Below are 115,343 nucleotides of genomic sequence, written 5' to 3'. Positions count from 1 at the left end.
GTCCACATCGCTGATGCCCATCAGGCCCAGCATGGTTTTCAGGTGCGGGGTCTGGCTATCGAACTCGGTGCCGGCGTATTGGCCCCCCCGGGCCGCCAGGATGATGGCGCGCTTACCTTCCAGCAGCCCCTGTGGGCCAGTTTCAGTATAGCGGAACGTTTCACCAGCGCGCAGCACGCGGTCGAACCACGCTTTCAACTGCGAAGGAATCCCCAGGTTGTACATCGGCACCGCCAGCACCAGCACGTCGTGGGAACGCAGCTCGGCCAGCAGCTCATCGGAGCGGGCCGCCAGTGCTTTTTGGGCGTCGCTGCGCTCGTCGGCGGGGGTTTGCCATGCGCCCAGCTCTTCGATGTCCAGGTGGGGCAGCGCATTGGCCACCACGTCGCGGTGGCTGACCTCCACGCCGCCACGGGCAGTGGCCTGCTGCTGAAAATGGTTCGCCAGCGCATTGGACTGGCCGTTTTCACCCAGAACGGAAGACGTGACTAACAGAGTACGAGTTGCCATCGTAAGATTCCTTGCCAAAGATTAAAGAGATGGCGCTATTCTAAGGCGCTTTCCAATAAGCAAAAGCGCAACGTTTTCCGCCGTTCATTCGACAAAATCGAATCGTGCTCCATAAAAAAGGTTCTACGCAGACTCGCGTGAATCAATTGGCCTCCCACAGGGTGATTCAGGCAAGGTGCTTGCTCAGGTTGTGGGAGGGAGCTTCAGCCCGCGATGATTCCAGCACTCAGCTTGATAGGGGTGCCTGCTCAGACAGTCGCCCAATGAAATTGGCCTCCCACAGGCTGGCCTGGGGGCACTCACTGCTGTGGGAGGGGGCTTCAGCTCGCGATGATTCCGGCACTCAGCTTGATAGGGGTGCCTGCTCAGACAGTCGCCCAATGAAATTAGCCTCCCACAGGCTGGCCTGGAGGCACTCAGGCTGTGGGAGGGGGCTTCAGCCCGCGACGATTCCAGCACTCAGCTTGATAGGGGGTGCCTGCTCAGACAGTCGCCCAATGAAATTGGCCTCCCACAGGCTGGCCTGGAGGCACTCAGGCTGTGGGAGGGGGCTTCAGCCCGCGATGATTCCAGCACCCAGCTTGATAGGGGTGCCTGCTCAGACAGTCGCCCAATGAAATTGGCCTCCCACAGGCTGGCCTGGAGGCACTCAGGTTGTGGGAGGGAGCTTCAGCTCGCGATGATTCCAGCACCCAGCTTGATAGGGGTGCCTGCTCAGACAGTCGCCCAATGAAATTGGCCTCCCACAATCCGCCATCAACAAGGTTCATCGCACTTTTCCGGGAATGGCTTCACTGTCTCGCTAGAATGCAATGACCTTAAAAAAGCCCCGCTCCGTGGCCATGGCGGCAACACGGGCGGGGCGTTTTCATGACGCGTTCAGGGCTTTTTGGGCCAGGCCTTGGGGTCCACCTTGTTGGCCAGTTTGGGGAACTGGCTCGGGTCGAACACCGGCTCCTTGCCCGCCTTCAGCTGCGCGTCGTAATCCTTGAACAGCGCAAAGGCAATGGGCGACAGCATCAGAATGGCCACCAGGTTGATGATCGCCATCATGCCCATGGAAAGGTCGGCAAAATTCCAGATGGCTCCCAGGCTGGCCACCGAGCCCACCATGATCATGCCCAGCACGGCCAGACGATATAGCATCACCGCCAGGGGTGCCCGGCGGCCAGCCAGGTATTCGATGTTGGACTCACCGTAAGAGTAGTTGGCAATCACGGACGTGAACGCAAACAGCAGAATCGCCACCGCAATGAACATGCCGCCCCACTCGCCCACATGGCTGGAGAGCGCCATCTGCGTCAGCTGGATGCCGTTGCTCTCCTCGCTGGCCAACAGTTCCGGGCCCGCCATGATGATGATGGCCGCCGTGGCGGTACAGATCACCAGCGTATCCAGGAAGACCCCCAGCATCTGAATGAACCCTTGGGCCGCCGGATGATCCGGCCGGGTGCTGGCCGTGGCCGCCGCGTTGGGAGCAGAGCCCATGCCCGCCTCGTTGGAGAACAGGCCACGCTGAATACCGTTGATGATGGCCTGGGAAATGGCATAGCCCATGGCCCCGCCTGCGGCCTGCTCGATGCCGAAGGCGCTCTGCACGATGGTCAGCAGCGCGGCGGGCAGGTCGGCGATATTCAGGGCCACCACCACCAGTGCCAACACCAGATACAGCAAGGCCATCAGCGGCACGACCAGCTCGGCCACCTTGGCAATCGACTTCAATCCGCCAAAGATGATCGGCGCCACGACGGCCATCAGCACCAGGCCCATGGCCCAGGTGGGAATGGCAAACGCCTGCTCCATGGCCTGGGCAATGGAGTTGGCCTGCACGCTATTGAAGGCCAGGCCGAAGGCAATGATCAGGCAGATAGAAAACAGCACGGCCAGCCAGCGCAGCCCAAGGCCACGCTCGATATAGCGAGCCGGGCCGCCACGGAAGGTATTGTCACCGTGGTCGGTCTTGTAGGCCTGCGCCAGCGTGGACTCCACGAAACTGGTCGCCATGCCGACCATGGCGGTCATCCACATCCAGAAAATGGCCCCTGGGCCACCGAAGTAAATGGCGACCGCCACCCCGGCCAGGTTACCCGTTCCCACCCGAGCCGCCAGGCTGGTCGAGAGCGCTTGAAAGGAGGAGATCCCGCCATTGGACTGCCGCGAGGTACGCAGCAGTTTGAACATGTGGCCAAAATAGCGAATCTGAATTCCCCGTGTCATCACGGTAAAATAGAGACCTGCTCCAATGAGCAGATAAATCAGTACGCTGCCCCATAACAGCCCGTTGCTGCGATCCACGACCGCCGTCAACAGGGATGAAAGTGTCGCATCCATGGTTAATCGACCTTGATTGAATAAAGTGAAGGCGCATCATTCTTCACGGCTGCACCAAAATGGCAAGAAAAATGGCAAATTAGTCCATACACGGAAAGAAACGCTGCGCCATGCTCAGCAGCCCGTGATGGTCGCCAGGATTCTTCTGGGCCCGCCCTGTTCGCGATGCTCGCCCAGCCAGATGCCTTGCCAAGTGCCCAGCGCCAAACGCCCATCGCGCACGGCCAGGCACAGCTGGCTACCCAGCAGGCTGGACACCACGTGGGCAGGCATATCGTCCGGCCCTTCCAGGGTATGTCGAAAGTAATCCAGCCCTTCGGGCACCAGGCGACGCAGAAAGGCGTTCAGGTCGTGACGTACATCCGGGTCGCTGTTTTCATTCAGGGTCAAGGAGGCCGAGGTATGCAGAAGCTGTAAGTGCACCAGCCCCTGATGGCACTCTTCGAGGCAGGGCAGTGCCCGAGCAATCTCATCAGTGATCAGATGGAAGCCTCTGGGCATGTCGGGCAGGTGAATCTCTTGTTGGTGCCACATAAACACTCCTTTGTCATGGTGGGCCTGCAAACAAGCATGGGTGTCGTCAAACCCAAACGTTTCGTTCAACCATAGCCTATTTCGCCGCGCACCCATAAAACTCACCACAGGTCATCGCCGCCATGGCGGTGGCGTCGCCTCGCTGTTAAATTGAATGGCGATATTCCCATCGCTTGCAAGGAACCGTTCACATGGAGGTCGTCATGCGCTATTCCCTACTGTCGCCAAGGAAACTGGCAACGGCATCGGCGCTTTGTGTCTCAAGCGTGCTGCTGGCCGGATGCACGGGCATCCCCGATGGCACCGAGGCCGTCACCGGGTTCGAGCTCGATCAGTACCTCGGGGAGTGGTATGAAATCGCTCGCCTGGACCACTCCTTCGAGCGCGGGCTGGACTGCGTGACCGCCAACTACAGCCTGCGCGACGATGGCGGTGTGCGGGTCATCAACCGGGGCTACAACCTGGAAGAAGGCAGCTGGGACGAAGCCGAAGGCCGGGCCTATTTCATCGATGACGACAGCGTTGGCCGCCTGAAGGTAAGCTTCTTTGGCCCGTTCTACGGTGGCTACAACGTGCTGGCACTGGATGACGACTATCAGTGGGCACTGGTTTCCGGCCCTAACCGAGACTACCTGTGGATTCTGGCACGTACACCGACGCTGGATAGCGAGCTGGAAGCGCGCCTGCGCCAGCAAGCCGCCGAGCTGGACTTCCCCACCGACGAGCTGATCGATGTGGTGCAAGACGAGCGCTGTCCCGGCCGCTAGGCTCTGCCAGGCTCGCCTACTCAGCGTCAGGCAGCGCAGGCACCCGGCCCGAGATCTCCTGCTGGAGAAAATCGATCAGCGCACGGATGCGGGCCGGGGTATGGCGGCGCTGCTCGAACACCGCATAGAAGTCTGCCCGTACGCCCTGCCACTCGGGCAGCAGCAGTTGCAGCTCCCCACTGGCCAGGTGTTCGTTGACATCCCACCAGGAGCGCAGCATGACGCCATGACCATCCAGCGCCAGTCGCGTCACCACTTCGCCATCGTTGCTGGCCAGGTGGCCACTGACCTTGACCGATTGCTGGCGCCGCGCCGCTGCACGCTGCTCGAAGCGCCACAGCGCAAAGTCACTATCGTTCTCGCGGATCAACAGGCAGCGGTGCTGTGCCAGATCCTGCGGCGTACGCAGGGCGGGCATGCTGGCAAGGTAGCTCGGCGACGCGCAGAGCATGCGCCGATTGGGCAGGATACGCCGAGCCACCAGCCGTGAATCCGGCGGTTCGCCAATGCGAATCCCCACATCGAACCCATGGTCACTGAGATTGAGAGGAAAGTTGGTCAGCTCCAGCCAGCTCTCGATGCCCGGATGCCGAACGCAGAAGCGTGACAGCAGCGGCGCAATGTGACGTCGCCCAAAGCCAAAGGTGGCATTGACCCGCAATCGCCCCTGCAATCCCTGGCTGGCCGCGTCGCGCAGGTCACTCTCCAGGGCGTCCAGCTCATCGAGAATCAGGCTGCCCTGGGCAAGATAGCGCTCGCCTTCGGCGGTCAGCGTCAGGCGGCGGGTGGTGCGCGCCGCCAGCGACACTCCCAGCCGCGCCTCCAGCTGCTTCAGCCGTTTACTCACCGCCGAGAGGGAAATACCCAACTCCCGGGCCGTTGCCGTCAAGCTGCCCGCTCGAGCCAACTGCTGAAAAAACGCCAGATCGTCCAGTGGAGCCATGGGATTCTACACCTGAAAGCAACAATGGCTTGAATAGTAGCCTGATTATCTCATCGCCAACAGCCGCTACACTGCATGAACGGTACGCCTTTCACACGACCATAAAAAAGGAGGCCCCATGGCCCATCAGATTGCAGTCATCGCTGGCGACGGCATCGGCACCGAAGTCATGCCGGAAGGTATTCGCGCACTGGAAGCGGTGGCTGAGCGCTTCGACCTCGCGCTGGAGTTCACCACCTTTGAGTTCGGTAACTGCGACTACTACCTCGAGCACGGCAAGATGCTGCCGGATGACTGGTACGAGCAGCTCAAGGGCTTCGATGCGCTGTTTTATGGCGCCGTGGGCTGGCCGGACAAAGTGCCTGACCATATTTCCCTGTGGGGCTCGCTGCTGCAGTTCCGCCGCCAGTTCGATCAATACATCAACCTGCGCCCCTGCAAACTGATGCCGGGCATCAAGAGCCCGCTGGCCGGTCGCGCCCCGGGAGATATCGACTTCTACGTGGTGCGTGAAAACACCGAAGGCGAATACTCCAGCATCGGCGGCAAGATGTTCGAAGGCACCGAACGGGAGATCGTCATTCAGGAAACCGTGATGAGCCGCACTGGGGTCGACCGGGTCTTGAAATACGCCTTCGACCTGGCCCAGACGCGACCACGCAAGAAGCTCACCTCGGCCACCAAGTCCAACGGTATCTCGATCACCATGCCCTACTGGGACGAGCGGGTCGCCGAGATGGCCAAACAGTACCCGGATATCAACGTCGACAAGTTCCATATCGACATCCTAACGGCCAACTTCGTGCTGCACCCCGACTGGTTCGACGTGGTCGTGGGCAGCAACCTGTTCGGCGACATCCTCTCCGACCTGGGCCCGGCCTGCACCGGCACCATCGGCATCGCGCCTTCCGCCAATATCAACCCGGAAGGCAAGTTCCCCAGCCTGTTCGAGCCGGTTCATGGCAGCGCACCCGACATTGCGGGCAAGGGCATTGCCAACCCCATCGGCCAAATCTGGTCAGGCGCCATGATGCTGGAACATCTGGGACACAAGGAAGCCGCCGACGCCATGGTCGAGGCCATCGAAGCCGTGCTCAGTGAAGGAAACCCGCAGGTGCTCACCCGCGACGTGGGCGGCCAGGGCACCACGGAAAGCCTGGGCAAGGCCATTGCCGAGCGCCTGCGCGGCTAGCGTCAGGCCCCACTGGCCATGTGGTTGATGGATGTGGTTGGTAAAGGTGGTTGAAACGGCAGTTGTAAAAGCGCAAACGCCTGCCCTCAAGGGCAGGCGTTCACACTGTGTGCGCTTAGCTTTAGCTGGCCAGTTTGGCAGCGACTTCAGCCACGTATTTACCCTGGAAACGGGCAATTTTCAGCTCGCGATCATCCGGCTGACGCGAACCGTCGCCGCCTGCCAGCGTCGCCGCGCCATAGGGCGTACCGCCGCTGACCTTCGAGATATCGAACTGCTCTTCGATGCCGTAACCAATCGGCACGATGACCATGCCGTGGTGGGCCAAGGTGGTCCAGGTCGACGTGATGGTCATCTCGTCGCCGCCGCCGGTGCCGGTCGAGGTAAACACGCTGGCGACCTTGCCGCGCAGTGCGCCCTTCGCCCATAGCCCGCCAGTCTGGTCGAGGAAGGTACGCATCTGCCCCGCCATGTTGCCAAAGCGCGTCGGCGTGCCGAAGATGATGGCATCGTAGTCGGCCAACTCTCCTGGCGTGGCTTCCGGGGTAGTGAAGTCCTGCTTGCCACCGGCATTCTTGAACGCATCTTCCGGCATGGTTTCCGGTACGCGCTTGACGGTGACCTCGACCCCCTCCACGCCTTCGGCGCCTTCGGCCACGGCGGCCGCCAGGGTGTCGATGTGCCCATACATCGAGTAATACAGTACCAATACCTTCGTCATGGCTCACTCCTTTCAGGTGACGACACGCTGCCCCAGACGGGCAGCAAGGACTGGTTACACCATAGTCCAGCCCCAGCCACTTATCAGCGAAAGTTTTCGACGCTCTGAATCGATTTCATCGATGTGGGCACCTTGCACTTTTGCCACTTCAGCACTAATTTTTTTGTATTCAACTTGTTTGCCGTTTCATTCGGGTACAACGCCAAGGAGCCAGGCATGACCATTTTCGAAGCACTGCGTAAAGACCACGATATTCAGCGTGACCTGTTGGCCCAACTGGTAGAGACCCACGGTGACAGCGACGCCCGCGACTCTCTTTACCAACGGGTACGGGCAGAGCTCAAGTACCATGCCAACGCCGAAGAGCGGGCTCTGTACATTCCGATGATGGACCTCGACCTCACCCAGGAAAAGGCGCGCCACAGCGTTGCCGAACACCACGAGATCGATGAGCTGATCGAGCTGCTGGACGACACCGACTACAGTGCCAGCCACTGGCTCACCCACGCCAAGCAGCTGCAGCATCTGGTGACCCACCATCTGGACGAAGAAGAACAGGAGGTGTTTCAACTGGCCGGTCGGGGCTTGCAGGAAGCCCAGAAAACCACGCTGGCCAAGGAGTATCAGGACGAAATGCAGCGCCAACGGTCGGGCTGACCTCCCGGCCTTACCCGCCCGGTATTGCAAAGCGCTTGTGGCTCACGCCATGGGCGCTTTTTTACGGGTTACTTTCATCCTCGCACCGACCATTTTCACGCGCACGACGCCACCCCTTGCGACACGAGCTGAGCGTGGTAAAGGTAGGGCAACACAAGTAGATGCCCATGACCAAGGACACTTTCATGCTAGGCCAATGGCTCGACTGGACCCTTGACGGTGAACGCCCGTCGCCACGCATAGGCCGCTTTGCCAGCGGCAGCTACCATCTGCACCGACCGGGCATACTGGAGCTAACGCCCAACATTTTGCGCCCCGATGCCCGGGCCTGTGTCTTTTCTGCCGCCATTCATGGCAACGAGACCGCTCCGGTAGAACTGCTGGGCGAATGGCTGGCCGCTCTGGAAGCCAGCACCCTGCAACTGGGCGCTCCCGTGCTGGTGATTCTGGGCAACATTCCCGCCCTCAAGGCCCAGCAGCGCTACATCACCACCAACTTGAATCGCTTGTTCAAGCGCGAACTGGCCGACCAGGGCGACGAGCCCGAACGGGCGCGCCAGCTGATGGAGGCCGTGGATACGTTCTATGCCCGCCATCACGCCCTGCCTAGGTTGCATTACGACCTGCATACCGCCATCCGCGACAGCCTGCATACCCGCTTCGTGGTCGAGCCGTTCGCCGAGTCGGCGACCGACCCGGAACAGTGGGAGTGGCTGGCCGCCGCCGACATGCAGGCGGTGCTTCACCAGCATCAGCATAGCTGGACGTTTTCTCACTACAGCAAGCACTACCATGGTGCCCAGGCCTTTACCTTCGAGCTGGGGCGAGTCGCCCCGTTCGGCCACAACGACATGGACGCCCTGGCTCCCATGCTCACGTTGATCAGTGCTCTCGGTAGCGGCTATGCGCCACCCACCCAGCCAGCCAGTGCCATGGCGTTCTACCGGGTGCAGCATGAACTGATGCGTCATTCCGAGGAGTTCACGCTGTGTTTCGATGAAGACGCTCCCAACTTCAGCCGCTTCGACACCGGCACCTGCCTGGCCAAAGACGCCGCCGCCGGTGACTTCGTGGTGGAAGATACGCCGCTGCACGTGGTGTTTCCCAACGCACAGGTCGAGATAGGTGCTCGTGCCGCCTTGCTGGTGGCACCGGAACGGACGGCAAACTAGCCACAGAAAGTCCCGTTGAAGAAAAGATAGTTTGATAACAATAACGTAGAGGGGCCATCAGGAGTGCTCTTCAGGCAACACGACCAATGTCGCCCTGATAAAGTACGCGTCTCCGGCGCACTCCTGATAGAATCGCCCCTTTTTTCGCGCCAGCCGCACAGAAACACGAACACTCATTCGTTGTTGCTGCGGCAACCCTGTACTGGAGCCTAAGTTATGGCCGCTACGCCGACTCCCCTTGAAGTGCGTAACATCAAAAAGCGCTTCGGCGATACAGAAGTCCTCAAAGGCCTCTCTCTTGAAGCCCAGAAAGGTGATGTGATCACCCTGATCGGTGCTTCAGGGTCTGGAAAAAGCACCTTTTTACGCTGCATGAATTTGCTGGAACAGCCCGATGATGGCGACCTGATCGTCCACGGCGAACAGATCCGCTTCAAGACCACCCGCCATGGCCGCGAACCCGCCGACTGGAAACAGGTCGTGCAGATGCGCGCCAAGCTCTCCATGGTTTTCCAGAGCTTCAACCTGTGGGCCCACATGACGCTGCTGGAAAACATCATCGAAGCGCCGATTCATGTGTTGGGTAAACCCAAGAAAGAAGCCATCGAACACGCCCACGCGCTGCTCGACCGAGTCGGCCTCAGCGCGCGTGCCAACGCCTACCCGGCGCAAATGTCCGGTGGTCAGCAGCAGCGTGGCGCCATCGCCCGGGCGCTGGCCATGAACCCGGAAGTCATGCTGTTCGACGAACCCACCTCGGCGCTGGACCCTGAGCTGGTGGGCGACGTGCTCAAGGTCATGCGCGATTTGGCCAACGAAGGGCGCACCATGGTAGTGGTGACCCATGAGATGAGCTTTGCCCGGGACGTCTCCAGCAAGGTGATCTACCTGCACCAGGGCCTCGTGGAAGAAGCCGGCACGCCCGATGACGTGCTGGGCAACCCGCAATCGCCGCGCCTGAAGCAGTTTCTGGCGCCCAAATACTGATCCGCGAGGCATGCACGATGCTTGATTTGCAAGGCTACGGCCCCCGCCTGCTGGAAGGCGCAGGCGTGACCGTTCAGTTGGCCCTCCTCTCGCTGATCCTGGCGATTGTGCTGGGGCTCTTGACCGCCAGCGCCAAAATGTCCCGCAACTGGCTATTGCGCCGTAGCGCAACGGTCTACACCACGGTGATTCGTGGTGTGCCCGACCTGGTGCTGATGATGCTGCTGTTCTTCGGCGGGCAGATCGGGGTCAATGCGATCAGCGATATGCTCTATGACCGCTACGACATCGATATCTACATCAACTTCAACGCCTTCGCGGCCGGTGTCCTCACCATCGGCTTCATCTTCGGCGCCTATATGGGCGAAACCTTTCGCGGGGCGTTCATGGCCGTCGACAATGGCCAGATCGAGGCAGGCAAGGCCTACGGCATGAGCAACGCACTGGTATTTCGGCGTATTCGCTTTCCCCAGATGATGCGTCACGCGCTGCCCGGCCTCTCCAACAACTGGATGGTGCTGCTCAAGACCACCGCCCTGGTGTCGGTGATCGGCCTGACGGACATGGTGCGGGTGGCGGCAGAAGCCTCTCGGGCCACCCACGAGCCGTTTGTCTTCCTCATTCCGGTGGCGGCAGCCTATCTGCTGATTGCCAGCGTCTCCGAGTGGGTCTTCGCACGGTTGCAAAAACGTTACGACATCGGCTTCGGGGGGCAGTGACATGCTGGACATCTCTGCATGGTTCAACGATTTACTGGCGGGTAACCTGATCTTCACCCCCACCACCCTGGGCTACTACTGGGAAGGCCTGGTGACCACCACCCAGCTGGTGTTCCTCTCGCTGGTGGCCGGCCTGATCCTGGCCGTCCCGCTGGCCATCATGCGCAGCTCAAAACACAAATGGATCAGCCTGCCGGTCTATGTGTATACCTATGTGTTTCGTGGCACCCCGCTGCTCATTCAGCTCTACATCATCTACTACGGGGTGGTGTTCATCGATGGCATTCAGGAAACCTTCCTGTGGCCGCTGCTGCGCGAAGCCTTCTACCCGGCACTGATCGCCTTCACCTTGAACACGGCGGCCTACACCACGGAGATTTTCCGGGGTGCCATCAAGGCCACCTCACGGGGTGAAATCGAAGCCGCCAAGGCCTATGGCATGTCCAACAGCCTGATGATGCGCCGTATCATCCTGCCCAGCGCCTTTCGCCGTGCCCTGCCCGCCTACGGGAACGAAGTCATCTTCATGCTGCATGCCAGCGCCATTGCCAGCGTCGTCACCCTGATGGACCTGACCGGGGCCGCACGCTTCGTCTATGCGCGCTTCTATGCCCCCTTCGATGCCTTCCTGTTCGTGGCGGCCATTTATCTGTGCCTCACCTTTGCCATCCTGTATTTTTTCCGTTATCTGGAAAAACGGCTGCTGGCACATTTGCGGCCACAAACCTGAGCATGACGAAAAATCCAACGTACGCCAACGTAAAACAAGCGTTGGTTTAATTCAGGTCACCCCCCTTTTCGCCAACCGCAAGCTGGGGTAGCTTAAAGGGGATCACCTCCGGTGAACCTGCTTCCTTTGGAGTCTACAATGAAAAAACTGCTGACCGTTTCTCTGCTGGGCCTGGCCGTGGCTGCTGCGTCTTCTGCTCAAGCCCGTGATTACGACCACGTGCGTATCGGCGTGGACGTACCTTACGAGCCCATGGAATACCGCACCCCCGAGGGCGAGCTGACCGGCTTCGATATCGACCTGGGCAACGCTCTGTGCGAGCGCATCGGCGTGACCTGCGAGTGGATCGAGCAGGAGTGGGACGGCATCATTCCGGGCCTGATGTCACGTAACTACGATGCCATCATGTCGTCGATGACCATCAACGACGAGCGTCGTCAGCAGGTGCTGTTCTCCGACCCCTACATCACCATGCCGTCGGCCTGGTTCGCCCCCGCCAGCCTGGAACTCAGTGACGCCAACGAAGAGACCCTGGCCGGCAAGACCATCGGCGTACAGCGCGGCACCCTGCAAGACAACTACGTGACCGACCAGTACGGCCGTATCGCCAGCGTCAGCCGCTACTCCACCGCTGACGACATGGTGCTGGACATGCAGGCACAGCGCCTGGATATCGTCTTCCTCGACTATCCGATCGGCCAGTCCACCCTGCTGAACAACGAAGACACCGAGTACGTGGTCGTAGGCGAGCGCATCAGCGAGCCCAAGGAGTACTTCGGTGACGGCTTCGGCATCGCCTTCCGCCAGCGCGACCAGGCCCTGGCCGAGCGCTTCAACGAAGCACTGGCCGAGCTGCAGGAAGACGGCACCTACGATGAAATCTACGCTCGCTACTTTGGCGAAGAGTAAGCATTGACCGTCTCGCCATGCCTTCCTCAGGGAAGGCATGGCAGCACGCCAATACCATGACTCCATACCGCCTACTCCCCTCTACGCCCCATGCGCAACGCCCAGGTACCCGTGGCACCATTGCCCGCTTCTACCTGAGCGAGTGGTTCGACGAATAGCCCCCTCTTTGGCACGCCCGTGCCGAATCACGCCTCTGTGCGTGCATGTTGCCATGCGTGATCGACGCAGGGCACTCCCACGCCTGGCGCACCCCGTGCTGTAGCCGCCCCTTTCGGCGCTTGGCATAAAGCAACACCCACATACCTACTAAAAATCGTTTCAGGAGACTGACCATGCGTTATGCAACGCTGTCCGTGGCTGCCGTGCTGGCGGCTGGTGCTTCACTTTCCATGGTATCCACTGCCGCACTGGCCCGAGACTACGACGAGATCCGTCTGGGTGTGGATATTCCCTACGAGCCCTTCATGTACCGGGAAGCCGACGGCACTCTCACCGGCTTTGAAATCGAGCTGGGCAATGCCGTATGCGACTACCTGGAAGTGAGCTGCACCTGGGTAGAACAAGACTGGGACGGCATCATTCCCGGCCTGCTGGCCCGTAACTACGACGCCATCATGTCGTCCATGGCAATTACCGACGAGCGCGCCCAGCGTGTGCTGTTCTCCGAGGCTTACTACACCACTCCCAGCGCCTGGATCACGACCCACGCCCACGATATCGACATCGAAGACCGGGCCAGCCTGGAAGGGCTCACGGTCGGCGTACAGCGAGCAACCCTGCAGGATAACTATGTCACCGAACTCTACGGCGACGTGCTGGAAATTCGCCGCTATACCGGTGTGGACGATGTGGTCACCGACCTGCTGGCAGGCCGCCTGGACCTGACGTTCATGGACTACCCGATTGCCGAAGCCGCCATCGACATCGACACGCCCGAAAGCGATTTCCAGCGCATCAGCGACTTCATCAAAGAGCCCGAGGAAATCCTGGGCCAAGGCGTTGGCATGGCATTTCGCCCCCGTGACGAGGCCCTCGCCGAACGCTTCAACGACGCCCTGCGTGCGGTGAAAGAGAACGGCACTTATGATGAAATCATGAACCGTTACTTCAACTACGATGTACGCTTGTAAGATCGGCGGTCGCCGCGCTTGAACCGCGCCACCCCGCCTACACGCGCCGGCCTTTGGTCGGCGCGTAACGTTTGCTCATCACTTTTCCGGAAAGCCCATGCTGACACTTGTCAAAAACGCCCAGCTTTTTGCCCCAGAACCCCGCGGGCTGTGCCACCTGCTGATCGCCGACCAGCGCATCGCGGCCGTGCTGGATGCCAACGAAGCGTACCAACTGGGCACGCTGATCAAGACCATCGACCTGGAGGGACGTCGGGTGATTCCGGGGCTGGTCGACCCGCTGGTGCACTACATTGGCGGGGGCGGTGAAGGCGGGTTTGGCAACCGCACTGCAGAACTCAGCCTGGCAGACGCCTGCGCTTCAGGCGTGACCACCCTGATTGGCGCTCTGGGCACCGATGCCCTTACCCGCACCCCCGCCAACCTGATCGGCAAGGCGCGGGAACTCGCTGCCGGTGGGCTGAGCACCTACGCCTACACCGGCTCTTATCAGCTGCCTCCGGTCACGCTGACCGGCACGGTGGCCAGCGACATTCTCTACGTGCCGGAATTCATCGGGGTGGGCGAAGTCGCCATCAGCGACCATCGTGGCTCCCAGCCCACCAACCAGGAGCTGACGCGACTGGCTTCCGACGCCCGCACGGCCGGGCTGCTGGCAGGCAAATCCGGCATCGTGTTCATTCATACCGGCGACGCCGACTCCTACCTGGAACCACTGCGTCAGGTGGCCAGCACCAGCGCCATTCCCATCACGCAGTTCTACCCGACCCACATCAACCGTACCAGCGCCCTGTTCGCAGACGGCCTGCGCTTTGCCCGTGAAGGCGGGCGCATCGACTTCACCACCAGCACCACCCCCGAGCTGCTGGCCGGTGGCGAAGTGCCCGCCTCCGAGGCGGTAGCGCGGGCACTGAAAGCGCGGATCGACCCGAGCCAGCTCAGCCTCTCCTCGGACGCCAACGCCTCGCTGCCAGAGTTCGATGACCAGCGCCGTTTCGTGGGCCTGAAACCCGGCAGACTCAGCAGCCTGTTCGACGTGTTGGGCGAGTGTGTCAACGACCACCAGATCCGCATGGAACACGCCCTGCAATGTGCTACCACCACCGCCGCCGATGCCTTGAAGCTTCCCCAAAAAGGCCGCCTGATACCCGGCTCGGATGCCGATTTCATCGTGTTGAGCGAAGGCCGCTGGGCCATTGACCACGTGTGGGCACTGGGCAAATCGATTTTCAGCGCCCCCTGAGCGCCCGAGGCCGCCCAGCGAACTTGCTCAGCCAATGCGGGTCTTTAATGGCATAATGCGCTTTTACAAGGAGGTAACATGGCAGAACACTCAGCGGCACACGCAACGCCCTCCACGGGCCTACCCGAGACGATGCGCCCCTCGTCCCATTGGACCGCCTGGGGTCAGTGGCTTGCGCTGTTCACCATGACCGTGGACCACCTGACCCGCTACGTACTGCCCGATGCCTGGGATCTGGGTTGGGCGGGCTCTTCGATTGGGCGCATTGCCTTTCCGCTGTTTGCTGCCATGGTGGCCTGGCACGGCCTGTTCAACACCCGCAACCCGCTGCGCTACGCGCGCCGTATCCTGATCATCGGTATCGCGGCACAAGTGCCCTACATGATGATGCCCAGGGCCTCGGATGCGTTTATCCTGAATGTCTGCTTTACGCTGGCCAGCGGCCTGGCACTCGGTGCCTTGGTACGCCAGGGGTGGCAGCACTACCAGGCACAGACGCTGGGCCTGGGCTGGCTGATGCTGGGGGCCGCCGTGTGTGTCACCGTCTGGTATCTGCTGGGCTTCTGGGTGGAGTATGGCCACAACGGCCTGCTGCTGATTCCGCTGTTCATGTTTGCCATGCAGGCTCTCAGCGAGACCCGCGATGCGCTCAAATCGCGGCTTTGGGCGGGTCTGGCAGCGTTTCCGGTGCTGTGGATCGCCGGGCAGATGAACGCGTCGGACATGGCCAAATCCTTTACCGTCGGCACCTGCGTTCTGGTGTTGATGCTGGCCGCGGGCGCCGCCCAGCGCGTACCGCCCGTGGCGCTGGCCATGCCCCGCCGCCTGTGGCTGGCCTGGTACCCGGGGCACTTCGCCCTGATTGCCCTGTGGCTATTGATCAGCGGCCAACTGGCAGGTTGAACGTCTTTTCTGCCACCTGCCGATTGACCTCGTCCTGCATCCAGGGCTGGTAGCGGCGCAGCCGATCACGCCCTTCCAGCTTGGCCTGATACATGGCGGTATCGGCCTGCTTGAGCACTTCGGCATGGTCACAGGTAGACGCTTCAAAGCAGGTGTACCCCATACTCGGGGTCACCTCTACCCAGCGGCTCTCCAGCCGATACTCCCCCGACAGCGCCTGCTTCACTCGCTGCATGTACTGCTCGGCCAGGGCGCTCAGCTTGTCCAGATCAGGCTCTGAAAACTGCGCCAGCAGCACGAATTCATCGCCACTCAACCGAGCCGCCATGTCACCGTCACGCAGGCATGACTCCAAGCGCCGCGCCACCTGCACCAACAGGTCATCGCCCGCGGCATGTCCCAGCGTGTCGTTGATCAGTTTGAAGCGGTCCATGTCCATGAACATCACCAGGCCACCCCGCTGCGGCCTCTCCTCCTCCTGGCACAGCGTTGCCATACGCTCGATGAACAGGCGCCGATTGGGCAAGTCCGTCAGCGCATCGTAGTACGCCTGGCGATAAATGATCTCCTCACTGCGCTTGCGCTCGGTGAAGTCTTCGATGATCGCCACGCCGCCGATCATCCGGTTGCCCATGCCATGTACGCCGTTGAAGAATGCTCGCAGCGGCGTCCCCTCACTGGCCTTGGGTAGCCGATAGGTCCCCTCGTAGTAGCCGGTGCCTTTTTCCAGCGCCGCGGAAACGGCCCGGGCAACGCTTCGGTCGGCTGAACGGTCCAGCATGCGATAGCCCAGTAGCCGAGAACGCTCGACATCCAGGATCTCCAGCAGCTTGTTGTTGCAGTCGGTGATCTGCCCCTGGTCGTCAAAGTGCAAAACACCCAGAGGGGAGTGCTGGAAAATCGAGCGATAGCGGTTTTCGCTTTCCCGAAGCTGCGCCTCACGGGCCGCCATGGTAACGCGCAGGGCGATATTGTCATGGATGGTTCGGCTCAAGCGGCGGCTGGTGATCAGGATCAGCAGCAGAAACAGCACCAGCATCAGCCCGATCAACACGGAAAGCGAGGTTCCCATCAGCATGAACTGGAACTTCAAAGGCAACAGGATGGGCAATACGAAGCCAGTGGCTACCCACCACACCGACGACAGCGTCGTGACGCCCCCCGCCGCAATACCGGCCAGCACGATCGACAGCGCCGCAATTTGCCCCGGATATTCAGGGCTGAACAGCAGCACTCCCGTACTGCCCCACACCACCCCGGAAACGATGGCCCCCATGGCAAACCAGCGCAGCCACCGGTGCCGTTGCTGCTGCTGAATCGGCAAGCGCTTGAAACGGTGAGCCAACGCCAAACGCAATCCCGACACCACCACCAAGGCGGTGTACCAACCCAGCAGTACCCAGCCTTCCACCACGGGCCACATCGCCGCCACCAGCAAGCCGCCCGCCAAAACGCTGCTGAGCACCGGTTGCCAAAGGTTGTCATACAACATCCGCACTTTTTCTCCGCGCAGCTGTTGCAAGGTGAGATGGTGATCGCGCTGGTAGCCGCTGCGTAACCCTGACGCAGTTGCCGTCGACGCCACTGGCTTGCTGGGCGACATAGAACCCCCGTTTTCGTCGGCTTATGGGCCAATCTTATTGATTAATACAAACGTTTTATCATGCTCTATCTTTTAGCATGTTTACGCAGTAAAAGTAGCCTTCGAACATGAAAAAGCCGCCTCTAAGGGCGGCTTTGAAGAGGCCATGACAGCCATCGAACGCACGTCTCAGAGCGAGTCGGCAAAGCTCCACTCGACCGCCGGAGCACCCGGCAGCAGTGCCTGGCAGGCGCGTACTTTTTCCAGCAGCTCGGCATGGCTGGCCGCCACGACGTTCACGTGGGCCAGCTTGCGCCCCGCCCGCTCGGCCTTGTCGTAGCGATGCAGGTGGGTATGGGGAATCGCCAGCAGCGCGGGGTTGTCGCCCTCCTGCCCAATCACGTTGACCATGCAGGTGGGGCCAATCGCCTGAGTCGAACCCAGCGGCAAGCCCTGTACGGCCCGCAGATGGTTTTCGAACTGGCTGGTCACCGCGCCGTCCATGGTCCAGTGGCCGGAGTTATGCACCCGCGGGGCCATCTCATTGGCCAGCAGGCTACCGTCGCGGGTCTGGAACAGCTCCAGCGCCAGCACGCCCACGTAATCCAGCTCATCCAGCAGCGCACGAATGTAGCCATCGGCGGTTTGCTGAACGCTGTCGTCCAGGTCGGGCAGCGGCGCCACCGAATAGCGCAGAATGCCGTCTACGTGCTGGTTCTCTGCCATGGGGTAAAACACCACTTCCCCATCGCGGCCACGCACGGCAATCAGCGACACTTCGCGCACGAAATCGACGAAGGCTTCCACGATCAACCGGGAATGGCCAATCGACTCCCAGGCGGCCTGGGCCTGCTCTGGCGCTCTCAGCACCGCCTGGCCCTTGCCGTCGTACCCTTCGGTGACGGATTTGGCCACCACGGGGCAGCCCAGCTCAGTGGCAGCGGCCTGCAGCTGCTCGGCGCTCTCCACCACCCGGTAGGCAGGCGTCGGGATGCCCAGCCGGTCGAACAGCGCCTTCTCTTCCACGCGGTTCTGGCACACGGCAATGGCACGGCTGCTGGGGTAGACCGGCTTGTGCTGTTCGATCTGCTGCACCAGCGCCACGGGCAGGTGCTCGAATTCGTAGGTCACCACATCGACCTTGTCGAGGAACGCTGCCAGATGCTGGTTATCCGGGTCGACCACCACCTCACCGATACCGGCGCTGGGGTTGCCGGTGGTGTCCAGAAAGGTAAACGTGTTGCCCAGCGGGTAGCCCGCCAACGCCAGCATACGGCCCAGTTGCCCGGCACCCAGTACGCCAATGTGTTTTACGCGATTGCTATGCACGCTCATGATGGGCTTCCTATTGTGCCGATTCGCTGGCCGCAGGCGCATCCGGGCGGGGGTCCGGGTTATCCAGCACCAGCTGCGTTTGCTCTGCTCGGAAGGCCTCGACGGCCTGACGCACGGCGCTGTCCTGCAAGCCGACGATTTGCGCCGCCAGCAGCCCTGCATTGGTGGCCCCGGCTTTGCCGATGGCCAGCGTGCCCACGGCAATGCCACCCGGCATTTGTGCAATGGAGAGCAGCGAATCCAGCCCCTTCAAGGCCTTGGACTCTACTGGCACACCCAGCACCGGCAGCGCCGTTTGCGAGGCCACCATGCCCGGCAGGTGCGCCGCGCCGCCAGCGCCCGCCACGATGACCTGAAGGCCACGTTCCGCTGCGCTTTTCGCATAGTCGAACAGCAGGTCCGGGGTACGGTGTGCCGAGACCACGCGGGTTTCGTAGGCAACACCCAGCCGTTCCAACATCGCCACCGCGTGCTCCATGACCGGCCAATCCGACTTCGACCCCATGATCACGCCCACCTTGGGTGCGCTGTTCGACATGCAATAACTCCTCGGCCCATGGCCTGTTCTAGCGAAAAACAGTGGAACGAGCCGCGTACAGGCTGCGGCTCATTGAAAAAATGGGAAGGGGCATAGTTTACCAGAGCCAGCGCGTTTGCGGGCTGTCTCATGGTCGTGAAATTTTCATCTAAATAGGCATTGAAAAGCGCGTGAGTTGGCGGCATTGTGTGTTTGTCATTTCAGACCCATGGAGTCACATGAGTACGGCATACTCGACTGCTCACGCAGAAGTGCAGGATCCTCCGCGAAGCAGCCCTGACCTCGATGTCAGGGAACTGGAAAAACGCACGCGCCTCATGCGCATCATCACACGTCTGATCGCCGTATCAGACCTGGGAAGCCGAGAAATTGCCCGCCGGGCAGGCTTGCCAGTACAGAAGATCAGCGACCTGCTCGCCGGAAGGCTGGAGCATCTGGACATCGATGAACTCAATGTCCTGCGTCGCACCCTAGAGCTGGAGGCGCCATAGCCGCAGCCTCGACGTCACTTCCCCATCACACCTCGGCACCACACCTGCACTGCACCATAGGCGTGCGCTGTACATGGGTAATGCCTGATCGCCCCACGCTCGTGGGGCGAATCGTTCATGTCAGGTGCCGCGCTTCACGCCGCAATCACTACCCCACCCAAGGCCACCACGATCACCACCAGCCAGGCTGGCAGCTTCCACACGGTCAGTAGCAAAAAGCCCGTGAGCGCCAGGGCAAACTCATACGGGCCCACCACCGCGCTGGTCCAGACGGGGTCGTAGAGCGCAGCCCCCAGAATCCCCACCACGGCCGCGTTGGCACCGCGCATGAGCGCCTGGGCACTGCCCCATTGGCGAAAACGGTTCCAGAACGGCAGCACGCCCACCAGCAGCAGGAAGCCGGGAATGAAAATCGCCAGCAGCGCCAGCACTGCACCAACCACGCTGGGCAGCCCAGGCAGCAGTGCACCCAGGTAAGCCGCAAAGGTGAACAGCGGCCCCGGCACGGCCTGTGCGGCGCCATAGCCCGTCAAGAACTCATCCGCCGTGATCCAGCCCGACTGCACCACTTCGGCTTCCAGCAGCGGCAGCACCACGTGGCCGCCCCCAAACACCAGCGCTCCCGAGCGGTAGAAGGCATCCACCACCGCCAGCCACATGGCGCCGCCCGCCAGCAGCGGCAACAGCACCAGCAGCGCCACGAACAGCCCCAGAGAGATCAAGCCCACCTTGCGCGACACCGCAAAGTGCAGCGAATCCGCCAGCTCGCCCTGAGCGCTTTCGCGGCAGAGCAACAGCCCTGCCATACCCCCCAGCACAATCGCACTCACCTGCCCTAGCGGGCCGCTGACCATGGCCACGGCAAACACCGCCGCCAGAGCAATGCCTGCCCGGGTTTTATCCGGGCAAAGGTTGCGCGCCATGCCCCATACGGCATGGGCCACGATGGCCACCGCGACGATTTTCAAGCCGTGGATGATGCCGCTGGCCATCGGCCCATCCAGCACCGCCGCCCCCATGGCGAACAGCGCCAGCACCAGCGCGGAAGGCAGCGTAAAGGCCAGCCAGGCCATGGCCGCCCCCCAGGGGCCAGCCCGCAGCAGGCCCAGGGCAAACCCCACCTGGCTGCTGGCCGGGCCGGGCAAGAACTGGCACAACGCCACCAAATCCGCATAGGCTTTCTCGCTGAGCCACTGGCGGCGGGCCACGAACTCCGTACGAAAATAGCCCAAGTGCGCTACCGGCCCGCCAAACGAGGTAAGCCCCAGCGCCAAAAAGACCCAGAACACCTCTCGAATGCGAGCAGGCGATACGGCAGTATCAGAGGAAGGACGGGGTTCCGACATAAGCTCAGCTCCTTGCAACGTTGAACAACAGGCAGCCAATAACCATACACGATTTTATTGACATGCCCATGACGGTTGAGCAACGTTGAGACTCCTTCCAACGCCACCTACCAGGAGCACCCCATGGCCCATCATTCAGAAGAGTTTCTACGCCTTGCAGAAGCCGCCAAACAGCGTACCACCCAGGTATCGCCTAGCGATGCCAAACAGCGCATCGCCCAGGGCCACGTGGTGCTGGACGTGCGAGACAAGGAAGAGTACGAGCAGGGGCATATCGAAAACGCCCTCAACATCAGCCGGGGCACGCTGGAAATGCGCATTCAGGAAGCGATTCCCGATAAAGACACGCCCATTGTGTGCCACTGCGCAGGCGGCAATCGCGGCGCCCTGGCCGCCGACACCCTGCAGCAACTGGGCTATACACAAGTGGTGAATATCGAAGGCGGATTGAAGGCGTTCAAGGAAGAAGAAGCGCCGTAAGCCGCTCCTTTTGGTAATGATGCTGGCCCTCCCATCGGCGGCACTAGAAGACTCCGGTGACTTTCGATTTGAACCGATGACGCACGAAAGGCCGCCGTCATGGGAGCGATTGGTTGTTTAGTGGGAGGGGTGTTTTTGTGGTTCCACATGTACCGTCAGCTCGAAGCCGCAGGCATCTGCATAGCGCTGCAACGTTTTCCAACCGGGGTTACTACTTCCTCGCTCCAGGCGGCTAATGTTACTTTTCTGCGTCTCCAGACGTTTGGCAAGCTCTTCCTGAGTCAGCCCGGCACGCTGGCGCATTGAAATAAGTGTGGAGGCCAATGCAAACTCCGGTGCCAGACGTTCATATTCCGCCTTCACCTCAGGGTTCTGAAGCGCCTGCTCTTTTAGTGCCTTTAAGTTCATCATGACTGCACCTCGCGCTGTCTTGACCGCGCTAATGTTAACGCCTGACGCGGCGTTTTCTGGCTTTTCTTGACGAATGCGTGCAGCACGACGATGTGTTTCCCCTGCACGTAACAGAACAAGGAACGGCCAATCCCCTCTTGTGCCTTTGCTCGAATCTCAAACAGGCCGTCACCCATGGACTCCGTGTGAGGAGGCCCTAAGTGAGCACCATGCTGCTCTACCATCTCCAGCAACCGAAGCATTCTGGCCTGTATTTTGGGTGGCATGCTTAAAATTTCTTGCTCTACGCCTGGGTAAAACTCAACCTGCCACTCCATAGCACAGCTCCGATCAAGTTATCTTTTATGATAACTCAGGATGTATAAAAGTTCCTACTCCAGAGACACACGACAACCTCCATCTTATGGCACCATAGCGTGACCGCATCCCCGTGACGCTGATTGCCGTGAAGGAACGCCGCCGTATGCCTGCCAATGCCCTGCTCTCCCCCACTTCGCTCACCCCCGGGTTCATGGTGGTACACGCCAATCGGCTGGAGGACTTGCGGGGGCTGGCGGTGGAGTGGATGCGGCGGCACCCGCTGGGGCCGCTGGAGAACGAAACCATTCTGGTCCAGAGCAACGGCATTGGGCAGTGGCTGAAGCTTGCGCTGGCGGAAGACCCCGGCAACGGCGGCGCGGGCATTGCAGCGGCGCTGGACGTGATGCTGCCCGCGCGGTTTTTATGGCAGGCCTACCGCCGGGTGCTCACCCATGTTTCCCACGATGCCGACGCCGTGCCGGAAACCTCGCCGTTCGATAAATCGTGCCTGGTGTGGCGGCTGCTGCGCCTGCTGCCCACCCTGGCCGGGCAGCCGGTGTTCGAACCACTGGCGCAGTTCCTGGAAACCGACCGCGACCAGCGCAAGCATTACCAGCTGGCCGAGCGGCTGGCGGATCTCTTCGACCAGTACCAGGTGTACCGCGCCGACTGGCTGGACGCCTGGGCCAACGGCCACGATGTGCTGATTACCGCCCGAGGCGAACACCGCCCGCTGGAAGAGCACCAGTGCTGGCAGCCTGCGCTGTGGCGCATCCTGCGTGACGATGTGGCCGCCACCCAAGGCGATGCCGGGCTGAACAGTAGCCGCGCCCAGGTACACCAGCGCTTTTTGAAAGCCACCGAACAGCTGGAAGGCCAGGCCTGCCCGCCAGGACTGCCCCGTCGGCTGATCATTTTCGGTATTTCGTCGCTGCCGCAGCAAACCCTGGAAGCGCTGGCGGCGCTCTCCCGCTGCTGCCAGATCGTGCTGTGCGTGCACAACCCCTGCCAGTTCTACTGGGCGGACATCATCGAACACAAAGACCTGCTGCGCGCCCAGCGCTATCGCCAGCGGCGCAAGACCGGCATGCCCGACACGCTGGACGTACTGGGCACCGGCGATGCCGATGACGCCCTGCACCTGCACGCCCAGCCGCTGCTGGCCGCCTGGGGCAAGCAGGGCCGCGACTATCTGCGCTTACTCGATGAGCACGACGACGCGGGCAACTACCAAACGCTTTTCGAGCAGCAGGCGCTGCGCATCGATATGTTCGAGCCGTTCAGCGGCGAGGAGCGCCACTGCCTGCTCAGCCAGCTGCAAGACGATATCCGCGAGCTGCGCCCGGTGGCAGAAACCCAAGGCCAGTGGCCAGCGCTGCCCGCCACCGATGACTCCATCGTGTTTCATATTGCCCACGGCCCCCAGCGGGAAGTGGAGATTCTCCACGACCAGCTGCTGGCCGCCTTCAGCGCCGACCCCGCCCTGCGCCCGCGCGATATCATCGTCATGGTGCCGGATATCGACCGCTACGCCCCGCACATCGAAGCGGTATTTGGCCAACTGCCCACGGACGACCCCCGGCATATTCCCTACACGCTCTCCGACCAGGCCAGCCGCCACCGCCTGCCGCTGATGATCGCGCTGGAAAAACTGCTGCGCCTGCCAGAGCTGCGCCTGACAGTCAGCGATGTGCTCGACCTGCTGGAAGTGCCCGCCCTGCGCCAGCGCTTTGGCCTGGAAGAGCGCGACCTGCCGGTGCTCGAGCGCTGGATGGAAGGCGCGGGCATCCGCTGGGGGCTGAACGCCCAGCAGCGCCAGCGGCTGGAGCTGCCCGGCGGGCTGAGCCAGAACACCTGGGCCTTCGGCCTGCGCCGCCTGCTGCTGGGCTACACCGTGGGCGACGGCCACGCCTGGCAAGGCATCGAGCCCTTCGATGATATTGGCGGCTTGGAAGCGGGCCTGGCAGGGCCGCTGGCCACGCTGCTGGAAAAACTCGACGCCACTTGGGAAACCTTCTGCCAACCCACCGATGCTGCCACTTGGGTGGCGCGGCTGCGGGCACTGCTGGAAACCTTCTTCCTCACCGACGATGCCCAGGAAAGCATCATGCTCACCAAGCTGGAAAACGGCTTGCAGCAGATGCTGGAAAGCAGCCAGGAAGCAGAACTCGACGACCCGCTGCCGCTCTCCATGGTGCGCGAACACTGGCTGGCACAAATCGATGAACACAGCCTTTCCCAGCGCTTTTTGGCCGGAGCGGTCAACTTCGCTACCCTGATGCCCATGCGCGCCATCCCCTTCAAACGGGTGTGCCTGCTGGGCATGAACGACGGCGACTATCCCCGCTCCCAGCCACCGCTGGATTTCGACCTGATGGGCAGCGACTACCGTCCCGGCGACCGTTCCCGCCGGGAAGACGACCGCTACCTGTTTCTCGAAGCGCTGCTCTCCGCCCGGGACCAGCTCTACATCAGCTGGATGGGCCGCAGCCAGATCGACAACTCCCCGCTGCCCCCCTCGGTACTGGTGGGCCAACTGCGCGATCATTTGGAGGCTGGCTGGCAAACGCATACAGGCGCGCCGCTGCTGGAAAGTCTCACCACCGAACACCCGCTGCAGCCGTTCAGCCGCGCTTACTTCAACCACCCGGCAAGCCGCCTGTTCACCTACGCCCACGAATGGCGGGTAGTGCACGCTCCCCGCACGCCGCCTGCGGTGGAGCGCATGCTACCCGCGCCGGAAAACGCCCCCACCAGCCTCTCGCTGGCCCAGTTGGGCGGCTTTCTGCGCGAGCCGGTGCGCAGCTTCTTCAATACCCGGCTGGGGGTCTATTTCGAGCAGGAGACAATCGCCGAGCTGGACGCCGAGCCCTTCGCGCTGGATGGCCTGCAAAACTGGCAGCTCCAGGACCAGCTGATTGCCGCCCAGCGCCACGCGGTGGATCACGGCCAACCGCGTATCGAGGCGCTGCACGACGCGTTGGAGCGCTTTCAAGGCCAAGGGGTACTGGCCATGGGTGCCTTCGGCGAGCGCATGCGCGATGCCCTCGCCGACCCCATGGAAGAGTTGTTCAACGCCTACGAAGAAGCGCTCACGGCGTGGCCGCACGCGCTGCCAGACGCACAGGTGCAGTTCGAGGCCCACGGCCTCACGTTGGAAGACCCCCTGGGCGAGCTGCGCCAGGATGAGGCAGGCCAGCGCTGCCGCCTGCTGCTGCTCAGCAGCAGCCTGATCAGCCAGGGCAGCGGGCGCGGCCAGTACCGCTGGAGCCACCTGCTGCGCCCCTGGGTCGCCCACCTGGCAGGCAACCTCAGCGGCCCGATGACCTCCCTGCTACTTTCCAAAGCCGGGCATGTCACACTGGAACCCGTAGCCGCCGACACCGCCCGCCAGCACCTGGAAACTCAGCTCGCCGCCTGGCAAGCGGGCCTGCAAATCCCGCTGCCGCTGGCCCCACAGGCCGGTTTTGCCTGGCTGGCCAAGCAAGGCACGCCGGAGATAGCGCAGGAGAAAGGCCGAGACAGCGACGCCTTTGCTGCCGCCGAAGCCGCCTATGAAGGGGGTTACAAGGTCACCGGCGAAGCCGCGCAAAGCGCGTACTTGAGCCACCAGTGGCCCCGATTCGAGCGGCTGTTTTTCGAGCAGGCCAACGGGCACACTTTTGCCACACTGACCGAATCACTTTACGCGCCGCTCTTTTTCGCTGTTAAGGGCAAAAAGGAGTAAAGCCACATGGCTATGAACGGCCCATGCTGAGGACTTTCTTCGCCAACGCAATCATCTCCGGGTCGCCGGTGTTCTTGGTGGGCACATCGGACAGTTTCACCACCGGCAGCCAGCCCTGCCCTTCGGGGCGGGCCTCGACCATCTTGATCACCATGTTCATGGGCGCCACGCCGATATCGTTGGTGAAGTTGGTGCCGATCCCGAAGGCCATGCCAATGCGCCCCTGGCAGAAGGCGCGAATGCGCTCCACTTTTTCAGGGGTAAGCGCATCGGAGAAGATGATGGTCTTGCTCAGCGGGTCGATGCCCAGGCGCCGGTAATGGGCAATGGTGGCATCGGCGAACTCGATCGGGTCGCCGCTATCGTGGCGCACCCCGTCAAACAGCTTGGCGAACTTCTTGTCGAAGCTCTCGAAAAATGCCCGCGTGGTAAACGTATCGGTGAGCGCGATGCCCAAATCCCCCCGGTACACATCCACCCAGTGCTCCAGCGCCAGGCTGTTGGCCATTTTGAAACCGAAACGCGCCCCGTGGAACATGAACCACTCGTGGGCGTGGGTGCCGATGGGCTTCACCCCGTGGCGCATGGCCAGCAGCACATTGCTGGTGCCGCTAAAGGCCTCGCCACCGTAGTGGCGCAGCGCTTCCACCACCCGGTCATGCACCGCAAACGAGAAGCGCCGACGAGTGCCGAACTCGGCAATCTTCAGCCCGTGCTGGCGGTAGAGTTCGATCTTCTCCCGGGTGCGCTGCTCGATGAGCGCCTCATCCTCTTCCGACACCGCCACGCCGCGCAGCCGATACCAAAGCTCACTGATCAGCGCCATCAGCGGCACTTCCCATAAAATGGTGCGGTACCAAGGGCCTTCGATCACCACCGACAGCTCGCTGCCCTGCTGCTCGATGGTCACCTCGCGGGGGTCGTAACGAAAGCCCGCCAGAAAATCGAGATAGGTGGGGTCCAGGTAAGGGCAGGTGGTTTCCAGATAGCGCTTCTCCTCCTCGGTCAAGCACAGCGCCACCATGCGGTCTACCTCCCCGCGTAGCGCCTCACCAAAGCCCTCGGGAAAGGCATGCTCCCCGCGATTGATGAATGCGTAACGGGCGTGAGCATAGGGAAAGCGTTTGATCACGGCATTCTGCATCGTGATCTTGTAGAAATCGTTATCCAGAAGCGAGGTCAGCATGAGATCCCTTCACCAGCGTCAACAGATCGCCAAGAGCGGCTAGCCCACTAGATTAGCAGTTGGCAGCGATACCTCACACCCTGCCCTCTTTTGCCCTAACTTGCGGGCAGTTGAGCGACTATCCGCCATCGGCAATAGAGTGCTAACCTTTAAAACATTAGCGTTCAGCGAGGAGCAGACCCCATGCGTCTTTCTCAATCACAGCGTGAGCTTATTCTGGCAGCCGTCCGTGAGTTTGCTGGGCCTTCGGTGGCCGTGCATGTATTCGGCTCGCGACTAGACGATGGTAAGCGAGGCGGCGATGTCGATTTACTGCTTATCTCACCCACCGCTATTTCGCTACTTGCCTGCGCTGAACTCAAAATGGCGCTTGAACAGCGCCTCCAGCTACCGTTCGATCTCGTAACCTACGTAAAAAAGGCGGAACCCACCCCGTTTCAAGCCATGGCGCTCGCACAGTCACGCTCAATAACGCTTGAGGAAGCGGCATGAGCCAAGATGTCCTTAGCGAACAGCAGCGTTATCTGGCGCAGCTGCTTGAAGCCATCCAGCGTTGCGCCTGGTTTCTTCACCAGTCACGCAAAAAAGTCACATGGCCTTTGGACGGTGACTGGTTAGCCGACCATAAAAAAGACGTCGACCTTTTTGAAACACTGGCCGCTATCAATGAGCGCTTTGCCAAACTCCAGGACTCCATTGCGTCTGCCATGAGGCACAGCGCTCTGTTGGCAGGTGAATCGACCGACAGCTTTCTCAAAGTCCTTTCGCTGTTTGAAAAACAAGGCGTCGTGGACGCCACCAGCGACTGGCAGCGTTGTCGTGCCATTCGCAATATTGCCGCTCATGATTACTCGACGCACTACGCGCAAATAGCAGAGCACTTTAACCTGTTGAACGAACTTTCTGACGTTCTTCTCATCACGTCAAAAAGACTCGTGACATGGAGCGCTGAACAATTAGGGATTTTTCCAGCCACCCAAGACTTCTCCAGCGAGTTCGATAGCGTCTTTCAAACCAGCCTCTAACGCTGCTTTGCTCTTTTGCCCAGCACCCGGCGACGCGATATAGTGCCGGTGCCTTGGGTCACCCACCCAAGGCGCTTTGCTTTCCGCCTGCCGTGATGTTCGGAGAAGAAGAATGAGCCAGCCCGCCCCGCTGAACCCGCTGACGCTGCCGCTTCACGGCAGCCGTTTGATCGAAGCCAGCGCGGGCACGGGGAAAACCTTCACCATCGCGCTACTTTACGTGCGCCTGGTGCTGGGCGGGCAGCACGGCGAGGACGACACCGCCTTCGTGCGCCCGCTCACCCCGCCGGAAATTCTGGTGGTCACGTTCACCAACGCCGCCACCCAGGAGCTGCGCGAACGCATTCGCCATCGGCTGGTGGAGGCGGCTGCCGTATTCCGTGATCAGGGTGAAGACTCTCTTCTTCTAGCGCTGCGCAGCCAGTACCCCGATGCCACCTGGCCCGCCTGTGCTCGCCGCCTGGAGCTGGCCGCCGAGTGGATGGACGAAGCCGCGGTTTCCACCATCCACAGCTGGTGCTACCGCATGCTGCGGGAACACGCCTTCGATAGCGGCAGCCTGTTCTCGCTCAACCTGGAAAACGACCAGCACGAACTGGAGCAAGAAGTGGTGCGCGATTACTGGCGCACCTTCTACTACCCGCTGGACGCCGAGGCGCTGGGCAGCATCACCGGCTACTGGAAATCCCCCGACCACCTGCATCAGGACGTGCGCAAGCTGCTGCACGAAAGCGACGCGCTGGGCGCGTTACGCCCCGAGCCAACCCACACGCTGAGCACCGCCGCCGCCGAGCGCAGCGCCCTGCTCAGCACGCTAAAAGCCCCCTGGCCCGAATGGCTGGACGACCTGGTGCCCGCACTGGAAGACGCCGCCACGCGCAAAGCCTTCAAAGGCCAAAGCTTCAACGCCAAAAGCCGCGCCAACTGGCTAGGCGCACTGCGGGAGTGGAGCGACAGCGACCTAGAGCGCCCCGCGCTCACCCCCGCCGCCTGGAAACGCCTGACCCCGGACGGCATGGCGGAAATATGGAAAGATGGCGCGCCACCCTGCCCGAAGGCCTGGCAAGCGCTGGCCGAGCTGCCCGCCGCGCTCAACACGCTGCCCGAGCCACGCAACGACCTGCTGATTCATGCCGTGCAGTGGTGCAAGGCGCGCCTGGAGCGGGAGCAGGAGCGCCGCGCCGAAATGGGCCCCAACGACCTGCTCACCCACCTGGACCGCGCCCTGCAAGGCCCCAACAAGGAGGCGCTGGCCGCGCAGATACTGCGCCAGTTCCCCGTGGCGCTGATCGACGAATTCCAGGACACCGACCCCATCCAGTACCGCATCTTCAACGCGGTGTATGAGGTCGCCAGGCCCCGCCGCGACGCCGCCATGCTGCTGATCGGCGACCCCAAGCAGGCCATTTACGCCTTTCGCGGCGCGGATATCTTCACCTACCTGAAAGCCCGCGAAGACACCGCAGGCCGCCACGTGACGCTGGGCACCAACTTCCGCTCCAGCCGCGCCATGGTAGCGGCAGTGAACCACTGCTTCCGCTACGCCGATGAACACCCGGCAGGGGCCTTCCTGTTCCGAGAAGAAGGCGGCGACAACCCGCTGCCGTTTCTGCCGGTAGACGCCAAAGGCCGCCACGAACGACTCGTTCACCAGGGCCAACCGCTGCCCGCCATGACGCTCTGGCCGCTCGCCGCCGACGAGCCGCTCTCCAAAACCGCCTACCAAACCGAAATGGCCGAACGCTGCGCATCGTACATGGCGGAACTGCTCAGCGCAGGCCAGCAAGGCAAGAGCGGCTTTCAAACCGACGACGCGCTCACCCCGCTCAAACCTTCCGATATGGCGGTGCTGGTGAACGGCCTGCAGGAAGCCCGCGCCATTCGTCAGGCGCTGGCCAGCCGAGGGGTGAAGAGCGTGTACCTTTCGGACCACGACAAGGTGTTCAGCTCGCCCATGGCCGCCCAGGTAGAGCGCTGGCTGCGCGCCTGCGCCGAGCCGCTGGCCAGCTCCCGCCAGGCCGAAGCGCACCTGCGCGCCGCGCTGGCCACCCCAGTGCTGGGGCTCAGCCTTGCCGAGCTGGACTACCTGCAGCAGAACGAGCTGGCCTGGGAAGCGCGGGTCGAGCAGTTCAGCCACTACCACCGCCTGTGGCAGCGCCAGGGCGTGCTGCCGCTGGTGCGCCGTATCATGGTGGATTTCGAGATTCCCGCCCGGCTGCTGGCAGAGTTCGAGGAAGGTGAGCGCTTGCTCACCGACCTGCTGCACCTGGGCGAACTGCTGCAACAGGCCAGCGCCGAGCTGGACGGCGAACACGCGCTGATTCGCTTTCTGTTTGATGCCATTGCCGACCCGGAAAGCCACGGCGACAGCCACAAGCTGCGCCTGGAGAGCGACGCGGATCTGGTCAAGGTGGTCACCATCCACAAATCCAAAGGGCTGGAGTACCCGCTGGTGTTCCTGCCCTTCATCGCCAACCACCGCCCGGTGAAAGCCGAAGACGTACCGCTGCGCTGGCACGACAGCGAGGGCAACCTGCAGCTCAGCCTGGACGCCGATGACATGATACTCGCCACCGCCGACCGCGAACGGCTGGGGGAAGACCTGCGCAAACTCTACGTGGCGCTCACACGCGCCCGCCACGCCACCTGGCTGGGGCTGGCCCCGCTAAAAGGCCTGGAAAACAGCGCGCTGGGCTACCTGTTAACCGGTGGCAGCACCCTTTCCCCCGATGCGCTCCCCAAGGCGCTCGATGCCCTGGTGGAAGGCAGCGACATCCACCTCGGCACGCCGCCCGAGCCCACCGCTGATCGCGTGACGCCCGTGGCGGAAAGCAGCGCCTTGGGCCACGCCCGCACGCCCACGCGCCCGGCCAAAGAGCACTGGTGGATTGCCAGCTACTCCGCGCTGCGGCTTTCCGGCACGCTCACCGCCCCGGTGCTGCCACCGCTGGAGCCCACCACCGCCCAGGAAGCCACCGCCTTCGAAGTGCTGGATGAACCTCAAGAACTATCTCAAGAACTATCTCAAGAACTATCTCAAGAACTATCTCAAGAACGATCCCAACCGGAAGCGTATCACCTGCACAAATTCCCCCGTGGCCCCGGCCCCGGCACCTTTCTACACGGGCTACTGGAGTGGGCGGGCAAGCAAGGTTTCGATGCTGCCGCAAATGATAGAGACGCGCTCAACGACATGCTGTGGCGGCGGGTACAGCTACGCGGCTGGCAGGCATGGCAAGAACCGCTGGCGGGCTGGCTAAGCGCCCTGCTCACCACGCCGCTGCCGCTGGCCGCTCACACCCCGCAAAGCGTGGCGCTGAATGAGCTGGAAAGCTACCAGGTAGAGCTGGAGTTCTGGTTTGCCGCCAAGCGGGTGAACACCCAGGCCATCGACGCGCTGGTGAGCAAGCACTTACTGCCAGGCATCGAGCGCCCCGCGCTGGATGCCGACACCCTCAACGGCATGCTGAAAGGCTTCATCGACCTGGCCTTCGAGCATCAGGGGCGCTTCTACGTGCTGGACTGGAAATCGAACTACCTGGGCCCCAACGACAGCGCCTACGAGCCAGAAGCCCTGCGCCACGCGCTGCTCGCCAAACGCTACGACCTTCAGGCTGCGCTCTACCTGCTCGCCATGCACCGGCTGCTCAAAGCACGCCTGCCGGATTACGACCCGCACCAGCACTTGGGCGGTTCGATGACGGTATTTCTACGCGGCAGCCGCAGCCCTGGGCGTGGCGTGGTGGGCGAGCCCGCCCCGGTTGAACTCATCGAAGCCCTGGACAGCCTGTTTGCAGGCGAGCCCCACGCCACCCAGCAGGAGGCCACGGCATGAGCCGCCAGCACGACACCCACACCTTCGACATGTTCGGCGATGCGCCCACCGCCAGCGCCCATCCTGCACTCAGCAGCACCCCGGAACTGCTGGCCCTATGCGAACGCTGGGTAGCACGCGGCTGGCTGCGGGACCTGGACCGCGCCCTGGTGCGCTTTCTCGCCAGCGAAGCGCCGGATGCCCCCACGCTGCTACTACTGGCGGCAGCGCTGGCCAGCCACCAGCTAGGCCGGGGCCACGTGTGCCTGGATATCAACGCCACGCTCAACGCGCCGGATTTCGCCCTTTCGCTACCGCCCGAAGGCGACGACCTCACCGACCCGCCGCCGCTGCCCAGCGACGTGCTGGCCACGCTCACGCTCAGCGAATGGCAAGCCGCCCTGCACCACCCGCTGCTCACCAGCGAAGGCCCCGGCAACACGCCGCTGGTAGTAGTAACCACTCACTCAGCCAGCGGCACCCCCAGCACGCGACTCTACCTGCGCCGCTACTGGCAGTACGAACAAAGCCTCCACCAACACATCGCCGCCCGCCTGGAAGGCACAGGCACAGAAAGTACGGGCACAGAAAGCCAAAGTGGGAGGCCAATTCATTGGGCGATGGGTGACGCCAGTCACCCTGAGTTACTCCCCCAAGCCCTGAGCATTCTGTTCAAGCCAAGCAACGCCCTGGACTGGCAAAAAACCGCCTGCGCCCTGGCCGCCCGCAGCCGCTTCGGCATCATTACCGGCGGCCCCGGCACCGGCAAAACCACCACCGTGGTGCGCCTGCTCGCCCTGCTGCAAACCCTGCAACTCGCCCAGCACCCCCGCCAGCCGCTGCGCATCCGCCTGGCCGCCCCCACCGGCAAAGCCGCCGCCCGCTTGAACGAATCCATCGCCGGGCAAGTCGCCAAACTCCCCTTCACCGACCTCACCATGTTGCTGAAAGGAACCGAGCAGACAGAAGCTTCGAGTGAGGAAACTGTGTTAGAGAGGACTTTGTGGGAGGGAGCCTTGTGGGAGGGAGCTTCAGCTCCGGTTCGACGCCTCGACGACGATTCACCCACAGAACAGCTATCAAGCACAGAACAACTATCAGCCACCATCCCCACAGAAGTGACCACTCTGCATAGACTACTCGGCGCACGCCCCGACACCCGCCACTTCCGCCACAGCGCCGCCAACCCGCTGGCCCTGGACGTACTGGTGATCGACGAAGCCTCGATGGTGGATATCGAAATGATGGCCGCCACCCTCAGCGCCCTGCCCGCCCATGCCCAATGCATACTGCTGGGGGACAAAGACCAGCTCGCCTCGGTAGAGGCCGGTTCGGTACTCGGCGACCTGTGCCGCCGCGCGGAAGCCGCCCACTACACCCCGGCCACCGCCGAATGGCTGGCCCAGGCCACCGGGCAACCGCCGCCAGCGGAGTTCATCGACCCCGCAGGCCAACCGCTGGACCAGGCCATTACCATGCTGCGGGTCAGCCACCGCTTCAATGAACAAAGCGGCATCGGCCAGCTCGCCAAGGCCATCAACCAGCCGGGCCATGCGCAAAGCGAACGGGAAAAGCAGCAGGCCGTCACCGCCGTGCTGCGCCACGGCTACCCGGATATTCACCATTTGGTGATGAGTGACGACGCCGCGCTGGATAAGCTGGTAATTCACGGCAGCCCCAGCGACTTTGCAGGCAACGGCGAAGGCCGCACCGACCACCAGGGCCAGCCCATCGCCCCGCCCACGGGCTACCGCCACTACCTCAAGGTGCTGCAAGCACAGCGTCCACGGGGGGAATCCTTCGAGGAGAGCCCCGCCATCTACAACACCTGGGCCAGCGAGGTGCTCAGCGCCTACAGCCACTTCCAACTGCTGTGCGCGCTGCGCAAAGGCCCCTGGGGCGTAGAAGGCTTGAACCAGCGCATCGCCAGCACACTGCGCGGCGAAAAGCTGCTGTTCGGCAGTGACTACACCTTGGAGAAAGGCTGGTTTGAGGGCCGCCCGGTACTGGTCACCCAAAACGACTACGGCCTGAAACTGATGAACGGCGATATCGGCATCACCCTGGCCGTGCCCGACCCGCGCAACCCGCAGCAGAAGTTATTAAGAGTCGCCTTTCCTTCATCAAGTGCCGCCAGCGACACCGACAAGCCCATCCGCTGGGTGCTGCCCTCCCGCCTCCATGCGGTGGAAACCGTGTTTGCGATGACGGTACACAAATCCCAAGGCTCGGAGTTCTTGCACACCGCCCTACTGCTACCGCCCACGCTAAACCCGATCCTGACCCGCGAGCTGGTGTACACCGGCATCACCCGCGCCCGCGAATGGCTCACGGTGGTGGAAGCCAAGCGCGGGGTGTTGAACGAGGTGGTGGTGAGGGAGGTGGTTAGGGTTAGTGGGGTTGGGGGTTAATTTAAACCGACACCATTAGTGCTAGTGGTGTCAATTTTCGGTCAGGAGCAGTCTTTTAGAAGCCACTGATATAGGACTTTAACGCGCCTGCGTACTATCCGCGATCTTGCGAGCGTCATACCTGACGCGTTTGTTAAAGCTACCATGCGTTAAAATCTAAAATATTATCTAGCTGGAACAGCTCAAATCGACCAAATCCAACTTTTTTCTCCCAATAATTTCTTCTACGGCTTTCTTCTCCTGCACCACTCCACTCAACGATCAGAAGTTCTTTCTCACCTTTTCGTAGCTTTATCCTTTCGTTTAGGTGCACATCGAGGCCAGAATAACCAAATAATATGATTTTATCTGACTCCTCAAAAGCCTTCTCAAGCCTCCTCCAGTAAGAAGAAAGTATATGAGAGGAACCAATGATTAGTGGTTTGTGTTCAACATGAGTTAACACTATATGAGATTCATTTTCGGGATCCAAGAAATCTCGCCCCGCCCCCATAACTTTGTTATTGCCAATAAATAACGGCGACCCATGAAGATGCATATACCAGCCGTGACGGCTGACATTATGTCTATTTAGATGATCTTCATCAAATCCTGCTGAGGCCCAAAACCCATCAATTAGAGGTCCATTATAGCCATCAAGAACATTCTTTGACTTAAATCCATCGTATAGTAAGTTATCGTAGTTGAGGGTGACCACATGAGATCTTGTATCTTTGATATAATCTGAAAGCGGATCTAAAAAATCATCAGGCAGATAATTACCTGAACGATGAAAATGTAGTGCAACCTCGTGAATATATTTTTTGAAAGCAGATGGTAATTCTTTAGCTTCTGAGGATACCCATGATGTACCAGACACCTCGAAGTTACATAGATACTCAGTGGCAATAATGGCCACCTGAAGCTGATCGAGTTGCTCTTCTGAGCAGGGAGGGTTTTCCTGAGTAGTACCTTCAATAGCACTAAGAATAAGTTCTTTATGTTTTTCACTCAAGTGGCCCGTGTCATTCCACACTCTTGTCAAGCCATTTTTAAGTGAGAAATACTCGGAATTCAAAGCCAACCCCATTCCGTTCCCAAAAACAAGCAGAGATCTAGACATATAACGGCCCTTGTAGTTCTAACTCTTCAATCAGACGCTGCGTTAGCGGTCGGCTAATTGACTTGTCAATTCTTATTGCCTTGATGGTTATGACTATTGCCTTAGCTGCCTCCTCAAGCTTTCTACGCTTTTTACATAGTTATCATCTTAATCTAGACCTGCCTGTAGTTCAACGAAAACTAAAGACCTTGTGGCTGCATATGTCTCAGGAAACAACTCTCTGTTAGATTCAAGGAAAGCCATTCCGGATATCACAATCCCTCTAAACTCACCACCTGAAATGAAGTTAAAAAGTTCAATATCGGGCCAAGACTCGATCAATTTATCCGCTTCAATACGCGCATTAATCATTGCCTGACTTTCCAATTTAAGATCTTTAGCTTCATTCCAAGAATACGCAGCTATGATTGCACAAAAAAAGAAACTGCAAGCAATGCATAGGTAAGAGGCTTTTCCTTATGTTTGCATAGCTGAAATGCCAAGCCTAAAAGACTCCCCAGAGCTGCAAGCGTTGTAAAAGCTGTTATTGCCATTTGATTCTTTCCATTTTTAAGAGAGTTAACGCCTTGCTCTGCGGAAAACTTGGAGCGTAGTGCAAAAATCGCCCGACACCTGCGCTTTTTTAGCCAACTTTAGCGCCGATACCTCGTTGAAAATCTTCAATAACTCTCTTTTCAAATACACCGTCAGCAAAAGCACTAATCTCTCGATTGCGCAGGTTGTTCACAACAACATCTAGAGTATCGTCCTTCTTAAACACCTCCCTATTCATTAATTTCTCTGAGATTTCTGTTGGTAGTCCATATTCTTCAAGCGCAGAAAAGGACGAAGGCTGAAATAGATGCTCAATTGTCATTGCAAACGGCAAATAATTGCATGAACGTAACCCCTTCAATAGCAGCACATGATTGACAATGTCATTAAGCGCAATCAAATACTTAGGATAATTGAATGAGGCCCAGCCTCTCAAAAAAGCAAGTACGTTTTCCACTGCTTCATCTGGAGAAGTATTTCGCTCTATCTGGTTTGATATCATTTCCCTCCTAAATCGTGGCACATTACGAGCTGCGTACAGCCTCCACACCCATAGAGTCATCATGCTTGCACTACGCATAGCGCTCTGTCTGGCTGAGGGCGCACCGTGTAGTTGATTCCAGATAACTTCAGAAGTAAGTTTGATATCATCATATTGAGGCCTAGAAGACCACGCAAACCTTTCCAGATCTCGAAGGCTTGCAGATAATAAGTGACTTGCAGTATCCAATAGATATTCAGGCTCGATGCTAGAGTGCCGCTTAAGAAGCTCAACAGGAAGAATATTTTGACTTAGTATAGTGTCAACTTTTTCATTTAGAGAAGAAGGAATATCTTCTGCAGGAAGGTTAATAAGCAGACTGCTTGGTGTATTCTCTCCAGGGTTTATGGCTGGTATATCAACAAATGGAAGCTCTTCTTCAGGAGGAGCATCAAAGACATAAATATTTCCAACAAAATGACGAAACATTCGGCCTGTTCGTCCTTTAATATTGCTAAAAGTAAAAAAATCTAGAGATTTTCTATTAAGTTTATTATCGTAAATCACTACATTTTTAGCAGATGTATTCACACCTTCGATTAGCGTAGAAGTACAGAGCAGTACTTTTATCTTTCCCTCTTCGAAAGCACGAATCATGAAACGACCAAGCGACCGTGGGAGTCTTCCGTGATGGATACCTATTCCGTGTCGAAGCGCTACAGATACCAACCACCGATCATGGTAATTTTCCGAAGTCCACCTTGCCGCCTCCAAAAGCTCTTGATCTTGAGTTACCTCCAACTCCCGTATATCAAAATATGATTTTATTAATTTTCTGGTACTTGCGGGAGACTGGCAGTAAATCATTGTTTGTCCGTCGACTTCATCTAACAGCTTGGCCAGTGCTTCGTTTTTGTTTGGCTTTTTTTTCAGAAAATGAAGTTCAACGGCCACGGTCTGAAAGTCTTCGACTAAAAACTTACAGCTTAGTCTCTTTTTTACGACATCTGGAATGGACTTAATTGAAGGGCCTAATAAATAAAACTGGGCTCCAGTATTGCATAGCCGGAGAAATGCCTGATTTAAAAGAGTGGATCGCCCTCCATCATTTGATATAGACAACTTGTAAAATTCATCTATGACAAAGAATTCAATATCGGGAATGTCTTCCTCCATAGAAAGGTAACGCTCTTGAGTAAGCACAAAGATATTTCTTTCTGTAATTTTTTGGTTACCAGAAGTGACTATAGAATATTCATCAATAAACCTCGACATCCTTCGTCTCGTTTCTTCTACAAGCGCTAGAGTTGGAACGATCAGAACAACATTTTCAAATTTCTTTGCCGAAATAATTATGTCAATTAATAGGCTTTTACCAAATGATGTTGGGGCACTCAAGATAACAGAGCATCCTGACATAAGCCAGCGCAAAACACGAGCCTGTGATTTATGTAAAACATAGTCCCCCATTATCCCATCAGCCCGATATGCAGCATGCATCAGCGCATTTCTTAAAGATAGGTCTTCAAGATCTGAAACATATGGATAAAGGCCCACTTGCATGGTTAGATCATTAAGGATGTCTCTATAGGCTCGACCAAGGGAATCCTGATTTTCGAGAGCACGGATCACGAGATCACGCCCCATATCAATGTTAGATGCACAAATACTAGCTATATCAGAAAGTACGGAAAATGGGTCCTCTATCCACTTGTCTGACTTTATTTTTCCACGAATTGCAGCAATATTACTCATATTTGAAGCGCCTTAAGCCGTTGATCAAGTGCTGCTATAAGTTTCTTTTTTTCTTTTAATGGAACAAGAATGACATGGGCGGTAAGTGGAAAATCTTGAGTGAACCTATCCTTATATCCTGAATCAATTTTATCCCTTAGACGGACATACGCATTTATAAGTTCATTTCTAATTCTCTCCCTGTACTCATCGTTATACTCTCCACTAAACCCAACCACATCACTATCATAAGTTAGCAGTATTGGAATACAGGCCTTATTGAAAACCTCATCCAGAGATGTGTTTTCATGCAATAACTTCTTGAGCTTTTCTGCTTCCGGCCATGAAAGATCAATTTTATTTTTTATTAAAATAAACTCTGACCTTAGATAATCGGTTTCCAAATGATCAATTATCTCTTTTGATACATCATAAATAGCCCTTGTTATGTTTTCATAAAACTTGGTCTCTCCAATCCACAGCTCAAGATCATTGTCTTTTCTCACTACATGTACAGCATCAAATCCCTTTACTGTTTCGTTAACTGCACTCTTATAATAAATCTTACTGACAGCTGGTAGAGTTTCGTAAACCTGACGGATTGCAATATGCAGCAATAACTCACCGAACTCTCCCCTCAACCCATACTTTTCTGTTTGGTAAACAATTTTTGCTGCTTTTTTTGTCATCCGGAGCGCATTAGCGTGACCAATTTCATTTAACTCCGAATACTCCAACGCGAACTCCGGCAACCACTCCATCATATGATCTGCTAACTGCTCATTTCTCCATTGACCGCGCTCAAATCCGGCACAGAGAGCCAAGTCATCTCCTGATTCTTTGACGTCATGGAAAATGATGTTTAAAAAACTGTCTGGATGTTGCATTTATTCCCACTTATTGTCCGTGTGCACTGAATTGTACTGCCGGGTGGCTAACAGCGTATTAGACAACGCGCTTTATGATCGAATGAACTTGCTGGCACTTTTTTCCGGCAAATGCAGCCTGCCAGATCCTCCCAGGTCTATGATTATTTGAGAAATTAAATTCAATTAGAATATATATCCAAAACTCGCGTGCCTGGTGCATTTCCCGGCATGTCCACTGCGGGTCGAAAAGCGTCATTTGTTTACAACTCCATAAAACGCCACCCTCCCCGTAATAGCCTCCATCCCCTCAATCGGCTCCTCATAACTCCAAGCAATATCCCGCCGCTCACCCAGCGAAAAATACACTGCATGCCCTTTAAACGGGCAATAAGTGGTCGTTTCTGAAACGGTGAGTAAGCCCATCCGCACGTCATCACGTGGGAAGTAGTGGCATGGCGGGTAGCCGTGTTCACAGAGTCCCAGCGTATTGGTGGAGTCAGCTAGCAGAATGTCATCCACCCGCACTTGCATGCGCTGCTTGCTTGGGTGAAGCGTTATGCGGGCATTCTGCATTGTGTTGTCCCTGCGGCGTTATTCGCTCTAATACTTTGAGCCTAGCAGCAAACATGGGTTAAGCCTACCTCGGCGGCTTAGTTTTTAGTCGATAATGGGTGCTTTGGGAGGAAGGCGAGTCATCACTTCCACGCTACCGCTTATGGCACCGTGATGAGTACGACACAGCACCAGGCAGGGCTGAGTGCCATTAGCGCTTACCGCTAGCTCACCTGCAGCGTTCCAGCCGCCGCTATTGCCGCAGGTTTGCCAGCCGCCTGTGGTGGAAATGTGGTTGGCGAGCAGTACCGGCAGTTGGTGGCGTTTTGCGATAGCGGCGATCAGCTCGGCATCGTGGGCGTAGCCGCTTGGGGAGATCAGCGCGCTAGCGAGGTAAACGTCCGCCTGCTGCGCGGCGGCGGTGGCGGCGTGGCTTGGGTGGGTGAAGTCAGCGCACACGGCCAGGGCGATGCGGGTGCCGTTGATGTCGATCAGGCCACTATCACAACCGGGGGTACAGTAAACCTCCTCCCCTTCGTGCAGGTGCTGTTTCAGGTAGAAGGTGTGTTCGCCGTTGGGGAAGCAGATCACCGCTGCGATGTAGGGTTTGCCGTTGGGGTTGTGCAGTGGGCAGCCTGCGATCACCACTATGTTGTTGGCTACGGCAGCGGCAGTGAGGACGGCAAAGGTTGTATCGTCGCTGGGCATGGCCAGTTGGCTGAGTAGCGCCAACTCGTAACCGGTCAGCGAGAGTTCGGGAAAGGCCACCGCGTTGGCCCCCAGCGCGGCGGCGCGTTCCACGTAGCCCAGGTGCGTGTGCAGGTTGTCGTCTACCGCTGCTTTGCTGACGGGCAGTTGGGCGAGTGCAATGGTGATGGCTTTGTTGTTGGTCACTTTATTTCCCCTGGCTGGGTGCTTGAATGGTCGCGGGCTGAAGCCACCTCCCACGGGGCTGGTTCACCTCTGGGGGAGGTGGTCGCGGGCTGAAGCCGCCTCCCACGGGGCGGGTTCACCTCTGGGGGGAGTTGGTCGCGGGCTGAAGCCGCCTCCCACGGGGCGGGTTCAACCCTCGGGGGGGTTGGTCGCGGGCTGAAGCCGCCTCCCACGGGGCGGGTTCACCTTTGGGAGAGTGGTCGCGGGCTGAAGCCACCTCCCACGGGGTGGCTAGGTGAAGGCGGTTTGCTGGAAGCTTGTTCGCGCTGTTACGGCCGCATGCCACGCGGCAAGCTGGGGGTGCGCTTCTTTCCAGCGTATTTCTGGCAGCCGGAAGGCGAGGTATTCCAGTGCGACGGCGATGGCGATGTCGCCCAAGTGGATCGATGCGGCTGTGGGGTTACCGCTCAGCTCGCTATTCAGTTGCTTCAGCAGCCGCTGCATGGCCCTTGCCCGGCGTTGGCCCAGTTCGCTCTGGTCGATCTCGGGGCCACAGTGCTTGCGGGCAATCACGGTGGTGAATGCGGCATCCATGAGGTTTTGGCCAAGGCCTGCCAGGTGCAGTACGTCACTCAACGGGGTGGGCAGCATGGGCGGGGTGGGCTTTACGTTGTCCAGGCTGTCCAGGTACATGGCAATCAACATGGATTCGCTGAGCGTGGTGCCCTCCTCCGTCACCAGCGCGGGGATGCGCCCGGCGGGGTTGGCCTTGAGGAGGTCGGCGTCGTCGGCCCAGGGGTCGCACCACTTGAGCGTCACGGCGTCCATCAGGCCTTTTTCCAGTAACACGATGCGCACCAGCCGCGCATAGGGGGATGTTGCGTTCAGGTAGAGCTCCATGGTGGCCTCCCTTTGTCTGAATAGTGCTTGTTAGGTTATTGGGCAGAAGGAAGTGTGCGGCGCTGCTGAACGCCTCGGCTAAGCAGTACCAGCAACAAGCCAAGGGCAAGCGCCATGCCGCTGATGGTGAAGAGCGGCGTGTAGCTGCCCCACATGCCAAACAGCGCCGACATGGCATAGCCTGCCCCTGCCTGGGCGGCGGCGAAAGCGGCCGTGGCTCGCCCCCAGAGCTGCTTGTGGGCGGTGGGCCCGACCAGCTCGGCCAGGCGGCCAGAGGTAAGGGCCACGATGCCGGGAATCATCGCCCCCACCATGAACGAGGAAACCGACTGGCTGAGCAGGGCAAGCGAGAACACCGGGAGCATGACGGCAGCGGCCTTGGCCGCAAAGGCGATCATCAAGCCCCCTTGCCACCCCACGCGCTGGGCCAGCGCCCCCACCATGAACGGCCCGCACAGGGCACCCAGCCCGAAGATTCCCCATTGCAGGGAAGCGGCTTGATGGCCCAGGGCATGCTCCCTGGCGAGGTAGTCCACCCAGAACACGGTGTGGGGCACGAACCCCACCGCATCCAGCGCGTAAGCGCCGATGACCAGCACCACCACCCACTTTACCCCCGCATACCCAACGGGGCTATGACCCACCGGGCTTGCTGCCTGGCTTGCCACGGGGCGTGGGGGCAAGCGCGTGACGCCGCGGTCGCACGACAGGCCAGCCGCCAAACAGAGCAGCCCCAGCGCACCCCAGGTGAGCGAGAGGCTGACCCCGAGCAGTGACGGCACAACGAGGGCGGAAAGCAGCGCCCCAAACCCGATACCGGTAAACACCAGGGCACCGACACGGGTTCGCCTTTCCGGGGGCGTGGCCGCCAGCGCCAGCGAGGGGCCCACGACCATCAAGATCCCCCCGCCTACCCCCGAGACCAGCCGCCAGAAGAAGAACCAGTGAAAGCCACCCGCCCCCGCGCAAAGCAGGAAGCTGAGCCCGATACCCGCAAAGCTTGCCGCCAACACCCAGCGCGGCGCAAAACGCTCGCTCAGCGAGTGGGCGGCAAGCGCGCCGATAAAATACCCCAACAGGTTGGCCGCCCCCAGGTAAGCACCCTGGCTTGCGGTAAACCACCCTTGCTGAATGATCGCGGGCAATAGCGGCGTATAGGCGAAGCGAGCAATACCTATCGCCGCCAGGGTCGCCATGATGCCGGTCATTAACGCGGGCAGATCGTCGGTAGTGAGTGTTCGCTTCATCACGCCAGTTCCTGGTGGTGTCGCCTGGATGGGCCGAGGCACGCGGGTACCCATCAGACTACGCATAGGCGATCATTTCTATAAACGATTAGTTTTAAATGCGACTATATTAAAACAAAGGAGCAGGTACATTTCCCGCTAATGCATCCTCCAGCTCTTCATGAAATCTTGGCTCATCAAGGACTTCCTTCGCTAATACAGAAATCTCGGCCGCTTCTTGTTCACGGCCATTGACGACAAGAATCGCAACCAACGTAGCCACTTCATTGCGGAACCAATCATGATAGGAATCGACTCTAGATGCATTTAACTCTGAGTCACCTACCGTTGACATTCTGCTTTCAAAGCCATCCTTGAGACTTATAAAGTCATTCTGCGGATTGACGTATTTCACATATAACCCATACTCCTTATCCTTGATCAACGCAGTCTTTGCGAAAAAAAAGGCCCTTCTGGCAATTTCATGCCCTCTCGAATCGATAAGTTTAAATATCTCGGTTGTTTTCGACTCTTCACCGAGCACTGCATTGATGGACACCAGATCATGAAAAGCGCTTCCGTCGTACTCATCATGCATCAACCGAGCAACCAGGCTGGCCCGGATATCAAGAAGCCTATCCATGGCTGGCGGATATTCTTGCCCTAATTCCACCCAGTCATACAGCGCATAAGACAACCTGGCTCCAGATACACTTTCACCTACTTGCTCCGCATAATGATGAAACCAAATAAGCTTCTCTAGCGCAGCCTCGTATCGCTCGGCCTCTACATCCAACCGTACCTCGTTTAAAACCTCTAGCAAATCAGGATTTTCAGGTGGCGTCCAATCCGTTGCCACCGCTTGAGCTGACATGACCAAAAACAGCATGATGGTGCCGCATACACGAGATAACAGCATCTTGCATTCCTTGTGAAAAACGTTAATGCCCAGGCAGGGTAATGGCAGGATGATAATCGTATCTCCAGCGCCATGAATTATGTAGAAAAAATGAAAATCTAGCCTGCCCATGAGATGTTTTAGCCCAGAATGCAAGTTCAAGTGTTGTGGATTAAGTATTGTGGATAATAGCAAGCATCGCTTTCGTGCTTGCTCGGTCGAAAACCAAGCCACGCTCTACGATGCTGGCCCTTTTTCTCAAGCGGTCCTCAAGCCTTCTTTACAAACTGTGCGGTCACCATCATGTCGCCTGCGCCGTCTACCTTGCAGTCCAGCTGGTGGTCTTTGCCCTCTTTTAGCCGCTTGATGACGGCCTTGGTGCCGATCTTGAGCACCAGAGAGCTACCTTTCACCTTGAGATCCTTGATCAGCGTGACCTTGTCGCCTTCGGCCAGCGGCGTGCCGTGGGCATCAGCCACGTTCACGGCCTCTTCGGCGGCGGCTTCCTCAGGGTTCCATTCGTGGGCGCATTCGGGGCAGATGAACAGGCGTTGGTCCTGGTAGACGAATTCGGATTGGCAGCGGGGGCACGGTGGGCAAGACATGAGCAGTGGCTTCTAAAGTGAATGAGCGGGTGATGATACTGAGCCGGGGCAGACTTGGCGACTGACGAGGCTCACGCGCGGGCATCGTCTGCGTGTTCGGTGGGGTGAAACGCCTCCTTCTGCTCGGCCCACTTCAGCAGGGCATCCAGCGCGGGGCAGAGCGCCTGGCCCCACTCGGTCAGGCGGTACTCCACCTTGGGCGGCACTTGCGGGTACACCGTGCGCGCGACGATGCCATCGGCTTCCAGTTGACGCAGCTGCTGGGCGAGCATCTTTTGCGAAATGCCGGGAATCAGTTTTTCAAGATCGGAGTAGCGCTGCACCTTGCCATCGAAGAGGTGGAAGAGAATGATCAGCTTCCAGCGGCCTTCCAGCATTTTTAATACGTCTTCTACACCGGTGGCGGCGCTAGCGGGGGTGTAAATCCTTCTCATGGGTCAGCCACTTACCTTTTTGTGCGTTCTTGATAATCGGTAAGCCTAAGCAGAAGATTCCTGCACAGCAACCACGATGAGGAAGGCCTGCCATGAGCGTATCACTCCCACCCCGCATGGCTACTTACATTGCCATCAGCAACGGCGCCGATGACGCCGCACTGGCGGAGTGTTTTACCGCCGATGCCCGCGTGCAGGATGAAGGGCAAACCCACCAGGGCATTGCCGCCATTCGTGATTGGCTGCGCGGCACCCGCCGTCAGTTCGAGTACCACGTCGCGCCCACCCAGGTCACGCAAAATGGCCACAAGATGGTGATCACCACCACCGTGACCGGCGATTTCCCCGGTAGCCCAGTACAGCTGTTTCACCATATCGAACTGGCCGATGAGCGCATTCACAGCCTGGAGATTACCCCATGAACCTGCAGCTTCGCGGCCGTCGTGTGCTGGTCACGGGGGGCGGTAAAGGCGCGGGCGCGGCGGTGGTGGCGCTGTTTCGTGAAGAGGGCGCGCAGGTGCTGACCACCGCCCGCAACCGCCCCGCTGCCCTGCCCGAGGAGCTGTTCATTGCCGCCGATCTCACTACGCCTGAAGGCTGCGCCACGGTGGCCGACGCGGTAAAGGCCCGCCTGGGAGGCGTGGATATCGTCGTGCATGTGGTGGGCGGCTCGTCCGCCCCGGCAGGCGGCTTTGCGGCCCTGGGTGAAGAGGAGTGGCAGCAGGAGTTGAACCTGAACCTGTTCCCCGCCGTGCGGCTGGATCGCGCCCTGCTGCCGGGCATGCTGGCCCAGGGTGAAGGGGTGATCGTTCACGTGACCTCGATTCAGCGGGAGCTGCCTTTGCCCGAATCCACAACGGCTTACGCGGCAGCCAAAGCGGCGCTTTCGACCTACAGCAAAAGCCTTTCGAAGGAGGTTTCCCCACAGGGGGTGCGGGTAGTGCGCGTCTCGCCGGGTTGGATCGAGACGGAAGCCGCCGTTGCCTTGGCCACGCGGCTGGCCGAGCAGGCAGGCACCGATTACGAGGGCGGCAAGCAGATCATCATGGGCGCTTTGGGCGGCATCCCGTTGGGCAGGCCTTCTACCCCAGCAGAAGTGGCGAACCTGATTGCGTTCGTGGCCTCGCCGCTGGCAGGCTCGATCACCGGCACGGAGTTCGTGATCGATGGCGGCACGGTACCGGTGGTGTGAGCAGGCAAGGTGATTGATGGCCCTGATACGGCATTGACCAAAAAGCGCCCCGGCCTGGGGCGCTTTCTGTTCATGCGCCTAGAAAGAGGCCCATGCATCCTTGCCCTGCTGGCTGTTCAGCAGGTGAGATGCCGGTCGCTCCGTTCGAGGTGGGCTGACGTGGCGTCGCCCTGCGGCAGGTAATGCGGCCTGCGGCTGATCGATGCTTGCCCCTCTGAAGAACGATACCTCTTTCAATAATGCCTCGGCTTGAATCTGGAGAGAGCGGCCTGCGGCACTGGACTCTTCCACCAAGCTCGCGTTCAGCTGGGTCACACTGTCCATCTGAGCAATGGCCGTGTTGACCTGATCGATCCCTTGAGACTGTTCGTGGCTGGCTGTCGCGATTTCACCCATCAACAAGGAGACACGCTGAACACCGCCGACAATGTCTTCCAGCGCTTTGCCCGCCTGATTGACGAGAGTAGACCCGTTGCCGACTAGATCGATGCTTTCTTCCACCAGCTGCTTGATCTCCTTCGCCGCGTTGGCACTGCGCCCCGCCAGGTTGCGTACCTCGCCCGCTACCACCGCAAAGCCACGGCCCTGCTCGCCTGCACGAGCGGCTTCCACCGAGGCATTGAGCGCCAATAAGTTGGTCTGGAAAGCGATTTCATCGATCAAGCCAACGATACCGGCAATCTTGCGGCTCGATGCATTGATGCCTTCCATTGCATTCACCGCGTTACTGGCGATTTCACCCCCCGCATTGGCTTGTTGCGTCACTTCGTAAACGAGCTTTTCGGCTTCGGAGGCGTTGTCCGCGTTCTGCCGAACGGTAGAAGTGATTTCATCCATCGAGGCGGCGGTCTCTTCGATGCTGGCGGCCTGTTGCTGCGTTCGGCTGCTCAGATCTTCGGTGCCATGGGCAATCTCTTCAGCCGCCCCATTGACCGACTCGGCATTGTGCCGAACGGACATCACCACCTGGGAGACCTTCATCTCCATGGCCTTCAATGCCTTGAGCATGTCGCCAAATTCATCTTTACAGGTGATATTGATGTCGTTGTCCAGCTTGCCCTCCGCCATGGCGTTGGCCAGGGCTTGCGCCTTGCCCAGCGGTGTCATGATGCCTTTGATCAACCATATTGCCATCAGAACGCTCACGAACACGGCCCCGGCGATCACGCCAATGACGATGTTGCGTGTCCATACGTATTCATGGGACGTTTGCTGGTGAGAGGCCGATGCTTGGGCACTATTGATATCGATTAGCGAGTGAAGCGCATCGAGCACTTGCGGGTAAGCTGCCCGTAACGTCGTGGTGGCGATGCGGCGTGCCGCGTCGAAATCGTTGCCGACCATCGCTGCGTTGACTTCGTCGATCCCTGCACGCAGCACCGCCAGAGACGTGATGAATTCTTCGGCGATACCACGCTCTACGTCATCAGACACCCGCTGGGGGAAATAATCGTTCCAAGCGGCATCGATAATGGCATCGTTTTCGGCCACTTCTTGCTGTGTCGTCACGGCGGAGGCCGGGTTGCGGTCGCGTTGTTCTGCGGTGATTTTCACTCTCGTACTGAGCAGCGCTTCGTTCACCTTTCCCAAATCGACCAGCGTCAGCACGTTGCCTTCGAACGTGCGCGTAATGGCATCGTTCATCTTACTTAAATGATATAGCCCGAACACCCCCACGGCGATCAGCATTAGAACACAGGCCCCCAAACTCACAGCCAGCCGTCTTTTGACACTTTTTTTTAGGTATAGCATGGCGATTATTCTCATCAGCTCCGCAGCGGCGCGCTTTGGCAAGTGAAAAGCAATGGCATCTATAAAGGTGCAAAAAAGCACGTTAGCAAGACGCCATTTCAGTTATCCATTGGTGGGGGCATCGGACGCTTACCGGAGTAGGCAATGTCTTACCAAGCTACGGGGCGATGTCTTACGCAACAGATAGCAAATATCTTACAAAACCCATGGCAAATCTCTTACAAAAATCATCGCTAAAAACGTAAAAAATCATCAACCCCATAAACGACAGACACTTGCAAAATATTTTAGATGAGAACCAATATCTTTACGTATCTTTACCCCCTTACTTTAAAACACTAAGTAATAAGCGCGCCTCACTGCTAGAACGCTTTTTTAATTAGCTCGCTAGTGAGAAATAGAGTTGGCCATAAACGCTTGCGAGCCGCGCCCACTAAAAACGACTCTTCAACACTTCAGTGAACACTAACAGCATTTCTAATGAGCCATTTCACGCTCACAGTGACACGTGCCTGGTTTGTCACCTGCCATACCAACCGCTTGGTGCGGTTTAACCAAGCCCCAGCGCCTCGATCACCGCCTTCACCTGCTGGCGTGGCTGCCCTTGCAGCGTATTCAGTGGCTGGGGCAAGCAGGGTGCGCTCACGCGGCCAGTGAGTTCGGCCATGGTCGCGGCCACCCGCAGGCTGCCGCCATGTTCATGGTAAAGCGCCCATAGCGCTGCCAGCGCGTTGGAGTGGGCCAGGGTCTGTTCGGCATCTCCCGCTTGAGCGGCGCGGGTCAGCGCCAGCGCGTGTTCCGGATAGAGCCCACCGAATACCGAATACCATGCCTCGCAGCCTGCCAGCAGGCCCGTGGCGGCGGCGGGGTCGCCGCTGATGCCGATGGTTACATCATTAGGGATCAGCGCCCGCAGCCGCGCCACCCGGGCACTGGCGTCGTGCAGATCGTTGGGCACCGGTGGAATCTTGATGGAGCGCACCTGTGGCAGCGCGGCAATGCGCCCGTGCAGCTCATCGCTGAAGGTGAAGTGGGTGGTGCCGGGGTTGTCGTACACGCACAGCGGCACACTGATGGCGCGGCTGACGGTACTGAACAGGTTGAACACGTCGTCATCGGTGAGCTTCTGGTAAGACACCGGCGCCAGCAAAAGGCCGCTCGCCCCGGCCTGCTGGGCATGTTCGGCATTGGCCAGCACATCGCGGGTGCGCAGCGCGCCAATGCCCACCACCACCGGCACCTCAGCGGCGTTTTCCACGCTCAGCCTGGCCACTCGGGCCCGCTCCTCCACGCTCAAGTAGGCGTAGCTGCCGGTAGAGCCCAGCACGCCGATGGAATCCACCTTCGCGTGGGCCAGCCGGGCCACTAGCTTGATGAACTCCTGCTCGTTGATGCCCTGCTCGTTCATGGGGGTCAGCGGAAACGCACTCAGGCCGGTAAACATGGGGTGTCCTTTTTTGGGCGCTGCCTGGGCAGCCAAGGGGGGGCTGGTCAGGGCGTTACAGGCCGCCCGCCAGATCCAGTAAAGTGCCGGTGGCAAAGGATGACTTGTCACTGGCCAGCCAGACAATGGCTTCTGCCACTTCGGAAGGCTGGCCACCCCGTTGCAGGGGGATGCGAGACTTCAAGCGGTCTACGCGGGCAGGCTCGCCGCCGAGTGCGTGCATCTCGGTGTAGATGAGGCCGGGGCGCACTGCATTCACGCGGATGCCTTCGGCCGCGACTTCCAGCGCCAACCCCCGAGTCAAGGTATCCACGGCCCCTTTCGAAGCGGCGTAATCCACGTACTCGTTGGGCGAGCCGCTCTTGGCGGCCATGGAGGAAACGTTGACGATACTGCCGCCCGCGCCGCCCTGACGGGTAGACATGCGCTGCACGGCCTCCTTGCAGCAGAGAAAGCAGCTCATGACGTTCTTTTGCAGCACGTTGCCAAAACGCTCCGGCGAGATATCCACCAGCCGCGCCTGGGTGTTGAGAATGGCGGCGTTGTTGACCAGCACCGTCAACGTGCCGAGTTCCTGATCGACCTGGCGAAACAGGTTCGCCACCTCATCGGCTTTCGACACATCCGCCTTCACAGCCAGGCAGCGCACGCCTAGGGCGAGGATGTCACTGCGCACACGCTCGGCGGCTGCGTCGTTTTCAACATAGTTGAGGCAGACATCGTAGCCATGCCGGGCGAACAACCGAGCCGTCTCGGCACCAATGCCTCGACTCCCGCCGGTAATCACCACCACGTTGGGGTTTGCCATGCGCCCTCCTCGTTTGCCAGCGTTTTGCGAATGCCGCCCACTGTGTACCGTCTAGTGAATATACACTGACACCGCCGTTGAGCAATTATGTACAAGCCACGCTGGCGCCCGCGTCATATCCTGAAACGGGTCAGGGTAAGCCCGCCATGGGCCGAATGCGATCAAGGAGGTTGGCATGGGCAGCAGCCAGTTCGAGTTTTTCAAAAATCATCATGTGCCGTCACTGACCGTCTTGAAAGCGGCCATCGAGGATTTTAGCTATGACCGTCATGCCCACGAAGAGTACGCCTTTGGGGTGACGCTGGCGGGGCGACAGGATTTCTTCAGCGGCGGGCAGTTTCATCGTAGCCCACCGGGCAACGTGATTCTGTTCAACCCTGAAGAGGTTCACGACGGCCACGCTGGCGGTGAGCAGGCTTTGGGCTACGTGATGGTATACGTGCATCCCAACCAAGCGTTGCCGCTGTTCGGGGAGCTGCTTGGCCGCCCACAAACGTCACCGTTTCGCTCCCGGAGTACGCTGATTCACGACCCGCTGCTGCGCCAGGCGATACAGGAAGTCGCACGCCTGACCACGCATCAAGCGGGCAGCTGCATCGACCAGGAAAACGCGCTGTATCGCGTGATCGAGCGCATGGTTCAGCTTGGCGGGCACATGGTGACTGGCCAACGCACCAGCCGCCCAGACACGCTGTTGGGCCACGCCAAAACGTATATTCATGAGCATCTTGAGGCAGATATCTCGCTGGACGACATCAGCCAGGCCGCGCATTTGTCGAAGTACCACTTTTTGAGGCTATTTCGCCAACAGTTCGGCATGACCCCTCATCAATACGTGATCAATTGCCGCGTGAACGCCGCCCGCTGCGCGCTCGACCAGGGCGCGCCACTCACCGAGATAGCGCTGCGTTTCGGCTTTGCGGATTTGAGCCACTTCAACCGCCGTTTCAAACGCATCTACGGCATGACCCCTTTCCAGTACCAACGCGACATCACGCGTTAAGCATCACGTCCACCTAGAGGTTTTCTCATGTTAGCAATCGTCGCCTATGCCCTGGGCGTCATGTACACGCCTGGGCCTGTGAATTTGTTGGGGTTGAATGTCGGTATCAACGGGCAGGGTAAAACCTCGCTGGGGTTTTGCCTGGGCGTGGGGCTGGCCATGCTGCTGTACTTGCTGGTGTTGGGGTGGGCGGGAGCCGCCTGGATATCTCAAGACTCCCTGGTGCTGCTCAGCGCGCTCGGCTGCGCTTATATCCTGTATCTGGCCTACAAGGTGGCCCGCGCCAATGCCACCCTGGATACCCACGCCCCGGCACCACGCATGCTCAGTTTTCGTGATGGCCTGATGATGCAGTTACTCAACCCCAAAGCCATGGTCGCGACACTGCCCATCGCGACGCTGCAGTTTCCTGCCGAGGGTATTCAGGGCATGAGCCTGTTTATCTGGGCACTGGGGCTGGCCGCACTGGCGGCAGGTGCCCCCGGCAGCTATGTGGTGATAGGCAGCCTGCTTGGCCAGCGTGTCAGGCAGCCCATGCTGATCAAAGGGTTCAACTGGGTCATGGCGGGGCTACTGGTAGCCGTAGCGGTATCGATTGGCCATGAACACGTTTGGCTCGTGGTTACTGCCCGAAGCTGATCCCCAAACGCAGGGCTTGCAGGCCGTCCAGCTGTACCGTCACCTCATCGGACCACAGCGGATGGCCTTGCACGCGCACGTTGACCGCCGCTTGGGAACCACGATACCCCACGGTGACGGCGATATTGGCGCTGTTGCTGACCGGCGCCAGCAGGCCGTACTCGACGTTATCCACGCTGACCGAGGTCAGGCCACGGGATGCCAGCTGCTGCTCGACCTCCCCTTCGATCACCACGCCGTAATAGAAATAGATACCCGCATAGCCGAGTCCCAGCAGTACCAGCAACGAAAAGAGCTTGCCCATGATTTTCCTCTGTTTGAATACACGTGACGTTATCCCGCCACCCTCAAACGAGGATGATGCCTGTTTTCTGGAAACAGCGGCAAGTTGGGCGTGGTGGTTTCAGAATAAAAACAGACCGGGCCATGGCCCGCTCTGTGGTGTGATGGTGCTTCCCATCAGGCTGGCAAACCCGCGCGCTCCTGCTGGGCTTCTCGGCACCCTCTCACACTGGCCGCCAGCGCTTTCACCAGCCCGTGTACCTGGGCGATGGCTTCTTCGCCGCTGCTGGCGTGTTCGATGCAATCTACCAGAGCAGAGCCCACTACCACGGCGTCGCTGAAGCGGCCAATGATGGCGGCCTGTTCGGCGGTGCGAATGCCGAAGCCCACGGCAATGGGTAGCGGCGTGTGTTCGCGCAGCTGGTTCACCGCGCTTTCCAGCCGCTCGGGTGTGGGGGCACTGCCGCCGGTCACGCCCGCCACGGAAACGTAGTAGATGAACCCGGAAGCGTTGGCCAGCACCTTGGGTAGCCGCTTGGCATCGGTGGTGGGCGTGGCCAGACGAATGAAATCGATGCCGTGCTTGGCGGCGGGCTGGCATAGCTCTTCGTCGTGCTCGGGGGGCAGGTCCACCACGATCAGCCCGTCAACCCCTGCCTGGGCGGCGTCACTGAGAAAACGCTCGACGCCGTAGCAGTAAATCGGGTTGTAGTAGCCCATCAGCACGATGGGCGTGGTGCTGTTCTGCTCACGGAACTGGCGCACCATTGCCAGCGTTTTGGCCTGGGTCTGGCCCTTTTCCAGGGCGCGCAGGGCAGCCTTTTGAATGGCGGGGCCATCGGCCATGGGGTCGCTGAACGGCATGCCGAGTTCGATGATATCCACACCGGCCTCCGGCAGCCCGTGCAGCAAGCGGCGGGAGGTCTCGGGGTCCGGGTCGCCGGCAGTGAGGTAGCTGACCAGCGCTGGGCGGTTTTGCTGTTTGAGCGCGGCAAAGCAGCTGTCGAGCCGAGAAGTACGTTGCAAGGTAGGTTGCATGGGAGTCTCCTGTATCGCGCTCATGAGTGTTTCATGCCAAAGCGATCACCCAGATGCTGGGCCACGCTGTTCATGTCCTTGTCACCACGTCCGCTGAGGTTGACCACCATCAGGTGCTCGCGGGGCAGTGTCGGCGCACGCTTGGCGACTTCTGCCAGGGCGTGGGCGGTTTCCAGGGCGGGGATGATGCCCTCCTGGCGGCAGCAGATCTGGAAGGCTTCCAGCGCTTCGTCATCGGTGGCAGAGACGTACTCGACCCGCCCCTGCTCGTGCAGCCAGGCGTGTTCGGGGCCAATGCCGGGGTAATCGAGCCCTGCGGAAATGGAGTGGGCGTCGGTAATCTGGCCATCTTCGTTTTGCAGCAGGTAGGTACGGTTGCCGTGCAATACGCCGGGGGTGCCGCCGTTGAGGCTGGCGGCGTGCAGGCCACTCTTGACGCCTTTACCGCCCGCTTCCACACCGACCATGTGCACGCTGTCATCGTTGATGAACGGATAGAACAGGCCCATGGCGTTGGAGCCGCCGCCGACACAGGCAATCAGTGAATCCGGCAGACGGCCCTGCTTTTCGAGCATCTGGGCGCGGGTTTCATGGCCAATCACCGCCTGAAAATCGCGCACCATGGCCGGGTACGGGTGCGGGCCTGCCACGGTGCCGATGATGTAGAAAGTGTCGTCTACGTTGGTGACCCAGTCGCGCAGTGCTTCGTTCATGGCATCTTTGAGCGTGCCGGTACCGGAAGTGACCGGCACGATCTCCGCGCCCAGCAGCTTCATCCGGAACACGTTGGGCTGCTGGCGCTCGATGTCGGTGGCGCCCATGTAGATCACGCAGGGCAACCCAAAGCGGGCCGCTACGGTGGCGGTGGCCACGCCGTGCATGCCTGCGCCGGTTTCCGCGATGATGCGCTTCTTGCCCATCTGCTTGGCCAGCAGTACCTGGCCAATGCAGTTGTTGATCTTGTGCGCGCCGGTGTGATTCAGCTCTTCACGCTTGAGGTAAATGCTGGCACCGCCGAAGTGCTCGGTGAGGCGCTCGGCAAAGTAGAGTGGATTGGGGCGCCCCACGTAGTCGCCTTGGAAATAGGCGAGCTGGCGCTGGAATTCGGGATCGTTTTTGGCCGTGGTGTACTCATCCTGAAGCTCGAGAATCAGCGGCATCAGGGTTTCGGCCACAAAGCGGCCACCAAAGCTGCCAAACATGCCGTTGGCATCGGGTAGGCTTAACGGTTGGTTCATCTCGACCTCTGCGATTTGGGGCGTTTTTGCAATGTGTCGACGTTAGCGCAGGCAGGTCGGAAGAAAAATCGATAAGATGGCAAGCACCTGTGAGTTTTTCGCAACTGTTCCAGGAGACCCCATGCAACACAGCCTGCCCCCGCTGAGCGCTTTGCGCGCCTTTGAAGCCACTGCTCGGCTGGGCAGTGTCACTGCGGCCGCTGACGAGCTGAGCGTGACCCACGGCGCGGTAAGCCGCCAGCTAAAGAGTCTGGATGAACATTTTGGCGTGGCGCTGTTCACGAAAGCCGGGCGCGGGCTGGTGCTGACCCACCACGGTGAGCAGTTGCAAAGCGGGGTTGGAGAGGCCTTCGCCAAACTCAGGGATAGTTGCACGTTGCTCAAGCATGAGGTGGAAGAGGCGCCCTTTACCCTGGCCTGCCCCGGCAGCCTGCTGGCCCGCTGGCTGATACCCCGCCTGGACCGCTTGAACCAGGCGCTGCCCGAACTGAAGCTGCAAGTGGTGATGAGCGATGCAGAACAGTCGGGCCAACCCGAGACCAGCGCCACGCTGGCCTTCTTCGAACCACCCTGGCCCGAGGAAGGCGAGCGCATTCCTCTGATAGCCGAGGAAATTTGCGCCGTGGCCAGTCCCCGGCTGGCCGAGGCCTGCCACGTGGAAGCCCCCTCATCGCTGTTTGGCAGCAAGCTGCTCTATACCGCATCCCGCCCTCAGGCGTGGCCGCAGTGGGCTGCCGCCCAAGGTCTGGAACCCGCCGCATTGAAAGCAGCCCTGCAGCAGGGCCAGGGGTTTGCACACCTCTACTACCTGATGGAAGCCGCCGTGGCAGGGCTCGGGGTCGCCATTGCCCCCAGGCTACTTGTGGAAGACGACCTGAGAAGCGGTCGGCTGGTCGCCCCCTGGGGCTATATCGAAACCCCGGCCAGGCTCTGCCTGTGGCTACCCAAGCACACCAACGCCCGCCGCAGCGAAGCCCTGGCGAGCTGGTTGCGCAGAGAGTTGGGGGCTAACGCGCTCGCATGAAGCCACCTTGCACGCGTTGAAGGCTCTGTTTAAGCTAACGCGCCGATTCATTAGCAGGCTTTCATCATGAACATCAATGTGGTCGGCACCAGCGGTAGCGGCAAAAGCACCTTGGCCCGCAAGCTCGCTGCAGCGCTCGACGCTCCTCACATTCAAATGGACCAGCTTTTCTGGCAACCCCACTGGCAGGGAACGCCGGATGACGAGTTCGTGGCAAAGCTCGAAGTCGCGTTGAACAGCGCCACACGCGGCTGGGTACTGGATGGTAATTTCAACCGTACCCGCGATATCAAATGGCGGGACGTGGATATGGTGGTTTGGCTGGATTACGGTTTCTGGCGAGTGTTTGGCCAGAGCCTCAGACGCGCCATCAAACGTATCGCAAGCCGCCAGGAGATCTGGCCAGGTACCGGTAATCGCGAAAGTTTTCGTCAGACCTTCATGAGCCGCAATTCCATCCTGCTCTGGATGCTGAAAAACTGGCGCTCGAATCGACAGCGCTATTTCGCCGACGCGCTGGACCCACGCTATCGGCATATCCAGATGGTGCGCTTGACCCGCCCCGCCGAGGCAGAGTGGCTAATCGAGTATCTCTCTCGCCGCAGCGGCTGATCAGAGCCCAACCCGGTGTGGATACACCACGAAGGCAAGCTTGTTGCCGTCGGGGTCGCGGACGTAACCCGCGTAGAAGCCGTCGCCGTACTGAGGGCGAAAACCGGGTTCGCCCTCGTCGCTGCCACCGCTTTGCAGGGCCAGCTGATGCAGCGTATCCACTTCCTTGATGTCGCTGAACTGGAAGGCGGTCATGGTGCCATTGCCTACCGTCGCAGGATGACCATCAAACGGCAGGCCCACGAAAAACTGGGGCACTTCGACATCATCCGGGTCACCGAAAGAAACACAGCTGTCATCCTGCCAGCAGATCTCCAGCCCCATGGCATTGAACAGCGGCGTGTAGAACTGAAGGGCACGCTCCAGATCCTGGGTTCCCACCATGGTATAGGCCAGCATGCACGTTCTCCTTTTGAGCCTGGAATAAATAACGGTTATGCCATAACGCCGAACAATCGACCAATGAGCGATGTCAACGCCATGGCCAGCGCTCCCCAGAACAGGACACGCAGTGCAGCAGCACGTATCGGTGCACCGCCCACTTTGGCCGCCAGTGCACCTAACAGCGCCAGCAGCGCTAGAGAGGTCACGGCGACCAAGGGAATCAGCAACAGGGTGGGAGCCCACCACGCCATCAGAAGCGGTATTAGCGCGCCAATGGTGAACATCGCCGCCGAAGAAAACGCTGCTTGCAATGGCTTTGCTTGGCTCACCACGGTGATGCCGATTTCATCTCGGGCATGGGTGCCCAAGGCATCTTTTTGCATCAATTGCTCTGCCACTTGTCTGGCAAGCTCAGGCGTTAAACCTCGCTCGACATAAATGGAGGCCAGCTCCTCTTTTTCGGCTTCATAATGATGCGTCAGCGCGTTGCGCTCAATGGCTAAATCGGCACGTTCTGTGTCGGATTGCGAGCTTACCGAGACGTACTCCCCGGCCGCCATCGACATTGCCCCAGCCACCAACCCAGCAAGCCCCGCCAATAAAATATCGCTTTGTGCGGTAGACGCTGCGGCCACTCCAAGAATCAGGCTGCTGGTAGAAACAATGCCATCATTAGCTCCCAGTACAGCAGCTCTTAACCAGCCAGAGCGGTGAGAGCGGTGATGCTCTTGGTGGATCATGGCGTCTCCTGAGGAAGAGGCTGTTGTCGCCTTCGTTTACTCAGCTTAGTTCATTGGGCGGGCACTACCTTCAATAGTTGCCCTTCCTCACTGTCAGTCAGCAAATAGACTGCGCCCTCGGGGCCTACTCGCACGTCACGAATGCGCGCATCCAGCTCACCAAACAGCCCCTCTATGTCTTCGGCGCTGCCGTCTTCCTGCCAGCGTACCCGACGCACCTCACGATTGACCAATGCCCCCACCAGCAGGTCGCCCTGCCACTCGGGGAACAGCTCGCCCCGATAGACGGCCATGCCCGAAGGGGCGATAGAAGGCGTCCACTCCAGCGCCGGGGGCTGCATGCCGGGGTATTCTGTAAACGGCGAGACTCTGGCCCAGGTGTAATCCAGCCCGCCGGTGGCAATTGGCCAGCCGTAGTTGTTGCCGGGTTGGATGAGGTTGAGCTCATCTCCGCCTCGCGGGCCATGCTCGTGGGCAAACAGCTGCTGGCGCTGGGCGTCGTAGACCAGCCCCTGCACGTTGCGATGGCCAATACTGTAGAGCTCGGGCAGTGCATCGGCCTGAGCCAGGAAGGGGTTGTCGTCGGGCACGCTGCCATCGGCATTCAGGCGCACGATGCTGCCGATATGGCTGTTCACCCGCTGGGCATCTTCACGGTTATCGAAACCATCGCCCAGGGTGAGGATCAGCGTGTCATCCGGCAACCATGCCAGGCGCCCCCCATAGTGGGCATCGCCACGCTTGGCGGGGTGAACCCGAAAAATCTCTTCCACCTGCTCCAAACGCATATCGCCCAGGGTGGCCCGAGCCAGGCAGGCATGATTGGCACTGGCCGTACCGCAGGCGTAGCTGAGGTAGAGCTGTTGATTGGTCTCGAACTGGGGAGAAAGCAGCACATCGAACAACCCCGATTGCCCAGAGGCAAACACCTCCGGCACGCCATCGAGGTCGGCCAGCGTCTGGCCGCGGTCATCCAGCAGCAATAGGCGTCCTGGGCGCTCGGTCACCAAAAAGCGGCCATCGGGCAAGAATGCCAGCGACCAAGGGTGCTCCAGCGCATCGGCCAGGGTGTCGATCTGATAGGCCGTTTGGGCTTCGGCAGCGGGCTGAGTCACGGGCAGCACGAAGGCGACCAGCGCCATGGCCAGAGACGTGCGGCCATGGCGCTTGTGCGACGCGGGACACGTCAGCATGGCCAGCAGCCAGCCTGCTATGGCGGCCGTTGCCAGCATGGCGGCCAGCCCACCGGCAGTGCGGGTGGCTGCCACCAGCGTGGGCATGGGCGCAAACGTATTGGTCAGCAGGAAAGTCAGCCATAGCCCGGCCACGGCCGCCAGCGCAAAGGCCAGGCGTCGAAGGCTGGCAGGCCACCGCCGAGTGAGCCAGCCCGCCACGGCCTGGGAGATCAGAAACCCCGCCAGCAACAGCCCTGCGTAAACGGGCGCAAAGTGAAGAAGATCCTGTGCCGTGGTCGAAAGCCGTGTACCCAGGGGAATGGCCACCCCCAACGCCTGCAACTCACTCAGGTTCAATTGGGTTTGCACGACGCTGCCCAACACGACCCCGATGACCACCGCAAACAGCACACGAAGTGCCAGCGCCCCCCTACCCTTCTTCTGACTCATGATGTTCTCCACATTGAGCGTATTTTCCTACCAGCATACCTTTAATTGCCATCTTGTTCGTGGAGAGTGCTGGGAAAGTGCTGAATGAACACGCTGCCACGGGGAGTGCGTCCGATTCTTCAGGGAGTGCGTGCGTTTTCAATAGATAGACGTTATGGTCTTGATAAATATTACCTATTCCACGGAGCCACCATGCCGCGCTATACGAGTACTGCTGCCGCACTGACGGCACTCATGACCGTTGCTACTGCCGGGGTCGCCAGCGAGCCGCCGCTGGCCCAGCAGTTGAACGCCTTGGAAAACTTTCAGGTCATCGCGCATCGTGGCGCCAGCGGTCACGCTCCCGAAAGCACGATGCCCGCCTACGAGCTGGCTCACGAGTGGGGTGTGGACTATCTGGAGCTGGACGCTCAGCTCACCGCCGATGGCGAAGTGGTCATTTTTCATGACAACACGCTGGAACGTACCAGTAACGGTGAAGGGCATATCCATGAGCACACGCTGGCCGAGCTGAAGGCGCTGGATACCGGCAGCTGGTTCAACGAAGCAAACCCCGAGCAAGCGTCGGATGACTTTGTCGGTTTACCCATGCTGACGCTGGAGGAACTGTTCGATCACTTCGGGCATACCACCCGCTATTATATCGAAACCAAGTCACCCCACTTGAACCCAGGCCTGGAAGCCGCGCTGGTAGAGCGCCTGGAGGCCTACGACCTTGTACAGGAAGGCCGTGTACTGGTGCAGTCGTTTGCTCAGGAAAGCCTGCTGAAAATACAGGCGCTCAATCCTGAGATCCCGCTGGTGCAACTGTTGTGGTACTCCCCTGGCGAGGGCGAAGGCTCCCCCTTGGTCGAGTGGAACGACACCACGCCCGGGCCCGCCCAGATGCGTGCCAGCGACTTTCAGCGCATCGCCGAATACGCCGTCGGGATCGGCACCAACGCCCAGCGTGATGGGCAGGACGTGATCGATGCCGACTTTATTCGTCTGGCCCAGCAGAACGGCCTGCCAGTGCACGTTTACACCATCAACGAGCGCCCAGAGATGGAGCGCCTGATGCGCATGGGAGTCAACGGACTGTTTACGGATTACCCGGACCGCCTACAGTCACTGATCGTTGAATAAGCATGCTTTTTCAAGTGCTGACGATCGTTACCCTGTCGCGCTTTTAGCGTACTATCTTTCTAATATAAAAATGACAAGAACGGCAGGGTCGAGACGGAAGCGTTGTTAGGTCATCGTTTGTACGTTGCAGGGGGATTTCCCATTCTTACACCCATGACACACGGCACTTGTTCCTGGTGCCCTTGCTGAACGTGATGCCACGGAGACCCTGGCGCGCCTATGGGCTGCTGGCCTTGATCTGGCTATGGCTGGTGCCCGCCAGTGCCCTGGCCGAAGCCGAGCCGACCGAGTCGTTCACGGCGATCGTTCTCGTGGCTCACCCGGACATCGAACTTTCAGCGCTGCCACGGGATGCCCTTCGCGCCATGTTTGCCATGCGCCAACGCACCTGGCCTGGCGGCCAGGCCATGCAGGTTTTTGTGTTACCCAATCGCGACCCTGTACATGCCCGCTTTGCCAAGGAGATGCTGGCCGTCTACCCGCATCAGCTGCAGCTCGCCTGGGACAGGATGGTGTTTTCTGGCATGGGGCAAGCGCCCCACCGTGTACGCGACCAAGTGGATATGCGCGAGCGAGTTGCCCGCACTCCCGGCGCGCTAGGCTACCTTGAACGGGAGTACCTGGATGAAAGCGTCCGTGTCATTTCCATGGAGTAAGGGCTTGGGGCAGCGCTGCGCCCTGGCGGGTTTGCTGGCCTGGCTGCCCATGGCAGGCATGGCTCAAGAGCACCCCGCCGACACCCTTCAGGTGCACGGGTTTCTCAGCCAGGCACTGGTCATCACCGACCATAACGACTTCTTTGGCCCCAGTAGCGACAAGGGCAGCCTGGAGTATACCGAACTGGGGTTGAATGCCTCGTTTCGCCCACACCGCCGGGTGCTGGTGGCAGGCCAACTGCTCAGCCGCCGTGCGGGAGGCGATACCAGCGATGCGGCCCCCACCCTCGACTATGGCGTGGTGGATTACCAGATGCTGTCCAGCCCGGCGCGCACGCTGGGGGTTCAGGTAGGCCGCTTCAAGAACCCGTTTGGACTCTATAACCAGACCCGGGACGTGGCCTTTACACGCCCGAGCATTTTGCTGCCTCAATCCATCTACTTTGACCGCACCCGCGCACTGGGGCTGGCGGCGGATGGTATCAGCCTGTATGCCGAGGAGCATACCCCGGCGGGTACGTGGCGCTTGAGAGGCGGCCTGGGTCGCCCGCAGACGGGCTCAGAGCTATCCGACCAGCTGTTTGGCGGCATGGCCCAACGAGTGTCTGCCTCCGAGCCCTCGGCCATCGCGCAGCTGCTCTTCGAAGACCACAGCGGCCAGTGGGTAGCGGCATTGAGCACGGCCTCGGTGCACCTCGATGCCACGCTCGTGGGTCAGGCGGCCGACTTCGAGTTTCAACCGTGGATCGCTTCCTTGCAGTACAACCAGGAGTACTGGAGCGTGACCGCCGAATACGCGCTGCGCCAGCAGGCCCTGAGCGGCGAGAACCTGCCACGCACGTTCGATATCACGGGTGAAAGCTGGTATGTCCAGTACCAGCGGCGCTTCTCTCCCGACTGGAGCGGCCTGATTCGCTTCGACCGGCTGGTCAACGATACCGATGACCGTTCGGGCCGCGCCTACGAACGGGCCGGGTTCGGTCCTGCGTATTCCCAATTCGCCGATGACATCACTCTGGGCGTGCAGTGGACACCCACGCCCCAGCTCATGCTGTCGGGGGAGTATCACTACGTGGATGGCACCGGTTGGCTGCCTCGGCAAGACAACCCCGATGCCGGCCTGACCCGCAAGCATTGGAACATGCTGCTGTTTCAACTCTCTCTGCGCTTTTAAACCCTGCCACCGGGATCTGTCTCGATGAATCAGTCCAGCCCACCCGTCAAGCGTCGCTCGAGTCTTGCCTGGCGTGTCATTGCGCCTAGCAGCTTGCTGCTGCTGGTGCTGGTGGCCCTGTTCATCTGGCTTGGCCATCATCACCTGACCCAGCAGCTCGAACAGAGCCGTCAGGGGCATCATGAGCGTCAGCAGCGAGAAATCCGCCTGGCCATGCAGCGCTCTGCCGATAACCTGCGCCAGTTGGCAGGCTTGACGGCAAACGCCCCCGACCTGGGCAATGCCTTGGCTCAGAACGATGATGAAGGCCTACGCACGGTGCTGGCAGCCCAGTGGCCTTCGCTGCAGTTGGAAGCCGGGGTAGATGGCGTGTTCGTCTTCGATCGTCAGGGGCAGCAGCGTGGGCAGTCCGGGATGGGCTCCCCGGATATGGAGCTGCCCATTCGCGGTTGGGTAGACGACTTGCTGGCGCGAGAGATTCCCATCAAGACGCTGCGCTGTACCACCAGCTGCCAGCAATATGCGGCGGTACCGATTCTGGTGGATGGCGACAGCATCGGCATGGTCATGCTGTCTCGTTCGCTTGCCGACGTCACCCGCGAAGCCAAGGAGGTCTCGGGTAGCGAAGTAGCGCTGATGGTCACGGGCCACGTCGAGGGTGACTCCAACGACCCATCGCGATACCTGCCAGGCTGGAACGGTCATCTGGTGGCCATCACCAACCGAGAGCCTACCCTGCCACTGCTGGAGCAAGCCTCGTTGGCAACGCCGATCTACCAGTTGGCAGACACGCCTTTCAGCATGGAGTACGCCGGACGCTACCTGGAGCTGAGCGCGGTTTACATGGAAGACGATGCCGATTGGCGCAGCACCAGCTATTTTCTGTTGATTTCAGACATCACGACGCAAACGACGGCCATTCAGCGGGCCACCAACACGCTGCTGGCGCTGGGCGTGGCGGGCTGGCTGGCGGCGGAATTGCTGCTGCTGGCGATTCTGCTCGGGCCCATGGCGCGGCTGCGCCGTGTAGCGGCCCTGTTACCGGCGCTGTCGGATGGGCAGTTTCAGCGCGTGCGCACCCGCCTGCCCATGACGATCCCCAGGCGCTCCAATGAGATCGACATACTGGAAAATGCCACGCGCACCCTGGCCGACCAGTTGGAGCGTCTGGAGTCGTCGGTACATGATCACAGCGGCCAACTGGCCGAGCGTATCGAGGAGTTGGCCAGCGAGCGCGATTTCGTCAATAGCCTGCTGGATACGGCCCAGGTGTTCATCATCGTGCAAACGGCCACTGGGCGCATTCAACGAGTCAATGAATATACCCGCAGCCGCCTGGGGTTGGCTGACCAGGATCTGGTAGGCCGCCATTTTTACGACATCTTCGACAGCTCTGCCCACCCTCTGCCAGGGGGAGCGGAGCACCGCAACGCGCAGCCCGCAGGCCAGTTCGCCAGCCATCAGCAGGAAGAGAAAACCCTGCATACCCAGGACAAGCGCTACGCCACCGTGGCCTGGTACCATGCGCCACTCACCAGCAGCCATCGGGAGCGGGGAGCACGCATTTCGGTAGGTCTGGACATCACCGAGCGCAAAGCTGCCGAAGAGCGTTTGACCTGGCTGGCCGAACACGACCCACTCACCGAGCTGTACAACCGTCGCTATTTCCAGGATGCGGTTCAGCACGCCCTGCTGTGCCAGAGCGAAGGCGCCATCGTGCTGCTCGACCTCAACGAGTTCAAGGAGGTCAATGAGCTGAGCGGGCACCATGTGGGCGACCACCTGCTGCGTGAAGTTGCCGAAACGCTGTTCATCAATCTCGGGCAGCGTGGCACGATTGCCAGGCTGGGGGGCGATGAGTTTGCCCTGTTGCTGGAAGGGGTGAACAGCGAGCAAGCCATCAGCGTCGCCGACTATATCAACCAGTTGCTGAGCAGCATTGGCTTCCAGGCCGCAGGCCGGAAACATCATATCTCTGCCAGCATGGGGATCGCGCTGTTCCCGGCCCATGGGCAGACTTCTGCCGACCTGCTGGCCAGCGCCGACATGGCCATGTACAAGGCCAAAGAGAGCAGCAATCAGGATTGGTACCTGCTGTCCCAGGCCGAAAATGCCAAGGATGAGCTGCAGGAGCGGGTGTATTGGGTAGAACAGCTGCACAACGCGCTGGAACACGAGCAGTTCGAGCTGATGGTGCAGCCCATCGTGCGCCTCAAGGATCACGATATCAAACATTACGAAGTGCTGGTCCGCATGCGACACCCGGATGGCAGTCTGGTGGCGCCTCAGCACTTCATTCCGGTCGCCGAGCAGAGCGGCCTGGTAGTCGCTCTGGACCGCTGGGTCATCAGGCACAGCCTGCAAGCCTTGGGCAAGCTGCAGGAGCGCGGTGTTTCACTGGCCGTGAACCTGTCGGGGCAGTCGCTTCACGACCTGGGCTTGAAACAGTACCTCACCGACGAGCTGCGCAGCAGCGGTGCCGACCCTCACCATCTGATTCTCGAAGTCACGGAAACGGCAGCCATCACCGACTTTTCCACCGCCCGCAACGTATTGCAAACGTTCAGAGACCTGGGCTGCCGTACCGCGCTGGACGACTTTGGCATCGGCTTCAGCAGTTTCCATTATCTTGGCCAACTGCCGGTGGATTACATCAAGATCGATGGCTCGTTCATTCGTAGCCTGCTGATCAATCCCGACAGCCATACCATCGTCAAGGCAATTGCCGACATTGCCAAGGGGTTCGGTAAACAGACCATCGCTGAATTCGTTGATCAGGCACCGTTGACGCCTATTCTGCAAGAGTACGGCATTACCTATGGACAAGGGTTCTATTTGGGCAAACCCATCCCGTTAACGCAGCTCATACAAGGATAACGATGGTGATCACGACAATAACTCCCCCCGTCACCACTCCTGAAACGCTTGTCGAAAACACCTTTTCACCGGCCTTCTTCGACACGCATTTTTCCCTGTTGATTGCTCATACACCCATTGAAAAACTGCGCGCCTTTACCCTGCGCCACGCGGTGTTCATCGAGGAGTTGAACTACGACCTCGGCAATGACAGTGCGCTCAATATCGAACACGATGACCATGACCAGCAGTCGCTGCTGTGCCTGCTTCACCACAAGGCCACAGGATTGGATGTAGGATGCCTGAGGGTCGTACTGTTCGACGAGCAAAATGGCCACGAGCAGCACAGCCTGCCGCTGGAAGCCTATTATGGGGAGCATCTGTTTTTACCGAACACGCACCCCCGCTGCTTTGCTCATCAGCAGGTATGCGAAGTCTCGCGGTTGGCCGTTCATCCTACGGTGCGTCGCAAGCATAGCGACGTACAAAGCCCCTACGAAAGCATCAAGGAGAGCCCTGCCCTGCTCAGCCTGAGCCTGTTTCTGGCCGCCACCGCCTTGGTGGGACTCAGCCAGCGCCCTCATGCGTTCGCCATGCTCGAGCCACGCTTCAGCCGCTTGCTGAAGGCTTCCGGCCTCCAGTTTCATCAAGTGGGCGGCGTGATCGACTACTGCGGTAGCCGTGCCGCCTACTATATCGACCAGCGAGTGGCCGAGGAACATTTGCCGAAGCGCATTACGCCTCTCTACCAGTTCATCAAGGGCCAACTGGCGAGCCAGTTGGCCAACAATCCGCTGCTGCAAGCGTGATGGTGATCACGCCAGCTGCGAGCCTGGCGCCTCCTGGCGAGTGAACTCCTGTGGCGCGACGCTCGCGAACTTTTCGGCAAAGAACAGCAGCGTTTCAGGATGGCGAAAGCGCTGCTCGAACGTCTCCTGACCTTTGGGGGTGCGGCGGGTAACGCTGGCCTGATAGGCACTGCCTACTTTGGAGACGCGGACACTGTTCTCGTGACCCGGCTCCCGGTGATACGCCGTGACGTTGGACTGCTGCTCCAGCAGTTGGGCCAGCTTCGACGCGGCCACTCGCTCTTCTTCACTGGCCCACAGCGGCTGGTCTCGATTGCCGTAGTGATAGAGCATGACGGCCAGGATGAGGGCAAAGATGCTGCTGATGAGCATCCAGGTCAGTTCTACGCCCGCCACTGGCGTACTCAGCAAAATGCCCATCTGCACCAGGCTTCCCACGGCAAACACCAGTGCCAGCGGCCGCCACATGCGCTGATTCATCACACCTCGGTTGAGCATGTATCCCCACAGCCCCACGACCCCCAACACCCCAAAGAACAGGTGCACCAGCGCCAGCGGTGTCCCGCCCCCGAAGAGAATGGCAATGACGCCCATCACGGGCAGCAGGCTGTAAAGCCCAGCGAAGAGAAGGTAGGCACGCTGTAGGGACATGAAGGGCTCCTTATTTCATGGTAAAGCCACGCTTCACTAGAAAGTCACGCATGTGGGGGCGCAGCTTGTTGTCGAACAGAGGGGTGAGGTTGTGCGACCAGTCACTGTTTTTATTGCCGCTACTGCGTGATTGGTAGTAGGCCCGCATGGTGTCATCGAAGGCCACGACCTGATCACTGTCTTCAGTGTAGTAGTCCTCTTTCAGAATCGCCTCCACGGGCAGCCTGGGCTTGACCTCCGGCTGATGGTCCGGGTAGCCCAGGCACATGCCGAATACCGGGTACACATGGGGCGGCAGCTTGAGCAGTTCACTGACGGCCTCGGGGTTGTTGCGAATCCCGCCGATGTAGCAGATGCCCAGCCCTTCCGACTCGGCCGCCACGGCCACGTTTTGGGCCATCAGCGCCGTGTCCACGGTGGCCACCAGCAGTTGCTCGGTCATGCCGCGCTCTACGTTGGCGCCAGTACGCGCCGAGGCTTCGGTAGGACGCTTCATGTCGGCGCAGAACACCAGAAATACCGCACTGCTGGCCACATAGCCCTGGCCACCGGACAGTTCGGCCAGCTGCTCTCGGTTGGCCGCATCTTTCACGTGAATCACGCTGTACGCCTGCACATGGCTGGAGGTCGCCGCCGCCTGCCCAGCCTTGATCAGCTCCAGGAGCAGCCCACGGGGAATCTCCTGGTCGGTGAATTTACGAATGGAACGGTGGGACTGCAAGAGCTTGATAACGTCGTTCATGGTGCCTCACTGATCACGAAATGGTAGGGGCGTGCTTTATCGGAATACTTGAATCGTAACGCATTCTTGCCTGCTTGCGGCAACCCGCGAGGCTCGCTGACAGGCAAATGCAGCTTCACGAGGCCACATGGGTTAAACAACCCTCCTCTACTCGCCAAGCCCTGCCTGCTCTTCTAAGGTTAATTCAGCATTGTTGCCACGCAGGCAACACCCGCCCCATAACCACAGGAAAAGACATGGACGCTACCTATCGCAAAGGACCGGCCGTCTGGGCCATGCTCGCCCTGGCAGGCGTACTCCTGCTACTGAGCCTGCCCATGATCGTGGGTGGGGGATATCTGGTCCTGCTCGGGGGCTCGTGGTATTTCCTGCTGGCGGGCCTTGCCATCCTGAGCGCCGCCGTGCTGATGTGGCGCCGTTCCCCATCGGGCGTTTGGCTCTATGCCGCAACGGTACTGGCTACCCTGGCCTGGTCGTTATGGGAAATCGACCAGAAAGGCTGGCTGCCGATTTGGCAGGTGGACTTACTGGCGCGCATGGGGGTGCTGTGGGGCTTGCTGGCGGTGGCGCTGCTGCTGTTACCCGCGCTGTACCGACACCGCGGGCGCCAGCCTGGCTGGGGGGCACGCCTGCCGGGCCTGATCGCCCTGGCGCTGCCGGGCCTGGCACTTCTGTGGCTGTTGCAGGATAGTCATGTGGATATCGACTCCCCGGCACAGGCACGCCTGGCAGAAGGCGCTTCCTCGCCTGACATGAACAACCAGACCTCCATGGACTGGCCGGCCTACGGCGGCGATGCGGCGGCTCGGCGGTTTTCCGAGGCCAGCCAGATCACGCCAGACAACGCGGCTCGGCTCAGTGAGGCCTGGACCTTCAATACCGGCGATACTCCCCATAGCGACGCGACACCTTATGCCTTTCAGAATACGCCACTGAAAGTGGGCAACAGCGTCTATGTATGCACCCAAAGCAACCAGGTGTTTGCACTGGACCCCGGCAACGGCGAGCAGCAGTGGCATTTCGACCCACAGGTCGACCGCGCTGCGCTGGAGCATGTGTTTTCTGCCGCCTGCCGCTCGCTGGCATACCATGAAACCGACGACCCCACGACCCAGTGCCCGCGCCGCCTGCTGATGGGCACCATGGATGGACGCCTGATGGCCCTGAATGCCGATGATGGCTCTCAGTGCACCGATTTCGGCCAGCAGGGAACCGTTGACCTGTATGAGTTCATGGACCCGCAGGCACCGGGCTATCTCTCCAATACATCGGGCCCTACCGTGGTCAACGACAGTGTGATCGTAGGGCATCAGGTGACCGACAATCAGCGCCGGGACGGCCCTTCCGGCGCCGTGAGGTCCTACCATGCCCTCACGGGCGAGTGGCAGTGGACCTGGGACGCGGTCTGGACGACCCCCGACCAACAGCCCGAACCCGGTGAAGTGTACCCGCGCGGCACCCCCAACGTGTGGGCGGCCATCACGGCCGATGAAGCCCTGGGGCTGGTCTACCTGCCCACCGGCAACCCTACCAATGACCAGTATGGCGGCGACCGCTCGCCGGAGGAGGATGCCTTCACTGCATCGCTGGTCGCCGTGGAAGCCGACACCGGCGACGTCGCCTGGAAATTCACCACCGTGATACACGATTTGTGGGATTACGACCTGGGGGCGCAACCGGCGTTGATCGACTTCCCCACCGAGGAAGGCCCCAGAGCGGCCGTGGTGCAAGCCACCAAATATGGGCAGGTGTTCGTCTTCGACCGTGAAACCGGTGAACCCCTGCGCAGCATCGAGGAGCGCGCCGTGCCTCAGGGTGCCATCGAAGGAGATTGGACCTCGCCGGTACAGCCTTTTTCACCTGACATGCCCAACTTTGGCTCACTGCCAGGGCAGGAAGTCGAACGCTTGACCGGGGCGCATACCTGGGGCACGACGCCACTGGACCACCTCTACTGCCGCATCGAGTTCCAGCGCATGCGCTACGAGGGCATGTTTACTCCTCCCACCCTGGAGGAAGGCGGCATGCTGCAGTTTCCTGGCATCCTGGGCGGCATCAACTGGGGCAGCGCCTCGTTCGATCCCACGCGCCAACTGATGATCGTGAACAACAACCGCATGCCCTCGCAGGTGGTGCTCTACCCCCGTGAAGAAGCCGATACCATGGATAACATTGCCCCCATTGGTGCTCAGGATGCCAGCTACATCGACCAGCAGGCCCAGCCCATGCTGGGCGCACCGGTGGCGGCGGAGCGCGGTGCCTGGCTCTCTCCGCTGGACATGCCGTGTACGGCGCCACCCTGGGGCTTTCTGAGCGCCACCGACCTGAACAGCGGTGAGATCGTCTGGTCACGCCCGCTGGGCACCAGCATGGATCAAGGACCGCTGGGCATTCCCTCGCGCCTCAAGATGACGGTGGGTGCCCCCACCAGCGGTGGCCCGTTGGCCACCCAAGGGGGCATGACCTTCATTGGGGCTGCCATGGACGATTACCTGCGCGGCTTCGACAGCGCGACCGGCGAACTGATATGGGAACAGCGCCTGCCAGCAGGCGGGCAGGCCAACCCCATGACCTACGTGCACCAGGGCCGCCAGTATGTCGTCATCGCCGCAGGCGGCTCTTTCCAATCGGAAACCACACTGGGCGATAGCGTCATTGCCTACGCTCTGCCCGAATGATGGGCAGGGTAAACGTGAAAAATGTACGTGCTGACTGGGGCTTATCCAGCGGATAGCTATACTGTAAAAAGCGTTATTCTAATACAGTGTTTCACTCTGAATAATCGCACCACTGAATAACGATGCCAGGATGCCGCCATGACAAACGCCTCACATACCCCGCCTGGGCAAGCATGGAATGCTAGCCAGTACGCGGAAAACGCATCTTTCGTGCCCAAGCTGGGCCACGAGGTGCTGAAGCTGCTCTCCCCTCAGCCAGGTGAGCGCATTCTGGATCTAGGCTGCGGTGATGGCGTATTGAGCGAGCGCATCATGCAGCTGGGCGCTGACGTGCTGGGCGTCGATGCGTCGGCGGAAATGGTCGCGGCGGCGCAGCAGCGCGGCGTGACGGCCAGAGTCGTCGATGGCCACCAACTGCCCTTCGACCACGAGTTCGATGCGGTTTTCAGCAATGCCGCCCTGCACTGGATGCTGGACCCTCAGGCCGTGTTGGCAGGCGTCAAGCGAGCCCTCAAACCTGGTGGCCGCTTCGTGGCCGAGTTTGGTGGGCACGGCAACGTGGCGGCCATCTGCACCGCGCTGATTGCCTCGCTACAGTTCCGTGGTATCAGCTCCAAAGGGCGTCACCCGTGGTATTTCCCGACGGCAGAGGATTACGCCAACCTGCTGCAAACGGTGGGCTTTCGTATCGACAGCATCGAGCTCATCCCGCGCCCTACGCCGCTGCCCAAGGGCATGGCCAACTGGTTGGACACCTTTGCCAGCCCGTTCTTCCACGGCCTGGATGACGACCTGAAAGATGCCGTGTTCGATCATACCGTCAACCTGCTGTCGCACAGCCTGAGCGATGGGCACGGCAACTGGACCGCCGACTACGTGCGCCTGCGCGTGGTAGCCCACGCCTGAAAGAAAAACGCCCCCTGAGCACATCGTGCGCTCAGGGGGCGTTCTATGGTCTTCCTCTTTAGAATTCGTCCCACTCGTCCTGCTTTTGAATCGACTTGGCCGGAGGCGTCTGTCCTGCCGCTTGCCGAGTCAGGGCGGGCGCTGGCGCCTGCGGCGCAGGCGACAGCTGCTCGCCAGCGGCCAGCCGGAAGGTGGAGATCAGTTCTGCCAGGCCACTGGCTTGGCCCTCCAGGGCAGTGGCCGCCGCACTGGTTTCCTGCACGAGCGCCGCGTTCTGCTGGGTCACCGAATCCATTTCGGTCAGCGCCGCATTGATCTGCTCGATCCCTCCGCTCTGTTCACGGGTTGCCGTGGAAATTTCACCCACCAGCGTGGTGACCTGACGAATGGCGTCCACCGTCTGATGGATGGTTTGCCCGCTGCGCTCGGCCTGGCTGGCACCGCTGGTGATCTGTGCCGTGGTTTGCTCGATGAGACCGCGAATCTCCTTGGCCGACTCGGCACTGCGGGTAGCGAGAGAACGCACCTCACTGGCCACCACGGCAAAGCCGCGCCCCTGCTCACCGGCTCGGGCCGCTTCCACGGAGGCATTGAGCGCCAGGATATTGGTCTGGAAGGCAATCGAGTCGATCACGCCAATGATGTCGTTCACCTTGTCGGCGCTGGCCGCAATATCCCGCATCAGTTGCACGGTTCGCTCGACCTCGTCGCCACTCAGCTCTGCCGACTGCGATGCCGCCACGGAGAGCTGGTCGGCCTGCTGGGCGATATCCGCATTGGTGCCCACCGTGGTCGCCATCTGCTCCATGCTGGAAGCCGTTTGCTGAAGCGCGGCGGCCTGCTGCTCGGTACGCGAGGAGAGGTCCTGGCTGCCGGAGGAGATCTCGCTGGCCCCGCTGTAGACGTGTTCACTGCTGCTGCGCAACGAGAGGACCAGCGTTCTGAGCTTTTCCTGCATGGCGGCCAGCCCAATGAACAGCTGGCCAATCTCGTTACGGCCGCGGTCTTCGATACGCCCGGTCAGGTCGCCGTCGGCAATGCGCGCAAAGTGGTCCAGTGCCTGGCGCAGCGGCGTGACCACCCCGCGCACCATGGCAATACGAATGACCAGCGCCGCCAACAGTGAAAACAGCAGTAGACCAATGGCGATGGCACCTACCCAGGTCGCGACTCGCTCAACCTGTTGCATCACCTGCTGACCACGGGATTCGGTATAGGCCACAAAATCGCTCATCGCCGTATCCAGACGCGCGCTATGCTCGCCCAGCTCCGCCTGGCGGCGCTGGATCTGGAAAGGCGGCGCATTCAACAAGGGCTCCAAGCCCTCCACCACAAAGGCTTGATAAGCCTCGGCCACCGCATTTCGGTAGCGGGAAAGCTCACTTTCCGGGGCCACCACCACAGCGGAGAACTCCTCGAAGTACTGTTGCGCGATCTGCGTGGCCTCCACTGCCTGCCCCTGGCTTTCCTGACCTCTTTCAGGATTGCCCATGGTACTGAAGCTGGCAGCGCGGTCGAGAAAGGTCTGCGCCCGTAACGCATTGACCTGCATTCGGTTGGCCAGATTGACCAGCCTCACATTGGTATTGTTGATTTCGGCAAGTGCCTGACCGCTGTTGGTATTGGCATAAAAGCCCAGCCCGCTAATCAGGCCAATCATCACCACCAGCACCGCGAGGGCAGCCGTCAGGCTCCATTTGATTGAGAGATGCTTCATGGGTGAGTTCCCTTGTGCTTATTCGTTATGGCACTGCTCAAGCGAAGGGTAAAACAATCCACGCCAAAAAACGGCCTCTCTACGACTTATGTATATCAACAAATTTTCATTGATGGGCCCACAAAAAAGCCCACTCCCCGAGAAACCCTCGGAGAGTGGGCATCGCTACCCGTGAAATGCCTCAGGCAGGCGTGTTTTTCAGCGTGGCCATGTCGATCACGAAGCGGTAACGCACGTCACCTTTTTCCATGCGCTCGAAACCTTCGTTGATGTCGTTGATATCCAGCATTTCGATATCGCAGGTGATGTTCTGTTCGGCGCACAGCTTCAAGAGCTCTTCCGTTTCGGCAATCCCGCCGATCAGTGAACCAGCCACCACGCGGCGCTTGAAGACCAGATTGAACGCTTCGATGGTCGGCTCGATGGGCTCCAGCAGCCCGACGATGATATGCGTACCGTTGTACTTGAGCGCGGCCAGGTAGGGGTTGAGGTCATGCTGCACCGGCACGGTGTCCAGCATGAAGTCGTAGGTCTCTGCCACGGCCTCCATTTGCGCCGGGTCGCTGGACACCACCACGTGGTCAGCGCCGTTTCGCTTGGCTTCCTCTACCTTGGCGTCGGAACGGGTAAATACCGTGACTTCTGCGCCCAGCGCCTTGGCCAGCTTCACACCCATATGGCCCAGGCCACCCATGCCAATCACACCGATCTTGTGCCCTTTACCTACTCCGAAATGCTTCAGCGGTGAGTAGGTAGTGATACCGGCGCACAGGATAGGCGCTGCCGAGGCCAGATCGATACCATCGGGCATCTTGAGCACGAAATGCTCGCTCACCACGATGGCATCGGAATAGCCGCCCTGGGTCAGGGTGCCATCCTGACGGTCGGGGCTACCGTAGGTCATGGTGAAGCCTTCCAGGCAGTATTGCTCTACGCCTTCTTGGCAGGCCGAACAGGTACGGCAGGAATCGACCATACAGCCCACCCCTACCAGATCGCCTACCTGGAAGCGGCTCACGTCGTTGCCCACAGCGGTTACGCGGCCGACGATCTCGTGACCGGGCACGACGGGGTATTGGCTCATGCCCCAGTCGTTACGCGCAAAGTGCAGGTCGCTGTGGCATACGCCACAGTAGAGAATTTCGATGGCAACGTCGTCGGCACGCGGCGCACGACGCTCAAAGGTAAACGGCGCGAGGGGTTTGTCGGCAGAAAACGCGGCGTAAGATTTTGCTTGGCTCATGGAAACTCCTGTTCAAGGCATCCCGCCCATGCGAGAGAAGTCACCATTATTGGCCGTACCGCCGCGGTTAGCGATGAACGAAGCTCCGTTTTTTTTGCCTATTTCTCCACTCAAGCGTAATAAAATAACAAAAATTCGCTCAAAAAAGGCACAATCGTCGCAGCTGCCCCAAGACTGCCTACCTTTCGGAGCTACCATGGCCACTACCACCGCTGCCGGTAATGCCCTCGCTCAGTGCCTTTCTCCCTTGATTCGACGGGAAGGAATGAACGCCTCGACACTGCCACGGGTCAGCCTGCTGTGTCTGAAACGGCATCAGCCGCGCACCCCGCTCATGTACGAACCGGGGCTGACGGTGATTGCCCAAGGGCGAAAGATCGGTTACTTGGGTGACCGCGAGATTCACTACAATCCTGGCCACTATCTCGTTCAGACCCTGCCGCTGCCTTTCGAGTGCGAAACACACGGCTCCGAAGAGGCGCCGCTGTTGGGTATTTCGGTCTCTCTGGACCCCGCACTGCTCAACGAGCTGGTCACGGCCATGGGCGATCAGGGGCCGCTTGTGCAAACCGTGAAAACCCCCAGGCCCATGGCCTCGGTGGCCATGAACGAGGGCATGCAGGCCGCCGTACTGCGGCTCGCCCACACCCTGCACGACGAGATGGAGTGCCGCACCATGGGGGCAGCGCGCATACGCGATGTGGTATTCGAAGCGCTCAAGGGGGAACAGGGGCAAGCGCTGCGTGCGCTGGTCAGCGGCCATGGCCACTATGCGAGAATCGTGCAGGTGCTTTCCCATCTGCACGCTCATTTTGCCGATCCGTTTTCAGTGGAACAGCTGGCTCGTCAAGCCAACATGAGCGTCTCGACCTTTCATCAGCACTTCAAGCAGATCACTCGGGCTTCCCCGGCGCAATACTTGAAACGGCTGCGGCTGCTGAAGGCTCAGCAGCTATTGCTGCAGGACCGCCATAACGTCAACCAGACCGCCTTGGCCGTCGGCTACCGCAGCGTGCCTCAGTTCAGCCGCGACTATAAGCGTTACTTTGGCGAGCCACCGCTACAGCATCGCCGACAGGAGCAGGCCATGCGCGCCTGACACGCGCCCTGCCGGCGACACAAGCGCACTTACTTGGCAAAAATTTGGCTCTTGTCCTTGAACGCCTTGAACTCCAGCGCATTGCCGCAGGGGTCGAGCAGGAACATGGTGGCCTGTTCACCCACTTCTCCCTTGAAGCGAATATAGGGTTCGATCACGAAATCGGTATCGCGGGCTTTCAGGCGCTCGGCCAGCGTTTCCCACTCATCCCACTCCAGGATGACACCAAAATGCGGTACCGGCACATTGTGGCCATCCACCGGGTTGGTATGGGCGCTTTCCTGCCCAGGCGTCTTGGGATGCCCGTGAATCACCAGCTGGTGGCCAAAGAAGTTGAAATCCACCCAATGGTCACTGGAACGCCCCTCTTCCAGACCAAAAACATCATTGTAGAAAGCGCGTGCCAGCGGCACATCGTAAACGGGGATTGCCAGGTGGAAAGGGGAAAGGCTCATGAGAAGCTCCTGTTATCGGGTATGCCGCGATGTGCTGCGTTTATGGTTGGTTCAGCCATCCTAAAAGCCGCCATGCAAAAATAAAATCAATTGTTTTTTGATAAACTCACAAAAAATATTGATGAGTTACCGATCATGATTCGTGAGCTTAAAACGCTTGTCGCCGTGGCCCAGCACGGTACTTTTGCCGCTGCCGGACAGCAGACCGGACTGACCCAGGCGGCCGTCAGCGCCCAGATGAAGCGCCTGGAAGCGGAGCTGGGGGTCACACTGTTCGAGCGCAGCGGTCGCAATGCCGTCCTCACCTCGCAAGGCCAGGCCACCCTGCAGCAAGCCCGCGCCCTGCTGGCGCTGTACCGAACGCTGGGGGCAGCAGGCACCGATAAGGCCCCCGGCACGCTCATCACGCTAGGCGCCATTGCCTCGTATCAACGTACGCTGCTGCCGGACGTGCTGGCACATTTTCACCGCGACTTTCCCCACTGCCGCAGCCGGGTGGTCCCTGGGCTGTCACTGGGGCTGATGAGCCAGGTGGATGCAGGAGAGCTCGATATGGCCGTGATCATTCGGCCGCCCTTCTCGCTGCACAGCGACCTGCGCTGGCAGCCACTGGCCCATGAACCCTTTCGCCTGTTGGTACCGCAGGACTGGTCAGGGAGCGATTGGCGAGCATTGCTGGAGCGTCATCCGTTCGTGCGTTACGACCGGACGTCCTTTGGGGGGCGGCAGGTCGAGCGCTTCTTGCGCGATCAGCACTGCCAGGTGCGCGATGTGTGTGAAGTCGATGAACTGGATGCCATCGTTCGGCTGGTGGCCAACGGCGTGGGCGTCGCGCTGGTACCAGAGCCTCGCGCCCTTGACCATTGGCCCAGCGCCATCAGGGCAGTCAGCCTCGGTGAGCACACCTTTCACCGGGATATCGGGGTGGTATATCGAGGCGATCAACCTGGCCACGAGGCAGCCCGTTCCCTGATCGCCCTGCTGGTGGAATACGCCGCATACCAATGAACGAAACGCACAACGCCAGCCCGAAGGCTGGCGTTGTATCGACCAACGACAGGCGTTGTACTTACGCCTGCGTTACCTCTTCTTCCTGCTCGCTGTCCTGAGCTTCCGCTTCGTCAGCGGGTTCGGCGTCCTGCTCCGCCTCGTCAGCGGCGTCTTCGACGTCACTTGCCTCGACGGCATCGCCCGCCTGCAGGTTCATGGGCTCGTCAAGCTGCAGGGTTTGTGCCGTATAGGCGCGCACATCACGCAGCAGCTCCGGGTTTTCCGCCAGTTTCTGGCCGTAGGACGGCACGATGGCGGTCAGGGTAGACTGCCACTCTTCGGTGGCCACCTGTTCGGGGAACACACGCCCCAGCAGGTTCAGCATGATCGACGGAGCAGTGGAAGCGCCCGGCGAAGCGCCCAGCAGCGCAGCCATGCTGCCATCGGCAGAGCTGATGATTTCGGTACCAAACTGCAGCACACCGCCCTGCTCTTCATCGTTGCGAATGATCTGCACGCGCTGGCCCGCTGTCCACAGCGACCAATCTTCGGGGTTGGCTTCCGGGTAGAAGTCCTGCAGCGCTTCGAAGCGGTCTTCTTCCGACATCATCACCTGGCTGACCAGATAGCGCACGAGGTCAAAGTTATCGACTCCGACCTGCATCATCGGCCAGGTATTGTTCAGCGTCATGGAGCCGAACAGGTCGGTCCAGGAGCCTTCTTTCAGGAACTTGCTGGAGAAGGTGGCAAACGGGCCGAAGAACAGCGCGGGTTCACCGTCCAGATAGCGGATATCCAGGTGGGGTACCGACATCGGCGGTGAGCCTTCACCGGCCTTGCCATACACTTTCACCAGGTGCTGAGACACGACGTCCGGGTTGGTGGTGTAGAGGAACTGGCCACCCACCGGGAAGCCGCCGTAGCCCTCTACTTCAGGAATACCGGTTTCCTGCAGCAGCGGCAGCGCAGCACCGCCCGCACCGATGAAGACGAAGCGTGCATCGATGGTGAATTCATCACCGCTAGTCAAGTCGGCGATACGAACCTGCCAGGTATCGTCGTCATTGCGCTCGAAACCGCGCACTTCACTGTTCAGACCCAGCGTGAAGTTGTCGCCCTGGGCCAGAGATTCGATCATCTGGCGCGTTTGCGCACCGTAGTTCACCTCGGTGCCCATCTGCATGCGCGTTGCTGCCACCGGGGTGCCGTCGTTCTCACGACCGGCCATGACCAGCGGCATCCACTCGGCCAGCTCCTGCCAATCCTCGGAGTACTCCATTCCGGCGTAGAGCGGGTTCTGTACCATGGTGGCGTGACGCTCGCGCAGGAACGCCACGTCGTCTTCGCCCCATACCAGGCTCAAATGCGGAGAGGTGCTGATGAACGAGCCGGGCTCGCCGAGCATGCCACGGTCCACCTGGTGCGCCCAGAACTGGCGAGACACCTCGAACTGCTCGGTCACGTTGACCGCACGGTCGATGGCCACACTACCGTCCGACTGCTCAGGGGTGTAGTTCATTTCGCAGAAAGCCGAGTGTCCGGTACCTGCGTTGTTCCAGCCGTTGGAGCTTTCAGCGGCGACTTCATCCAATCGCTCGTAGAGGTGTATGCTCCACTCCGGCTCCAGCTCCTGGAGATAGGTGCCCAGCGTAGCGCTCATGATGCCGCCGCCAATCAGCAGGACATCGACCGGTTCATCGGCCGAAACGGGCATTGCTGCTAGCGCCAGCAGCGGCGAGCAGAGTAAAAGACTTAAACGTTTTTGCATGTCATGTCCCTGACGATACAGAAATGACGTGCCGGAGCAGTGAGCGCCCAGCGTCGAGGGGGGTGATTGTCGACGAAAGTCTAACAAAAAACCGTGGGCGCGGAAACATAAAAGAACGCTTAAATGAGAATGAAAGGAATTACCGAATGAAACCCGAAGACCTCGAAAAGCTGGTCTCACGCAAAATGCCCTTTGGCAAATACGAAGGATGGATCATCGCCGACCTGCCTGGGCCCTATCTCAACTGGTTTGCGCGAGAAGGCTTCCCTTCCGGGGAGATTGGCCAGCTGCTGCACTTGATGCACGAAATCGACCATAACGGCCTGAGTGGCCTGCTCGACCCGCTGCGCAAGGCGTGAGTCAACGGAGATTCATGGCCCCCTCGCGCTCGGCCAGGTAGTGCTCCGCGTGGGTCGCGGGGTCCTGCGGAAAGCGACCCAGCGCCACGGCCTTTTCGAAAAACCCGCTGGCCGGACGATCTTCGCCACGCCGACTGATGACCAGCGCCGCGACCAGGGGCCGCCCTGCCGCCACGTCCTCTTCCATGAGCCATTCAAGCGCATTGGCCACTTGCGCAATGGTGCCCGGCGGGGTGAGCCCCAGGGCAGTCGCCACTTGCTGGTAGGTCATGGGCAGGGCCTGCCGAGGCGCTTGCTCGAGCAGCGCGCGCACTCGGCCGGCGAGCAAAGCCGTTGCCTGCGTGGCGGTCACATCCGATGAAGAGTGTCTGGGTGAGTGCATGGAGCGTCCCTCATGGCGGCATCTTGAGTCAGGCGGGAAAAGTGGCCACGCTACCACATCGCTGGCTATGCTGGGCAGACACGTCATGTTTCCAAGGGGAAAGGGATGGCCAGAGCATTCACAAGAACATTCAGCCGTACACGCAACAAAAGCCGCTGGCCCAGCGCGCTGGTCTGGCTGAGCCTGGTGGCGCTGTTGGCGGCCGTGACCATGATGGCCATCGCTGGCCCGGCATATCGCTGGCAATGGGTAGGGCTGGGTGAGGCATTTACGTTGCTGCGCAATGGTGTGTTCACGGCCATGGCCTCGCTGGCCTTGAGCGTGCTGACGCTGCTCATCAGTGCGTTCACTCGACGGGCAGGCACCGCGGGTGCGGCACTGCTCGTCCTGCTGGCCACGGCGGCGCTGCTGTACTTGCCTTGGCAGCAGTGGCAACGTGCCCAGCAGGCGCCTGTCATTCATGACATCACCACCGATACGCAAAATCCGCCGGCTTTCGTGGCCCTTCGTGAAGCCCGCGAGGCCGCCCCCAATGCCGTCGACTACCCCGGTGATGCCACGGCAAGGCAGCAGCAAGCCGCCTACCCTCGAATTCAGCCGCTGCAGGTAGCGGCCGATGCCGTCACTGTACTGGCGGCAGTGCAGGCGGAAGTCGAGGCAGCAGGCTGGCAGATTGCCGACATCGCTCCAGACCGCCTGGAAGCCACGGCCACTACCCGCTGGTTTGGCTTCGAGGACGATGTGGTGATTCGCTTGACCGAGCAGCCAGCGGGTACCCGAGTGGACATGCGTTCAGCCTCTCGCCTGGGTGCCAGCGACGTGGGCACCAACGCACTGCGCATCGAGACCTTCATGGCTGCCCTGAATGAGCGCCTGAGTGACGCGTTATAACAACGCATCGATGGGGCGTTTGCCATCCAGCAGGGTAATGTCGCGGTCGATGATCGAAGGCGTCTGCACCACCCTCAGCAGCGCATGGGCCACGTTGGCACGCGAAATGCGATTGTCGCCCGCTTCTTCCACGCTGCTGGCAAACTTGTGGCTGGGGGGATCATCGGTGAGCCGCCCCGGCTTGAGAATCACGTAGGAGATATCGCTATGGCGCAGGTGGGCGTCGGCAGCGAACTTGGCCGCCATGTACGGTCGCATGTTCTGCGGGGCTTCCAGAGGTTTTTCAGCGCGCAGCGCACTGACCATGATATAGCGTGACAAGCCACGCTGGCTGGCGATATCCGCTGCGCGGATGGCACCGAACAGGTCGATCAACAGGGTTTTGTCAGGCCCGGTGTGCGGCCCCGACCCTGCCGTGAACACCACCTGATCACACCCTTCGAAGGCATGCTCCAGCTCACCCTCCAGGTCGGCGATCACGGTAGGAATGCCGCGTTCTTCGAACCATGCCGCCTGCTCCCGGTGACGAATCATCGCCTTGACGGGCGTGCCCGCCTGTTTGGCCAAGGCACAAAACTGCTGGCCAATCTGTCCATTGGCCCCTATCACTAGCGTCGTCATCTTGCCTCCTTGTCTTGATTCACTCTTTATCAGTGTAGGCAAGTGCAGCAAAGTTCAACCGATTGAGAGGCAAACAGCGAACGCCGGGGCGTTCGCTGTCGGGGAAAGGGGGATGGAGAAGCGCTTATTTCAAGCGAGCGGGCTGTGATTGAGCATGTCCTCGAGACTGGGACGGTGATTGAGACAATGACTGAGACAATGACTGAGACAATGACTGAGAGGGCAGCGCCGCAGGCTGACGCCCGGCATCGTGGCTCACCTGAAAGCGGCTGACCAAGGAGTGCATGTCCCCCGCGCGCTCATCCAGCGTGTGGCTTGCCGTGGTGGCTTCCTGTACCAGCCGTGCGTTCTGATGGGTCACCTGATCCAGTTGCGAAATCGCCTGATTGATCTGATCGATGCCGGCCGACTGCTCTTTGGTGGCATCGGCGATCTCGGTCACATAACGGGTGACCTCGGTGAGGCTGTCGATGATCTCTTGCAGGTGCTGGCTGGAGGCCGTCACCAACTGCTCACCTTCACTGACTTTTTGGACGCTGTCATCGACCAGATGGCGAATCTGGGCAGCCTCTTCGGCACTACGCCCCGCCAGCTTGCGCACTTCCTGGGCGACCACCGCAAACCCACGCCCTTGTTCTCCCGCGCGGGCTGCCTCGACCGACGCATTCAGTGCCAGCAGGTTGGTCTGGAAGGCGATATCGTCGATGGCCTTGATGATCGAGGTGATTTTCTCGCTGGCCTGGCGAATGTCGCTCATGGCAGCAGTGGTACGCTGGGCAACATCCCCCGCCGAGCGGGCACGCCCATCGACGTTGGTGCTGGCATCTTTGGCCTGGTCGGCGTAGTCCGCCGTCTGTTTGACCGTGGCGGTAATCTGTTCGAGGCTGGACGCGGTTTCTGCCAACGAAGCCGCCTGCTGGTCGGTACGCTGTGACAGGTTCTCGTTGCCTGCGGCGATCTGGCGGCTGCTGGAAGCAATGGCTTCGGCGCTTTCGCGGATCTGTGCCACCATGGCTTCGAAGGTGTCCATCATCTCATTGAAGGCCTGGGCGGTTTGCCCTGCTTCATCATTGTGGGCCAGGGCCAGACGCATGGAGAGGTCGGCATTTTCACCCGCAGCACCGCTGATGCTTTCCATTTGACGGCGCATGGCGACCAGCGGACCCAGTACCCGCACCATCGTGCGCCAACCAAAAATGGCCAGCACGCCGATGACGCCCAGCGTGACCAGTACCAGCAGCGTGCGCCCGGCGTTGGCCAGCGTTTCCGCTTCACTGCTGGCACTGGCGGCGCGCTCGACCGTGTAGGCTTCGATATCGCTCAGTACGCCCTGCATCTCATCGGACGCCTGTGCCACGCTGGCCAGCGCCACCTGTACCTGCTCGCCTTGGGCCAGCTGCTGCTGGCGCAGGTCATAAACGGAGCCGGTATCTTCCACCATCAGGGCATGCAGGTCGGCAATCACCGAGTCCAGTTCGGCGATCAGCGCGCGCTGTTCGACGGTCGTGCTGGGTGCTTCTCCCATGGCAGCCAGCGACTGGCGTGCCAGGGTTACCTGTTGGGCAATCTCATTGGTACGCAGGTTGACCAGCGCATCCACGCTCTCCACCTGCATCATCTGGCGCCCAAGGTCGGATAGCGTCGCCACGGCCATGCGGGCATTGCCGCTCAGCCGTCCAATGTCCACCCGAGGAGCGAACATGGTGTCCAGCAGTTGGGTCGGTAGCGAGGTCGTGCCCTCCTCACGCCAGGCTTCCATCAGCTCACGCTGACGGCGCTCTTCACGCACCTGCGCCAGCGCCGTGCGACCGGCGATGTCTTCGGCACTGTGCATGACCGTGGTGATGGCAGCCTGCATCTGTTGCAGCTGGGAGACCATTTGTGCCGAGAGATTCAAGGCTTCACGGCGTACTTCTTCCAGTGTTTCATCACCCGCCAGCAAGCTCTGGTAGTGAGTGTCCAGTGCACTGAGCTGGTTCGATAGCGCCGATTGGCTGCTGCGCTCCAACCCGTCTCGCGCACGTGCAAAGCGTTCGTTCAACGCGCTGCGCGAGGTCACGCCGTCAAGGGCCGCCTCGCTGTCGGCCGCCAGCAGGTCGGCATGACGCTGACCAAACGCGCCCATGGTCAGTACCATGCTGCGGCTGGCATCCTGCAAAGGAAGTACATCGCTGGTGATGAGGTGTTGAACGTTGATCAGCCGCTGATTCGTCATCCAGCCGGTGCCCGCCAGTACCATCGCGCCCAGAACGGCGGCAGCGAATAGGCTAATGAGCATGGCTCGTATGCTTATCGTCTTTTTCATCAGGGGTATTCGCTGTGTCAGTGGTTATGCTATTTGAATTATGGTGCAACGCTTGCCCAATCGACCGGCTCGAACTGTCCGTTGCGAATGATCGTGGCCCACACGGCATCGCTGGCCTGATGGTCTCCTTCCCCCAGGGTCAGCGGCTCACCTACGCCAATATCGATGGTGCCCAATCCCAGCAAGCCTTCCACGATGGCTTGCCGATTCGGATTTTCTCCGGCGGCTTTCACCCCTTCCACGAACAGCTTGGCAGCCAGATACCCCTCCAGGGAGATGAAATCCGGCTCGCTGCCGGGCACATGCGCCGCCAACGCCTGGCGGTACTCTTCTACCGCTGGCAGGTCAGCCTCCAGTGGCGGCACGACCTGAGTCACGATCACCCCTTCGGCCAGTGGCCCCAGCGCCTCCAGCAGGGCTTGGCTACCCACGAAAGAGACGTTCAGAAACACGGTCTCCGGCAGGTCCTGACGCGCTTCGCGGATAAAATCGGCAGCGGGGCCAAAGGTGCCGACAATGATCACCGCACGAGGCACGACAGGTGCCTGAAGAATGGTTGCCAGCCCTTGGTGAACATTGCGGGTACCGCGTGTAAAACGGCCGTGGGCCAGCTGTGAGGTGTCGGTAAAGCCCTCTTCGTGCAAGGCGCGCAGCGCGCCATTGTAACCTGCATCACCAAAGCTGTCGTTCTGCGTGAAAAAGGCGATCTCTTCGGGTTGGATTCCTGCTTCCAATAGCCCCGCCACCATGGCGGCGGTTTCCTGCACATAGCTTGCCCGGTAGTTGATCACATAGCGGTCGGGGGGCGAACGGCGCAAAATGCCAGCGCCAGTAAAGGCGCCGTACAGCAGCGTGTTGTGCTGGTTATGAATGGGGATGGTCACGGCGGCAGTGGGCGTGCCGACGTTACCGATGGCCGCCAGCAGGGAGCTGTCACCGACCAGCTGCCGCGTATGCGCGGCGGCGGGCAGCGGCGAGTATTGATCGTCGAAGGCTTGCAGTACCAGCGACTGCCCGTTGACGCCACCTTCGGCATTTACTTTGGCAAAATAAGCCTCGATACCCTGCTGCATACCCGTGCCCAAGGGAGCCGCTGCACCGCTCAACGGTGCCACGATACCCACCTTGAGCTCCGCCAGAGAAAGCGGGGAAGTGAGTAAGCCCGCTACCAGAAGCCACGTTCTCATTTTGTGCATTGCTTTATCCTCAGGTTGCTTTGGACAAATATCGGCACAAACCGCTACGACTTTAGTCACCCAAGAGGGCGTTTTTCGGCCTCTAGCCAGGTCGGTCCAGGGCAAAGCGGTCGCTGACTCTGACATAGTCGCTACCTGCCAGGCGCCCCACCGGCTTGAGCGTGTCCAGATGCACGTGGCGGCCATCCCAGACGGTCTCATCGGCGTGGATCGACACCACTTTGACCAGAATCAGGCTGCCAGCCAGCGGCTGATCTCCGAAGCGGATCACCTGTACTCGCTGGCAGCCAAAAGCGATGGGCGCCGCTGCAATACGCGGCACGCTCACACCAGGCATGGCAGCCTTTTCCAGCCCTGCCAGGGCAAACTCGTCTTCCTGGGGCGGCAGGCTGGCGCTGGTAGTATTGAGCGCCTCGATCAAGCCTTCGGTGCCCACATGCACCACGCACTCGCCGACGTCTTCCAGATTGCGCAGCGTGTCCTTGGGCTGGGCGCTGCCATCCAGCAGCGGTGCAAAAGCCAGAATGGGAGGGTCGATACTGGCCACGTTGAAAAACGAAAACGGCGCCAGGTTGGCATTGCCCTGGCCATCCTGGGTGGCCACCCAGGCAATGGGTCTGGGGCAAATACTGCCCGACAGCAGGCGATAAAGCGTTCCGGCGCTTAGCGGCGAGGTTTCCAGCAGGGTATCCATGAAGACTCCTTATCAGGCCATAGGAACCAGATAATCATTGTTGTAGAGACCGAGTGTTACTAGGCCGTCGAGCCGTCCTGCTGTCAAGTGTGCTAGCCTTGTCAACTCATGGGTTACCAGAGAATTGAATGCTCACTATTTCCAATAGCGTCACGCTGGCCGATTGGGAAATCGATATCAGCCAGATTCGTGCCCAGGGGGCGGGCGGCCAGAACGTCAATAAAGTCGCCTCTGCCGTGCATCTGCGCTTCGACATTGCGCGCTCGACGCTGCCCCCTATCTACAAGGAGCGGCTGATGGCGCTGTCCGACCAGCGGATCAGCAAAGAGGGCGTGGTCATCATCAAGGCGCAGAGCTTTCGCACGCTGGAGCTGAACAAGGAAGACGCCTTGAACCGCTTGCAGGCGTTGATTCAAAGCGTGGCCCGTACGCCGAAGACACGCCGCCCAACCAAGCCCACCAAAGGCTCCCAGCGGCGGCGGGTGGATCACAAGACCCGCAAAGGCAAGATCAAGTCACTGCGTGGTAAAGTGCCGCTGGGTTGACGCCCTCCGTGAACCCTCCCCCCATTTCGAACCGGATACCACGCCCCCCATGCTCAACCAGCCTCGCCCTGTGTCACCCTGCCGCCATATTTGCCAGATCAACCCCGAGACGGCGCTGTGCAGCGGCTGCGGGCGCACTCTGGATGAGATTGCCTGCTGGGGCAGCATGACCGATGCAGAGAAAGCGCCCGTCTGGACGCGTATCGAACAGGCCGGTTATCTGGACATCGGCGATGACGCTACTCCTTGACCGGCGCAGGCTGGGCGTGCCGATCACTCAAGATATGGTGCAGCTCGCCACAGGCGACCATCGGGTCGTCGCAGTTGATCACGATGGTGGAATCGGCCAGCACATAGCTGCGCCCGGTAATGGTATTTTCCACCACCTGATAGGCACCTTCCTGGTGGGTGCCTGTAAAGGTGCCGATAAACCCGGTTTCTCTCAACGAGACGGTTTCCAGCTTGTCGCCCGGCGCCAGCCGCCCTTCATGATGCATCAGCGCCAACCGCGCCGAGGTGCCGGTGCCGGTGGTGCTGCGGCAAATCACGCCGGGGTGTACGTAGGTGGCAGAGCGCGAACGCACATAGCCCTGCGCCACCTGCTCTTCAGGCCCCATGAAGTGTAGAAAGGGCAGCGGCCCCACATCGCCCAGAGTGTAGTGGGAAAACCCTCGGTGGGCCTGGATGGCCTCGATGATCTTGTGGGCACAGGCCGCCAACGCGGCCTCTTCGTCCCGTACCAGCTTGAAGCCCAGCGCCTCGGCATCGACCAGCGCGTAGAAGCCACCGCTGTAGGCAACCGAGTAGGTGACGTCGCCAATGCCCGGTACCAGAATCGTATCGCGATAGCTGTCGATATAGCTGGGCAAGCCTTCACAGGTCACCGACTCGACGACGCCGTTGCGCACCCGCGCTTCGATCTGCACCAGGCCTGCCGGGGCTTCCAGCTTGAAGCGCTGTAGCCCCTCCTGTTTGGGCACGATACCCATTTCCAGAACGGCCGTGGCCGTGCACAAGGTGTTGGAGCCTGAGTAGATCGGGTAGCCCATCACCTCCATGATGATGTACCCCGCCACCGCCTCAGGGTGAGTAGCAGGCACCAGCAGGTCGACCGACATTTCCGGAATGCCATAGGGCTCGCCCAGCAGTAGCTGCCGGAGGCCATCGGCGTCGTCACGCAGATACTCCATTTGCTGGCGCACCGTGCTGCCCGGCAGCGTATCGATCCCGGCGGTGACGATACGGCTCACGTCGCCTCCCGCGTGGGTGTCCAGCAGCTTGATGGTATGCACGGTATTCACTGGCGAGGCTCCCGTTCCGATTGAAGAGCGGCAGATTGAAGAGCAGCCGACTGAAGCGCGAACGGCGCCCCATGGGCCTCCCACTGGGCATCGGGCACGATCACGATCTTGCCCAGATAGTCGCTGCCGCGATTGACGAAGTAGCGCTCCGCCGCGTGCAGCTGCGACAGCTTGAAGGTCCCGTGCAGCACCGGCTTCAGCTCGCCGCTGCGAATCCAGGCGATCAGCTGTTCGGCCTCTTCACGGGTGCCATGGGAGACCCCGACGATTTGCACCTGATACAGGTAGATGCGCGTCCACATGATTTCGCTGAGATTACCACCGCTGGCACCGGCGATGGCCAGCCGCGGATACGTGGCGCGCTGCGACATATCACTGATCATGGTGTCGATGAACAGGTCGGTCATGTCGCCCCCCACCAGGTCCATGACCGCATCGATGGGCCGCCCTTCGGTGGCGTGCAGCACGCGCTCGACGAAGGTGGGCAAATCGCCTCGGTCGATCACCGCCTGCGCGCCCAGCCCGCGCAGGGCATCGGCCTTGCTGGGCTGGCTGACGGCATAAGGGATGGCGCCGATGATGCGGCACAGCTGAATCAGCGCCGTGCCTACACCTCCGCTGGCCCCACTGACCAGCACCCGCTCGCCAGCCCGCACGTTGGCCGCCGTCATCATGTGGTAGGCGGTCTGATAGGAGCACATTCCCATGGCCGCCAGAGGGGCATCTGGTAACTCAGGATTGGCGATGTGATGAAACTGGTCGGCAGGCACCACGATATATTCCGCGAACCCCCCATCGGCACCATGTCCGTAGTAATCCGGCATCAGGTTGATATCGCGACGGTCATCGGGGTAGAGATTGAAATCCAATAGCCCACGTTCACCCACTCGCTGCCCATCGACGCCCTCGCCCACCGCCACGATGTGCCCCACCACATCGGCCCCCTGGATACGCGGAAAGCTCAAGGTGGGGGCACCGCCCATGGCGAACGAGGTGACCTCCTCCTTGCCCTTGGTGGGATAGAGCCCTTCGCGTGCCTTGCGGTCGGTGTTGTTTTTCGCTGTCGCCGTGACGCGCACCAGCACCTGACCGGCCCCAGGCTGAGGCGTAGGTACGTCCTGCCGATAATGCAACATGTCCACATCGCCATGACCGGTCAGCAGCATGGCCGACATGCTGGAGGGGATAGCAGTGGTGGAAATGGAAGTGGTGGAAATGGAAGTCTCGGAATCATTGGCAGCGCTGGTGACACGTGAGGTTCTGCGGTCCGTATTGGCCATGGGCTGGCTCCTGATCGGTGCATATACCACGACAATAACAAACGCCCGGTCAGGTTCAAGACATCCAGCCGCAACGGCGGCCAACAATACCGGGTGATCGTTTCCCTACCGCTTGCGCCGTTTTCCCCCTGGGGCGTCAACTTTTCGCCAATGGTGGCCAACTTCGAAAAGGGTCAAGCTCATCGTTCATGGGCGCCTCCCAGACTCTGCCAAGGAACGGTATGCTTCATTTCAGCTCTGCCTATCACCGCCGCCTGACCTGGACCTATTTTGGTCTATTCATCTCCATTGGCATGACCGGCGGGCTGCTGGGGCCTGCCCTGCCCCACCTGGCAAGTGCCAGCGGCTCTTCCATGAGTCAGATTGCCGTACTGTTCACGGCTCGGGCCATGGGCAACATGAGCGGAGCCCTGGTCACCGGACTGCTGATGGACCGCTTCAATGGGCATCGTGTGCTGCTGATCATGGGCATACTCACCGTGGCCGGATTGGCGCTGGCGCCCTTGAGCCCGCTTCTCGTGTTGCTGGCACTGCTGTTCATGCTGCTGGGGTTTTCTGAAGTGTCGCTGAACGCCGGGGGCAATACGCTGCTGCTGTGGCTGCACCGAGACGCCGCAGGCCCCAATGTGAGCGCACTGCACTTCTGCTTCAGCGTTGGCAATATGCTGACCCCGCTGGTGATGGTGGCAGCGCTGTCGCTGACTGGCCAGTTTCACTGGACCTTCTGGGTAGTGGGACTTTGCGTCGCGGGCATGCTGTGGCCACTATCACGCTTTGCCAGCCCCACCATGCCTGGGGCGACCTGCGGGGTGAGCGAAACGCCCGCCCCACGCAAGCATCGCGACCCTCTTCTGCTGGGGATTTTTCTGCTGCTGTTTGCACTCTACGTGGGCATCGAGGTGACGTTTGCCGGCTGGGTGACGGCGTATGGCGCGCTATCGGGGCTGCCCGGCGAGCAGGCCACCCTGCTGGCAACGCTGTTCTGGCTGGCCCTCTCGGCGGGACGCTTGCTGGCCATTCCTCTGCTGCGCTGGTGTGCGCCTTGGCAGATACTGGGTGCGTGCCTGACGATGGGGCTCGCCGCGGCCAGCGGCTGGCATGCAGGTGTGCTTTCGCTTGCCGCAGGGGCATTGCTGTTTGGCCTCTCTGCCTCGGCTTTTTTCCCCACGCTGTTTGCGCTATGCAACCACAGCATGGTGATGCGGGGCCGCACCACCGGGGCCATCTTTACGGCAGCGGGCTGCGGAGCGCTGATCATTCCCTCGCTGACGGGCCCACTGCTGGACACCGCCGGGCCCGGCGCTTTCCCCGTGCTGCTGGCCTCGCTATGGCTGTCGATCGGTCTTGCGCTGTGCCTGTTGACACTGCGACTGCGTACTCTTGCTCGCTCTGCTGCCGACTTTTGACACCGTATGGCCGAGCACAGCCCGTTTTCGGACGGTGCCTAGAACCAGGCTTTACGTTTGAACAACCAGATCAGCAGTACGCCAATGGTCACCATGACGCCCCAAACGAAGAAGTAGCCATACTGGTAGCCAAGTTCGGGCATGTAGTCGAAGTTCATGCCGTAAATACCGGCAATAAAGGTCAGCGGCACGAAAATGGCGGTAATGACGGTCAATACCCGCATGGTGATGTTCAACTGATGCGACGAAATCGAGATGTAGCCATCCACCAGATCACCACAGATGTCGTAATACATCTGGGTCAAGGAGTGCAGGCGCTCGAAGCGCTCCTCCACATCGGTGATGGCATGCAGCGTCTCGCTCTCACCCCGGGGGAGGTGCGCGTAGTCGTAAGCCGTCAGCTCCTGAGTGATTCCCTTGTGGTAACTGAACACTCGCCGCATCTTGACCAGCCGAGAGCGGTACGCGGTAATCCGACGCATCAGCACGTCATTGCCGTTTTCCAGCAGCTCGTCTTCCAGGTCACTCAGTTCGGTCTCGAACTCCAGCAGGCTGTCGATATAAAAGCCCGCCGAGGTATACATGACGCGCAAGGCAACCTGCTCGGGAGAACGCGACAGCAGCCGCGCGCCCTGGTCGTTGAGTAACCGTTCGATACTCAGCGCCAAGCCAGGATGCAGCGTGACCAGAAAGCGCTCGCCAACGAAAAAGCACAGCTGCTGAGGCACGAAGTTGAGCTGAGCATCGAAGGAGGAAATGCCTCGGTAGATGATCAGCGTATGATTCTCGAACTCTTCGATCTTGGGTGGATGACGCACCTTGTGGGCATCCTGAATCGCCATGGGATGGCAGGAAAATCCCTCGAGCACCTCGCGCTCGCTGGCTTCACTTTCGCCCTGCATATCGACCCAGATATGCGCGCCCTCCTGGCGTTTCCAGACATCGATCAGCGAGAGGTCACCTTCGCGCACTTCTCCCTCTGGTGTGGTCATCAGACATCGAATCATGTGCTTTCCTTGAATTAACTGGCGTCGGGTGAAGGCAGTGCAGGGCTTGCCAAGCGCGTTTGCGCCTTGCCAGCTCGCTTGGCTTCGTACATCGCCACATCGGCTCGCTTCAACAACTCTTGCGGGGTTTCTTCTGCCCCGGGGACATACTCTGCAATACCGATACTGGTGCTGACCTTGAGCACGGTATCGCCTATGGACAGGGGGATTTCAATGAGCTGGATCAACTTCTGCGCCAGCGGTGCGATGGCATCGTGCTCTATATTCTCCAGCACCAGGACGAACTCGTCGCCTGCCCAACGGGCCACGAAGTCCGTTTCACGCACGGCGGTTTTGAGGCGATTGGCGATGTCTCGCAATAGCTCATCGCCCATGGCATGGCCGTGCAGGTCATTGATTCGCTTGAACCCATCCAGGTCGAGAAACAGCACCGCCAGCGGTACGAGACTGCGTCGAGCCCGCGCCATGGCCTCAGGCAAGCGTTCGTCGAGGGCTCGGCGGTTGGGCAACTCGGTCAAGACATCTTGCCTGGCCTCCTGGTCACGCAGGCGTGCCAACTGCTGGCGCTCGGTGATGTCGTGTATGAACAGGCTGCGTCGCCAACGCCCATTGAGTTCGTAGCGCTGATGGCGAATCTCTACCGGCAAGCGCCCACCATCTCGACGCCGGGCGTTCCATTCGATGGGTGAAGGATCGTCCTGCCCGGGCACGCCTGCAGGAAACATCAGGTCGGTAATGGGGCGGGCCAACGCCTCCTTGCGCGACCAGCCGAACATAGCCTGTGCGGCGCGATTCCAGTCCAGCACCCGGCCACGGTCGTCGATGCTCAGGTAGGCGTCGTAGGCCGACTCGATGACCAGATTGAGCTCGCGGGTACGCCGCTCTATCTGCTGTTCCAGGCTGTTGTGCAGCGCGGTGAGGTCACGTTTGAAACTGGCATTACGCTTCTCCTCCCGTATCAAGCGCTCGCGCAAATGAATTTCACCGGACACCACATCGGCCAGGTCTTGCAACGCAGTGAACTCCTGGGGGCTCAGTTCGCGAGGGCGCGAATCCATGGCACACAGGGAGCCCAATACCAGACCTTGGGTGGTTTTCAGAGGGATTCCGGCATAAAAGCGTATGCCGTCGGGTTTGATGACATAAGGGTTGCTGGCGAAGCGCGGATCCTGAAGCGCATCGTTGACGACCAGCGGCGCTTCCGCCAGCACGGTATAGGCACAGAACGCCACGTCGCGCGGCGTTTCCGAAAGTTCCAGCCCAACCTGAGACTTGAACCACTGGCGGTCGGTATCCACCAGCGTGACGGTAGATTGAGGGACCCCCAGCAGGACCGTCACCAACCGAGTGACTCGGTCGAATACAGGTTCATTGGGGGTGTCCAGCAACGCCAGCTCTTGCAAGGCGGCAATACGCAGCGCTTCATTCGATGGCAACAGGTGGCTCATGGTCGTTACACCTAATGTCGTTAACACCCCCTGAACATCATAACGTGAAACTTGTGAGCCTGCCTAACGCCTTGATTTTTTTGTCACCGCTTACCCACAGGGGTACTCCAGGCCACGATGACGCTGACCAGACTAGAGAGCAGCAGCGCTCCCAGGAAGGGTCCGAGGGTGGGAATACTGCCAGGAAACGTGGCAGCCATGATGCCCGCCATCAAGGAGCCTTGACCCAGCCAGCCCGGCAATACCGCCCCCACCAGGCCCGCTACGCCACCACTGATGGCCGCCAGTGGCGTCATGCGCTGCCACAGGCCCAGCAGCACTGGCACCACGATGGCCGCACACAGCAAATCGGCAATCAGAAACAGTCTCAGCACCGACAGCCCCTGCAAGGCGATGAGAATCACCGGTACCATCAGCAGTACCGTGATCCAGCGTGCCTTGTTCAAGGCATGTGGCTGCTCTCCCGTTGCCCACAGCGACGCAATGCCGTTTTGCAGCGTATCCACGCTGGAGGTCACCAGCGTCACGGCCAGCACCAGTGCCGGTAGCGTGATCCAGACAGGAGCCTCTGCCAACAGGGCAAAAAAGGGCATCGGCGGCTCGCCGAGGTTCACACCGCTCAGCGCTGCCATCATGCCGACTCCACCGATGACCATGACCACGGCCACCGTCATGCCGCCTCCCAGCCATGCCCCACGGCCAAGACTGGCGCTATCCTGAGCCGCCCACAGCCGCTGCCAATAGCCCTGATGGAACAGGTTGGCTGCGGTCACGGCAATGACCAGTGTCAATGCCACGCTCAGCGAAGTTCCCATGGGCAAGGCCGGCAACGCCGCGTCACTGGGCATGGCAGGCAAGCGCCATAACGTTACGCCCGCCACGGCACATAGCAGGATCAACAGTAGCCAAGCCTGCCAGCGGTCGGTGGCCAAACTGGCTCGCAGGCCACCCAGAACAGTATAGACGAGGGTCGTCAGCGCTACGCCAATGATGACCCAGGCAGGTGGAACATCTGACAGTAGCGCGGTAATGGCACCGATGGCCGTCAGTTCAGCCGCCAGGAAACACCCCATGTACGCCACGGAGGCCAGCGTGACACAGTGGCGGACCCCTTTGCCGTAACACACCTCGGCGAACTCGGCGATACTGCGCCCGCCAGGCAGCGCCCGACGTATTCTGGGCCCGTAGAGCCCCAGCACCAGAAAGGGCAGCGCCGACCCCAAGGCATAGCCCAACAGAGCCACCGGCCCCACGAACGCGCCGATTTCAGGAGGCGCGAAGAGAATCCAGGCCCCCATCCCCGACGCCAGAAAAGAGAGCCCCAGGGTGGTTGCCGTCTGTGAGTTGCGCGCCGTGACATAGTCATCCAGCGAGCCTCCCCCAAAACGTGCCCGAAGGCCTAAAAAAGCAAAGCAGCACAGCGCTGCGCCCAGCACAGCAGACGTCAGGTACGGCATGTCGCGCTTCCTCCGCCGGTATTAACCGGGTCAGGTTCCAGGGTCTGCGTGACGCGCATTCTCAGCCCGCAATGGGCTCCCCTGGCGACAGTGAATGAATGAAGGCGGTATCTTCACTGAAAGGGGAACCCTGGTAAAGCGTTACAATGCGTCCTGAACCATGGCCTAGGCTGGTTTCGGCACGCGCCCCATGAGATAGAACTCTGGATTAGGAGGGGTTCCCGCCAGGGTGACCAAACGATTCGACATGCCAAAAAAGGCGGCGATGGCACCGATGTCCCAGCAGTCTTCCAGGGTAAAGTCCACTTCCGCCAACCGGGTTTGCCACTGCGGCGTCAACTCCCCCAGCTCGATGGCGCTGTGCAGCGCAAAATCGAGCATGCGCAGGTGGCGCTCGCTCAGCCCCGCTGTGCGGTGGTTGATGGCCACGTTGTCGGCCAGCAGAGGGTCTTTGCTGTAGATGCGTACCAGCGCGCCATGCGCCACGACGCAGTATAGGCAGCGATTGCGAGCGCTGGTGGCGACCACGATCATTTCCTTTTCTGCCTTGGTCAAGGTGTCGGATTCCCGCTCCATCAATGCATCGTGGTAGGCAAAGAAAGCGCGAAATTCCGCTGGGCGATGCGCCAGCATGAGAAACACATTGGGCACGAACCCGGCTTTTTCCTGCACCGCCAACATGGCCTTGCGAATGTCGTCAGGCAGGTCGTCCAGGCTCTCGGGGATATTAAATCGGCTTAATGACGCAGACATGTTTACCTCTTTCTTGTTATGTTGATGACCGTCATCTTCAATACGTCTTTATGGTTAACAAAATGCTAACTCTTTAGGCTTTCATTACACCTTGAGGCTCGCCATACTCTTGCTGAGCATATCTCACAAGCGCCGTCAGCGTTGAGCCAAGCGGCGTCTGGAACAGGGAAACCACCATGTCTTATTCTGAAGCAAGAGAGCACACGCCAGGGCGTTTGCATGCATTGTTCGCGGACCCCTACCGTGCGTTCGAAAACGATACGGATGAGCGCCAGTTGCATATCCGCATCATGCTTCATACATTGCTGGCTCGCCCTATCGCTCATGGTCAAATCACGTTACGGGTGATTCACGGTTGGGAGAACGGCGGCTTCGAGCCAGAAGACCTGCAACATGCTGATTTCCACCTGAACAGTTTGGCAGATTTCCATGCCGCGGCTGCGCGTTTTGCGGCGGCCAATCGACAGAATGCACCGCTACCTGCCGATGGCAGCGCCATCCTGGCAGCGCCGCTGGCCGACGCCATTGCAGGTGCCGAAGCCGAAGGCCTGACCCTGAACGAGGATATCCGCGAAACGCCTGCTCGCTGGCCAGCGTTCGAAGGGGGGCTGGCGCTTTACACGCTGTTCAAGATGTATCATCGCCTGGTCTATGGCGAAGACGATACTTACCGCTGCTCTCAGTGCGAAACGCCCCACGGCCTGCGCGAAATCCATGAGTTCCATCTCGAAGAGGGCGAATTTGCCCTGCTGGCCCCGCTGAACGATGAGCCAGATGCTCCCTACCTTCTGGTGCTGCATGAAAGCCAACTTGAGCCTATCGAGCAGCTCCTGCGCGACAGCCTGCCGCTGTTCGAGCCCGTTTGAATAACAGAAGTCTTCTTCCATCGGGAAGAAGACTTCTGACGTGTCACCCACTCTTCAAGCGGATTTCTACAGAGCGATCGTGCTATTGATCCCGCTGGAGACGTTCTCGGGCTCGAACCAGCGTGCAGTCACCGTCTTGGTTTGTGTCCAGAACGCGATGGCCTGCTTACCATTGGGGCCCAAATCCCCCAGTTTGGAAGCCCGAGAGCCGGTGAAGCTGAAATAAGCTACCGGCACCGGGATCGGCACGTTGATACCGATCTGACCAACGTCGATATCGGTTTCGAATCGGCGTGCCACCCAGCCCGAGTTGGTAAAAATCGACGTGCCATTGCCGTTCGGATTGGCGTTGATGAAGTCGATGGCGTCGTCCAGCGTCTCGACCCCCACCACGCATAGCACCGGGCCAAATATTTCTTCACGGTAGATGGTCATCTCCGGCGTGACGTTGGCAAACAGCGTCGGCCCCACAAAGTTGCCCTCCGGGTATCCTTCTACCGTATAGCCTCGGCCATCCACCAGCAGCGTTGCCCCCTCTTTTTCACCGGCGGTGATCAAGCGCTCGACACGCTCCTTGGCCTGAGGAGACACCAGCGGCCCCAAATCGGCATCCCGCTGAGTACCGGGGCCCACCTTCATGCTGCGGGCGCCCGCTTCGATATCGCTCAGCCACTCCTGTGCCTTGCCTACCAGCACCACCACCGAATTGGCCATGCAGCGCTGTCCTGCCGCCCCGAAAGCCGACCCCAGAAGGCTGTCGATGGCCTGACTACGGTTGGCATCCGGCATCACCACGCAGTGGTTCTTGGCCCCCATCATGGACTGCATGCGCTTACCGGCAGCCGCCGCACGGCCATACAGCAGCGACCCCACATGGGTAGAGCCAATGAACGACAGCGCCTTGATGTCCTGGTGGTCGGCAATCTGGTTGGCGACCTCGGGCCCGCCATGCACCACGTTGAGCACGCCCGCCGGAATACCCGCCTCATGGGCCAGTTCCACCAGCCGCATGGTCGAGCTGGGGTCCTGCTCGGAAGGCTTCAGAACGAACGTATTGCCCGTGGCAATGGCCAACGGGAACATGAAGCAGGGCAGCATGATGGGGAAGTTGAACGCAGTGATCCCGGCGCCCACGCCCAGCGGCTGATGCATGGTGTACACATCGACCTCATTGGCCGCATTTTCGGCCAGCTCACCCAGTTGCAGAGACGTGATCGAACAGGCGTACTCGACCACTTCCAGGCCGCGGCCAACCTCACCTTCCGCGTCAGGTAGCGTCTTGCCATGCTCTTCGGTGATCAGCGCGGCGAGCTCTGCGGTGTGCTCACGAATCAGGGCCTGAAGCTTCAGCATGATGCGCATGCGTTTGCCCAGTGGCACCTTGCGCCACTCCTTGAACGCGGTTTTGGCACTGGCAATGGCACGCTCTACCTCTTCAGGGGTACAGAACGGCACGCGGGCTACGACCTGCTGAGTCGCCGGATTGACGACGTCCCGCCACTCCTGGCTTTGCGACTCGACCGGCTGACCATCGATATACATGGGAATCTGGCGAACGGACATACAGACGTTCCTCGTGGTTGTGTTTGTTATGGGTTTGAATAAGGAGCCACTAGGGTATATCAGCAAGTTGACGTAAACGTCAATTAGCCACTCGATAACGCTAAATTCACGGCCATGGAGAAATAGCCTTTCCCTACGGGAAGCAGCCTCGCTATGCTGACAAAGCACCTTCCTGACATGACTATTTCTGACCTGACTATCGACGATGCATAACGTGGCTTTCCACAAGGAGGCATCCATGCAAACGTTCAGCTGCCAATGCGGCAACCCGCTGTTCTTCGAAAATACCCACTGCGTGGCCTGTGAGTCGGAAGTCGGCTGGTGCCCGGCCTGCAGCAATATCGTTGCCCTGGCCCCTCTGGAAGGCGGCGGATACCGCTGCACTCACGAAGGCTGCGGCACCCACTTGATGAAGTGCCACAATTACGCGGTAGAGAACGTATGCAACCGCATGGTGATCATGGCCGAAGGCGAAGCCGACACGCTGTGCGACTGCTGTCGCTACAACGATGTGATTCCCGACCTGAATGTAGCGGGTCACCGCGAGCGCTGGGCCGCACTGGAAGCTGCCAAGCGTCGTCTGTTCCACACCCTGGAGATTCTCAAGCTCCCACACGGGACCCAGGGCGATGATATTCGCGTCCCCTTGAGCTTCTCGTTCATGGCCGACGCCCTCCCCGACAAAGGGCTCTGGCGCTCCACCGCGAATCAGGAGAAGGTCTATACCGGCCATGCCAACGGCCATATCACCATCAACGTCAAGGAAGCCGACGACGTCGAGCGTGAGCGACTGCGGGTGGACATGAACGAGTCCCACCGCACCCTGATCGGCCATTTTCGCCATGAGGTAGGGCATTACTACTGGGACTTGTTGGTCAAGGATCAGGACGAGGCCGCCAGCTGCCGAGTGTTTGGCGACCATAACGACCCCACCTATGGTGATGCGCTGGAAACCTACTACCAGCAAGGCGCGCCGGCCGACTGGCCGACCCGGTTCATCTCTGCCTATGCCTCCATGCACCCGTGGGAGGACTTTGCCGAAACCTTCGCGTTTTATCTGGACATGGTGGCCGTGCTGGATACCGCTCTGCACATGGGAATTTCACGAGCCGAATATGACGGCACGCTGGACAGCATGTTACGGGCGTTTCATCAGGTAGGCATGGCCGTCAATGAACTCAACCGCGACATGGGGCTACTGGACCTGGCACCGGGGGTGCTGCCACCCCCGGTACGCGACAAGCTGGCGTACCTTCACGAACTGATCCACAACACCAGCGCCGACGCTCGCTCCGCGTGATCAATCGTTGTCATGATCACCCAGGTGGCCCTGGCTTTGACGCTGGGACACCCTGGGCACGTTGTCGCTGTTCACGAAATACGTGGCCCTGAGCGTGTCATGGATCGCGGCAAAGCCGATCTGCAGCTCGTCGACGAACGCATGCAGCTTGCTGGGCGAGTGAGCCAGCGCCTGGATATCGGCGTCGACCACATCGGCCCGTACCAGCGACACCGTAGCGGCCACCCGATCCTGCCGAGGCAGCAGCTGCAGCTCCTGGCCCAGCGTTTCCAGGCTACAGGCAATCGAGCGCGGCAGGTTCGGGTCTTGTAGCAGGAAGCGCAGCACATCGGGGCCCCGCACTCTCAGCCGCACTTCCTGACGATACATCTGATAAGCCGTCAGGGACTTGAGCACGCTCATCCACTGCAGGTTCTCGAACGGCAGCAGCTCTTCAGGGTTCTGGGGCAACAGGCTTGCCGAGCGCACGTCCACGATACGCGTGGTCATGTCGGCCCGTTCCAGATGCCTTCCCAACTGGATGAAGGTACGTGCCGAGCCATGACTCAACGTGCCTTCGATCAGACCAGTCAGCGTCTGGCAGCCACGAATCACGTTCTTCAAGAAGGAGTCTCGACGGCGCGGGCTGACGCCGTTTTCCGCGTGGTCGGCCACGCTCAGATAGAGCTGATTGACCTCCTCCCAGATTTCCCTGGGCACCACGTCCCGAGTAGTGCGCAGGTTTTCCCGAGCGCTGGCCAACGCCGAGAGAATCGAGCTGCCATTTTGCGCATCGGCACATAAAAAATGCACCACGCTACGCTCGTCAAAGCTGGAATGGCGCTCGTTGAACGCCTCAAGGGTGCCGGTCATTTCGATCAGCGGCGCCCAGCCCAGCGGCAGGTGGTGCGGCAGGTCGAGCATCAGGTGACTATTGACGCTCAACAGCCGCGCGGTGTCTTCGGCCCGCTCGATGTAGCGCGCCATCCAGTACAGGTTTTCAGCTACGCGTGACAGCATGGCGCTAGACTCCTTCCTGCTCGGCGGCATCAGCCGCGTGCTCATCGACCTCGACGATCCAGGTATCCTTGCTGCCGCCCCCTTGAGAAGAGTTGACCACCAGCGAGCCTTCCACCAGCGCCACGCGGGTCAAGCCTCCCGTGGTCACATGGGTTTCAGGGCCGGAAAGAATGAACGGGCGCAGGTCCACATGGCGCGGTTGCGGCAAGCCGTTGGCCAGGGTGGGCGTGGTGGAGAGCGCCAGCGTAGGCTGGGCCATGTAGTTGCGCGGGTTCTCCTTGATCAGGCGGGCGAACTCGTCACGGGTTTCCTTGGTGGAGCGAGGCCCGATCAGCATGCCATACCCGCCGGACTCATTGGCAGGCTTCACCACCAGCTCATCGAGGTGATCCAGTACGTACTTGCGGTCTTCATCGAACATGCACAGGTAGCTGGGCACGTTGGGCAACAGCGGTTCCTGGTCCAGATAGTAGCGGATCAGCTCTGGCACAAAGGCGTATACCACCTTGTCGTCTGCCACGCCTGCCCCTGGCGCATTGGCCAGCGCCACCTTGCCCGCCCGCCAGGCGCGCATCAGCCCAGGCACGCCCAGCATCGAATGCGGATTGAAGGCTTCAGGGTCCAGAAACTCGTCATCCACACGACGATAAATGACATCCACTCGCCGCAGCCCCTCCACCGTTCGCATGTAGACCACGTCATCGTCGTCCACCAGCATGTCGCTACCCTGCACCAGCTCGACCCCCATCTGCTGGGCAAGATAGGCGTGTTCGAAATAGGCCGAGTTGTAAATACCAGGGGTCAATACCACGACCTGAGGGTCATCGCCGGGACGGGGAGACATGGCCGCCAGCATGTCATACAGCTGCGCCACGTAGTCGTCTACTGGCAGGATTTTGCCCGACGCAAACAGCTCAGGTAGCACCCGTTTGGTGACGTTGCGGTTTTCCAGCATGTAGGAGACCCCGGAAGGAATCCGCAGATTATCCTCCAGCACGTAGAGTGTGCCATCGCCGCCGCGTACCAAATCAGAGCCACAAATATGCGCCCAGATACCATGAGGCGGGTTAATGCCCACACACTGCGGGCGAAAATTAGCCGACTGAGCAAGCACTTCCGCAGGCAGCACTTTGTCCTTGACCACTTTCTGATCGTGATAAAGATCGTCGATAAAGAGATTGAGTGCTTGGACGCGCTGTTTTAAACCGGCTTCCGTCTTGCGCCACTCATGGGCCGGTATGATCCGGGGCACAATATCGAATGGCCAGGCGCGGTCGATCATTGCCCCTTCGGAATACACGGTAAACGTAATCCCCATGGTACGAATGGCGATTTCCGCAGCGGTTTTTCTTTCCGCTAACTCTTCGGCGCTAAACCGAGCCAGCATATTACAAAGCTCATCGGCAGAAGCTCTGGGTTTGCCCGGCGCTTCTAGCAACTCATCGTAAAAATCACGGCACGCATAGTTGTTCCAATTGACTTGGCTCATGGGCGCTCTCCTGGCGCTGGGGTGGAAGCGGCAACTTCCTTGAATAATAGTGTAGGCCTGCCGCGTGCAATCGACGTATTTATTGAGCTATATAACCACGCAATACTCGTACCACCTTTCCCGATATTTCAACGCTATGGCATCTACGTTTGATAAAACGCGGCCTCTTTGTAATGCCGCGATACCTTCCCACCCCCTCACTGAACCAAACTTGTGCCTTGACCAAAAAACTCTCGAAAAAAAGCACCAATTTGGTGCAAAATTTAATTAAAAGCGGTGCGATCACAATTTTCCACACTTCTTAAACGCCCCTGTGCATATTGCAGCTGCAAAAAAGTTCAACTCCAACGATACTCTTGGGTAAATGTCTTGTTGCGTCGCAGTTCATCCGTAGCTGCGAGAATCTACGCTTTTATTTGAGGGTGGCTCATGACCATTCGCGTTGCCTTGCATCACCGCACAACCTATCGATTTGACCGCCCCGTCAAACTGTCACCCCATGTCGTCCGCCTGCGCCCTGCCCCCCACTGCCGCACGCATATCGATGCCTACTCGCTGAATATTTCAGGGGATGACCACTTTCTGAATTGGCAGCAAGACCCCTTTGGCAACTTTAATGCGCGTATCGTGTTTCCAGAGCCACGCAAGGAACTCACCATTGCCGTCGAGCTGGTGGCCCCCATGACGGTCATCAACCCTTTCGACTTTTTTCTCGACGATGCCGCGCAAAAAATTCCGTTCCATTATTCCGATGAGCTTCTCAAGGAGCTAGGCCCCTATCTGGAAGTCACCGAAGCAGGGCCGCGCCTAAAAGCATGGCTTAAGGAAGTACCTCGAGAGCCCACCACCAGCGTCGATTTTCTGGTGGCGCTCAACCAGCGTCTGCAACAGGACATCAGCTATCTGGTGCGTATGGAGCCCGGCGTACAAAGCTGTGAAGAAACCCTAACTCTGGCCAGTGGTTCCTGCCGCGACAGCGCCTGGTTACTGGTACAGATCCTGCGCCATTTGGGGCTGGCCGCCCGCTTCGTGTCCGGCTACCTGATTCAACTGGCTCCGGATGTCAAAGCGCTGGATGGCCCCAGCGGTACCGAGGTGGACTTTACCGACCTGCATGCCTGGACCGAAGTATTTCTGCCGGGCGCAGGCTGGGTGGGCCTGGACCCCACCTCCGGCCTGTTCGCTGGTGAAGGTCATATTCCGCTGGCCGCCACCCCCACCACTGGCAGCGCCGCGGCCATTACCGGTTTCTCCGACAAGTGCGAAGTGGAATTCGATGTCGAGATGCGCGTCGAGCGCATCCACGAAGACCCGCGCGTCACCCGCCCCTACAGCGATCAGCAATGGCAGGCCATTCTGGCGCTGGGCGACCAGGTGGATGAGGTCCTCCAGCAGCAGGATGTTCGCCTGACCATGGGGGGCGAGCCGACCTTCGTTTCCATCGACGACATGGAGAGCCCCCAGTGGAACACCGAAGCGCTGGGCGAGCACAAGCGTGAGCGCGCCGAGGCGCTGCTGACCCGACTGCAGGAAGCCTACGCGGCAGGCAGCGTCATTCAGCAGCAACAGGGCAAGTGGTACCCCGGCGAGCCGCTGCCCCGCTGGGCGCTGGCCTGTTACTGGCGCAAGGATGGTGTGCCCCTGTGGCGCGACCCCAAGTGGCTGGCCAGCACCGAAGGCGCGCCCCTCGCCAAGGTGGACGACGCCATGGTAGAGCGCTTCATTCATGCCTTGGGCGAGCGTCTGGGCGTGGCGCAGCGCCACTGGATTCCCGCCTACGAAGATGCCTACTACTACCTCTGGAAAGAGCAGACCCTGCCGGTCAGCGTCGACCCGCGTAACGCCGACCTGAAAAACGATGCCGAACGCCGTCGCCTGGCACGCCTGCTGGAGCAGGACCTGGGCGCCGTGGTGGGCTATGCGCTCCCGCTGCGCCACTCGATTGCCCAGTCTCATCGCTGGGAGAGCGGCCGCTGGCCGCTCAAGCGCGACCATCTCTTCCTGGTGCCGGGCGACTCACCCATGGGCCTGCGTCTGCCGCTGTCGGCACTGCCCTGGGCCGACCCGGAAGACCAGCCGCAGCCCCAGTCGCTGTTTGCACCGCGACCTGCGCTGGGCGACATTCACGGGGAAGTGGCGCGCCGCAATGCCGAACAGCATCGCTTCACCAGCGCCGAGCGCCATGGCCAGAGCCTGCATCCCAGCCATAGCCACCCGGAAGGCGAAGCCGTTCAGCAGCAGCCAAGCGCCGCCAACGACCGCGAACACAAGGTGATCCATACCAGCCTGTGCGTCGAGCCTCGCGAGGGCCGCCTGCATATCTTCCTGCCGCCGCTGACTCACCTGGAGCACTACCTCGACCTGTTGAGCAGCATCGAGGAAACCGCCCAGGCGCTGGCTTGCCCGGTCATGATCGAAGGCTACGCGCCGCCCCGTGACCCGCGCTTGTCCAGCTTCCAGATCACCCCGGACCCTGGTGTCATCGAGGTCAACATCATGCCGACCGACAGCTGGCCAGCGCTGGTCGCCCAGACCGAACGGCTCTACGACGAAGCCCGCCAGGCGCGGCTGGGCACCGAAAAATTCATGGTCGATGGCCGCCATACCGGCACCGGCGGCGGCAACCATGTCACGCTGGGCGGCATGACACCGGAGGATTCACCTTTTCTGCGTCGGCCGGACCTGCTGGCCAGCCTGGTGACCTACTGGCAGCACCACCCGAGCCTGTCGTATCTGTTTTCCGGGCTGTTCATTGGCCCGACCAGCCAGGCCCCGCGAGTGGATGAAGCCCGCCACGAGGCGCTCTACGAGCTGGAAATCGCCCTGCAACAGATGCCCGAAGGCCAGGTCGTTCAGCCCTGGCTGGTGGACCGACTGCTGCGTCACCTGCTCACCGACCTGACCGGCAACACCCACCGCGCCGAGTTCTGTATCGACAAGCTCTACTCACCGGACAGCGACAGCGGCCGTTTAGGGCTACTGGAGCTGCGCGGCTTTGAAATGCCCCCCCACGCCCGCATGGGCCTGATGCAGACGCTGCTCATCCGCGCTCTGGTGGCGCGCTGCTGGAAGACGCCCTACCGTGCGCGCCCGGTACGCTGGGGCAGTGCCTTGCAGGACCGCTGGATGCTGCCGCACTACCTGTGGGAAGACCTGAACGATGTGCTGCACGACCTGCGCCACCATGGGTTCGATTTCGAGCTGGAGTGGTTTGCGCCGTTCCGGGAGTTCCGTTTCCCGGTGCATGGCCGCTTGCATACTCCCATGCTCTCCATCGAGCTGCGCCAGGCCATCGAGCCCTGGCACGTGCTGGGCGAAGAGGCCACGGCAGGGGGCGCCGCCCGCTATGTGGACTCCTCGGTGGAACGCCTGGAAGTGAAGGTCAACGGCATGAGCGGCGACCGCTACGTGGTGACCTGCAATGGCCGCCAGGTGCCGCTCACTCCCACCGGGCGCAACGGCGAAGCCGTCGCAGGTGTGCGCTACCGCGCCTGGCAACCGCCATCGGCCCTGCACCCCCAGATTCCCGTGCATGCCCCGCTGGTATTCGATGTGATCGACACCTGGAACCAGCGTTCGGTGGCGGGCTGCACCTACCATGTCGTGCATCCCACGGGGCGCAGCTTCGAGACGTTCCCGGTCAATGCCTTCGAAGCCGAAGCCAGACGCCTGGGCCGCTTCAGCGACAGCGGCCACGGTCATGGCTACCAGGCGCCCATGCCAGAAACACCCAGCCAGGAACTGCCGTGTACCCTTGACCTACGCTGGAGCCCGCGCCGATGAGGAGTGTAATGCTTTCCTATCGGTGCTAGCTGCAGGATAATCCGTCCCTTACTCGCTCAGGACTCTCAGGATCATGACCGCCCCTGTCTCTCCCTCACTGCTTGAGCTCGGCGCTGCCGGGCTCATCGAGGACTACTTGAATCAGCTAGGCAAGGGACAGCCCGGCACGTTTGATGCGATGCTCGACCGTCATGGCCAACTGCGCCCAGGCTGGCAGAGCCTGCTCAGCGCTCTGGAAAGTCTGGGCGCCGAGGGTCGCTATCAGCAGCATGAAGAGCTTCAGCGGCTGCTGGCCGAGAACGGTGTCATCTTCAATATGCACGATGACACCCAAGGGCGCGCCTGGCGGCTGGACCCGCTTCCCTGGGTCATCGACCAGGCGCAGTGGCAAGCGCTGGAAATCGGCCTGACCCAACGCACGCGGCTGTTCAATGCGCTGTATGACGACCTGTACGGGCCTCGCACGCTATTCGATGCGGGCCTGCTGCCCACCCAGGCGCTGCTGGCCTCGCCCCACTTCCTGCTGCCCTGCCATGGCTCTCAGCCCAGCGACCGCCCTGCGATCAGCTTTCACGGCATCGATGTCATCCAGGATTCAGAGGGGCAGTGGCGCGTCATAGGCGACCGCTTGCAGGCTCCTTCCGGCACCGGCTTCACGCTGGAAAACCGCATCCTCATGGCCCGCGCGCTGCCTGAAATGTACCGCAACGCGCCGCTGAAGCGTCTGGCGGGTTTCCTGGACAAATACCACCGCACGCTGACCGCACTGGCCTACCAGCACCGCGACAACCCGACCGTGGTGCTGTTGACCCCAGGGCCGGGCAGCCCGCGCTATTTCGAGCATGCCTACCTGGCCAACTACCTGAACATCGACCTGGCAGAAGGCCAGGACATGGTCGTGCGCGACAGCCAGCTCTGGTTACGTACCCTGGGCGGCCTGCAACCGGTGGACGTGGTGCTGCGCCACTGCGACGATGCCTACTGCGACCCGTTGGAACTGCGCGGTGATTCGCACCTGGGCGTACCAGGGCTTTTGCAAGCCGCCCGCGCCAGCGGCGTGGCGATGTCGAATGCGCTGGGCGTAGGCGCTCTGGAGCTGCCGGAACTGGCCGACTACCTGCCAGCACTGTGCCAGCACCTGCTGGGGGAGGCGCTGTTGTTGCCCAGCGCCGATGCCCGGACACAGCCCGCCACGGCCCCCATGTTCGACCCGCACATGCAGCGGCTGTCGCCCACCACCCTGAACCTGCGCTGTTTCGTTTCCAGAGCCCCGGGCAGCGTGGCGACCCAAAGCCAACAGCCCAGCGACTATCACGTCATGCCGGGTGGGCTTGCCTGGGTGGGCCCCCCCGGCTCGCCGTCGCTCAGCAGTCCCATCGTCAAGGACGTCTGGGTGACCGCCAATACGCCCCAGCCCCACGTCAGCCAACTGCGTCAGGCACGCGGCCCCGTGGTGGCTACCCGTGATGGCACCGACCTGCCCAGCCGAGTGGCGGAAAGCCTGTTCTGGCTGGGTCGCTACGGCGAGCGGCTGGATGCCCGTGCCCGCTTGCTGCGTGAAGCCTTGATGCGCCTGATGGAGTACGACCAGGACGAAATTGCCGACCAGTTACTGAACGAACTGCTGCTGGCGCTGGAAATCACCGCCTTGAACGCCGACGGCGAAGGCGCCAAACCCCCGCTGGTGGGTTTTGCCCAAAAACGCACGGCGCTGCTGGCCCAGTTCGACGAGCGAGACCCCCAGGCCCTCAAGCCCCTGTTTGCTCATTTGCTGCGCAACGCTCGGAGCGTACGCGACCACCTGGGCGACGACTCCTGGCGGGTGGTGCATCAGCTACGCCAGCGGGTGGATACGTTCAGCCCCAGCCTGGGCGCCAGCGCCGCGCGGCGCGCCTGTGAAGGGTTATCGGCGCAAATTGCCGCTTTCTTTGGGCTATGCAACGAAACCATGCCCCATCACTACGGCTGGCGGTTCATGGACATTGGGCGCTTTCTGGACCGCGTGCTGGGGCTGCTATCGCTGCTCAAGCTGACCCTGAACGCGCCCCATTCGCCGGGGCTGGCACTCTGGGAGGTCGTGCTGGCCACCACGGACAACTTCACCGCCTATCGTCGCCGTTACCGGAGCGAGCTGCACCCCGAGGCCATTCTCGACCTGCTGCTGTTCGACGAGACCAACCCTCGCTCGGTGGGCTACATGCTCAAGCGTCTGGAACGGCAGATGGACCGCCTACCCGGCAGCTCGTCACCCTACCGCAACGCCGAGCGGCGGCTGCTGATCCAGGCCAATGCCGCCCTGCACCTGGCCGACATCGACCGTCTGAGCCATCTGGCCGACACGCCCGATGCCCAGGCCGCGTTGGAACAGCTGCTGGATGAGCTGATTGCGCCGCTCAGTGCCCTTTCGGACGCCATCAGCCACAGTCATTTCAGCCATGTAGAGCGACCGCGCCAACTTGTCAGCATGGAGCCCGACGAATGAATTACACCCTGCGGCACACCACGCGCTACCACTACAGCGCGCCCGTGACCCTGTGCCACAGCGAGGCGCGCGTGCTGCCTCGCAAGACGCAGCACCAGCAGTGCGGGGCCTCCGAGCTGGCCATCAGCCCTATGCCTCACGTACAGGCAGAGCGGCGGGACGTGTTTGGCAATCGGGTACTTTACTTCGCCATGGAAGAGGTGCACCAGACGCTGGACGTGACGGTCGTCACGCCTTTGAACACTCAACCTCTGGAGCCGCTGCCTGCCAGTTCGCCCAGTTGGGAAAGCGTGGCAGCGCAACTGCGCCAGGACAGCCGCTTCGACATGCAGCTGTATCGGCTGGATTCGCCATTCATTCGCCGCAACGATGAGCTGGCCGACTTTGCCCGCAGCTGTTTCACGCCCGGCCGCCCGCTGGTGGAAGCCGCCATGGCCCTCAACCAGACCATCTACGATACCTTCGAATACGACCCCAGCTTCACCACCCTGGCCACCCCCTTGAGTGACGTACTGGCCAACCGACGGGGCGTCTGCCAGGACTTTGCCCACCTGGCCATTGGCGCGCTGCGCTCGGTGGGCCTGCCTGCCCGCTATGTCAGCGGCTATCTGGAAACTCAGCCTCCCCCCGGCCAGCCCCGCCTGATTGGCGCCGATGCCTCCCACGCCTGGCTGGCCGTGTGGATACCCGACTGGGGCTGGCTAGCCCTGGACCCCACCAACGGCACCCTGGCCGGTGAACAGCATCCGGTGCTGGCCTGGGGTCGCGACTACGCCGATGTGGCCCCGCTCAAAGGCGTCATGAACGGCGGTGGGGAGCACCAACTCGAAGTGGAAGTGGATGTCATGCCGCTCACCGACCATAGCGCGGCCTGACCGGCCTGCGCTGGGCCCTGGCATCCGTTCACCAGGGCACATCGTCAAGGCCTGCTGACAAGGGGATAGAACCGCTCAGCGTTGAATCAGTCCGTTGGTCAGCCACGGCAGCCAGGCCAGCAGCACCAGTGTGAACAGCGTGGCCAGCAGGAAAGGCAGCAAGGCGCGGAAAATTTTCAGCGGCGGCGCGCCGGTCATGGAGGAGGCGATGAACAGCCCCGCTCCCACTGGCGGGGTCAGTAGCCCCATCACCAGCGTCAGGCACACCACCACGCCAAACTGGTAAGGGCTGATCGCAAACTGACTCTGCGCAATGGGCATCAGAATGGGCACCACCAGGATCAGTGCAGCAATGCCATCGAGGATCATGCCCACCAGCAGCAGCGCCGCAATCACCAGCAGCAGGAACACGAAAGGATCACTGGTCAGCGCAGCAATCCACGCGGCGGCCATCTGCGGCAAGCGCTCATACACCACCACCCAGCCAAACACCCCGGCGGCGGCAATCAGCATGATCACCAGCCCTGCATTCATGGCCGTACGTGCCAACACCTGCGGGAGCTGCCCCAGACGCAGGTCGCCATACACCCAGCGCCCCATCAGCAGGGCCGCCAGCGATGCCAGGGCAGCCGACTCCGTGGGCGTCGCAATGCCCAGCAGAATGCCGCCAATGATGATCACCGGAATCAGCAGCGCGGGCAGCCCCCAGAGCGCGTCGTGAAGCGCTTGCTGGCGACTGGGCCACTCTCCCTTGGGGTACTGCTGGACCAGCCCCACCAGCGCAATGACCACGAAAAAGCTGGCCCCTAACAGCAGCCCGGGCAGCAGTCCGGCAATGAACATTTCGGCAATCGGCACCTGCGCCATGACGCCAAACAGCACGAACAGCATCGAGGGCGGAATGATCGGCGATAACAAACCACCGGCGGCGGTAATCGCGGCGCTGTAGGGCTTGTCATACCCCTCCTGCTCCATGGCGGGCACCATGGCCCGCGACATGATGGCGATTTGCGACGCCGCAGAACCAATGATCGCCGCCATCATCATGTTGGCCACCAGGTTGATATACGCCAGCCCACCGCGAAACCCGCCCACCAGCAGCCGCGCCAGGGCGATCAGCCGTTTGGTCAGGCCGCCTTCGTTCATCAGCTCGCCCGCCAGCATGAACAGCGGAATGGCCAGCAGTCCATAACTCTCGATGGCGCTGAACAGCTGCTGAGGGTACGAATCGAACAGCACCGCATTGCCGGATGCCTGGATATACCACATGGCCGTGAGCGCCAGCACCAGCGCAATCGGCACCGCCCCCAGCAGCAGAATCAGAAATACCACAACGGTCATGTGCGTTCCCTCAGCCCCTGAACGGATTGCAGCAGGTTGGCCACGCCGTGCAGGCTGAGCGACAGCGCAAACCAGGGCACGATCAGCCACGCCCAGAATTTCTTGATGCCCAGCGTGGAGGTGTTTTCGGCGTAGATGAAATTGAAGGTCTGGCCCTGGAAGGCACGCACATCGAACCCGGCCTGGGCCAACGCCCAGGGTTGATACCAGCGCCAGCAGAGCCACGCCAACAGCAGCGCAAACAGCAGCACCATGGCGTCCACCGCCAAGGTAATGGCACGCTGCCCCGTGGAGGGCAACAGATCGCTGAGCAGCGTCACGGCAATGCCCTGGCGGCGCTTCAAGACCGCCCCGGCAATCAGGAACGTCATCCAGATCATGGCGTAGATAGCCAGTTCACTGACCCAGTAAAGCGGATTGCCCAGCGCCCGAAAGGCAATGTTGGCGAGGATGAGACACGTGACCGCCGCTGCCAAGGCAGCGGCGGTCATCTCTTCGTAACGGGCAAGCCTGAGGGAGAGGCGCTGCAGCATGATCATCGAAAGCCTCTGGTTCAGCGCTACTCGTCGCGCAAGCGGTCAGCTTCCGCCCGCAGGGTTTCCAGCATCGGAGCCTTGGGCGCCCAGATACCCTCCCACTGGGCGATGGCATCGGCAAAGAACTCGGCATCCGCTTCCACGATGTTGATATCCAGGGCGCGAATTTCCTCTTCCTGGGCGGCGTCCATGGCTTCGAAGCCGCTCAGCACATTGTCGAGATGCTCGGCCATGGCGGTTTCGAACAGCTCGCGATCCTGTTCCGACAGCTCACGCCACACACGCCCCGATACCACGCCGACCATGGGGAACATCATATGGTTGGAGATCAGCAGGTTTTGCGCCTGCTCATGAAATTTCAGGATCAGGATGGAATCGAAATCCATGTCGATGGCATCGACCTGACCGTTGGCCAGGGCATCGTAGACTTCCAGCAGCGGCATGGGCGCAGGCGCGGCGCCGGTGGCCGTGTAGAAATCACGGATTGGCTCGAAGGGCGTGATGCGCAGGCGCTGGCCGCGAAAATCAGCGGCGCTCTCGATGGGGCTGCGGCTGAGTACTTGACGCATACCGACCATGCCATACCCCAGCCCTACCAGGCCCACGCCTTCCGGCATCAGCTCGAGCAGCTCGGCGGCCGCCTCGGAGCGCAGCAGGCGCGCGGCATGGTTGACGTCATCCACCAGATAGGGCGCATACAGTGCACCAAAATCCGGTATCCGGTTGGAGATTTCGGCGATAGTCAAAAATGCCATGTCCAGGGCACCGGTCTGCAACTGCTGCACCATTTGCGCTTCATTGCCTAGCTGCTGGGCAGGAAAAACGCTTATGCTGTGCTCGCCGTTCGAGCGTTCGTGCACGGTTTGCGCAAAGGCTTCGGCTTCCGTCGACCAGAGGTGCTGGGCGGGCGTGATCAGCCCCAAGCGAAAGTCCCGCGCCTGGGCGCTCAGGGAAGTGACGGCCAAAGCAGCCGCCGCACAGGCCAGTGTCAGCGTTTTGAGTCGTTTCATGCAAAGCCTCTCGGGATCCCAGCGGCAAGACCAGCGTCTTGCGTTATTTTCGTTAGCGCCTTGAGAATACCCCAGCTACTTCGTTGATAACACCCGTGCTTTTGGTATCCCGCTTGACGCTCCGGCGCAAAAGACAGGATGATAGGCGCTCTTATCAGGACAATGCCATGCCGACCCACTCCGTACACCGCACGCCACCGTTTTCCACCAGCCGCCTGACTCGGCTGATGGGACTGTGCTGCCTGTTCGTGCTGTGTCTGGGCGCATCAGGCCTGGCGCCTCCCCACGTCACCGGCGGTGTCGCCTCGACCGAGCACCAGTGGGTCGGCCACGGTGAGCAGCGCAACTATGCGTATCTGCCCGAGCTGCCGCGTATTCGCCACCAGTTGCATGCGCTCGCGTCCGATGACGCGACGCTGCTCGCCATACTGGGCCAAGGCGATGACCCACTTGCCATTCAGGCACTTCCTCTGGCGGCCGGCTACCTGTCACTTTCCAACACGGCAAGCGCAGGCCTGACGCCCGCTTGCCAAGCACAACGTTACAGCTTACCCCCTGGCCGAGCCCCACCTGCCCTGCAAGCTGCCTAGGCAGTCACTCCCTTTTTGCAATATTCAGCTCTGCAGGCGCTCCACTCATCGCCTGCCGATCATGTTGGGACCCTTGTAAGGACAACGCATGTTTCCTGTGGACAAGCTCATTCTGCTGGCGGCCATCCTGCTGCTGGTGGGTATTTTATCAAGCAAGCTCTCTGCCCGTATCGGCCTGCCGGTACTGGTGCTGTTTCTGGTCATTGGCATGCTGGCGGGAGAAAGCGGCATTGGCGGCATTGCCTTCGACAACCCGCTGGGTGCCCATACGCTAGGCACGCTGGCGCTGGCCATCATTTTGTTCGATGGCGGTTTGCAAACCCCTACGTCGTCGATCAAGGCCGTCTGGAAGCCTGCGTCGCTGCTGGCCACCGTGGGCGTACTGGTCACGGCCATGCTGACCGGCGCGGCAGCGGCCTACATTCTTGACCTGCCGTTACTGGAAGGGATGCTGCTGGGTGCCATCGTGGGTTCCACGGATGCCGCAGCGGTCTTTTCCCTGCTGCGTAATGCGGGCATTCACATCAACAAGCGCTTGAAGTCGACGCTGGAGATCGAAAGCGCCTCCAACGACCCGATGGCGATCTTTCTGACCGTGGGCCTGCTCGAGGTGCTGGTCAACGGCATGCAGCCTGGCATCGGGCTGCTGCAGCTGTTCGTGGTGCAGATGGGGGTCGGCGCGCTGGTGGGCCTGGGCGTCGGCTGGCTATCGGTGAAACTGATCAACCGTATCCACCTGGCAGCGTCAGGGCTCTACCCGGTGCTGGTCGCTGCCTGTGGTTTCCTGTCGTTTGGCGTCTCTGCCAACCTGGGTGGCAGCGGTTTTCTGGCCATCTTCCTGACTGGGGTCTTCATCGGCAACCGACGCATTGCCTTCCAGCGCGGTACGTTTCTGTTCCACGACGGGCTCGCCTGGCTCAGCCAGATCGTCATGTTCGTGGTACTGGGTTTGCTGATCAACCCGCTCTCTCTGCTGGAGGTATGGTTCGAAGGCCTGGTGATTGCCGCCGTGCTGATTCTGGTGGCTCGCCCATTGGCCGTGGCGCCGATTCTGAGACTGTTTGGCTTCAACGCCCGTGAGATCAGCCTGGTGTCCTGGGTTGGCTTGCGCGGCTCGGTGCCGATCATCCTGGCGATTTTCCCGCTGATGTTCGGGCTCGAGGGGGCCGAACTGATCTTCAACGTGGTGTTCTTCGTGGTGCTGATTTCGGCTTCGATTCAGGGCACCACCCTGCCGATTGTCGCGCGCAAACTGCGGCTGACCGAGAAGCCACCGGCTGTACCCGCCGCCAGTCTGGAGATCACCGCCCTGGAAGAGGTGGATGCCGACATCGTCGAATACACCTTGAGCGAGCAGCCACGCGCCGCAGGACGGCGGCTTTCGCAGATGGCCCTGCCCGACACCACCGTGGTGGCGATGATCACCCGTGGCAAGGAGGTCATTCCGCCGCGCGGCTCCACCGAGCTTCACCCCGGCGACCACTTGTTCGTGGTACTGCGCCCGGAAACGCGCCCTTTCGTGGACTGCGTCTTTTCCGACGCGCCGGACAAGGTCAGCAGCGACTTTTCCGGCCAGCCTTTACGACTGAAGGGCAGCACGACGCTGGGCGACCTGCGCCACTCCTACGGTTTCATCTTGAACGAGCCTGAAGAGACGACGCTGGACACGCTGTTGCGCAGCCAACTCGACATGCCGCTGGCAGTCGGCGACACGCTGCATCTGGACGGCATGACGCTGAGTGTCGAAGGGATTCTGGGGGAGCGCGTTACCACCGTGGCGCTACAGCTGGCCACGCAACCACCGGAAACTTGAGAGCAGCGCTCCCATGGCGTCACACCGCCATGGGGGCTTTGACGTCGCGCTTCAGGCGGCTTCGTAAGCGGCCTTGAGACGATAGAACTCAGCCACGATGGCCGCCATCTCGCTGTCGTCGTAGTTGCACAGGCCGCTGACCACCAGCTTCTTGGAACCCACGCCCACGGGCTGGCCAGAGGACTGAATGGAGAACTCCAGCAGCGCATCGGCACGCTTGCCCTGGACTTCGAGAGACGACTGGGTCAAGGCGAGATCCGGTGACAGCGCATCCAGCCGGTCCAGACAGAAGCCCATGCTGTCGTAGATCACCAGCGGGCGCTTGGGGTTGAACATCACCCCGTGCTGCTCCATCAAGGGCTTCAGATAGTGCGGGAAATTCTTGCCCGAGAAGGCCACGTAGCAACGCGCGAAGGCTTCCACGGCCGCTTCGTCACGGGTGACTTCCCCTCGGCGTACCACCTGCAAATAGCACTTTCCGCTCTCGTCGCAGACATGGATATCGCCGTTGTCGGCTTCGCTAAACTTGAGCGGTGTATCAGCGCCTACCATATTGGTGAAGCGAAATTCCATTTGTCGCGACAGCCCGAACTTCACCAGTACCAGCGTGAACAACAAGTCGCCGGGCACACAGAAACGCCGTGCGTCCGGGTTGTGAATCGGGTTGTAATCGCCGGCCACGCCCTTGGCGAAGCGACTGGCCTGCTCGGCGGAGATCACCACGTACTCTCCGCGCTGCGCGTAAAAATCCTTGAACATGGCTTTGCTGCCTGCCTAGCGTTGAAATCGAAAACCCATAACTGCCCTACGTCGCGCATAATGCCATAAAACACGCGCCAACAGGAGTCATCTGCCAGGATGCTTGTATGACCAACGAGACGCCCCCCACGCCGCGCCGCTGTCCCCCCTTGATCTATGCCTTGGTGGCCGTGATCCTGGTTGCTCTAGTGTGGCTGGCGGGCAGCTACTGGCTGCTCAATAGCCAGTGGTTGCCGCGCCAGATCTCCACCATCGACGGCGTAGAGGTGCGCTGGTCGAGTGCCCAGAGCCTGCACCCCGGCCGCTGGGAAGTCGAAAACCTCTACTTGGCCCGGGACGATGCCGCCCTGCCCCTCTCGGTAGAAGCCGAACGGGCCACCTTGTCGCTCTCGCTACTGGCCCTGCTGCGTGGCGAACTCTACCTTCACGCCCTGAATGCCGACGGCATTCGCCGCCTGACGGTTGGCGATCTGGCGCTGGAGGCCGAAGGCCAGCTGCAGGTCATGGATACCCAGCTTAGTCAGGATCGGCTGGCCTTGCCGCATGTCTCGCTGGACATTACCCAGGGCAGCCTGGTGCGGCTCAGTGATCAGACCACCTTGATCCAGCAGATCGACCTGCGCAGTACGGCGTCGCTGGCCGAGACCGCTACCCAGGCGTTACGGGGGGAGGCCCTCGAAGAAGCGCTCTTGAGCGCCCTGGATGCGCGGCTGTCGCTGACCGCCCAGGCCGATGCCTGGGACGTGTTCATGCCCTATCTGGAAGCGTTGCCGTGGCTCAGCCTGGCGGGCCGCGGTGAGCTGCAGGGTGACCTTGCGCTGGTGGCAGGCGAACTACAGCCCGACAGCGAGCTGGTACTGACCGCGCCCGTCCTGGAGCTTGCGCTGGATGAGCAGCGCCTGGCGCGCCGCGATGAAGCACGCCGCTGGCTGCTCGCAGATGCCTCGCCCCCACGCCACACCGCCACCGGCGAAGGCCAGGTACGTCTTGCGGTGGAAGAGCAGCAACTGCGCTTTTCCACCCGTCTGGCACAGGTGACGCTGGCAGAAGCCACACCTTCCGACACCCGCCCCTATGCCACCGATACCCAACTGACCCTGGCCACCGAGCTTCCCAACCAGCGCCTGGACCAGCTGGCGCTCCCTACCCATGCCACGCTGGCCCTCTCTGGCCAGGTCACTAGGCTGGACATGCTGGACCGCTACCTGGCCACCGCGCTGGAAGGCCAGGGCATCAGGCTCACTGGCGAGGGGAGTATCGATGCCCAGCTTGCCCTGCGCGACGCACGCCCCTACCAGGCCGAGCTGGCCATCGAGGCCCCAGCGCTGGGTGCAGCGCTGTTGGACTTCACCACCCAGGGCCGAGGCACCTTGAACGCGCAATTGAACGAAGATGAGCAGCTGCACGCCACGCTGGCACTGCGTGATGCCGAGCTGTATCACCAGACGCGCCAACTGATGGCCAACGCGCAGCTGACCCTGGACGCCACCAGCCCCCTCGACCCCGAACAGGCCAGGCAGCAGGCCACGGCACGGCTGAGCTGGGCAGAAGCCACGCTCCCCGATCTGGGCGTACTGCAACCCTACCTGGCAGGCCTGCTGCCCTCTCCCGCCCCGTTGACACTACAGCGCGGCAGCGCCACCAGCCGGGGACAACTGGAGTTCGACACACAGGCCATGCAGGGTGAGCTGCACCTGGCGGGCAATCAGCTGACCACCGGCTGGCAGCGGGGCGATCAGCGCGGCACCCTAGTCAGCAACGCGCAGTTGCAGCTGACGATACGCCAGGCCGCGCTGGACGGCACGGCGCTGGATATCAGCGGCTCACGGCTGCGCTGGCAGGTGGCCGACGAGCACGCCCTGGAGGAGCCGCTGGAGAGCATCATCGTGCTTCGCGACGGGCAGTTTCAGCGCCGGGCAGGCGTGCCCAGCGGGCAGTTCAGCGTCGACGGCAGCGTTCAACGGCTCAGTTTTCTCAACGCTTTTTTACCAGATGCTCATGGCATCAGCCTCTCGGGCGAAGGCCAGCTCTTCTTGCAGGGGGCATTTCAGGACGACCAGCTCCAGGCCCCCACACGCCTGAGGGTCAACGCCAATGAGCTGGCCGTGACCTTTCTGGACTATCTCGCCACAGGGCGTGGAGAGCTGACCGCGCAGCTGGACAGCCCCGAACAGGCCCGGCTTTCACTCGGCATTCCCCAGTTTGCCCTGAGCCATCAGGACGACGATCGCCCCCATCTTCAAGGCCGCCACCTGGCGCTGACCACGCAGACAGACCGCTTCAGTGAGGTGCTGGAAGCCGCCGCCCCAGAGCACTTCGTGACCCGCATCGTGCTGCCCATCACCGAAGTGCCGGACATGACCCGCTACAACCGTTTTCTTCCTGACGATGCCGGGGTGGAGCTGCTCTCCGGCCACGCCAGCCTGAGCAGCGAATGGCTGCTGGAAGGGCTCCAGGCACAAGGGGAGATTACCCTGCGCGCCTTCGAGACCGAGCTGGCCCTGCTGGACCAGCGGCTACGCGGGGATATCGCAATGCAGCTAAGGCTCACCGACGGCGATCTCGATGCTCGCCGCTTCACCGCCAGCGACTCCTATGTGCGGCTGGAAAACATGTTCCGCCAAAGCGAGGAAGGGACTCAGGATGCGGGCTGGTGGGTGCAGCTCGACCTGCAGCAGGCACGGTTGGTGTGGGGCGACCCGCTGCAGCTGACCAGCCAGCTGCGCTTGGGGATGCGCGACTCCGGCTTGTTGGCGCGGCTTTTTTTAGCCCGCGCCCGAGAGCGCGACTGGCTGGGTCGGCTGCTCGACGTGCAACCCATCGAGGGCAGCGCTGAACTGAACATCGACGACGAACAGATCCGACTGGCCAACCTGGCGCTGACAGGTGGCCCCCTGTTACTACTGTCGGACATCACCCTGGACAATCAGCAGGCCAATGGCGCGCTGTATGCCCGCCTGGGGGCGCTGGGTATCGGCGTCGAGCTGGTGGAGAGCGAGCCAACCCTGCGCGTCATTCAGCCTCGGCGCTGGTTCGATCAATGGCGCGCCACCCAACGCCCATAAGTACCGGCAGGCGCTTAGCGACGACGACGCTCGCGGCGAATCATGCGCACCCGCTCCTTGGCCTTCTGGGGCGTCGAGAGCGAGGTGGTGTGTGGCTCTGTCGTGTCGTCGGCTTCGTCGTGTTTGGGCGGCACGGTCACCCAGGCAAACACCGGCAGCGCCAGGTGCCAGTGAATCGCCGCCAAGCGCAGCCCCAGGGTGGCACTCAAGGCAGCCGCAATGGCAAGCGTCAGCGGTGCCTGCAAGGATTGGAGCACCACATAGACGATTCCACC

102 protein-coding genes and 1 riboswitch (2 of these 103 only partly in view) are annotated in these 115,343 nt (G+C 60.5%); of the genes, 46 read left to right on the top strand and 56 right to left on the bottom strand.

Going from position 1 to position 115,343, the window contains the following annotated elements; genetic code table 11:
• From LG409_RS05430 to LG409_RS05420, 3 genes are all read right to left on the bottom strand, one after another.
• Positions 1-510 carry the 5' portion of an FMN-dependent NADH-azoreductase gene (locus tag LG409_RS05430; protein ID WP_227407778.1) on the bottom strand. 99 nt of this gene lie to the left of the window's left edge, so only the first 510 of its 609 coding nucleotides appear in the window; its start codon is at positions 508-510; the stop codon falls past the left edge of the window.
• An 879-nt stretch (positions 511-1,389) separates the two neighbouring features.
• On the bottom strand, positions 1,390-2,841 hold the full coding sequence (locus tag LG409_RS05425; protein ID WP_016916540.1) for an alanine/glycine:cation symporter family protein: 1,452 nt from the start codon (positions 2,839-2,841) through the stop codon (positions 1,390-1,392).
• A gap of 114 nt (positions 2,842-2,955) precedes the next feature.
• Positions 2,956-3,375: a secondary thiamine-phosphate synthase enzyme YjbQ gene (locus LG409_RS05420; protein WP_193461244.1), complete on the bottom strand. Its 420-nt coding sequence runs from the start codon at positions 3,373-3,375 to the stop codon at positions 2,956-2,958.
• A 203-nt stretch (positions 3,376-3,578) separates the two neighbouring features.
• Here LG409_RS05420 and LG409_RS05415 point away from each other — a divergent pair, with 203 nt between their 5' ends.
• Complete coding sequence (locus LG409_RS05415; protein ID WP_052196467.1) at positions 3,579-4,142, top strand: lipocalin family protein; 564 nt, start codon at positions 3,579-3,581, stop codon at positions 4,140-4,142.
• 16 nt (positions 4,143-4,158) lie between these two features.
• Here LG409_RS05415 and LG409_RS05410 read toward each other — a convergent pair whose 3' ends face one another.
• Positions 4,159-5,085 carry a LysR family transcriptional regulator gene (locus tag LG409_RS05410; protein ID WP_227407777.1) on the bottom strand — a complete coding sequence of 309 codons (927 nt, stop codon included), beginning with the start codon at positions 5,083-5,085 and terminating at the stop codon, positions 4,159-4,161.
• A gap of 118 nt (positions 5,086-5,203) precedes the next feature.
• On the opposite strand from LG409_RS05410, the gene LG409_RS05405 reads away from it, so the two are divergent.
• A complete protein-coding gene (locus LG409_RS05405; RefSeq protein WP_193461247.1) occupies positions 5,204-6,277 on the top strand; it encodes a tartrate dehydrogenase in 1,074 nt (357 codons plus the stop codon).
• A 121-nt stretch (positions 6,278-6,398) separates the two neighbouring features.
• Here LG409_RS05405 and wrbA read toward each other — a convergent pair whose 3' ends face one another.
• Entirely contained in the window at positions 6,399-6,998 is a 600-nt protein-coding gene (wrbA, locus tag LG409_RS05400; RefSeq protein WP_039181945.1) for an NAD(P)H:quinone oxidoreductase, read from the bottom strand.
• A 216-nt stretch (positions 6,999-7,214) separates the two neighbouring features.
• Between wrbA and LG409_RS05395 the strand changes: the two genes are divergently transcribed.
• From LG409_RS05395 to LG409_RS05355, 9 genes are all read left to right on the top strand, one after another.
• A complete protein-coding gene (locus tag LG409_RS05395) occupies positions 7,215-7,655 on the top strand; it encodes a hemerythrin domain-containing protein (protein ID WP_016916534.1) in 441 nt (146 codons plus the stop codon).
• Positions 7,656-7,840: 185 nt separating this feature from the next.
• Positions 7,841-8,827, top strand: a complete 987-nt coding sequence (locus tag LG409_RS05390) for a succinylglutamate desuccinylase (protein ID WP_227408092.1) — start codon at positions 7,841-7,843, stop codon at positions 8,825-8,827.
• A gap of 216 nt (positions 8,828-9,043) precedes the next feature.
• A complete protein-coding gene (locus LG409_RS05385; protein ID WP_016916532.1) occupies positions 9,044-9,814 on the top strand; it encodes an ABC transporter ATP-binding protein in 771 nt (256 codons plus the stop codon).
• A gap of 17 nt (positions 9,815-9,831) precedes the next feature.
• A complete protein-coding gene (locus LG409_RS05380; RefSeq protein ID WP_016916531.1) occupies positions 9,832-10,533 on the top strand; it encodes an ABC transporter permease in 702 nt (233 codons plus the stop codon).
• Position 10,534: 1 nt separating this feature from the next.
• Positions 10,535-11,263, top strand: a complete 729-nt coding sequence (locus tag LG409_RS05375; protein ID WP_016916530.1) for an ABC transporter permease — start codon at positions 10,535-10,537, stop codon at positions 11,261-11,263.
• A gap of 138 nt (positions 11,264-11,401) precedes the next feature.
• Complete coding sequence (locus LG409_RS05370) at positions 11,402-12,172, top strand: transporter substrate-binding domain-containing protein (RefSeq protein WP_016916529.1); 771 nt, start codon at positions 11,402-11,404, stop codon at positions 12,170-12,172.
• Positions 12,173-12,504: 332 nt separating this feature from the next.
• Entirely contained in the window at positions 12,505-13,302 is a 798-nt protein-coding gene (locus tag LG409_RS05365; protein ID WP_227407776.1) for a transporter substrate-binding domain-containing protein, read from the top strand.
• A 97-nt stretch (positions 13,303-13,399) separates the two neighbouring features.
• Positions 13,400-14,545, top strand: coding sequence for a beta-aspartyl-peptidase (iadA, locus tag LG409_RS05360; protein WP_227407775.1), 1,146 nt, complete (start codon positions 13,400-13,402; stop codon positions 14,543-14,545).
• A gap of 78 nt (positions 14,546-14,623) precedes the next feature.
• Complete coding sequence (locus tag LG409_RS05355; RefSeq protein WP_039181935.1) at positions 14,624-15,448, top strand: TraX family protein; 825 nt, start codon at positions 14,624-14,626, stop codon at positions 15,446-15,448.
• Here the strand turns inward: LG409_RS05355 and LG409_RS05350 are convergent.
• From LG409_RS05350 to purE, 3 genes are all read right to left on the bottom strand, one after another.
• Positions 15,426-17,051 (bottom strand): diguanylate cyclase domain-containing protein, encoded by a 1,626-nt coding sequence (locus tag LG409_RS05350; RefSeq protein WP_227407774.1) that lies wholly within the window; start codon positions 17,049-17,051, stop codon positions 15,426-15,428. The genes LG409_RS05355 and LG409_RS05350 overlap by 23 nt on opposite strands.
• A gap of 168 nt (positions 17,052-17,219) precedes the next feature.
• Complete coding sequence (locus tag LG409_RS05345) at positions 17,220-18,365, bottom strand: 5-(carboxyamino)imidazole ribonucleotide synthase (RefSeq protein ID WP_039181929.1); 1,146 nt, start codon at positions 18,363-18,365, stop codon at positions 17,220-17,222.
• A gap of 10 nt (positions 18,366-18,375) precedes the next feature.
• Positions 18,376-18,903: a 5-(carboxyamino)imidazole ribonucleotide mutase gene (purE, locus tag LG409_RS05340; protein WP_016916523.1), complete on the bottom strand. Its 528-nt coding sequence runs from the start codon at positions 18,901-18,903 to the stop codon at positions 18,376-18,378.
• A 218-nt stretch (positions 18,904-19,121) separates the two neighbouring features.
• Here purE and LG409_RS05335 point away from each other — a divergent pair, with 218 nt between their 5' ends.
• A complete protein-coding gene (locus tag LG409_RS05335; RefSeq protein ID WP_016916522.1) occupies positions 19,122-19,394 on the top strand; it encodes an XRE family transcriptional regulator in 273 nt (90 codons plus the stop codon).
• 134 nt (positions 19,395-19,528) lie between these two features.
• On the opposite strand, the gene chrA is transcribed toward LG409_RS05335, so the two are convergent.
• On the bottom strand, positions 19,529-20,740 hold the full coding sequence (chrA, locus tag LG409_RS05330) for a chromate efflux transporter (RefSeq protein WP_096921245.1): 1,212 nt from the start codon (positions 20,738-20,740) through the stop codon (positions 19,529-19,531).
• Positions 20,741-20,863: 123 nt separating this feature from the next.
• On the opposite strand from chrA, the gene LG409_RS05325 reads away from it, so the two are divergent.
• Positions 20,864-21,220 carry a rhodanese-like domain-containing protein gene (locus LG409_RS05325; protein WP_039175970.1) on the top strand — a complete coding sequence of 119 codons (357 nt, stop codon included), beginning with the start codon at positions 20,864-20,866 and terminating at the stop codon, positions 21,218-21,220.
• A gap of 117 nt (positions 21,221-21,337) precedes the next feature.
• Here LG409_RS05325 and LG409_RS05320 read toward each other — a convergent pair whose 3' ends face one another.
• Together LG409_RS05320 and LG409_RS05315 are read right to left on the bottom strand one after the other, a co-directional pair.
• Positions 21,338-21,631, bottom strand: coding sequence for a helix-turn-helix domain-containing protein (locus tag LG409_RS05320; protein WP_227407773.1), 294 nt, complete (start codon positions 21,629-21,631; stop codon positions 21,338-21,340).
• Entirely contained in the window at positions 21,628-21,948 is a 321-nt protein-coding gene (locus LG409_RS05315; RefSeq protein WP_227407772.1) for a type II toxin-antitoxin system RelE/ParE family toxin, read from the bottom strand. Before LG409_RS05315 ends, LG409_RS05320 begins: the two co-directional genes overlap by 4 nt.
• Before the next feature lie 146 nt (positions 21,949-22,094).
• Between LG409_RS05315 and recC the strand changes: the two genes are divergently transcribed.
• Positions 22,095-25,658, top strand: coding sequence for an exodeoxyribonuclease V subunit gamma (gene recC, locus LG409_RS05310; protein ID WP_227407771.1), 3,564 nt, complete (start codon positions 22,095-22,097; stop codon positions 25,656-25,658).
• Positions 25,659-25,668: 10 nt separating this feature from the next.
• Here the strand turns inward: recC and pncB are convergent, their stop codons facing one another.
• Positions 25,669-26,844, bottom strand: a complete 1,176-nt coding sequence (gene pncB / locus LG409_RS05305; RefSeq protein ID WP_039175964.1) for a nicotinate phosphoribosyltransferase — start codon at positions 26,842-26,844, stop codon at positions 25,669-25,671.
• A 183-nt stretch (positions 26,845-27,027) separates the two neighbouring features.
• On the opposite strand from pncB, the gene LG409_RS05300 reads away from it, so the two are divergent.
• From LG409_RS05300 to recD, 4 genes are all read left to right on the top strand, one after another.
• Positions 27,028-27,336 (top strand): nucleotidyltransferase domain-containing protein, encoded by a 309-nt coding sequence (locus tag LG409_RS05300; RefSeq protein WP_039175961.1) that lies wholly within the window; start codon positions 27,028-27,030, stop codon positions 27,334-27,336.
• Positions 27,333-27,869: a hypothetical protein gene (locus tag LG409_RS05295; RefSeq protein WP_096921249.1), complete on the top strand. Its 537-nt coding sequence runs from the start codon at positions 27,333-27,335 to the stop codon at positions 27,867-27,869. Before LG409_RS05300 ends, LG409_RS05295 begins: the two co-directional genes overlap by 4 nt.
• Positions 27,870-27,981: 112 nt before the next feature.
• Positions 27,982-31,704: an exodeoxyribonuclease V subunit beta gene (gene recB / locus LG409_RS05290; RefSeq protein ID WP_227407770.1), complete on the top strand. Its 3,723-nt coding sequence runs from the start codon at positions 27,982-27,984 to the stop codon at positions 31,702-31,704.
• Entirely contained in the window at positions 31,701-34,094 is a 2,394-nt protein-coding gene (gene recD / locus LG409_RS05285) for an exodeoxyribonuclease V subunit alpha (RefSeq protein ID WP_227407769.1), read from the top strand. The genes recB and recD overlap by 4 nt, the downstream gene beginning before the upstream one ends.
• Positions 34,095-34,233: 139 nt before the next feature.
• Here recD and LG409_RS05280 read toward each other — a convergent pair whose 3' ends face one another.
• The 10 genes from LG409_RS05280 to LG409_RS05235 all read right to left on the bottom strand — a co-directional run bounded on the left by LG409_RS05280 (position 34,234) and on the right by LG409_RS05235 (position 44,302).
• Positions 34,234-35,196 carry an SIR2 family protein gene (locus tag LG409_RS05280; RefSeq protein ID WP_227407768.1) on the bottom strand — a complete coding sequence of 321 codons (963 nt, stop codon included), beginning with the start codon at positions 35,194-35,196 and terminating at the stop codon, positions 34,234-34,236.
• Positions 35,197-35,818: 622 nt separating this feature from the next.
• Positions 35,819-37,966: a DEAD/DEAH box helicase gene (locus LG409_RS05275; RefSeq protein WP_227407767.1), complete on the bottom strand. Its 2,148-nt coding sequence runs from the start codon at positions 37,964-37,966 to the stop codon at positions 35,819-35,821.
• Positions 37,963-38,832: a HamA C-terminal domain-containing protein gene (locus LG409_RS05270; RefSeq protein WP_227407766.1), complete on the bottom strand. Its 870-nt coding sequence runs from the start codon at positions 38,830-38,832 to the stop codon at positions 37,963-37,965. The genes LG409_RS05275 and LG409_RS05270 overlap by 4 nt, the downstream gene beginning before the upstream one ends.
• Positions 38,833-39,066: 234 nt before the next feature.
• Positions 39,067-39,387 (bottom strand): DUF427 domain-containing protein, encoded by a 321-nt coding sequence (locus LG409_RS05265; protein ID WP_227407765.1) that lies wholly within the window; start codon positions 39,385-39,387, stop codon positions 39,067-39,069.
• Positions 39,388-39,471: 84 nt separating this feature from the next.
• Positions 39,472-40,260, bottom strand: a complete 789-nt coding sequence (locus LG409_RS05260) for a carbon-nitrogen hydrolase family protein (RefSeq protein WP_227407764.1) — start codon at positions 40,258-40,260, stop codon at positions 39,472-39,474.
• Positions 40,261-40,530: 270 nt separating this feature from the next.
• Complete coding sequence (locus LG409_RS05255; protein ID WP_227407763.1) at positions 40,531-41,139, bottom strand: glutathione S-transferase family protein; 609 nt, start codon at positions 41,137-41,139, stop codon at positions 40,531-40,533.
• 35 nt (positions 41,140-41,174) lie between these two features.
• Positions 41,175-42,386 (bottom strand): YbfB/YjiJ family MFS transporter, encoded by a 1,212-nt coding sequence (locus tag LG409_RS05250; protein ID WP_227407762.1) that lies wholly within the window; start codon positions 42,384-42,386, stop codon positions 41,175-41,177.
• Positions 42,387-42,495: 109 nt separating this feature from the next.
• On the bottom strand, positions 42,496-43,284 hold the full coding sequence (locus tag LG409_RS05245; protein WP_144980069.1) for a hypothetical protein: 789 nt from the start codon (positions 43,282-43,284) through the stop codon (positions 42,496-42,498).
• 248 nt (positions 43,285-43,532) lie between these two features.
• On the bottom strand, positions 43,533-43,868 hold the full coding sequence (locus LG409_RS05240) for a zinc ribbon domain-containing protein YjdM (RefSeq protein ID WP_039175928.1): 336 nt from the start codon (positions 43,866-43,868) through the stop codon (positions 43,533-43,535).
• Between the two features lie 71 nt (positions 43,869-43,939).
• Entirely contained in the window at positions 43,940-44,302 is a 363-nt protein-coding gene (locus LG409_RS05235; protein WP_227407761.1) for a winged helix-turn-helix transcriptional regulator, read from the bottom strand.
• 92 nt (positions 44,303-44,394) lie between these two features.
• On the opposite strand from LG409_RS05235, the gene LG409_RS05230 reads away from it, so the two are divergent.
• Together LG409_RS05230 and LG409_RS05225 are read left to right on the top strand one after the other, a co-directional pair.
• Positions 44,395-44,724 carry a nuclear transport factor 2 family protein gene (locus tag LG409_RS05230; protein ID WP_227407760.1) on the top strand — a complete coding sequence of 110 codons (330 nt, stop codon included), beginning with the start codon at positions 44,395-44,397 and terminating at the stop codon, positions 44,722-44,724.
• Positions 44,721-45,494, top strand: a complete 774-nt coding sequence (locus LG409_RS05225; RefSeq protein ID WP_039175919.1) for an SDR family oxidoreductase — start codon at positions 44,721-44,723, stop codon at positions 45,492-45,494. The genes LG409_RS05230 and LG409_RS05225 overlap by 4 nt, the downstream gene beginning before the upstream one ends.
• Positions 45,495-45,572: 78 nt before the next feature.
• On the opposite strand, the gene LG409_RS05220 is transcribed toward LG409_RS05225, so the two are convergent.
• The 3 genes from LG409_RS05220 to LG409_RS05210 all read right to left on the bottom strand — a co-directional run bounded on the left by LG409_RS05220 (position 45,573) and on the right by LG409_RS05210 (position 49,498).
• The gene (locus tag LG409_RS05220; protein WP_227407759.1) at positions 45,573-47,246 is read right to left on the bottom strand and encodes a methyl-accepting chemotaxis protein; all 1,674 of its coding nucleotides are present in this window, start codon (positions 47,244-47,246) and stop codon (positions 45,573-45,575) included.
• 550 nt (positions 47,247-47,796) lie between these two features.
• Positions 47,797-48,690: a dihydrodipicolinate synthase family protein gene (locus LG409_RS05215; RefSeq protein WP_227407758.1), complete on the bottom strand. Its 894-nt coding sequence runs from the start codon at positions 48,688-48,690 to the stop codon at positions 47,797-47,799.
• 55 nt (positions 48,691-48,745) lie between these two features.
• Positions 48,746-49,498 (bottom strand): SDR family oxidoreductase, encoded by a 753-nt coding sequence (locus LG409_RS05210; protein WP_016916495.1) that lies wholly within the window; start codon positions 49,496-49,498, stop codon positions 48,746-48,748.
• Positions 49,499-49,673: 175 nt separating this feature from the next.
• On the opposite strand from LG409_RS05210, the gene LG409_RS05205 reads away from it, so the two are divergent.
• Complete coding sequence (locus tag LG409_RS05205; RefSeq protein ID WP_227407757.1) at positions 49,674-50,501, top strand: AraC family transcriptional regulator; 828 nt, start codon at positions 49,674-49,676, stop codon at positions 50,499-50,501.
• A 27-nt stretch (positions 50,502-50,528) separates the two neighbouring features.
• Entirely contained in the window at positions 50,529-51,140 is a 612-nt protein-coding gene (locus LG409_RS05200) for a LysE family translocator (RefSeq protein WP_039175903.1), read from the top strand.
• Here the strand turns inward: LG409_RS05200 and LG409_RS05195 are convergent.
• From LG409_RS05195 to trpB, 3 genes are all read right to left on the bottom strand, one after another.
• Entirely contained in the window at positions 51,124-51,444 is a 321-nt protein-coding gene (locus LG409_RS05195; protein ID WP_039175902.1) for a hypothetical protein, read from the bottom strand. The two genes, LG409_RS05200 and LG409_RS05195, sit on opposite strands and share 17 nt — an antisense overlap.
• A gap of 155 nt (positions 51,445-51,599) precedes the next feature.
• Positions 51,600-52,448 (bottom strand): tryptophan synthase subunit alpha, encoded by an 849-nt coding sequence (gene trpA / locus LG409_RS05190; protein ID WP_152607568.1) that lies wholly within the window; start codon positions 52,446-52,448, stop codon positions 51,600-51,602.
• Between the two features lie 32 nt (positions 52,449-52,480).
• Positions 52,481-53,698, bottom strand: coding sequence for a tryptophan synthase subunit beta (gene trpB / locus LG409_RS05185; protein WP_144980054.1), 1,218 nt, complete (start codon positions 53,696-53,698; stop codon positions 52,481-52,483).
• 121 nt (positions 53,699-53,819) lie between these two features.
• Here trpB and LG409_RS05180 point away from each other — a divergent pair, with 121 nt between their 5' ends.
• Both LG409_RS05180 and LG409_RS05175 read left to right on the top strand, forming a co-directional pair.
• Complete coding sequence (locus tag LG409_RS05180; protein ID WP_227407756.1) at positions 53,820-54,722, top strand: LysR family transcriptional regulator; 903 nt, start codon at positions 53,820-53,822, stop codon at positions 54,720-54,722.
• Between the two features lie 66 nt (positions 54,723-54,788).
• Complete coding sequence (locus tag LG409_RS05175; RefSeq protein WP_227407755.1) at positions 54,789-55,334, top strand: adenylate kinase; 546 nt, start codon at positions 54,789-54,791, stop codon at positions 55,332-55,334.
• Here the strand turns inward: LG409_RS05175 and LG409_RS05170 are convergent, their stop codons facing one another.
• From LG409_RS05170 to LG409_RS05160, 3 genes are read right to left on the bottom strand one after another with little or no spacing between them, the layout of a single operon-like run.
• Positions 55,335-55,733, bottom strand: coding sequence for a VOC family protein (locus tag LG409_RS05170; RefSeq protein ID WP_039175884.1), 399 nt, complete (start codon positions 55,731-55,733; stop codon positions 55,335-55,337).
• 35 nt (positions 55,734-55,768) lie between these two features.
• Positions 55,769-56,458, bottom strand: a complete 690-nt coding sequence (locus LG409_RS05165; RefSeq protein ID WP_039175881.1) for a VIT1/CCC1 transporter family protein — start codon at positions 56,456-56,458, stop codon at positions 55,769-55,771.
• Between the two features lie 50 nt (positions 56,459-56,508).
• Complete coding sequence (locus LG409_RS05160; protein WP_227407754.1) at positions 56,509-58,083, bottom strand: PQQ-dependent sugar dehydrogenase; 1,575 nt, start codon at positions 58,081-58,083, stop codon at positions 56,509-56,511.
• A gap of 192 nt (positions 58,084-58,275) precedes the next feature.
• Between LG409_RS05160 and LG409_RS05155 the strand changes: the two genes are divergently transcribed.
• The 5 genes from LG409_RS05155 (at position 58,276) to LG409_RS05135 (ending at position 64,703) form a co-directional block, all read left to right on the top strand.
• Positions 58,276-59,208, top strand: a complete 933-nt coding sequence (locus LG409_RS05155; protein ID WP_096921270.1) for a glycerophosphodiester phosphodiesterase — start codon at positions 58,276-58,278, stop codon at positions 59,206-59,208.
• Positions 59,209-59,402: 194 nt separating this feature from the next.
• Complete coding sequence (locus LG409_RS05150; RefSeq protein ID WP_227407753.1) at positions 59,403-59,864, top strand: hypothetical protein; 462 nt, start codon at positions 59,403-59,405, stop codon at positions 59,862-59,864.
• 49 nt (positions 59,865-59,913) lie between these two features.
• Positions 59,914-61,038 carry a hypothetical protein gene (locus LG409_RS05145; protein ID WP_227408091.1) on the top strand — a complete coding sequence of 375 codons (1,125 nt, stop codon included), beginning with the start codon at positions 59,914-59,916 and terminating at the stop codon, positions 61,036-61,038.
• Between the two features lie 24 nt (positions 61,039-61,062).
• On the top strand, positions 61,063-63,915 hold the full coding sequence (locus LG409_RS05140; protein ID WP_227407752.1) for a bifunctional diguanylate cyclase/phosphodiesterase: 2,853 nt from the start codon (positions 61,063-61,065) through the stop codon (positions 63,913-63,915).
• A gap of 5 nt (positions 63,916-63,920) precedes the next feature.
• Positions 63,921-64,703, top strand: coding sequence for a PEP-CTERM/exosortase system-associated acyltransferase (locus LG409_RS05135; protein WP_227407751.1), 783 nt, complete (start codon positions 63,921-63,923; stop codon positions 64,701-64,703).
• A gap of 6 nt (positions 64,704-64,709) precedes the next feature.
• On the opposite strand, the gene LG409_RS05130 is transcribed toward LG409_RS05135, so the two are convergent.
• Together LG409_RS05130 and nfsA are read right to left on the bottom strand one after the other, a co-directional pair.
• On the bottom strand, positions 64,710-65,354 hold the full coding sequence (locus LG409_RS05130) for a hypothetical protein (RefSeq protein WP_096921272.1): 645 nt from the start codon (positions 65,352-65,354) through the stop codon (positions 64,710-64,712).
• Positions 65,355-65,364: 10 nt separating this feature from the next.
• Positions 65,365-66,096 (bottom strand): oxygen-insensitive NADPH nitroreductase, encoded by a 732-nt coding sequence (gene nfsA, locus LG409_RS05125; protein ID WP_016916478.1) that lies wholly within the window; start codon positions 66,094-66,096, stop codon positions 65,365-65,367.
• A gap of 236 nt (positions 66,097-66,332) precedes the next feature.
• Here nfsA and LG409_RS05120 point away from each other — a divergent pair, with 236 nt between their 5' ends.
• Positions 66,333-68,774 carry a membrane-bound PQQ-dependent dehydrogenase, glucose/quinate/shikimate family gene (locus tag LG409_RS05120; protein ID WP_227407750.1) on the top strand — a complete coding sequence of 814 codons (2,442 nt, stop codon included), beginning with the start codon at positions 66,333-66,335 and terminating at the stop codon, positions 68,772-68,774.
• A 138-nt stretch (positions 68,775-68,912) separates the two neighbouring features.
• On the top strand, positions 68,913-69,680 hold the full coding sequence (locus LG409_RS05115) for a class I SAM-dependent methyltransferase (RefSeq protein WP_144980033.1): 768 nt from the start codon (positions 68,913-68,915) through the stop codon (positions 69,678-69,680).
• Between the two features lie 58 nt (positions 69,681-69,738).
• On the opposite strand, the gene LG409_RS05110 is transcribed toward LG409_RS05115, so the two are convergent.
• Entirely contained in the window at positions 69,739-71,397 is a 1,659-nt protein-coding gene (locus LG409_RS05110) for a methyl-accepting chemotaxis protein (RefSeq protein ID WP_227407749.1), read from the bottom strand.
• 181 nt (positions 71,398-71,578) lie between these two features.
• Complete coding sequence (locus tag LG409_RS05105) at positions 71,579-72,640, bottom strand: NAD(P)-dependent alcohol dehydrogenase (protein ID WP_227407748.1); 1,062 nt, start codon at positions 72,638-72,640, stop codon at positions 71,579-71,581.
• Between the two features lie 196 nt (positions 72,641-72,836).
• Here LG409_RS05105 and LG409_RS05100 point away from each other — a divergent pair, with 196 nt between their 5' ends.
• The gene (locus LG409_RS05100; RefSeq protein WP_039175854.1) at positions 72,837-73,739 is read left to right on the top strand and encodes an AraC family transcriptional regulator; all 903 of its coding nucleotides are present in this window, start codon (positions 72,837-72,839) and stop codon (positions 73,737-73,739) included.
• A gap of 29 nt (positions 73,740-73,768) precedes the next feature.
• Here LG409_RS05100 and LG409_RS05095 read toward each other — a convergent pair whose 3' ends face one another.
• Complete coding sequence (locus LG409_RS05095) at positions 73,769-74,194, bottom strand: VOC family protein (RefSeq protein WP_039175852.1); 426 nt, start codon at positions 74,192-74,194, stop codon at positions 73,769-73,771.
• Between the two features lie 135 nt (positions 74,195-74,329).
• Between LG409_RS05095 and LG409_RS05090 the strand changes: the two genes are divergently transcribed.
• On the top strand, positions 74,330-75,202 hold the full coding sequence (locus LG409_RS05090; RefSeq protein WP_227407747.1) for a LysR substrate-binding domain-containing protein: 873 nt from the start codon (positions 74,330-74,332) through the stop codon (positions 75,200-75,202).
• A 61-nt stretch (positions 75,203-75,263) separates the two neighbouring features.
• On the opposite strand, the gene mqo is transcribed toward LG409_RS05090, so the two are convergent.
• Entirely contained in the window at positions 75,264-76,952 is a 1,689-nt protein-coding gene (mqo, locus tag LG409_RS05085; RefSeq protein ID WP_144980021.1) for a malate dehydrogenase (quinone), read from the bottom strand.
• A gap of 146 nt (positions 76,953-77,098) precedes the next feature.
• On the opposite strand from mqo, the gene LG409_RS05080 reads away from it, so the two are divergent.
• Positions 77,099-77,311 (top strand): DUF3820 family protein, encoded by a 213-nt coding sequence (locus LG409_RS05080; protein WP_039175844.1) that lies wholly within the window; start codon positions 77,099-77,101, stop codon positions 77,309-77,311.
• A 1-nt stretch (position 77,312) separates the two neighbouring features.
• Here the strand turns inward: LG409_RS05080 and LG409_RS05075 are convergent, their stop codons facing one another.
• Complete coding sequence (locus LG409_RS05075) at positions 77,313-77,693, bottom strand: hypothetical protein (protein WP_227407746.1); 381 nt, start codon at positions 77,691-77,693, stop codon at positions 77,313-77,315.
• A 105-nt stretch (positions 77,694-77,798) separates the two neighbouring features.
• Here LG409_RS05075 and LG409_RS05070 point away from each other — a divergent pair, with 105 nt between their 5' ends.
• Positions 77,799-78,584, top strand: coding sequence for a DUF1499 domain-containing protein (locus LG409_RS05070; protein WP_189463667.1), 786 nt, complete (start codon positions 77,799-77,801; stop codon positions 78,582-78,584).
• Here LG409_RS05070 and LG409_RS05065 read toward each other — a convergent pair.
• From LG409_RS05065 to LG409_RS05050, 4 genes are all read right to left on the bottom strand, one after another.
• Positions 78,579-79,205, bottom strand: a complete 627-nt coding sequence (locus LG409_RS05065) for an SDR family oxidoreductase (protein ID WP_039175834.1) — start codon at positions 79,203-79,205, stop codon at positions 78,579-78,581. The two genes, LG409_RS05070 and LG409_RS05065, sit on opposite strands and share 6 nt — an antisense overlap.
• A gap of 124 nt (positions 79,206-79,329) precedes the next feature.
• Entirely contained in the window at positions 79,330-81,483 is a 2,154-nt protein-coding gene (locus LG409_RS05060) for a methyl-accepting chemotaxis protein (RefSeq protein ID WP_227407745.1), read from the bottom strand.
• 65 nt (positions 81,484-81,548) lie between these two features.
• Complete coding sequence (locus LG409_RS05055; protein ID WP_227407744.1) at positions 81,549-82,706, bottom strand: ABC transporter substrate-binding protein; 1,158 nt, start codon at positions 82,704-82,706, stop codon at positions 81,549-81,551.
• An 82-nt stretch (positions 82,707-82,788) separates the two neighbouring features.
• On the bottom strand, positions 82,789-83,400 hold the full coding sequence (locus LG409_RS05050) for a flavin reductase family protein (protein WP_227407743.1): 612 nt from the start codon (positions 83,398-83,400) through the stop codon (positions 82,789-82,791).
• Positions 83,401-83,528: 128 nt separating this feature from the next.
• Here LG409_RS05050 and arfB point away from each other — a divergent pair, with 128 nt between their 5' ends.
• Both arfB and LG409_RS05040 read left to right on the top strand, forming a co-directional pair.
• Complete coding sequence (arfB, locus tag LG409_RS05045) at positions 83,529-83,945, top strand: alternative ribosome rescue aminoacyl-tRNA hydrolase ArfB (RefSeq protein ID WP_227407742.1); 417 nt, start codon at positions 83,529-83,531, stop codon at positions 83,943-83,945.
• 49 nt (positions 83,946-83,994) lie between these two features.
• Complete coding sequence (locus tag LG409_RS05040) at positions 83,995-84,195, top strand: DUF1289 domain-containing protein (protein WP_039175821.1); 201 nt, start codon at positions 83,995-83,997, stop codon at positions 84,193-84,195.
• On the opposite strand, the gene LG409_RS05035 is transcribed toward LG409_RS05040, so the two are convergent.
• Positions 84,185-85,246: a proline racemase family protein gene (locus LG409_RS05035; protein WP_096921286.1), complete on the bottom strand. Its 1,062-nt coding sequence runs from the start codon at positions 85,244-85,246 to the stop codon at positions 84,185-84,187. The two genes, LG409_RS05040 and LG409_RS05035, sit on opposite strands and share 11 nt — an antisense overlap.
• Entirely contained in the window at positions 85,243-86,421 is a 1,179-nt protein-coding gene (locus tag LG409_RS05030) for an alcohol dehydrogenase catalytic domain-containing protein (protein ID WP_096923324.1), read from the bottom strand. Before LG409_RS05030 ends, LG409_RS05035 begins: the two co-directional genes overlap by 4 nt.
• 326 nt (positions 86,422-86,747) lie before the next feature.
• Here LG409_RS05030 and LG409_RS05025 point away from each other — a divergent pair, with 326 nt between their 5' ends.
• Positions 86,748-87,932: an MFS transporter gene (locus tag LG409_RS05025; protein ID WP_227407741.1), complete on the top strand. Its 1,185-nt coding sequence runs from the start codon at positions 86,748-86,750 to the stop codon at positions 87,930-87,932.
• 38 nt (positions 87,933-87,970) lie between these two features.
• Here the strand turns inward: LG409_RS05025 and LG409_RS05020 are convergent, their stop codons facing one another.
• From LG409_RS05020 to LG409_RS05005, 4 genes are all read right to left on the bottom strand, one after another.
• Positions 87,971-88,939, bottom strand: a complete 969-nt coding sequence (locus LG409_RS05020; RefSeq protein WP_227407740.1) for a magnesium transporter CorA family protein — start codon at positions 88,937-88,939, stop codon at positions 87,971-87,973.
• A gap of 14 nt (positions 88,940-88,953) precedes the next feature.
• Positions 88,954-90,387 carry a diguanylate cyclase domain-containing protein gene (locus tag LG409_RS05015; RefSeq protein WP_227407739.1) on the bottom strand — a complete coding sequence of 478 codons (1,434 nt, stop codon included), beginning with the start codon at positions 90,385-90,387 and terminating at the stop codon, positions 88,954-88,956.
• A gap of 83 nt (positions 90,388-90,470) precedes the next feature.
• Positions 90,471-91,844: a sodium:solute symporter gene (locus LG409_RS05010; RefSeq protein WP_039175811.1), complete on the bottom strand. Its 1,374-nt coding sequence runs from the start codon at positions 91,842-91,844 to the stop codon at positions 90,471-90,473.
• A riboswitch (TPP riboswitch) is annotated at positions 91,834-91,937 on the bottom strand. It overlaps the preceding gene by 11 nt.
• A gap of 72 nt (positions 91,938-92,009) precedes the next feature.
• Complete coding sequence (locus LG409_RS05005; RefSeq protein ID WP_039175809.1) at positions 92,010-92,597, bottom strand: peroxidase-related enzyme; 588 nt, start codon at positions 92,595-92,597, stop codon at positions 92,010-92,012.
• Positions 92,598-92,773: 176 nt separating this feature from the next.
• Between LG409_RS05005 and LG409_RS05000 the strand changes: the two genes are divergently transcribed.
• Positions 92,774-93,463, top strand: coding sequence for a hypothetical protein (locus LG409_RS05000; RefSeq protein ID WP_227407738.1), 690 nt, complete (start codon positions 92,774-92,776; stop codon positions 93,461-93,463).
• Positions 93,464-93,529: 66 nt separating this feature from the next.
• Here the strand turns inward: LG409_RS05000 and LG409_RS04995 are convergent, their stop codons facing one another.
• Positions 93,530-95,026 (bottom strand): CoA-acylating methylmalonate-semialdehyde dehydrogenase, encoded by a 1,497-nt coding sequence (locus LG409_RS04995; protein ID WP_227407737.1) that lies wholly within the window; start codon positions 95,024-95,026, stop codon positions 93,530-93,532.
• Positions 95,027-95,264: 238 nt separating this feature from the next.
• Between LG409_RS04995 and LG409_RS04990 the strand changes: the two genes are divergently transcribed.
• A complete protein-coding gene (locus LG409_RS04990) occupies positions 95,265-96,326 on the top strand; it encodes a zinc-binding metallopeptidase family protein (RefSeq protein WP_227407736.1) in 1,062 nt (353 codons plus the stop codon).
• Here LG409_RS04990 and LG409_RS04985 read toward each other — a convergent pair whose 3' ends face one another.
• Both LG409_RS04985 and LG409_RS04980 read right to left on the bottom strand, forming a co-directional pair.
• On the bottom strand, positions 96,327-97,325 hold the full coding sequence (locus LG409_RS04985) for an alpha-E domain-containing protein (protein WP_227407735.1): 999 nt from the start codon (positions 97,323-97,325) through the stop codon (positions 96,327-96,329).
• A gap of 4 nt (positions 97,326-97,329) precedes the next feature.
• Positions 97,330-98,814 carry a circularly permuted type 2 ATP-grasp protein gene (locus LG409_RS04980; RefSeq protein WP_227407734.1) on the bottom strand — a complete coding sequence of 495 codons (1,485 nt, stop codon included), beginning with the start codon at positions 98,812-98,814 and terminating at the stop codon, positions 97,330-97,332.
• Between the two features lie 429 nt (positions 98,815-99,243).
• Between LG409_RS04980 and LG409_RS04975 the strand changes: the two genes are divergently transcribed.
• The 3 genes from LG409_RS04975 (at position 99,244) to LG409_RS04965 (ending at position 105,954) form a co-directional block, all read left to right on the top strand.
• Positions 99,244-102,597: a transglutaminase family protein gene (locus tag LG409_RS04975; protein ID WP_227407733.1), complete on the top strand. Its 3,354-nt coding sequence runs from the start codon at positions 99,244-99,246 to the stop codon at positions 102,595-102,597.
• Between the two features lie 73 nt (positions 102,598-102,670).
• Positions 102,671-105,079 carry a circularly permuted type 2 ATP-grasp protein gene (locus tag LG409_RS04970; protein ID WP_227407732.1) on the top strand — a complete coding sequence of 803 codons (2,409 nt, stop codon included), beginning with the start codon at positions 102,671-102,673 and terminating at the stop codon, positions 105,077-105,079.
• Positions 105,076-105,954 (top strand): transglutaminase family protein, encoded by an 879-nt coding sequence (locus tag LG409_RS04965; protein WP_227407731.1) that lies wholly within the window; start codon positions 105,076-105,078, stop codon positions 105,952-105,954. The genes LG409_RS04970 and LG409_RS04965 overlap by 4 nt, the downstream gene beginning before the upstream one ends.
• A gap of 75 nt (positions 105,955-106,029) precedes the next feature.
• On the opposite strand, the gene LG409_RS04960 is transcribed toward LG409_RS04965, so the two are convergent.
• Genes LG409_RS04960 through LG409_RS04950 form a run of 3 tightly spaced genes read right to left on the bottom strand, consistent with a single transcriptional unit; the run spans position 106,030 to position 108,841 of the window.
• Positions 106,030-107,295, bottom strand: a complete 1,266-nt coding sequence (locus LG409_RS04960) for a TRAP transporter large permease (protein WP_144979982.1) — start codon at positions 107,293-107,295, stop codon at positions 106,030-106,032.
• The gene (locus LG409_RS04955; protein WP_227407730.1) at positions 107,292-107,834 is read right to left on the bottom strand and encodes a TRAP transporter small permease; all 543 of its coding nucleotides are present in this window, start codon (positions 107,832-107,834) and stop codon (positions 107,292-107,294) included. The genes LG409_RS04960 and LG409_RS04955 overlap by 4 nt, the downstream gene beginning before the upstream one ends.
• 20 nt (positions 107,835-107,854) lie before the next feature.
• Complete coding sequence (locus tag LG409_RS04950; protein WP_081192342.1) at positions 107,855-108,841, bottom strand: TRAP transporter substrate-binding protein; 987 nt, start codon at positions 108,839-108,841, stop codon at positions 107,855-107,857.
• Between the two features lie 167 nt (positions 108,842-109,008).
• On the opposite strand from LG409_RS04950, the gene LG409_RS04945 reads away from it, so the two are divergent.
• Both LG409_RS04945 and LG409_RS04940 read left to right on the top strand, forming a co-directional pair.
• Entirely contained in the window at positions 109,009-109,431 is a 423-nt protein-coding gene (locus LG409_RS04945) for a hypothetical protein (protein WP_096921295.1), read from the top strand.
• Between the two features lie 88 nt (positions 109,432-109,519).
• On the top strand, positions 109,520-111,244 hold the full coding sequence (locus LG409_RS04940; protein WP_039175787.1) for a potassium/proton antiporter: 1,725 nt from the start codon (positions 109,520-109,522) through the stop codon (positions 111,242-111,244).
• Positions 111,245-111,295: 51 nt separating this feature from the next.
• On the opposite strand, the gene LG409_RS04935 is transcribed toward LG409_RS04940, so the two are convergent.
• A complete protein-coding gene (locus tag LG409_RS04935; protein ID WP_039175785.1) occupies positions 111,296-112,003 on the bottom strand; it encodes a DUF3581 family protein in 708 nt (235 codons plus the stop codon).
• Positions 112,004-112,110: 107 nt separating this feature from the next.
• Between LG409_RS04935 and LG409_RS04930 the strand changes: the two genes are divergently transcribed.
• A complete protein-coding gene (locus LG409_RS04930) occupies positions 112,111-115,068 on the top strand; it encodes a hypothetical protein (RefSeq protein ID WP_218314547.1) in 2,958 nt (985 codons plus the stop codon).
• A gap of 14 nt (positions 115,069-115,082) precedes the next feature.
• Here the strand turns inward: LG409_RS04930 and LG409_RS04925 are convergent, their stop codons facing one another.
• Positions 115,083-115,343: the end of a trimeric intracellular cation channel family protein gene (locus tag LG409_RS04925; protein WP_218314546.1), read on the bottom strand. It continues 474 nt past the right edge of the window; 261 of the gene's 735 nt are visible here — the last part of the coding sequence; the start codon falls outside the window, past its right edge — the gene reads right to left on this strand; it ends in the stop codon at positions 115,083-115,085.

Source organism: Halomonas sp. NyZ770, assembly GCF_020616575.1.
Lineage (GTDB): Bacteria > Pseudomonadota > Gammaproteobacteria > Pseudomonadales > Halomonadaceae > Vreelandella > Vreelandella hamiltonii.
This window is presented reverse-complemented; position numbering and strand designations above follow the sequence as displayed.

Excerpts from the sequence above, each read along its gene's own strand:
- chrA (WP_096921245.1), bottom strand. The coding sequence starts at position 20,740 with ATGTCGGAACCCCGTCCTTCCTCTGATACTGCCGTATCGCCTGCTCGC.
- LG409_RS04970 (WP_227407732.1), top strand. The coding sequence starts at position 102,671 with ATGACCGCCCCTGTCTCTCCCTCACTGCTTGAGCTCGGCGCTGCCGGG.
- LG409_RS04980 (WP_227407734.1), bottom strand. The coding sequence starts at position 98,814 with ATGAGCCAAGTCAATTGGAACAACTATGCGTGCCGTGATTTTTACGAT.
- LG409_RS05375 (WP_016916530.1), top strand. The coding sequence starts at position 10,535 with ATGCTGGACATCTCTGCATGGTTCAACGATTTACTGGCGGGTAACCTG.
- LG409_RS04990 (WP_227407736.1), top strand. The coding sequence starts at position 95,265 with ATGCAAACGTTCAGCTGCCAATGCGGCAACCCGCTGTTCTTCGAAAAT.
- LG409_RS05215 (WP_227407758.1), bottom strand. The coding sequence starts at position 48,690 with ATGTTTACCGGCCTGAGTGCGTTTCCGCTGACCCCCATGAACGAGCAG.
- LG409_RS05195 (WP_039175902.1), bottom strand. The coding sequence starts at position 51,444 with ATGGGCAAGCTCTTTTCGTTGCTGGTACTGCTGGGACTCGGCTATGCG.
- LG409_RS05060 (WP_227407745.1), bottom strand. The coding sequence starts at position 81,483 with ATGCTCATTAGCCTATTCGCTGCCGCCGTTCTGGGCGCGATGGTACTG.
- LG409_RS05425 (WP_016916540.1), bottom strand. The coding sequence starts at position 2,841 with ATGGATGCGACACTTTCATCCCTGTTGACGGCGGTCGTGGATCGCAGC.
- recD (WP_227407769.1), top strand. The coding sequence starts at position 31,701 with ATGAGCCGCCAGCACGACACCCACACCTTCGACATGTTCGGCGATGCG.
- LG409_RS05040 (WP_039175821.1), top strand. The coding sequence starts at position 83,995 with ATGCTCAACCAGCCTCGCCCTGTGTCACCCTGCCGCCATATTTGCCAG.
- LG409_RS05295 (WP_096921249.1), top strand. The coding sequence starts at position 27,333 with ATGAGCCAAGATGTCCTTAGCGAACAGCAGCGTTATCTGGCGCAGCTG.
- LG409_RS05100 (WP_039175854.1), top strand. The coding sequence starts at position 72,837 with ATGGCCACTACCACCGCTGCCGGTAATGCCCTCGCTCAGTGCCTTTCT.
- LG409_RS04965 (WP_227407731.1), top strand. The coding sequence starts at position 105,076 with ATGAATTACACCCTGCGGCACACCACGCGCTACCACTACAGCGCGCCC.
- LG409_RS05265 (WP_227407765.1), bottom strand. The coding sequence starts at position 39,387 with ATGCAGAATGCCCGCATAACGCTTCACCCAAGCAAGCAGCGCATGCAA.
- LG409_RS05145 (WP_227408091.1), top strand. The coding sequence starts at position 59,914 with ATGGCAGGCATGGCTCAAGAGCACCCCGCCGACACCCTTCAGGTGCAC.
- LG409_RS05365 (WP_227407776.1), top strand. The coding sequence starts at position 12,505 with ATGCGTTATGCAACGCTGTCCGTGGCTGCCGTGCTGGCGGCTGGTGCT.
- LG409_RS05240 (WP_039175928.1), bottom strand. The coding sequence starts at position 43,868 with ATGTCTTGCCCACCGTGCCCCCGCTGCCAATCCGAATTCGTCTACCAG.
- LG409_RS05140 (WP_227407752.1), top strand. The coding sequence starts at position 61,063 with ATGAATCAGTCCAGCCCACCCGTCAAGCGTCGCTCGAGTCTTGCCTGG.
- LG409_RS05225 (WP_039175919.1), top strand. The coding sequence starts at position 44,721 with ATGAACCTGCAGCTTCGCGGCCGTCGTGTGCTGGTCACGGGGGGCGGT.
- LG409_RS05150 (WP_227407753.1), top strand. The coding sequence starts at position 59,403 with ATGCCACGGAGACCCTGGCGCGCCTATGGGCTGCTGGCCTTGATCTGG.
- LG409_RS05255 (WP_227407763.1), bottom strand. The coding sequence starts at position 41,139 with ATGGAGCTCTACCTGAACGCAACATCCCCCTATGCGCGGCTGGTGCGC.
- LG409_RS04995 (WP_227407737.1), bottom strand. The coding sequence starts at position 95,026 with ATGTCCGTTCGCCAGATTCCCATGTATATCGATGGTCAGCCGGTCGAG.
- LG409_RS05335 (WP_016916522.1), top strand. The coding sequence starts at position 19,122 with ATGAGTACGGCATACTCGACTGCTCACGCAGAAGTGCAGGATCCTCCG.
- LG409_RS05230 (WP_227407760.1), top strand. The coding sequence starts at position 44,395 with ATGAGCGTATCACTCCCACCCCGCATGGCTACTTACATTGCCATCAGC.
- LG409_RS04955 (WP_227407730.1), bottom strand. The coding sequence starts at position 107,834 with ATGATCATGCTGCAGCGCCTCTCCCTCAGGCTTGCCCGTTACGAAGAG.
- wrbA (WP_039181945.1), bottom strand. The coding sequence starts at position 6,998 with ATGACGAAGGTATTGGTACTGTATTACTCGATGTATGGGCACATCGAC.
- LG409_RS05065 (WP_039175834.1), bottom strand. The coding sequence starts at position 79,205 with ATGACGACGCTAGTGATAGGGGCCAATGGACAGATTGGCCAGCAGTTT.
- LG409_RS05270 (WP_227407766.1), bottom strand. The coding sequence starts at position 38,832 with ATGCAACATCCAGACAGTTTTTTAAACATCATTTTCCATGACGTCAAA.
- LG409_RS05105 (WP_227407748.1), bottom strand. The coding sequence starts at position 72,640 with ATGAGCCAAGCAAAATCTTACGCCGCGTTTTCTGCCGACAAACCCCTC.
- LG409_RS05395 (WP_016916534.1), top strand. The coding sequence starts at position 7,215 with ATGACCATTTTCGAAGCACTGCGTAAAGACCACGATATTCAGCGTGAC.
- LG409_RS05005 (WP_039175809.1), bottom strand. The coding sequence starts at position 92,597 with ATGTCTGCGTCATTAAGCCGATTTAATATCCCCGAGAGCCTGGACGAC.
- LG409_RS04935 (WP_039175785.1), bottom strand. The coding sequence starts at position 112,003 with ATGTTCAAGGATTTTTACGCGCAGCGCGGAGAGTACGTGGTGATCTCC.
- LG409_RS04975 (WP_227407733.1), top strand. The coding sequence starts at position 99,244 with ATGACCATTCGCGTTGCCTTGCATCACCGCACAACCTATCGATTTGAC.
- LG409_RS05405 (WP_193461247.1), top strand. The coding sequence starts at position 5,204 with ATGGCCCATCAGATTGCAGTCATCGCTGGCGACGGCATCGGCACCGAA.
- pncB (WP_039175964.1), bottom strand. The coding sequence starts at position 26,844 with ATGCTGACCTCGCTTCTGGATAACGATTTCTACAAGATCACGATGCAG.
- LG409_RS05000 (WP_227407738.1), top strand. The coding sequence starts at position 92,774 with ATGTCTTATTCTGAAGCAAGAGAGCACACGCCAGGGCGTTTGCATGCA.
- recB (WP_227407770.1), top strand. The coding sequence starts at position 27,982 with ATGAGCCAGCCCGCCCCGCTGAACCCGCTGACGCTGCCGCTTCACGGC.
- LG409_RS05315 (WP_227407772.1), bottom strand. The coding sequence starts at position 21,948 with ATGGAGTGGCAGGTTGAGTTTTACCCAGGCGTAGAGCAAGAAATTTTA.
- LG409_RS04950 (WP_081192342.1), bottom strand. The coding sequence starts at position 108,841 with ATGAAACGACTCAAAACGCTGACACTGGCCTGTGCGGCGGCTGCTTTG.
- LG409_RS05030 (WP_096923324.1), bottom strand. The coding sequence starts at position 86,421 with ATGTCGGCCATGCTGCTGACCGGTCATGGCGATGTGGACATGTTGCAT.
- LG409_RS05300 (WP_039175961.1), top strand. The coding sequence starts at position 27,028 with ATGCGTCTTTCTCAATCACAGCGTGAGCTTATTCTGGCAGCCGTCCGT.
- LG409_RS04960 (WP_144979982.1), bottom strand. The coding sequence starts at position 107,295 with ATGACCGTTGTGGTATTTCTGATTCTGCTGCTGGGGGCGGTGCCGATT.
- LG409_RS05205 (WP_227407757.1), top strand. The coding sequence starts at position 49,674 with ATGGGCAGCAGCCAGTTCGAGTTTTTCAAAAATCATCATGTGCCGTCA.
- LG409_RS05385 (WP_016916532.1), top strand. The coding sequence starts at position 9,044 with ATGGCCGCTACGCCGACTCCCCTTGAAGTGCGTAACATCAAAAAGCGC.
- LG409_RS05115 (WP_144980033.1), top strand. The coding sequence starts at position 68,913 with ATGACAAACGCCTCACATACCCCGCCTGGGCAAGCATGGAATGCTAGC.
- LG409_RS05250 (WP_227407762.1), bottom strand. The coding sequence starts at position 42,386 with ATGAAGCGAACACTCACTACCGACGATCTGCCCGCGTTAATGACCGGC.
- LG409_RS05170 (WP_039175884.1), bottom strand. The coding sequence starts at position 55,733 with ATGCTGGCCTATACCATGGTGGGAACCCAGGATCTGGAGCGTGCCCTT.
- LG409_RS05055 (WP_227407744.1), bottom strand. The coding sequence starts at position 82,706 with ATGCACAAAATGAGAACGTGGCTTCTGGTAGCGGGCTTACTCACTTCC.
- LG409_RS05090 (WP_227407747.1), top strand. The coding sequence starts at position 74,330 with ATGATTCGTGAGCTTAAAACGCTTGTCGCCGTGGCCCAGCACGGTACT.
- purE (WP_016916523.1), bottom strand. The coding sequence starts at position 18,903 with ATGTCGAACAGCGCACCCAAGGTGGGCGTGATCATGGGGTCGAAGTCG.
- iadA (WP_227407775.1), top strand. The coding sequence starts at position 13,400 with ATGCTGACACTTGTCAAAAACGCCCAGCTTTTTGCCCCAGAACCCCGC.
- LG409_RS05020 (WP_227407740.1), bottom strand. The coding sequence starts at position 88,939 with ATGATTCGATGTCTGATGACCACACCAGAGGGAGAAGTGCGCGAAGGT.
- LG409_RS04940 (WP_039175787.1), top strand. The coding sequence starts at position 109,520 with ATGTTTCCTGTGGACAAGCTCATTCTGCTGGCGGCCATCCTGCTGCTG.
- LG409_RS05390 (WP_227408092.1), top strand. The coding sequence starts at position 7,841 with ATGCTAGGCCAATGGCTCGACTGGACCCTTGACGGTGAACGCCCGTCG.
- LG409_RS05275 (WP_227407767.1), bottom strand. The coding sequence starts at position 37,966 with ATGAGTAATATTGCTGCAATTCGTGGAAAAATAAAGTCAGACAAGTGG.
- LG409_RS05070 (WP_189463667.1), top strand. The coding sequence starts at position 77,799 with ATGGCCAGAGCATTCACAAGAACATTCAGCCGTACACGCAACAAAAGC.
- LG409_RS05075 (WP_227407746.1), bottom strand. The coding sequence starts at position 77,693 with ATGCACTCACCCAGACACTCTTCATCGGATGTGACCGCCACGCAGGCA.
- trpB (WP_144980054.1), bottom strand. The coding sequence starts at position 53,698 with ATGAACCAACCGTTAAGCCTACCCGATGCCAACGGCATGTTTGGCAGC.
- LG409_RS05320 (WP_227407773.1), bottom strand. The coding sequence starts at position 21,631 with ATGATGAACTTAAAGGCACTAAAAGAGCAGGCGCTTCAGAACCCTGAG.
- LG409_RS05235 (WP_227407761.1), bottom strand. The coding sequence starts at position 44,302 with ATGAGAAGGATTTACACCCCCGCTAGCGCCGCCACCGGTGTAGAAGAC.
- LG409_RS05160 (WP_227407754.1), bottom strand. The coding sequence starts at position 58,083 with ATGAGTCAGAAGAAGGGTAGGGGGGCGCTGGCACTTCGTGTGCTGTTT.
- LG409_RS05155 (WP_096921270.1), top strand. The coding sequence starts at position 58,276 with ATGCCGCGCTATACGAGTACTGCTGCCGCACTGACGGCACTCATGACC.
- LG409_RS05380 (WP_016916531.1), top strand. The coding sequence starts at position 9,832 with ATGCTTGATTTGCAAGGCTACGGCCCCCGCCTGCTGGAAGGCGCAGGC.
- LG409_RS05015 (WP_227407739.1), bottom strand. The coding sequence starts at position 90,387 with ATGAGCCACCTGTTGCCATCGAATGAAGCGCTGCGTATTGCCGCCTTG.
- LG409_RS05325 (WP_039175970.1), top strand. The coding sequence starts at position 20,864 with ATGGCCCATCATTCAGAAGAGTTTCTACGCCTTGCAGAAGCCGCCAAA.
- LG409_RS05025 (WP_227407741.1), top strand. The coding sequence starts at position 86,748 with ATGCTTCATTTCAGCTCTGCCTATCACCGCCGCCTGACCTGGACCTAT.
- LG409_RS04945 (WP_096921295.1), top strand. The coding sequence starts at position 109,009 with ATGCCGACCCACTCCGTACACCGCACGCCACCGTTTTCCACCAGCCGC.
- LG409_RS05410 (WP_227407777.1), bottom strand. The coding sequence starts at position 5,085 with ATGGCTCCACTGGACGATCTGGCGTTTTTTCAGCAGTTGGCTCGAGCG.
- recC (WP_227407771.1), top strand. The coding sequence starts at position 22,095 with ATGCCTGCCAATGCCCTGCTCTCCCCCACTTCGCTCACCCCCGGGTTC.
- LG409_RS05220 (WP_227407759.1), bottom strand. The coding sequence starts at position 47,246 with ATGCTATACCTAAAAAAAAGTGTCAAAAGACGGCTGGCTGTGAGTTTG.
- LG409_RS05345 (WP_039181929.1), bottom strand. The coding sequence starts at position 18,365 with ATGAGCGTGCATAGCAATCGCGTAAAACACATTGGCGTACTGGGTGCC.
- LG409_RS05355 (WP_039181935.1), top strand. The coding sequence starts at position 14,624 with ATGGCAGAACACTCAGCGGCACACGCAACGCCCTCCACGGGCCTACCC.
- LG409_RS05210 (WP_016916495.1), bottom strand. The coding sequence starts at position 49,498 with ATGGCAAACCCCAACGTGGTGGTGATTACCGGCGGGAGTCGAGGCATT.
- LG409_RS05080 (WP_039175844.1), top strand. The coding sequence starts at position 77,099 with ATGAAACCCGAAGACCTCGAAAAGCTGGTCTCACGCAAAATGCCCTTT.
- LG409_RS05370 (WP_016916529.1), top strand. The coding sequence starts at position 11,402 with ATGAAAAAACTGCTGACCGTTTCTCTGCTGGGCCTGGCCGTGGCTGCT.
- mqo (WP_144980021.1), bottom strand. The coding sequence starts at position 76,952 with ATGCAAAAACGTTTAAGTCTTTTACTCTGCTCGCCGCTGCTGGCGCTA.
- LG409_RS05420 (WP_193461244.1), bottom strand. The coding sequence starts at position 3,375 with ATGTGGCACCAACAAGAGATTCACCTGCCCGACATGCCCAGAGGCTTC.
- LG409_RS05165 (WP_039175881.1), bottom strand. The coding sequence starts at position 56,458 with ATGATCCACCAAGAGCATCACCGCTCTCACCGCTCTGGCTGGTTAAGA.
- LG409_RS05050 (WP_227407743.1), bottom strand. The coding sequence starts at position 83,400 with ATGGATACCCTGCTGGAAACCTCGCCGCTAAGCGCCGGAACGCTTTAT.
- LG409_RS05130 (WP_096921272.1), bottom strand. The coding sequence starts at position 65,354 with ATGTCCCTACAGCGTGCCTACCTTCTCTTCGCTGGGCTTTACAGCCTG.
- LG409_RS05120 (WP_227407750.1), top strand. The coding sequence starts at position 66,333 with ATGGACGCTACCTATCGCAAAGGACCGGCCGTCTGGGCCATGCTCGCC.
- LG409_RS05110 (WP_227407749.1), bottom strand. The coding sequence starts at position 71,397 with ATGAAGCATCTCTCAATCAAATGGAGCCTGACGGCTGCCCTCGCGGTG.
- LG409_RS05415 (WP_052196467.1), top strand. The coding sequence starts at position 3,579 with ATGCGCTATTCCCTACTGTCGCCAAGGAAACTGGCAACGGCATCGGCG.
- LG409_RS04930 (WP_218314547.1), top strand. The coding sequence starts at position 112,111 with ATGACCAACGAGACGCCCCCCACGCCGCGCCGCTGTCCCCCCTTGATC.
- LG409_RS05180 (WP_227407756.1), top strand. The coding sequence starts at position 53,820 with ATGCAACACAGCCTGCCCCCGCTGAGCGCTTTGCGCGCCTTTGAAGCC.
- arfB (WP_227407742.1), top strand. The coding sequence starts at position 83,529 with ATGCTCACTATTTCCAATAGCGTCACGCTGGCCGATTGGGAAATCGAT.
- LG409_RS05010 (WP_039175811.1), bottom strand. The coding sequence starts at position 91,844 with ATGCCGTACCTGACGTCTGCTGTGCTGGGCGCAGCGCTGTGCTGCTTT.
- LG409_RS05200 (WP_039175903.1), top strand. The coding sequence starts at position 50,529 with ATGTTAGCAATCGTCGCCTATGCCCTGGGCGTCATGTACACGCCTGGG.
- LG409_RS05095 (WP_039175852.1), bottom strand. The coding sequence starts at position 74,194 with ATGAGCCTTTCCCCTTTCCACCTGGCAATCCCCGTTTACGATGTGCCG.
- nfsA (WP_016916478.1), bottom strand. The coding sequence starts at position 66,096 with ATGAACGACGTTATCAAGCTCTTGCAGTCCCACCGTTCCATTCGTAAA.
- LG409_RS05175 (WP_227407755.1), top strand. The coding sequence starts at position 54,789 with ATGAACATCAATGTGGTCGGCACCAGCGGTAGCGGCAAAAGCACCTTG.
- LG409_RS05280 (WP_227407768.1), bottom strand. The coding sequence starts at position 35,196 with ATGTCTAGATCTCTGCTTGTTTTTGGGAACGGAATGGGGTTGGCTTTG.
- LG409_RS04985 (WP_227407735.1), bottom strand. The coding sequence starts at position 97,325 with ATGCTGTCACGCGTAGCTGAAAACCTGTACTGGATGGCGCGCTACATC.
- LG409_RS05350 (WP_227407774.1), bottom strand. The coding sequence starts at position 17,051 with ATGTCGCCCAGCAAGCCAGTGGCGTCGACGGCAACTGCGTCAGGGTTA.
- LG409_RS05245 (WP_144980069.1), bottom strand. The coding sequence starts at position 43,284 with ATGCTGTTATCTCGTGTATGCGGCACCATCATGCTGTTTTTGGTCATG.